The sequence below is a fragment of the Streptomyces camelliae genome (assembly GCF_027625935.1).
Taxonomy (GTDB): Bacteria; Actinomycetota; Actinomycetes; order Streptomycetales; family Streptomycetaceae; genus Streptomyces; species Streptomyces camelliae.
Genome location: NZ_CP115300.1, coordinates 1,828,841 through 1,944,183, shown reverse-complemented (window position 1 = coordinate 1,944,183; position 115,343 = coordinate 1,828,841). Strand labels below are relative to the sequence as shown.

78 protein-coding genes and 5 pseudogenes (2 of these 83 running past the window's edge) are annotated in these 115,343 nt (G+C 71.7%); 51 read left to right on the top strand and 32 right to left on the bottom strand.

The genetic code is table 11. From position 1 onward, the window contains the following. The 12 genes and pseudogenes from O1G22_RS08900 to O1G22_RS08850 form a co-directional block, all read left to right on the top strand. Window positions 1-5,777 carry the 3' portion of a type I polyketide synthase gene (locus tag O1G22_RS08900; RefSeq protein WP_270080827.1) on the top strand. 8,062 nt of this gene lie to the left of the window's left edge, so 5,777 of the gene's 13,839 nt are visible here — the last part of the coding sequence; its start codon lies off the left edge, out of view; its stop codon occupies window positions 5,775-5,777. Between the two features lie 76 nt (window positions 5,778-5,853). Next, window positions 5,854-12,186: pseudogene (locus tag O1G22_RS08895) on the top strand (SDR family NAD(P)-dependent oxidoreductase); the annotation flags it as partial. Beyond that, window positions 12,172-12,435 (top strand): hypothetical protein, encoded by a 264-nt coding sequence (locus O1G22_RS45120; protein WP_487416688.1) that lies wholly within the window; start codon window positions 12,172-12,174, stop codon window positions 12,433-12,435. The pseudogene O1G22_RS08895 and the gene O1G22_RS45120, both read left to right, overlap by 15 nt. A gap of 26 nt (window positions 12,436-12,461) precedes the next feature. Then, window positions 12,462-24,101 (top strand): type I polyketide synthase, encoded by an 11,640-nt coding sequence (locus O1G22_RS08890; RefSeq protein ID WP_270080825.1) that lies wholly within the window; start codon window positions 12,462-12,464, stop codon window positions 24,099-24,101. A 58-nt stretch (window positions 24,102-24,159) separates the two neighbouring features. Beyond that, a pseudogene (locus O1G22_RS08885) lies at window positions 24,160-27,372 on the top strand (type I polyketide synthase); the annotation flags it as partial. Between the two features lie 68 nt (window positions 27,373-27,440). Further along, window positions 27,441-28,940 carry an FAD-dependent monooxygenase gene (locus tag O1G22_RS08880; RefSeq protein ID WP_270080823.1) on the top strand — a complete coding sequence of 500 codons (1,500 nt, stop codon included), beginning with the start codon at window positions 27,441-27,443 and terminating at the stop codon, window positions 28,938-28,940. A gap of 405 nt (window positions 28,941-29,345) precedes the next feature. After that, entirely contained in the window at window positions 29,346-30,587 is a 1,242-nt protein-coding gene (locus tag O1G22_RS08875; RefSeq protein ID WP_270080822.1) for a cytochrome P450, read from the top strand. After that, complete coding sequence (locus O1G22_RS08870; protein WP_270080821.1) at window positions 30,584-30,805, top strand: ferredoxin; 222 nt, start codon at window positions 30,584-30,586, stop codon at window positions 30,803-30,805. Before O1G22_RS08875 ends, O1G22_RS08870 begins: the two co-directional genes overlap by 4 nt. After that, the gene (locus O1G22_RS08865; protein ID WP_270080820.1) at window positions 30,802-32,268 is read left to right on the top strand and encodes an MFS transporter; all 1,467 of its coding nucleotides are present in this window, start codon (window positions 30,802-30,804) and stop codon (window positions 32,266-32,268) included. The genes O1G22_RS08870 and O1G22_RS08865 overlap by 4 nt, the downstream gene beginning before the upstream one ends. A gap of 204 nt (window positions 32,269-32,472) precedes the next feature. Further along, window positions 32,473-33,285, top strand: coding sequence for a hypothetical protein (locus tag O1G22_RS08860; protein WP_270080819.1), 813 nt, complete (start codon window positions 32,473-32,475; stop codon window positions 33,283-33,285). Window positions 33,286-33,311: 26 nt separating this feature from the next. Further along, complete coding sequence (locus O1G22_RS08855) at window positions 33,312-36,482, top strand: non-ribosomal peptide synthetase (protein ID WP_270080818.1); 3,171 nt, start codon at window positions 33,312-33,314, stop codon at window positions 36,480-36,482. Further along, the gene (locus O1G22_RS08850) at window positions 36,479-37,270 is read left to right on the top strand and encodes an AfsR/SARP family transcriptional regulator (protein ID WP_270080817.1); all 792 of its coding nucleotides are present in this window, start codon (window positions 36,479-36,481) and stop codon (window positions 37,268-37,270) included. Before O1G22_RS08855 ends, O1G22_RS08850 begins: the two co-directional genes overlap by 4 nt. An 81-nt stretch (window positions 37,271-37,351) precedes the next feature. Here O1G22_RS08850 and O1G22_RS08845 read toward each other — a convergent pair whose 3' ends face one another. Further along, window positions 37,352-38,905 carry an MDR family MFS transporter gene (locus O1G22_RS08845; protein WP_270080816.1) on the bottom strand — a complete coding sequence of 518 codons (1,554 nt, stop codon included), beginning with the start codon at window positions 38,903-38,905 and terminating at the stop codon, window positions 37,352-37,354. A 181-nt stretch (window positions 38,906-39,086) separates the two neighbouring features. On the opposite strand from O1G22_RS08845, the gene O1G22_RS08840 reads away from it, so the two are divergent. Beyond that, window positions 39,087-39,752, top strand: a complete 666-nt coding sequence (locus O1G22_RS08840; protein WP_270080815.1) for a TetR/AcrR family transcriptional regulator — start codon at window positions 39,087-39,089, stop codon at window positions 39,750-39,752. Between the two features lie 165 nt (window positions 39,753-39,917). On the opposite strand, the gene O1G22_RS08835 is transcribed toward O1G22_RS08840, so the two are convergent. Next, window positions 39,918-40,694 carry a thioesterase II family protein gene (locus O1G22_RS08835; protein ID WP_270080814.1) on the bottom strand — a complete coding sequence of 259 codons (777 nt, stop codon included), beginning with the start codon at window positions 40,692-40,694 and terminating at the stop codon, window positions 39,918-39,920. 144 nt (window positions 40,695-40,838) lie between these two features. Between O1G22_RS08835 and O1G22_RS08830 the strand changes: the two genes are divergently transcribed. After that, complete coding sequence (locus tag O1G22_RS08830) at window positions 40,839-44,375, top strand: multifunctional oxoglutarate decarboxylase/oxoglutarate dehydrogenase thiamine pyrophosphate-binding subunit/dihydrolipoyllysine-residue succinyltransferase subunit (protein ID WP_270080813.1); 3,537 nt, start codon at window positions 40,839-40,841, stop codon at window positions 44,373-44,375. A 196-nt stretch (window positions 44,376-44,571) separates the two neighbouring features. Here O1G22_RS08830 and O1G22_RS08825 read toward each other — a convergent pair whose 3' ends face one another. Then, on the bottom strand, window positions 44,572-44,967 hold the full coding sequence (locus O1G22_RS08825) for a ribonuclease (RefSeq protein WP_270080812.1): 396 nt from the start codon (window positions 44,965-44,967) through the stop codon (window positions 44,572-44,574). 140 nt (window positions 44,968-45,107) lie between these two features. Here O1G22_RS08825 and O1G22_RS08820 point away from each other — a divergent pair, with 140 nt between their 5' ends. After that, window positions 45,108-46,292: a cytochrome P450 family protein gene (locus O1G22_RS08820; RefSeq protein ID WP_270080811.1), complete on the top strand. Its 1,185-nt coding sequence runs from the start codon at window positions 45,108-45,110 to the stop codon at window positions 46,290-46,292. A 51-nt stretch (window positions 46,293-46,343) separates the two neighbouring features. Here the strand turns inward: O1G22_RS08820 and O1G22_RS08815 are convergent, their stop codons facing one another. Next, the gene (locus tag O1G22_RS08815) at window positions 46,344-47,366 is read right to left on the bottom strand and encodes a Gfo/Idh/MocA family protein (protein WP_270080810.1); all 1,023 of its coding nucleotides are present in this window, start codon (window positions 47,364-47,366) and stop codon (window positions 46,344-46,346) included. A gap of 118 nt (window positions 47,367-47,484) precedes the next feature. On the opposite strand from O1G22_RS08815, the gene O1G22_RS08810 reads away from it, so the two are divergent. The 9 genes from O1G22_RS08810 (at window position 47,485) to O1G22_RS08770 (ending at window position 62,345) form a co-directional block, all read left to right on the top strand. Further along, complete coding sequence (locus O1G22_RS08810; protein ID WP_270086374.1) at window positions 47,485-48,234, top strand: GntR family transcriptional regulator; 750 nt, start codon at window positions 47,485-47,487, stop codon at window positions 48,232-48,234. A gap of 163 nt (window positions 48,235-48,397) precedes the next feature. Next, window positions 48,398-49,402, top strand: coding sequence for a sugar ABC transporter substrate-binding protein (locus O1G22_RS08805; RefSeq protein ID WP_270080809.1), 1,005 nt, complete (start codon window positions 48,398-48,400; stop codon window positions 49,400-49,402). Window positions 49,403-49,410: 8 nt separating this feature from the next. Continuing rightward, a complete protein-coding gene (locus O1G22_RS08800; RefSeq protein ID WP_270080808.1) occupies window positions 49,411-50,439 on the top strand; it encodes an ABC transporter permease in 1,029 nt (342 codons plus the stop codon). Beyond that, window positions 50,436-51,206 carry an ATP-binding cassette domain-containing protein gene (locus O1G22_RS08795; protein ID WP_270080807.1) on the top strand — a complete coding sequence of 257 codons (771 nt, stop codon included), beginning with the start codon at window positions 50,436-50,438 and terminating at the stop codon, window positions 51,204-51,206. Before O1G22_RS08800 ends, O1G22_RS08795 begins: the two co-directional genes overlap by 4 nt. Window positions 51,207-51,338: 132 nt before the next feature. Further along, the gene (locus O1G22_RS08790; protein ID WP_225101739.1) at window positions 51,339-52,484 is read left to right on the top strand and encodes an ROK family glucokinase; all 1,146 of its coding nucleotides are present in this window, start codon (window positions 51,339-51,341) and stop codon (window positions 52,482-52,484) included. After that, the gene (locus tag O1G22_RS08785) at window positions 52,481-53,062 is read left to right on the top strand and encodes a sugar kinase (RefSeq protein ID WP_225101740.1); all 582 of its coding nucleotides are present in this window, start codon (window positions 52,481-52,483) and stop codon (window positions 53,060-53,062) included. The genes O1G22_RS08790 and O1G22_RS08785 overlap by 4 nt, the downstream gene beginning before the upstream one ends. A 97-nt stretch (window positions 53,063-53,159) precedes the next feature. Further along, window positions 53,160-56,006, top strand: coding sequence for a DEAD/DEAH box helicase (locus O1G22_RS08780; RefSeq protein WP_270080806.1), 2,847 nt, complete (start codon window positions 53,160-53,162; stop codon window positions 56,004-56,006). Continuing rightward, complete coding sequence (locus O1G22_RS08775; protein ID WP_428986334.1) at window positions 56,003-58,735, top strand: SWIM zinc finger family protein; 2,733 nt, start codon at window positions 56,003-56,005, stop codon at window positions 58,733-58,735. Before O1G22_RS08780 ends, O1G22_RS08775 begins: the two co-directional genes overlap by 4 nt. 979 nt (window positions 58,736-59,714) lie before the next feature. Further along, window positions 59,715-62,345, top strand: coding sequence for an MFS transporter (locus O1G22_RS08770; protein WP_270080805.1), 2,631 nt, complete (start codon window positions 59,715-59,717; stop codon window positions 62,343-62,345). 522 nt (window positions 62,346-62,867) lie between these two features. Here O1G22_RS08770 and O1G22_RS08765 read toward each other — a convergent pair. Continuing rightward, window positions 62,868-64,082: pseudogene (locus O1G22_RS08765) on the bottom strand (YibE/F family protein); the annotation flags it as partial. An 863-nt stretch (window positions 64,083-64,945) separates the two neighbouring features. On the opposite strand from O1G22_RS08765, the gene O1G22_RS08760 reads away from it, so the two are divergent. Together O1G22_RS08760 and O1G22_RS08750 are read left to right on the top strand one after the other, a co-directional pair. After that, window positions 64,946-67,015 carry a putative Ig domain-containing protein gene (locus O1G22_RS08760; RefSeq protein WP_270080804.1) on the top strand — a complete coding sequence of 690 codons (2,070 nt, stop codon included), beginning with the start codon at window positions 64,946-64,948 and terminating at the stop codon, window positions 67,013-67,015. A 293-nt stretch (window positions 67,016-67,308) separates the two neighbouring features. Beyond that, window positions 67,309-67,595 (top strand): annotated as a pseudogene (locus O1G22_RS08750) (CobW C-terminal domain-containing protein); the annotation flags it as partial. Between the two features lie 114 nt (window positions 67,596-67,709). On the opposite strand, the gene O1G22_RS08745 reads toward O1G22_RS08750, so the two are convergent. Further along, entirely contained in the window at window positions 67,710-68,891 is a 1,182-nt protein-coding gene (locus O1G22_RS08745) for a GTP-binding protein (protein WP_270086371.1), read from the bottom strand. A gap of 6 nt (window positions 68,892-68,897) precedes the next feature. Further along, a complete protein-coding gene (rpmF, locus tag O1G22_RS08740) occupies window positions 68,898-69,068 on the bottom strand; it encodes a 50S ribosomal protein L32 (protein WP_055709034.1) in 171 nt (56 codons plus the stop codon). 113 nt (window positions 69,069-69,181) lie between these two features. Between rpmF and O1G22_RS08735 the strand changes: the two genes are divergently transcribed. Then, window positions 69,182-69,517 carry an ArsR/SmtB family transcription factor gene (locus O1G22_RS08735; protein ID WP_270080803.1) on the top strand — a complete coding sequence of 112 codons (336 nt, stop codon included), beginning with the start codon at window positions 69,182-69,184 and terminating at the stop codon, window positions 69,515-69,517. A gap of 2 nt (window positions 69,518-69,519) precedes the next feature. Next, complete coding sequence (locus O1G22_RS08730; RefSeq protein ID WP_270080802.1) at window positions 69,520-70,242, top strand: cation efflux transmembrane domain-containing protein; 723 nt, start codon at window positions 69,520-69,522, stop codon at window positions 70,240-70,242. Between the two features lie 35 nt (window positions 70,243-70,277). Here O1G22_RS08730 and O1G22_RS08725 read toward each other — a convergent pair whose 3' ends face one another. From O1G22_RS08725 to O1G22_RS08695, 7 genes are all read right to left on the bottom strand, one after another. After that, window positions 70,278-70,736 carry a Fur family transcriptional regulator gene (locus O1G22_RS08725; RefSeq protein WP_270080801.1) on the bottom strand — a complete coding sequence of 153 codons (459 nt, stop codon included), beginning with the start codon at window positions 70,734-70,736 and terminating at the stop codon, window positions 70,278-70,280. A gap of 13 nt (window positions 70,737-70,749) precedes the next feature. After that, window positions 70,750-71,619, bottom strand: a complete 870-nt coding sequence (locus O1G22_RS08720) for a metal ABC transporter permease (protein WP_270080800.1) — start codon at window positions 71,617-71,619, stop codon at window positions 70,750-70,752. Then, a complete protein-coding gene (locus tag O1G22_RS08715) occupies window positions 71,616-72,527 on the bottom strand; it encodes a metal ABC transporter permease (RefSeq protein WP_270080799.1) in 912 nt (303 codons plus the stop codon). Before O1G22_RS08715 ends, O1G22_RS08720 begins: the two co-directional genes overlap by 4 nt. Next, complete coding sequence (locus tag O1G22_RS08710) at window positions 72,514-73,455, bottom strand: metal ABC transporter ATP-binding protein (RefSeq protein ID WP_270080798.1); 942 nt, start codon at window positions 73,453-73,455, stop codon at window positions 72,514-72,516. Before O1G22_RS08710 ends, O1G22_RS08715 begins: the two co-directional genes overlap by 14 nt. A 9-nt stretch (window positions 73,456-73,464) precedes the next feature. Then, window positions 73,465-74,442 carry a metal ABC transporter solute-binding protein, Zn/Mn family gene (locus O1G22_RS08705; protein ID WP_270080797.1) on the bottom strand — a complete coding sequence of 326 codons (978 nt, stop codon included), beginning with the start codon at window positions 74,440-74,442 and terminating at the stop codon, window positions 73,465-73,467. Window positions 74,443-74,754: 312 nt separating this feature from the next. Beyond that, on the bottom strand, window positions 74,755-75,147 hold the full coding sequence (locus O1G22_RS08700) for an SCO5389 family protein (protein ID WP_270080796.1): 393 nt from the start codon (window positions 75,145-75,147) through the stop codon (window positions 74,755-74,757). A gap of 45 nt (window positions 75,148-75,192) precedes the next feature. After that, window positions 75,193-76,152: an ATP-binding protein gene (locus tag O1G22_RS08695; RefSeq protein ID WP_270080795.1), complete on the bottom strand. Its 960-nt coding sequence runs from the start codon at window positions 76,150-76,152 to the stop codon at window positions 75,193-75,195. A 299-nt stretch (window positions 76,153-76,451) separates the two neighbouring features. Between O1G22_RS08695 and O1G22_RS08690 the strand changes: the two genes are divergently transcribed. Then, window positions 76,452-76,700 carry a hypothetical protein gene (locus O1G22_RS08690; protein WP_270080794.1) on the top strand — a complete coding sequence of 83 codons (249 nt, stop codon included), beginning with the start codon at window positions 76,452-76,454 and terminating at the stop codon, window positions 76,698-76,700. A gap of 24 nt (window positions 76,701-76,724) precedes the next feature. On the opposite strand, the gene O1G22_RS08685 is transcribed toward O1G22_RS08690, so the two are convergent. The 6 genes from O1G22_RS08685 to O1G22_RS08660 are packed head-to-tail and all read right to left on the bottom strand — an operon-like array spanning window position 76,725 to window position 80,235. Continuing rightward, entirely contained in the window at window positions 76,725-77,087 is a 363-nt protein-coding gene (locus O1G22_RS08685; RefSeq protein WP_270080793.1) for an ArsR/SmtB family transcription factor, read from the bottom strand. Further along, window positions 77,074-77,475: a (2Fe-2S) ferredoxin domain-containing protein gene (locus O1G22_RS08680; RefSeq protein ID WP_270080792.1), complete on the bottom strand. Its 402-nt coding sequence runs from the start codon at window positions 77,473-77,475 to the stop codon at window positions 77,074-77,076. Before O1G22_RS08680 ends, O1G22_RS08685 begins: the two co-directional genes overlap by 14 nt. Continuing rightward, window positions 77,472-78,497, bottom strand: coding sequence for a WD40 repeat domain-containing protein (locus tag O1G22_RS08675; RefSeq protein WP_270080791.1), 1,026 nt, complete (start codon window positions 78,495-78,497; stop codon window positions 77,472-77,474). The genes O1G22_RS08680 and O1G22_RS08675 overlap by 4 nt, the downstream gene beginning before the upstream one ends. Continuing rightward, a complete protein-coding gene (locus O1G22_RS08670) occupies window positions 78,494-79,516 on the bottom strand; it encodes a CobW family GTP-binding protein (RefSeq protein WP_270080790.1) in 1,023 nt (340 codons plus the stop codon). Before O1G22_RS08670 ends, O1G22_RS08675 begins: the two co-directional genes overlap by 4 nt. 9 nt (window positions 79,517-79,525) lie before the next feature. Next, window positions 79,526-79,738, bottom strand: coding sequence for a hypothetical protein (locus tag O1G22_RS08665; protein WP_270080789.1), 213 nt, complete (start codon window positions 79,736-79,738; stop codon window positions 79,526-79,528). Window positions 79,739-79,746: 8 nt separating this feature from the next. Further along, window positions 79,747-80,235 (bottom strand): Fur family transcriptional regulator, encoded by a 489-nt coding sequence (locus tag O1G22_RS08660; RefSeq protein WP_270080788.1) that lies wholly within the window; start codon window positions 80,233-80,235, stop codon window positions 79,747-79,749. Between the two features lie 218 nt (window positions 80,236-80,453). Between O1G22_RS08660 and O1G22_RS08655 the strand changes: the two genes are divergently transcribed. The 4 genes and pseudogenes from O1G22_RS08655 to O1G22_RS08640 all read left to right on the top strand — a co-directional run bounded on the left by O1G22_RS08655 (window position 80,454) and on the right by O1G22_RS08640 (window position 83,067). After that, the gene (locus O1G22_RS08655; protein ID WP_270080787.1) at window positions 80,454-80,654 is read left to right on the top strand and encodes a hypothetical protein; all 201 of its coding nucleotides are present in this window, start codon (window positions 80,454-80,456) and stop codon (window positions 80,652-80,654) included. A 121-nt stretch (window positions 80,655-80,775) separates the two neighbouring features. Beyond that, a complete protein-coding gene (locus tag O1G22_RS08650; protein ID WP_270080786.1) occupies window positions 80,776-81,060 on the top strand; it encodes a hypothetical protein in 285 nt (94 codons plus the stop codon). Then, window positions 81,029-81,097: pseudogene (locus O1G22_RS08645) on the top strand (hypothetical protein); the annotation flags it as partial. The gene O1G22_RS08650 and the pseudogene O1G22_RS08645, both read left to right, overlap by 32 nt. Before the next feature lie 1,016 nt (window positions 81,098-82,113). After that, window positions 82,114-83,067: a PDDEXK family nuclease gene (locus tag O1G22_RS08640; RefSeq protein ID WP_270080785.1), complete on the top strand. Its 954-nt coding sequence runs from the start codon at window positions 82,114-82,116 to the stop codon at window positions 83,065-83,067. Window positions 83,068-83,140: 73 nt separating this feature from the next. Here the strand turns inward: O1G22_RS08640 and O1G22_RS08635 are convergent, their stop codons facing one another. Together O1G22_RS08635 and O1G22_RS08630 are read right to left on the bottom strand one after the other, a co-directional pair. After that, window positions 83,141-84,580 (bottom strand): PepSY-associated TM helix domain-containing protein, encoded by a 1,440-nt coding sequence (locus O1G22_RS08635; RefSeq protein WP_270080784.1) that lies wholly within the window; start codon window positions 84,578-84,580, stop codon window positions 83,141-83,143. Between the two features lie 174 nt (window positions 84,581-84,754). Beyond that, window positions 84,755-84,970 (bottom strand): hypothetical protein, encoded by a 216-nt coding sequence (locus O1G22_RS08630; RefSeq protein WP_270080783.1) that lies wholly within the window; start codon window positions 84,968-84,970, stop codon window positions 84,755-84,757. Between the two features lie 317 nt (window positions 84,971-85,287). Here O1G22_RS08630 and O1G22_RS08625 point away from each other — a divergent pair, with 317 nt between their 5' ends. Then, window positions 85,288-85,872, top strand: a complete 585-nt coding sequence (locus O1G22_RS08625; protein WP_270080782.1) for a hypothetical protein — start codon at window positions 85,288-85,290, stop codon at window positions 85,870-85,872. Between the two features lie 40 nt (window positions 85,873-85,912). Further along, a complete protein-coding gene (locus O1G22_RS08620; protein WP_270080781.1) occupies window positions 85,913-86,650 on the top strand; it encodes a YcnI family copper-binding membrane protein in 738 nt (245 codons plus the stop codon). A gap of 123 nt (window positions 86,651-86,773) precedes the next feature. Here O1G22_RS08620 and O1G22_RS08615 read toward each other — a convergent pair whose 3' ends face one another. Further along, a complete protein-coding gene (locus O1G22_RS08615) occupies window positions 86,774-86,989 on the bottom strand; it encodes a heavy-metal-associated domain-containing protein (RefSeq protein WP_270080780.1) in 216 nt (71 codons plus the stop codon). A gap of 546 nt (window positions 86,990-87,535) precedes the next feature. Here O1G22_RS08615 and O1G22_RS08610 point away from each other — a divergent pair. The 8 genes from O1G22_RS08610 (at window position 87,536) to O1G22_RS08575 (ending at window position 94,432) form a co-directional block, all read left to right on the top strand. Further along, entirely contained in the window at window positions 87,536-88,144 is a 609-nt protein-coding gene (locus O1G22_RS08610) for a superoxide dismutase (RefSeq protein WP_270080779.1), read from the top strand. A 4-nt stretch (window positions 88,145-88,148) separates the two neighbouring features. Then, the gene (locus tag O1G22_RS08605; RefSeq protein ID WP_270080778.1) at window positions 88,149-88,706 is read left to right on the top strand and encodes a GNAT family N-acetyltransferase; all 558 of its coding nucleotides are present in this window, start codon (window positions 88,149-88,151) and stop codon (window positions 88,704-88,706) included. 329 nt (window positions 88,707-89,035) lie between these two features. Then, window positions 89,036-89,278 carry a hypothetical protein gene (locus tag O1G22_RS08600; protein ID WP_270086370.1) on the top strand — a complete coding sequence of 81 codons (243 nt, stop codon included), beginning with the start codon at window positions 89,036-89,038 and terminating at the stop codon, window positions 89,276-89,278. Further along, window positions 89,275-91,536, top strand: a complete 2,262-nt coding sequence (locus O1G22_RS08595; protein WP_270080777.1) for a heavy metal translocating P-type ATPase — start codon at window positions 89,275-89,277, stop codon at window positions 91,534-91,536. The genes O1G22_RS08600 and O1G22_RS08595 overlap by 4 nt, the downstream gene beginning before the upstream one ends. Beyond that, window positions 91,533-92,045, top strand: coding sequence for a copper chaperone PCu(A)C (locus tag O1G22_RS08590; protein WP_270080776.1), 513 nt, complete (start codon window positions 91,533-91,535; stop codon window positions 92,043-92,045). The genes O1G22_RS08595 and O1G22_RS08590 overlap by 4 nt, the downstream gene beginning before the upstream one ends. 106 nt (window positions 92,046-92,151) lie before the next feature. Next, on the top strand, window positions 92,152-92,787 hold the full coding sequence (locus tag O1G22_RS08585; protein ID WP_270080775.1) for an ABC transporter ATP-binding protein: 636 nt from the start codon (window positions 92,152-92,154) through the stop codon (window positions 92,785-92,787). Further along, entirely contained in the window at window positions 92,784-93,662 is an 879-nt protein-coding gene (locus tag O1G22_RS08580) for a metal ABC transporter permease (RefSeq protein WP_270080774.1), read from the top strand. Before O1G22_RS08585 ends, O1G22_RS08580 begins: the two co-directional genes overlap by 4 nt. Further along, complete coding sequence (locus tag O1G22_RS08575) at window positions 93,611-94,432, top strand: TroA family protein (protein ID WP_270080773.1); 822 nt, start codon at window positions 93,611-93,613, stop codon at window positions 94,430-94,432. Before O1G22_RS08580 ends, O1G22_RS08575 begins: the two co-directional genes overlap by 52 nt. 62 nt (window positions 94,433-94,494) lie before the next feature. Here the strand turns inward: O1G22_RS08575 and O1G22_RS08570 are convergent, their stop codons facing one another. Both O1G22_RS08570 and O1G22_RS08565 read right to left on the bottom strand, forming a co-directional pair. Continuing rightward, window positions 94,495-96,162 (bottom strand): class I adenylate-forming enzyme family protein, encoded by a 1,668-nt coding sequence (locus O1G22_RS08570; RefSeq protein WP_270080772.1) that lies wholly within the window; start codon window positions 96,160-96,162, stop codon window positions 94,495-94,497. After that, window positions 96,159-97,898 (bottom strand): CoA transferase, encoded by a 1,740-nt coding sequence (locus O1G22_RS08565; protein WP_270080771.1) that lies wholly within the window; start codon window positions 97,896-97,898, stop codon window positions 96,159-96,161. Before O1G22_RS08565 ends, O1G22_RS08570 begins: the two co-directional genes overlap by 4 nt. A 125-nt stretch (window positions 97,899-98,023) precedes the next feature. Here O1G22_RS08565 and O1G22_RS08560 point away from each other — a divergent pair, with 125 nt between their 5' ends. Further along, window positions 98,024-99,214 carry an acyl-CoA dehydrogenase family protein gene (locus O1G22_RS08560; protein ID WP_270080770.1) on the top strand — a complete coding sequence of 397 codons (1,191 nt, stop codon included), beginning with the start codon at window positions 98,024-98,026 and terminating at the stop codon, window positions 99,212-99,214. Here the strand turns inward: O1G22_RS08560 and O1G22_RS08555 are convergent. Both O1G22_RS08555 and O1G22_RS08550 read right to left on the bottom strand, forming a co-directional pair. Then, window positions 99,192-100,232 (bottom strand): sugar ABC transporter permease, encoded by a 1,041-nt coding sequence (locus O1G22_RS08555; RefSeq protein WP_333492223.1) that lies wholly within the window; start codon window positions 100,230-100,232, stop codon window positions 99,192-99,194. The genes O1G22_RS08560 and O1G22_RS08555 overlap by 23 nt on opposite strands. Continuing rightward, window positions 100,229-101,371: an MFS transporter gene (locus tag O1G22_RS08550; RefSeq protein ID WP_270080769.1), complete on the bottom strand. Its 1,143-nt coding sequence runs from the start codon at window positions 101,369-101,371 to the stop codon at window positions 100,229-100,231. Before O1G22_RS08550 ends, O1G22_RS08555 begins: the two co-directional genes overlap by 4 nt. A 256-nt stretch (window positions 101,372-101,627) precedes the next feature. Here O1G22_RS08550 and O1G22_RS08545 point away from each other — a divergent pair, with 256 nt between their 5' ends. Both O1G22_RS08545 and O1G22_RS08540 read left to right on the top strand, forming a co-directional pair. Next, a complete protein-coding gene (locus O1G22_RS08545; protein ID WP_270080768.1) occupies window positions 101,628-102,392 on the top strand; it encodes a hypothetical protein in 765 nt (254 codons plus the stop codon). A gap of 184 nt (window positions 102,393-102,576) precedes the next feature. Next, window positions 102,577-103,194, top strand: coding sequence for a sigma-70 family RNA polymerase sigma factor (locus tag O1G22_RS08540; RefSeq protein ID WP_270080767.1), 618 nt, complete (start codon window positions 102,577-102,579; stop codon window positions 103,192-103,194). A gap of 331 nt (window positions 103,195-103,525) precedes the next feature. Here O1G22_RS08540 and O1G22_RS08535 read toward each other — a convergent pair whose 3' ends face one another. Genes O1G22_RS08535 through O1G22_RS08525 form a run of 3 tightly spaced genes read right to left on the bottom strand, consistent with a single transcriptional unit; the run spans window position 103,526 to window position 105,749 of the window. After that, a complete protein-coding gene (locus O1G22_RS08535; RefSeq protein ID WP_270080766.1) occupies window positions 103,526-104,770 on the bottom strand; it encodes an NAD(P)/FAD-dependent oxidoreductase in 1,245 nt (414 codons plus the stop codon). Further along, window positions 104,767-105,060: a ferredoxin gene (locus O1G22_RS08530; protein ID WP_270080765.1), complete on the bottom strand. Its 294-nt coding sequence runs from the start codon at window positions 105,058-105,060 to the stop codon at window positions 104,767-104,769. The genes O1G22_RS08535 and O1G22_RS08530 overlap by 4 nt, the downstream gene beginning before the upstream one ends. A 5-nt stretch (window positions 105,061-105,065) precedes the next feature. Further along, window positions 105,066-105,749 (bottom strand): ferric reductase-like transmembrane domain-containing protein, encoded by a 684-nt coding sequence (locus O1G22_RS08525; protein WP_270080764.1) that lies wholly within the window; start codon window positions 105,747-105,749, stop codon window positions 105,066-105,068. A 176-nt stretch (window positions 105,750-105,925) separates the two neighbouring features. Between O1G22_RS08525 and O1G22_RS08520 the strand changes: the two genes are divergently transcribed. The 5 genes from O1G22_RS08520 (at window position 105,926) to O1G22_RS08500 (ending at window position 113,031) form a co-directional block, all read left to right on the top strand. Beyond that, window positions 105,926-106,318, top strand: a complete 393-nt coding sequence (locus O1G22_RS08520) for a BlaI/MecI/CopY family transcriptional regulator (RefSeq protein ID WP_270080763.1) — start codon at window positions 105,926-105,928, stop codon at window positions 106,316-106,318. 26 nt (window positions 106,319-106,344) lie between these two features. Beyond that, complete coding sequence (locus O1G22_RS08515) at window positions 106,345-107,241, top strand: M48 family metalloprotease (RefSeq protein WP_270080762.1); 897 nt, start codon at window positions 106,345-106,347, stop codon at window positions 107,239-107,241. Beyond that, window positions 107,238-108,440: an MFS transporter gene (locus O1G22_RS08510; protein ID WP_270080761.1), complete on the top strand. Its 1,203-nt coding sequence runs from the start codon at window positions 107,238-107,240 to the stop codon at window positions 108,438-108,440. The genes O1G22_RS08515 and O1G22_RS08510 overlap by 4 nt, the downstream gene beginning before the upstream one ends. 170 nt (window positions 108,441-108,610) lie before the next feature. Next, window positions 108,611-110,185, top strand: a complete 1,575-nt coding sequence (locus O1G22_RS08505; RefSeq protein WP_270080760.1) for a sialidase family protein — start codon at window positions 108,611-108,613, stop codon at window positions 110,183-110,185. Between the two features lie 170 nt (window positions 110,186-110,355). After that, on the top strand, window positions 110,356-113,031 hold the full coding sequence (locus O1G22_RS08500; protein WP_270080759.1) for a WD40/YVTN/BNR-like repeat-containing protein: 2,676 nt from the start codon (window positions 110,356-110,358) through the stop codon (window positions 113,029-113,031). Between the two features lie 77 nt (window positions 113,032-113,108). Here O1G22_RS08500 and O1G22_RS08495 read toward each other — a convergent pair whose 3' ends face one another. Both O1G22_RS08495 and O1G22_RS08490 read right to left on the bottom strand, forming a co-directional pair. Next, a complete protein-coding gene (locus tag O1G22_RS08495; protein ID WP_270080758.1) occupies window positions 113,109-113,348 on the bottom strand; it encodes a hypothetical protein in 240 nt (79 codons plus the stop codon). Window positions 113,349-113,842: 494 nt separating this feature from the next. Further along, window positions 113,843-115,343: the 3' portion of an exo-alpha-sialidase gene (locus O1G22_RS08490; RefSeq protein ID WP_270080757.1), read on the bottom strand. It continues 404 nt past the right edge of the window; only the last 1,501 of its 1,905 coding nucleotides appear in the window; the start codon falls outside the window, past its right edge — the gene reads right to left on this strand; the stop codon is at window positions 113,843-113,845.

Genomic DNA, 115,343 nt, shown 5'->3' with positions numbered 1-115,343 from the left:
CCGCCCTCGGTGCGGACGAACGCCTGGGAGCCGCACGGGAGCTGGTGCTCTCCACGGTGGCCGCCGTGCTCGGTCACGGGGACCCGACGGCGGTCGACGCCCAACTCCCCTTCCGCGAACTCGGCTTCGACTCGCTCACCGGAGTGGAACTGCGCAACCGCCTGAACTCCCTCGCGGGTACACGGCTCCCGGCCACCGTGGTCTTCGACCACCCCACGCCCGACGCACTGGGGGAACTGCTGCTCGAACTCGTCCCGGGAGCGACACCGTCCGGCGCCGGGGAGGAGACCACCACCCCACGTGTCGTCGCCGACGACGAACCGATCGCCGTGATCGGCATGGCCTGCCACTATCCGGGAGGCGTCGACAGCCCCGAGGACCTGTGGCGACTGGTCGCGGACGGCCGTGACGCGATCACCGGGTTCCCGACCAACCGCGGCTGGGACCTGGACTCCCTCCACGATCCGGACCCCGAGCGCCCCGGCACCACGTACTGCCGTCAGGGCGGCTTTCTGCACGACGCCGACCGCTTCGACGCCGAGTTCTTCGGGATCTCACCGCGCGAGGCCGTACCGATCGATCCCCAGCAGCGGCTGCTGCTGGAAACCGTCTGGGAGACCCTGGAGCACGCCCGGCTCGACCCGGGCACCCTGCGCGGCAGCCGCACCGGCGTCTTCGTCGGCGCCATGTACAGCGACTACGGATCGCGGATCGCCAAGGCCCCTGAGGAATATGAGGGTTACCTGCTCACCGGCAGCACCGGGAGTGTGGCCTCCGGCCGTATCGCGTACACCTTCGGTCTGGAGGGCCCGGCGGTGACGGTGGACACGGCATGCTCGTCGTCCCTCGTGGCCATCCACCTGGCTGCTCAGGCGCTGCGGCGCGGTGAGTGCACCCTCGCTCTCGCCGGCGGTGTGACCGTCATGGCCACGCCCAACACCTTCGTGGAGTTCAGCCGCCAGCGGGCACTCTCCCCCGACGGCCGCTGCCGTTCCTTCGCCGCCGGGGCCAATGGCACCACCTGGAGCGAAGGCGTCGGCATGCTCCTGGTGGAGCGGTTGTCGGATGCGCGGCGCAATGGTCACCGGGTGCTGGCGGTGGTCCGGGGGAGTGCGGTCAATCAGGATGGTGCGTCGAACGGGTTGACGGCGCCGAACGGTCCGTCGCAGCAGCGGGTGATCCGGCAGGCGTTGGCGGATGCGGGTGTGTCGGCGGCCGAGGTGGATGTGGTCGAGGCGCACGGTACGGGCACCACGTTGGGTGATCCGATCGAGGCGGAGGCGTTGATCGCGACCTATGGTGCCGCGCGTTCCGCGGATCGGCCGTTGTGGCTGGGTTCGTTGAAGTCGAACATCGGGCATGCGCAGGCGGCGGCGGGTGTCGGTGGTGTGATCAAGATGGTGGAGGCTGTTCGCCGGGGTGAGATGCCGCGGACGCTTCACGTCGATGAGCCCTCGCCGCATGTGGACTGGTCCGCGGGTACGGTCCGGCTGCTGACGGAGTCCCGGGAGTGGTCCTCGTCCGGTCCGCGCCGGGCGGGGGTGTCCTCCTTCGGTATCAGCGGCACCAACGCCCACGTCATCCTGGAGGAAGCCGAGCCCGTCGAGCCCACCCCCGCGCCGGCCCCGACACCGGGCGCCGTACGACCGCTCGTCCTCCAGGCCCGTACGCCTGCCGCACTGCGTGCCCAGGGCGACCGGCTTCGCCAGGCCCTCAGCGCCGACCCCGGTCTCGAACCGGCGGACGTGGCACTCTCCCTGCTGACCACCCGCGTCCCGATGAAGCACCGTGCTGTTGTTCTGGGTGCGGATCGTGGTGAGTTGTTGGCTGGTCTTGAGGCGGTTGCTGGTGGGCGGGATGTGTCGGGTGTGGTGGTGGGTGGTGGGGTGGGGGTTGCTCGGGTGGGGTTGGTGTTTACGGGTCAGGGTGCGCAGCGGGTTGGTATGGGGCGGGAGTTGTATGGGGTGTTCCCGGTGTTCGCGGCTGCGTTGGATGAGGTGTGTGGGTGGGTGGATCCGTTGTTGGGTCGGTCGTTGCGGGAGGTGATGTTCGAGGGTCCGGGGGAGGTTTTGGATCGGACGGAGGTGACGCAGCCGGCGTTGTTCGCGTTCGAGGTGGCGTTGTTCCGGTTGGTGGAGTCTTTTGGGGTGCGGGTGGATGGGGTGGTGGGGCATTCGGTGGGTGAGTTGGCTGCTGCGTGTGTGGCGGGTGTGGTGTCTTTGGCGGATGCGTGTCGGGTGGTGGTGGCTCGTGGTCGTGTGATGGGGGCGGCGCGGGAGGGGGGTGTGATGGTTGCGGTGGAGGCGTCGGAGGCTGAGGTGTTGGAGGTGTTGGGGGTGGTGGGTGAGGGTGTGTGGGTGGCGGGGGTGAATGGGCCTGCGGCTGTGGTGATCTCGGGGGACGGGCCGGCGGTGGTGGCGGCTGCGGGGGTGTTGGAGGAGCGGGGGCATCGGACGCGTCGGCTGCGGGTGAGTCACGCGTTCCACTCGGCGCACATGGATGGTGTGCTGGAGGAGTTCGCTGCTGTGGTGGGGCAGGTGCGCTGGGGGACGCCGTCGTTGGCGGTGGCGTCCACTGTCTCGGGGCGGGTGGATGCGGGGCAGTGGTCGGATCCGGGGTATTGGGTGCGGCAGATTCGTGAGCCGGTTCGTTTCCTTGATGGTGTGCGGGCGTTGGAGGCGGAGGGTGTCACGGCCTACCTGGAACTGGGTCCGGATGCGGCGTTGACGGGAGCGGTTCTGGCGTGTGTGTCGGAGTCGGAGGTTTTGGCGGTGGCGGCGGCTCGTCGTGACCGTGGTGAGGTGGCGACGGTGTTCGCCGCGTTGGCCGCGCTGCACACGCACGGTGTGACCGTGGACTGGTCGGCGCAGCTGGCGGGTGCGCGTGTCGTGGATGTTCCGACGTATGCGTTCCAGCGGCGTCGTTACTGGCTGGATGCTTCTCAAGGGGCGGGCGGGGCCGACCGGTTCGGGCTCGATGCCACCGGGCATCCCCTCCTCGGCGCCGCCGTCACGCTCGCCGCTCGACGTGAGCTGGTGCTGACCGGGCGGCTGTCGGTGGCGGCACAGCCGTGGCTCGCCGACCATGCCATGGGCGGCGTGGTGCTGCTGCCCGGCGCGGCCCTGCTAGATCTGGCGCTGCACGCGGCCGTTTCGAGCGGGTGTTCCTCCGTCGAGGAACTGGCGCTGGAGGCACCGCTGGTCCTGCCGGAACAGGGTGCTGTGGACGTGCAGTTGATCGTCGGTCAGCCGGATGACACTGGACGCCGGCCGCTGGGCGTGCACTCCCGGCCCGGCGACGCCGAGCCGGACGCCCTCTGGACCACGAACGCGACCGGTGTGCTGGGCCCCGTACCGGCCGGTCCGCCGCCCGCGGGTCCGGCGGCGGCCGGCCCCTGGCCACCGGCGGACGCGGTCGTCGTGCCGCTCGACAAGGTCTACCCCCGGCTGTCCGAACTCGGATACGCCTACGGGCCCGCCTTCCAGGCACTTCAGGCGGTGTGGCGGCTCGGCGACGACCTGCTGGCCGAGGTCCGGCTCCCGGAGGCCGCCCCATCCGCCGACGGGCACACCGTTCACCCCGCCCTTCTGGACGGTGCCCTGCACCCGCTGCTGCTCGATCTGCTCGACGAGACGTCCGACCGGCCTCGGCGCGTACGGCTGCCGTTCGGCTGGCGCGGTGTCACGCACCGTACGCAGGCGGGAGAGGGGACCGTCCGGGTCCGGCTCGGCCGGATCGGCGCGGACGAGGTGTCCGTCACCCTGACCGATGCCGCGGGCGCGGTCCTGCTGACCGCCGAGTCGCTGACCCTGCGGACGATCGCGGCCGACCGGCTGGCCGACAAGGCCGTGCCCGGCATGCTGTTCGGCGTCGAGTGGACCGCTCCACCCCTCGGGGTCTCCGAAGCGCCCGGCACACCGGATCCGGCGCACCCCTGGACGGTCGTGGGGCCGCTGCCCGTGCCGCTCGACGCCGATGCCCCGGTCCGGCACCACGAGGACCTCGCCTCGCTGCTGGCCTCGGTCGCCGCGGGCGCTCCGGCCCCCGGCACGGTCCTCCTGCAGGCCGGGCCGGCACCCGACGGGCCGGACGTCCCGGCGGCGGCCGGAGCATCGCTCGCCGACGCCCTCGCCCTGGTGCAGCGGTGGCTCGCCGAGCCGGCCACGGCGGGCAGCCGCCTCGTCATGGTCACCCGGTCGGCGGTCGCCACCCGTGACGGCGAGGTGCCGGATCCGGCCATCGCGCCGGTGTGGGGGCTGGTCCGCAGCGCACAGGCCGAGGAACCGGGCCGGCTCGTCCTGCTGGACACGGACGGGGCGGAGCTGCCCGGCCGTGCCGTGGCCGCGGCTCTGGCGGCGGGCGAACCCCAGCTCGCGGTGCGTGGCGGTACCGTCCTGGTGCCGCGGCTCACCCGGACCGCCGCACCGGCCGGGCAGGCATTGGCCGACTGGGGTGGCGACGGCACGGTTCTGGTCACCGGCGGTACGGGTGGGCTGGGCGCACTGTTCGCCCGGCATCTCGTCGCCGAGTACGGCGTACGGCGTCTGCTGCTGACCAGCAGGCGGGGTGCGCAGGCTCCGGGGGCGGAGGAACTGGCCGCGGAGTTGCGTGCGTCGGGTGCCGAGGTGACCGTCGTCGCCTGTGATGTGGCGGACCGGGCGGCGCTGGCCGCGCTGTTGGAGACGGTTCCCGCCGAGCATCCGCTGACCGCCGTCGTGCACGCGGCCGGTGTCCTCGACGACGCCACCGTCGCCACCATGACCGCCGAGCAGTTGCGCACCGTCCTGTCCGCCAAGGTGGACGCCGCCTGGAACCTCCACCTGCTGACCCAGGACACCCCGCTCACCGCCTTCGTCCTGTTCTCCTCCGTCGCCGGCACCCTCGGTACCGCGGGGCAGGGCAACTACGCGGCGGGCAACGCCTTCCTGGACGCGCTCGCCCAGTACCGCCGGGCGAGCGGCCGACCGGCCGTGTCCCTCGCCTGGGGCCTGTGGGAACGGGAGAGCGGCATGGGCGGCGCACTCGACGCGGGCGCGCTGGCCAGGCTCAAGCGGTCCGGCATCGCCGGGATCGGTGACGCCCAGGGCTTGCGGCTGTTCGACACCGCCCTGGCCCTCGACCGGCCCGTGCTGGCGCCGGTGCACCTGAACCTGGCCGCGTTGCAGGCCTCCGGGGAGGAACCGCCCGCCCTGCTGTCCGGCCTGGTCCGCGCCACCCGGCACCTGGCGCGGGAGACCACCCGGGCCGCGTCCGCCGACGAAGCGCTCGCCGACCGGCTGCGCCGCCTCCCGGAGCAGGACCGCCGCCCGGCCGTACGGGACCTGGTCCGCGCCGAACTGGCCCGCGTGCTGGGCTTCGAGACGGCCGACGGCATCGACACCGAGCGCGGCTTCCTCGACATGGGCGTCGACTCGCTGACCGCTGTCGAACTACGGCGCCGGCTCGGCACACTCACCGGCCTGCACCTGCGGACCACCGCCGTCTTCGACCACCCCACCGTCACGCGTCTGGCCGATCACCTGCTCGCCGAGCTGCTCCCGGACGGCACCCCCCACGCGTGGACGGCCACGTTCGAACGCTGGGAGACCGAGCTGGCCGAGCTGGCCACGGACCCGGAGGCACGCGGCGAGGTCGTGGCGAAACTCCAGCAGTTCCTGGGCAGGCTGCGCGGGCCGGAGCACGAGCCCGACTCCGGCCCGGCCGCCGACGCGATCGACGACGCCAGCGACGAGGAACTGTTCCGCCTGCTCGACGGCACCCTCGAAACCCCCGAATGACCAGGTGGTCGCGGCGGCCCGCTTTAGCGACGGCTAAGGGGCCGCCAAGACCACCGACCTACCGTGAACGAATCGCGTGGCTGCCTCCCGGAACGGAGGCCCACCCCCCGCCGTAGACCCTGAGGAGAGTGGATCGCCGATGGCGGACGAGGACAAGCTCCGCGCCTATCTCAAGCGGGCGACGACGGACCTTCAGGAGGCCCGACGCCGGCTCCAGCAGGTCGAGTCGGACAAGCGTGAGCCGATCGCCCTCGTCGCCATGTCCTGCCGGTACCCCGGTGACGTCCGTACCCCGGACGACCTGTGGCGGACCGTGGCCGAGGGGCACGACGCCATCGGGGAGTTCCCCTCCGACCGCGGCTGGGCTGTGGACGAGCTGTACGACGTCGACCCCGACAGCGTCGGCAAGTCCACCACCCGCCAGGGCGGTTTCCTGTACGACGCCGGCCACTTCGACGCCGGGTTCTTCGGCATCTCGCCGCGCGAGTCACTCGCCGTCGACCCGCAGCAGCGGCTGCTGCTCACCCTCGCCTGGGAGGCGGTGGAGCGGGCCGGCATCCTGCCCGCCGCCCTCCGCGGCGAACAGGTGGGCGTGTTCACGGGCGTCATGTACAGCGACTACGGCACCCGCATCCACCAGCCCTCCGAAGAGTTCGAGGGCTACCTCGTGCAGGGCAGCGCCGCCAGCATCGCCTCCGGCCGGATCGCCTACACCTTCGGCTTCCACGGCCCGGCGGTGACGGTGGACACGGCGTGCTCGTCGTCGCTCGTCGCGATCCACCTGGCCGCCCAGGCGCTGCGGCGCGGTGAGTGCACCCTCGCCCTCGCCGGCGGTGTGACCGTCATGGCCACCCCCAACACCTTCGTGGAATTCAGCCGCCAGCGCGGACTCGCCCCCGACGGCCGCTGCAAGGCCTTCTCCGCGCGGGCCGACGGCACCGGCTGGAGCGAGGGCGCCGGGGTGCTGCTCCTTGAGAAGCTGTCGGACGCGCGACGCAACGGGCACCCCGTCCTGGCGGTGATCCGGGGCAGCGCCGTCAACCAGGACGGCGCCAGCAGCCAGCTCACCGCGCCGAACGGTCCGGCCCAGCAGCGGGTGATCCGGCAGGCGCTGGCGGACGCGGGTCTGTCGGCGGCCGAGGTGGACGTGGTCGAGGCGCACGGTACCGGTACGGCGCTGGGCGACCCGATCGAGGCCGAGGCGCTCATCGCCACGTACGGCCGGGAGCGGTCCGGGGACCGGCCGTTGTGGCTGGGTTCGTTGAAGTCGAACATCGGGCATACGCAGGCGGCGGCCGGTGTCGGTGGTGTGATCAAGATGGTGGAGGCCATCCGCCACGGCGAGATACCGCGGACGCTGCATGTGGATGAGCCCTCCCCGCACGTGGACTGGTCCGCGGGCACGGTCCGGCTGCTGACAGAGGCCCGGCGGTGGCAGTCCTCCGGTCCGCGCCGGGCGGCGGTTTCGTCCTTCGGGATCAGCGGCACCAACGCCCATGTGATCCTCGAACAGGCCCCCGACGAGGAGTCCTCCGCCCCGCGAGAGGAGACGACGCTTCCGTTGCTGCTGTCGGCGAGGTCGCCGGAGGCGGTGCGGGAACAGGCGGCCCGGCTGCATGCGCACCTGACGGCCCAGCCCGGGATCGGGGCCGGGGACGCGGCCTACACGCTGGCCGCCGCCCGTACGGCGTTCCGGCACCGAGCCGTCGTCCTGGGCACCGACCGCGACGGACTGCTGAGCGCTCTCGAAGCCCTCGCGCAGGACAAGCCGTCCGCCGACGTGGTGTCCGGCGTATCCCCCGACCACACGGGCAAGGCCGTGTTCGTCTTTCCGGGGCAGGGGTCGCAGTGGGTCGGGATGGGCCGGGAGTTGCTGGCGGGTGAGCCGGTGTTCGCGGAGCGTCTTGGTGAGTGTGCGGCGGCGTTGGAGCCGTTCACCGGGTGGTCGGTGGTGGATGTGCTGCGGGGGGTGGGGCAGGCGCCGTCGCTGGAGCGTGTGGATGTGGTGCAGCCGGTGTTGTTCGCGGTGATGGTGTCGCTTGCGGCCCTGTGGCGGGAGTTCGGGGTGCGGCCGGCTGCTGTGGTGGGGCATTCGCAGGGTGAGATCGCGGCGGCGTGTGTGGCGGGTGCGTTGAGTCTTGAGGATGCGGCGCGTGTGGTGGCGTTGCGCTCCAGGGCGATCAGGGCGCTTGCCGGGAAGGGCGGCATGTTGTCGGTGGCGGCTTCTGCCGATCGGGTGGCCGTTCTGGTTGCCGGGTGGTCGGGGCGGTTGGCGCTGGCTGCTGTGAACGGGCCTGGTGCGGTGGTGGTGTCCGGTGACGGTGAGGCGTTGGAGGAGCTGGCGGAGCGTTGTGCGGGGGAGGGTATCCGTACGCGTCGGGTTCCTGTCGACTATGCCTCGCACTCGGCTCATGTCGAGGCCATCGAGGAGGAGATCCGCAGTGCTCTGGCCCCGGTCGTTCCCAGGAGTCCGGAGATCCCGGTGTTCTCCACCCTGACCGGCGACTGGGCCGAACCGACCGCCTTCGACGCCGACTACTGGTACCGCAACCTGCGCCACCCGGTGCGGTTCGGCCCGGCCACCCAGGCCCTCGCCGCATCTGGCCACACCGTGTTCATCGAGGTCAGCGCCCACCCGGTGCTGGTGATGGGCATCCAGGAAACGCTGGACGCGGCCGACCTGCCCAGTACCGCCTTCGGCACCCTGCGCCGTGACCAGGGCGGACTGCGGCAGTTCACCGAGGCCGTCGGGCACGCCCACCTGGCCGGCCTCCCCGTCCACTGGGGCCGACTCGCAGCCGACGGCGCGCGCACGGTCGAGCTGCCCACCTACCCGTTCCAGGAGGAACGCCTCTGGCTGGACGCCGAGTCGGCGCTGTCCGACGCGGGCGAACTGGGACTGCTCGCCGTCGGCCATCCGCTGCTGGGGGCCGCCGTCGATCTCACCGACGGCGGTACGGTCCTCACCGGACGGCTCTCGGCCGCCGCCCAGCCCTGGCTCGCCGACCACGCCGTCTTCGACACGGTCCTGCTGCCCGGCACCGCCCTGCTCGAACTGGCCATCCGCCTCGGCGACGAGGTGCGCTGCCCGCACGTCGACGAACTCACCCTGGAGGCACCGCTCGTCCTGCCCGAGCACGGCCCCCTGCGGATCCAACTGGTGGCCGAGGCATCCGACGACAGCGGGCGACGCGCCTTCACCGTGCACTCCCGCTCCGACGACGACCTGCCCTGGCAGCAGCACGCGTCCGGCGTCCTCGCCCCGGACGACACGGCGGCCGCACCCCTGCCCGTCCCCGCGACCTGGCCCCCGACCGGCGCCCGACGTGTCGAACTGGACGGTCTCTACGCCGGGCTGGCCGCCACCGGGTACGGCTACGGTCCCACCTTCCAGGGCCTGCGGGCGCTGTGGCAGGACGGCGACGATCTGTACGCCGAGGTCGAACTGGCCGACGCGTCCGCCGCCGAGGCCGCACGGTACGGCATCCACCCCGCACTGCTGGACGCCGTACTGCACGCGCTCTGCTCCGACCGGCCGGACACCGTCCGGCTGCCCTTCGCCTGGGCCGGCGTCCGGCTGCACGCGAGCGGCGCCACCGCCGTCCGGGCCCGGCTCGGCCGCACCGGGCCCGACCGGGTCACCCTCACGCTCACCGACGCCACCGGAGCGCCGGTGCTCACCGTCGACTCGCTCACCCTGCGCGCCACCGACGCCGCACGGCTCGCCGACCGCCGGCACAGCCCCGACGCGCTGCTCGCCCCGCACTGGCGACCGGCCGCGCTGGACCAGGCCACACCGGTGGCCGTCTCCGCCTGGGCCCTCCTGGGGGACGCCCCGCTCGGCGACCCGAGCCGGGCGGCGGCCGACACCCCACGCCGCCACCGCCACCTGAACGGCCTCCGCGCCGAGCTGGCGTCCGGTACGACGGCGCCGGAGATCGTCCTCCTGCCCGTCGACGCGGTGGCCGTCCCGACGGCGGGCGCCGCCGCCGGGACCCTGGTCGATCCGGCAGCCCCGGACACCACCAAGGCCACCGTCCTCACCGTGCTGACGGCCGTACAGCAGTTCCTCGCCTCGCCCGAGTTGGCGGAGAGCCGACTCGTCCTGCTCACCCACGGTGCCGTCGCCGCGGCCCCCGGGGAGACGGTGGACAACCCGGCCGCCGCCGCCGTATGGGGTCTGGTGCGTACCGCTCAGTCCGAGCACCCCGGGCGGCTCGTGCTGGCCGACCTCGACGCGCCGGATGCCGCGCCGGAGCTCCTCGCCGCCGCGCTCGGCGGCGAGGAACCACAGTTCGCGATCCGGGCCGGCGAGGTCCTGCTGCCCCGGCTGATCCGCACCGGCGAACAGGGGCGGCTCGCCCCGCCGGCCGACGCGTCCAACTGGAAGCTCGACACCACCGGCAGGGGCACCTTCGAGAACCTCGCCCTCGTCCCGTCCACCGATGACACCCGTCCCCTCGAACCCGGTGAGGTCCGGGTCGCCGTCCGCGCCGCCGGCCTGAACTTCCGCGACACCCTGATCGCCCTCGGGATGTACCCCGGCGAGGCCGCGCTCGGCGGCGAAGCCGCCGGAACCGTCGTCGAGACCGCCCCCGACGTCACCGGGCTGGCACCCGGGGACCGGGTGATGGGCTTGTTCCCCCGCGGAGGCATCGCACCCCTCGCCGTCACCGACCACCGCCTGCTCGGCAGGATCCCCCGCGGCTGGACGTACACGCAGGCCGCCTGCGCCCCCGTCGTCTACCTCACCGCCTACTACGGGCTGCGCGACCTCGCCGACGTACGGCAGGGCGAGTCCCTGCTGATCCACGCCGTCACCGGCGGAGTCGGCATGGCCGCTGTGCAACTCGCCCGCCACTGGGGCCTGGAGGTGTACGGCACCGCCAGCCCCGGCAAGTGGGGCACCGCCCGCACCCTCGGCCTGGACGGTGAACGGCTCGCCTCCTCCCGGAACCTGGAGTTCGAGGAGCGGTTCCGCGCCGCCACCGGAGGGCGGGGCGTGGACGTGGTGCTCAACTCCCTCGCCCGTGAGTTCGTCGACGCCTCGCTCCGGCTGCTCGGCCCCCGCGGACGGTTCCTGGAGATGGGCAAGACCGACATCAGGCCCGCCGCCGACCTGGCCGTCGCGCACCCGGGAGTCGCCTACCACCCGTACGACCTGGTGCTGGACGCCGGACCCGACCGGATCGGCGAGATGCTCGGCGAACTCGCCGACCTCTTCGACCGAGGTGTCCTCACCCCCCTGCCCGTCACCACCTGGGACGCAGCCCAGACACCCGCCGCCTTCCGCCACCTCGCCCAGGCCCGCCACACCGGCAAACTGGCCGTGGTGCTCCCGCCGCGCCTCACCCCCGCCCACACCGTCCTGATCACCGGCGGCACCGGCACCCTGGGCGCCCTCACCGCCCGCCACCTGGTCACCCGGCACGGCGTACGGCACCTGCTGCTCGTCGGCCGGCAGGGCGAACGGGCACCCGGCGCGGCCGAACTGCAGGAAGAACTCACCGCGTTGGGCGCCGAGGTCACCATCGCCGCCTGTGACGCCGCCGACCCCGACGACCTGGCGGCCCTGCTCGCCCGCATCCCGGCCGAGCACCCGCTGACCGCGGTCGTCCACGCGGCCGGCGTCCTCGACGACGCCACCGTGGACCGGCTCACCCCCGAACAGTTCGACCGTGTCCTGCGTGCCAAGGCCGACGCCGCCTGGAACCTGCTTCGGCTGACCCGCGACGCGGACCTGTCGGCGTTCGTGGTCTTCTCCTCCCTCGCCGGCGTCCTCGGCAGCCCCGGCCAGGGCAACTACGCGGCCGCCAACGCCTATCTGGACGCACTCGTCCAGCACCGCCGCGGCCAGGGACTTCCGGCCACCTCCCTGGTCTGGGGCCTGTGGACCCAGGCCTCCGGCATGACCGGCGCGATGAACGCGGCCGACGTACGGCGGGTCTCGGCACTCGGCATCCGCCCGGTCGAACCCACCGAAGGCCTGGCCCGGTTCGACGCGGCCCTCGTCCACGGCGGCGCCGTCCTCGTCCCGGCCGATCCCGACACCGCCGCGCTGCGCGCCGCTGAGCCCATGTCCGTGCCACCGCTGCTGCGCGACCTGGCCCACCACACCGTACGGCCCGCCGCGCACACCGCGCGACCCACCGGGGGCGCGGTCCTGGACGGCATGGACGAGACCGAACAGCACCGGTATCTGGTCGACCTGGTCCGCACCCATGCGGCCACCGTCCTCGGGCATGCCACGGCCGAGGCGATCGACGCGGCACAGGAGTTCAAGAAGATCGGCTTCGACTCGCTGACCGCCGTCGAACTGCGCAACCGGCTCGCCACCGCGACCGGGCTGCGACTGCCCGCGACGCTGGTCTTCGACCATCCCACGCCCACCGGGCTGGCCGCCGAACTGCGCACCCGGCTCGCCCCCGCCGACTCCACCCCGAGCGTCCTCGACGAACTCGACCGGGTCGCCGCCCGGCTGCACACCGCCGACGTCGACGCCGACACCCGTACGGCCATCGGCGAACGGCTCGGTGCATTGCTGCGCTCCTGGACCACCCCGCCCGACGGCGCCGACGACCAGCCCGCCGAGGACCTCGGCTCCGCCACCGACGAAGAACTGTTCAGCGTGATCGAGAACGAGCTCGGAATCTCCTGAGCCTGCCCGGAGGATGTTGACGTCGCATGGCAAACGATCAGACGGCGAACGACGCCAAGCTCCGTGACTACCTGAAGAAGGTCACCACCGAGCTCCGGCAGGCCCGCCAGCAACTCGCCGACACCGAGGCCCGCGCACACGATCCGGTCGCGGTGGTCGGCATGGCGTGCCGCCTGCCCGGGGGCGTGGCCTCCCCCGACGACCTCTGGCAGCTCGTCGCGGAAGGGCGCGATGCGCTCGGCCCCTTCCCGACCGACCGCGGCTGGGACTTCGACACACTGTTCGACCCGGATCCCGAGCGGCCCGGCAGCTGCTACGCCCGCAGCGGCGGGTTCGTCGAGGACGCGGGCGGCTTCGATGCCGCGTTCTTCGACATCTCCCCGCGTGAGGCGTTGGCCATGGCCCCGCAGCAGCGGCTCATCCTGGAGACCGCCTGGGAGGCCCTCGAACGCGCCGGCCTCGAACCCGGCGCCCTGCGCGGCAGCCGCACCGGTGTCTACACCGGCGCCGATGACCAGGACTACGCCACCGTGCTCGCCGGTACCTCCGCCGACCTGCACGGCTACATCGGCACCGGCACTCTCTCGGCCCTGATCTCCGGCCGTATCGCCTACACCTTCGGTCTGGAGGGCCCGGCGGTGACGGTGGACACGGCGTGCTCGTCGTCCCTCGTCGCGATCCACCTGGCGGTGCAGGCGCTGCGGCGCGGTGAGTGCACCCTCGCCCTCGCCGGCGGCGTCGCGGTGATGGCCACCCCCACCGTCCTCACCGATTTCAGCCGCCAGCGCGGCCTCGCACCCGACGGCCGCTGCAAGGCGTTCGCGGCCGGCGCGGACGGCACGGGCTTCGCCGAAGGCGCAGGGCTCCTCGTCCTGGAGCGGTTGTCGGACGCGCGGCGCAACCGGCACAACGTGCTGGCGGTGATCAAGGGGAGTGCGGTCAATCAGGATGGTGCGTCGAACGGGTTGACGGCGCCGAACGGTCCGTCGCAGCAGCGGGTGATCCGGCGGGCGTTGGCGGATGCGGGCCTGTCGGCGGCCGAGGTGGATGTGGTCGAGGCGCATGGTACGGGCACCACGTTGGGTGATCCGATCGAGGCGGAGGCGTTGATCGCGACCTATGGTGCCGCGCGTTCCGCGGATCGGCCGTTGTGGCTGGGTTCGTTGAAGTCGAACATCGGGCATGCGCAGGCTGCGGCCGGTGTCGGTGGTGTGATCAAGATGGTGGAGGCTGTTCGCCGGGGTGAGATGCCGCGGACGCTGCATGTGGATGAGCCTTCGCCGCATGTGGACTGGTCTGCGGGTACGGTCCGGTTGCTGACGGAGTCCCGGGAGTGGTCCTCGTCCGGTCCGCGCCGGGCGGGGGTGTCCTCCTTCGGTATCAGCGGCACCAACGCCCACCTGATTCTCGAACAAGCCCCGGACGAGGAGCGACCCGCTCCCGCGAACCCGCCCGCCGGCACCCTGCTGCCCTGGGTGCTCTCCGCTCGGAGCGCCGACGCCCTGCGCGAACAGGCCCGCCGGCTCGCCGACCGGCTGCCTCTCATGCCGGCCGAGGCAGGCCTCACCGACATCGGACACGCCCTGCTGACCACCCGTGCCACCTTCGACCACCGTGCTGTTGTTCTGGGTGCGGATCGTGGTGAGTTGTTGGCTGGTCTTGAGGCGGTTGCTGGTGGGCGGGATGTGTCGGGTGTGGTGGTGGGTGGGGGGGGGGGGGTTGCTCGGGTGGGGTTGGTGTTTACGGGTCAGGGTGCTCAGCGGGTTGGTATGGGGCGGGAGTTGTATGGGGTGTTCCCGGTGTTCGCGGCTGCGTTGGATGAGGTGTGTGGGTGGGTGGATCCGTTGTTGGGTCGGTCGTTGCGGGAGGTGATGTTCGAGGGTCCGGGGGAGGTTTTGGATCGGACGGAGGTGACGCAGCCGGCGTTGTTCGCGTTCGAGGTGGCGTTGTTCCGGTTGGTGGAGTCTTTTGGGGTGCGGGTGGATGGGGTGGTGGGGCATTCGGTGGGTGAGTTGGCTGCTGCGTGTGTGGCGGGTGTGGTGTCTTTGGCGGATGCGTGTCGGGTGGTGGTGGCTCGTGGTCGTGTGATGGGGGCGGCGCGGGAGGGGGGTGTGATGGTTGCGGTGGAGGCGTCGGAGGCTGAGGTGTTGGAGGTGTTGGGGGTGGTGGGTGAGGGTGTGTGGGTGGCGGGGGTGAATGGGCCTGCGGCTGTGGTGATCTCGGGGGACGGGCCGGCGGTGGTGGCGGCTGCGGGGGTGTTGGAGGAGCGGGGGCATCGGACGCGTCGGCTGCGGGTGAGTCACGCGTTCCACTCGGCGCACATGGATGGTGTGCTGGAGGAGTTCGCTGCTGTGGTGGGGCAGGTGCGCTGGGGGACGCCGTCGTTGGCGGTGGCGTCCACTGTCTCGGGGCGGGTGGATGCGGGGCAGTGGTCGGATCCGGGGTATTGGGTGCGGCAGATTCGTGAGCCGGTTCGTTTCCTTGATGGTGTGCGGGCGTTGGAGGCGGAGGGTGTCACGGCCTACCTGGAACTGGGTCCGGATGCGGCGTTGACGGGAGCGGTTCTGGCGTGTGTGTCGGAGTCGGAGGTTTTGGCGGTGGCGGCGGCTCGTCGTGACCGTGGTGAGGTGGCCACGGTGCTCGCCGCGCTGGCCGCGCTGCACGCCCACGGCGTGACCGTCGACTGGTCGACGGCCTACGCCGGCCTGGTCGACGAGGGCCGGTCAGCGCCGGTGGAGTTGCCCACCTACCCCTTCGAGCACCAGCGCTACTGGGCGGACGGCACGGGTGCCACCGCCTCGGTGGCGTCGGCCGGACTTGAGACCGTCGAGCACGCGGTGCTGTCGGCGGCCGTCGACCTGGCGGACGCGGACGGCCTGGTGCTGACCGGCCGTTTCGCCCTCCGTGAGCAGGAATGGCTGGCCGACCACACGATCGTCGGCACGGTCGTCGTGCCCGGCACGGCGTTCGTGGAACTCGCTGTACGCGCCGCCGACCGGGTGGGCTGCGACGAGGTCGAGGAACTGGTCCTGGAGTCCCCCCTGGTGATGTCGGACCAGGAGACCGTCGACCTGCAGATCGTGTTGGGGCAACCCGACGGTGCCGGTCGGCGCACCCTCGGCATCCACAGCCGCCCCGGTGGCGCGACCGGCCGTACCGCGCCGTGGACCCGGCACGCCGCCGGTGTCCTCGCGCCCGGTACCCCGGCGCCCGACGCCGACCTGACGGCCTGGCCGCCGCAGGCCCCGGAACTGCCCGTCAGCGACGCCTACCAGCGGCTGGCCGCGCACGGTCTCGGCTACGGACCGGCACTGCGTGGCATGACCCGCGCCTGGGGCAGCGGGGACGACCTGTGGGCCGACGTCGAACTGCCCGCCGGCACCTCGGCCGCCGGGTACGGCCTGCACCCCGCGCTGATGGATGCGGCGCTCCATCCGTTCGCGCTGCTCGCGGTCGAGGGCGTCGGAGCGGACACCGCTCCGGTCCGGCTGCCCTTCTCCTGGAGCGGCGTCCGGCTGCACGCGTCCGGCGCCACCGCGCTGAGGGTGCACCTCGCACGCCGGGGCGAGGACGCGGTGACCCTGGAAGTGGCCGACGCCGCGGGCGCGCCGGTCGCGTCGGTGGCGTCCTTGGTGTTCCGGGCCATCGCGCCGGAACAGCTGAGTGCCGCCGGAGCCCGGCGGCACGACACCCTGTTCACCACCGTGTGGAGTCCCGTACCGGCCGGCCCGTCCAGCGGCCCGCGAGTGGCGCTCCTCGGCCCGGACGACCTGGGACTGACGGGCGTGGAGCGCCACCCGACGCCCGCAGCACTGGCCGAGGCGGCCGCCGTCGGGGCCCGGCTGCCCGATGTCGTACTGGCGGCTGTCGGCCCGACGGACCGGACGGGCGCACCCGCCGAAGGTCCGGCCCAGGGGTCCGTACCCGCCGCCGTCCACGACACCGTCTCCCACGTGTTGACGCTGCTCCAGGAGTGGGTGGCCGACGAGCGGCTGGACGGCTGCCGGCTGGCTCTGGTGAGCCGCGGCGCGGTCGCCGCCGACGCCGGGACCGGTCCGGACGATCCGGTGGCCGCTGCGGTGTGGGGACTGGTCCGCGCGGCGCAGGCCGAGCACCCGGGCCGGTTCCTGCTGCTGGACCTGGACGACGATCCGGCCTCGGCGCGCGCCGCGCTGACCGCGCCCGGCGTCGACGAACCCCAACTGTCCATCAAGGGCGGCACGTTGTACGCCCCCAGGCTGGCCCGGGCGCAGCTCGGCGGCCGGCTCCTGCCACCGGCGGACGCACCGGCCTGGCGGCTGGACGCCGTACCCAGGGGTTCGCTCGCCAACCTGGCGCTGGTGCCGGCTGCGACCTCGGCCGGGCCACCCGCTGCCGGGCGGGTACGGATCGCGGTCCGGGCCGCGGCCCTGGACAACCAGGACGTGCTCGCGGCCCTCGGCATGGTGCCCGGTGAGGTGCCGCTGGGCGTGGAGGGCGCCGGAATCGTGACCGAGGTCGGTCCCGGCGTCACCGGATTCGCCCCCGGGGACCGGGTGTTCGGTCTGTTCCCCGGCGCCGTCGCCTCTCTCGCGGAGACCGACCACCGGCTCCTCGCGCCGATACCCGCCGGCTGGACGTACACGCAGGCCGCGACCCTGCCCCTCACCTCGCTCGCGGCTCACCGGGCCCTGCGCGAGCTCGCCGACGGCCGGCCGGGGCGGACGCTGCTGGTGCGCGCGGCGGACACCGGGGCGGGCCCGGCGGTGGTGCGTCTGGCCCGGCACTACGGCTGGGAGGTCCAGGCGGTGGCCGCGGAGTCCACGGCGGCCACCGAAAGCCCGTCCGACGCGGTCCTCGACGCCGCCGAACTCCCGCAGTGGCCGGACCGGCACACTCCGGAGGAGGCTCTGGCGGCGTTCGCGGAACTGGTGCCGCTGTGGACGCGGGGCGTGCTCACCCCGCTGCCGGCTGCGGTGCGTGAGGTGGCCGGCGTCCGTGAGTCGCTGAGCCTGCTCAACGAGACCGGACAGGCCCGGAAGGTCGTCCTGGCCATCCCGGCCGCACCCCGGCCCGAGGGCACCGTGCTGATCACCGGCGGCACCGGCGGACTCGGTGCTCTGCTCGCCCGCCACCTTGTCGCCGAGCAGGGCGTACGGCATCTGCTGCTGACCAGCAGACGCGGTCCGCAGGCTCCGGGTGCGGCAGAACTCGCGGCGGAATTGCGTGCGTCGGGTGCCGAGGTGACCGTCGCCGCCTGTGATGTGGCGGACCGGGCGGCACTGGCCGCGCTGCTGGAGACGGTTCCCGCCGAGCATCCGCTGACCGCCGTCGTGCACGCGGCCGGCGTCCTCGACGACGCCACGCTGAGCGCGCTGACCCCCGGCCGACTGGCCTCCGTGCTGGCCCCCAAGGCCGACGCCGCCTGGCACCTGCACGAGCTGACCCGCGGCCTCGACCTGGCCTCCTTCACGCTGTTCTCCTCGCTGGCCGGCGTCCTGGGCAACGCGGGACAGGGCAATTACGCGGCGGCCAACGCCGTCCTCGACGCGGTCGCCGCGCGCCGCCGCGCCGAGGGACTTCCCGCGACCTCGCTCGCCTGGGGTCCCTGGGCCACCGACGGGATGGCCGGCGATCTCGACGCGGCCGACCGCGAGCGGCTGGCCCGGCTCGGCACGGTACCGCTGACGGCCGACGAGGGCCTCGCCCTGTTCGACGCGGCGGCCGGTCTGCCCGGAGCGTTCGTGGCGGCCCGCTTGGCGCCGCCCCGGCACCCGGACGGCGAAGTGCCGCATCTGCTGCGCGGCCTGCTCCCGCGTCCGGTCCGCCGGGCCGCCCAAGCGGCGTCCGCACCGCGCTCCGCACTCGCCGACCGGCTGGCCCGGCTGCCCGAGGACGCCCGGGCGCAGGCCCTGACCGACCTGGTCCGCGAGCAGGTCGCGGACGTTCTCGGACACTCCGGGCCCGCCACCGTCGACCCGGGACGGCCCTTCAAGGAGTCCGGTTTCGACTCGCTCACCGCCGTCGAACTGCGCAACCGCCTGGACGCGGCGACCGGGCTGCGACTGCCCGCGACGCTGGTCTTCGACCACCCCACCCCCGAGGCCGTCGCCGCCCTGCTGCGCGAACGGCTCGCGCCCTCCGGACCGCAGCCCGCCCTTCCCGACGCCGACGTCACGGCGACCGCGGACGACGACGCCATCGCCATCATCGCCATGAGCTGCCGCTACCCCGGCGGCGCGAACGACCCCGAGGACCTGTGGCGGCTGGTCGCGGACGGCCGCGACGCGACCTCCGCGTTCCCGGCCGACCGCGGCTGGCGCGTCGAGGACCTCTACGACGCGAACCCGGACGCCCTGGGCACCGCGTACACGCGGCGCGGCGGCTTCGTCGACCACGCCGACGCCTTCGACGCCGCGTTCTTCGGCATCTCGCCACGAGAGGCCCTGGCCATGGATCCGCAGCAGCGGCTGCTGCTGGAGACCGCCTGGGAGGTCTTCGAACGGGCCGGCATCGACCCCGCTGCGGTGCGGGGCAGCGACACCGGCGTGATCCTCGGCGTCGTACCGGCCGAGTACGTCACGCGCCCGCCGGGCACCCCGCACGATCTGGAGGGCTACCTGCTGACCGGCAACACCACCAGTGTCGCCGCCGGACGCGTGGCCTACACGTTCGGCCTCCAGGGCCCCGCCTTCACCGTCGACACGGCGTGCTCCTCGTCCCTCGTGGCGCTGCACCTGGCCGCCCGCGCGCTGCGCAACGGCGAGTGCTCACTGGCTCTCACCGGAGGGGCCACCGTCATCGCCAGCCCTACGGTGTACGTCGAGTTCAGCCGCCAGCGCGCGCTCTCACCGGACGGCCGCTGCCGGGCGTTCGCGGCGGGCGCGGACGGTACGGGCTTCGCCGAGGGCGCGGGCATGCTGCTCCTTGAGAAGCTGTCGGACGCGCGGCGCAATGGTCACCGGGTGCTGGCGGTGATCCGGGGGAGTGCGGTCAATCAGGACGGTGCGTCGAACGGGTTGACGGCACCGAACGGTCCGGCCCAGCAGCGGGTGATCCGGCAGGCGTTGGCGGACGCGGGTGTGTCGGCGGCCGAGGTGGACGTGGTCGAGGCGCACGGCACGGGCACCACGCTGGGTGATCCGATCGAGGCGGAGGCGCTGATCGCGACCTATGGTGCCGCCCGTTCCGCGGATCGGCCGTTGTGGCTGGGTTCGTTGAAGTCGAACATCGGGCATACGCAGGCGGCGGCCGGTGTCGGTGGTGTGATCAAGATGGTGGAGGCCATCCGCCACGGCGAGCTGCCACGGACGCTGCATGTGGATGAGCCCTCCCCGCACGTGGACTGGTCCGCGGGCACGGTCCGGCTCCTGACAGAGGCCCGGCAGTGGCAGAGCCACGGTCCGCGCCGAGCCGGGGTGTCCTCCTTCGGAGTCAGCGGCACCAACGCCCATGTGATCCTCGAACAGGCACCCGACGACGAACGGCCCGCTCCCGCCCCGGCGGTGCCGCAGGGCACCGTGCTGCCCTGGGTGCTCTCCGCCCGGAGCGTCAACGCCCTGCGGGAACAGGCCCGCCGCCTGCTCCACCGGCTCGCCGCCGACCCGGACGCCGAGCCGGTCCCGCTCGCGGCAGCGCTCGCCACCACCCGCGCCGAGTTCGAACACCGGGCCGTGATCGTCGGCGCCGACCGCGCCGAGCTGATCCAGGGCCTGACCGCACTCGCCGACGACGTACCCGCACCGAACCTGGTCACCGGTCTTGCGGAGAGCCGGATCGCCCCCGTGTTCGTCTTTCCGGGGCAGGGGTCGCAGTGGGTCGGGATGGGCCGGGAGTTGCTGGCGGGTGAGCCGGTGTTCGCGGAGCGTCTTGGTGAGTGTGCGGCGGCGTTGGAGCCGTTCACCGGGTGGTCGGTGGTGGATGTGCTGCGGGGGGTGGGGCAGGCGCCGTCGCTGGAGCGTGTGGATGTGGTGCAGCCGGTGTTGTTCGCGGTGATGGTGTCGCTTGCGGCCCTGTGGCGGGAGTTCGGGGTGCGGCCGGCTGCTGTGGTGGGGCATTCGCAGGGTGAGATCGCGGCGGCGTGTGTGGCGGGTGCGTTGAGTCTTGAGGATGCGGCGCGTGTGGTGGCGTTGCGCTCCAGGGCGATCAGGGCGCTTGCCGGGAAGGGCGGCATGTTGTCGGTGGCGGCTTCTGCCGAACGGGTGGCTGTTCTGGTTGCCGCGTGGTCGGGGCGGTTGGCGCTGGCTGCTGTGAACGGGCCTGGTGCGGTGGTGGTGTCCGGTGACGGTGAGGCGTTGGAGGAGCTGGCGGAGCGCTGTGCGGGGGAGGGTATCCGTACGCGTCGGGTTCCTGTCGACTATGCCTCGCACTCGGCTCATGTCGAGGCCATCGAGGAGGAGATCCGCAGCGCTCTGGCCCCGGTCGTTCCCAGGAGTCCGGAGATCCCGGTGTTCTCCACCCTGACCGGCGACTGGGCCGAACCGACCGCCTTCGACGCCGACTACTGGTACCGCAACCTGCGCCGGACCGTCCGCTTCCACGAGGCCGTCACGGCGCTGGCCGAGCAGGGCCACCGGCTGTTCGTGGAAAGCAGCCCGCACCCCGTCCTGGCCCCGGCGGTCCAGGAGACCCTGGACGACGTGGCGCCCGGCACCGCCGGAGCCCTCGGCACGCTGCGGCGTGACGACGGCGGCCGCACGCGGCTGCTGCTGTCACTGGCCGAGGCATACGTCCAGGGCGCCCCGGTCTCCTGGCGCGGGCTGTTCGCCGCCGCCGAGGCGGTCCCGCTGCCGACCTACCCCTTCCAGCGGGAGCGGTACTGGCTCGACCCGGTCGTGCGGCCCGGCGCCGCCTTTGCCGCCGGCCCGGGAGACCACGGGCATCCGCTGCTCGACACCGCCGTCGCCCTGGCGGGCGAGTCCGGTGTCCTGTTCACCGGGACGCTCTCGCTCGCCGCCCACCCGTGGCTGGCCGACCACGCCGTGGACGGAGTGGTCCTGCTGCCCGGCACCGCGTTCCTCGAACTCGCCCTGCACGCCGGCCGGCAGACCGACTGCGCCGAGGTGGAAGACCTCACCCTGGAGGCGCCGCTCGCCCTGCCCGCCGCCGGAGAGACGCAGTTGCAGGTGCTGGTGGGCCCCGCCGACGCCGAGGGCCGCCGCCCGGTCACCGTGCACTCCCGTCCGGCGGCCGCCGCCACCGCGAACGAAACGGACTGGACGCGGCACGCCTCCGGCAGCGTACGGCCCGCGACGGCGCTCACCCAGCCGCCGGCGCCCGCCGGCACCCCCTGGCCGCCACAGGACGCGGTTCCGGCCGACGTCGACGCGTTCTACCCGCTGCTGGCCGAGCGCGGCTACGGCTACGGCCCGGCCTTCCAGGGACTGCGTGCCGCGTGGCGACGGGACGGGACCAGGTTCGCCGAGGTGCGGCTCGCCGGCGGCGACGGCTTCACGCTGCACCCCGCGTTGCTCGACGCGGCCTTGCACGTGCTGGCCCTCGAAGCGGCCACCGAGCCGGCCGACGACGGGATCCGGCTGCCCTTCTCCTGGAGCGGCGTCCGGCTGCACGCGGCCGGTGCCACCGCGCTGCGCGTCGAGGTGACCCCGGTCGGCCCGGACTCTGTGTCGCTGGCCCTGAGCACCCCGGACGGCACCCCGGTCGGCACCGTGGACGAACTGACGGTCCGCCCGATCAGTGCCCGGCAGCTGGCCGCCCTCCGCAGCGCCGTCCCGCTGCCGCTGCACCAGGTGGAGTGGGCCGAACTGCCGCCCGTACCGGCCTCGCCCGCACCCTCCTGCGTCCTGCTGGAGGCCGTGGACGACGAGGCCCACACTCCCACCGGGAACCCGGCCGTGGACCCGGAACTGCTGGCCCTCGCCGCCTTGGCCGACGCCGAGCGGGTGCCCGAACTCGTGCTGGTGCGCTCCACGTCAGCCCCGGACGACGGCAGTCCTGAGGCGGTCCGGGCCGCGCTCCACCGCGTCCTGGAACTCGTCCAGACCTGGCTGGAGGACGAGCGCTTCGACGGCTCCCGGCTGGTCGTGTGCACCCGGAACGCGGTCGGCGCCGACGAGGAGACCCGGCTCACCGGCCTTGCGGACGCCGCCGTGTGGGGGCTCGTCCGCTCCGCCCAGTCCGAACACCCCGACCGGCTGGCCCTCCTCGACCTGGACGAGGATGCCGACCGGCTCTCCGCGGCGCACCCGGTGCTGTCCCGGCTGGCTGCCGGCGAACCCCAACTCGCCCTGCACGACGGGCGGATCCTTGCCCCCCGGCTCACCCCGGCCCCGCCCGCCGGGGACCCGGCGCCGAGCAGCGGTCCGGCGGCATCCGCCGATCCGTCGGACCCCACCGCGCTCACGGGCATCGACCCGGCGGGCACCGTCCTGATCACTGGCGGCACCGGCACCCTCGGTGCCCTCTTCGCCCGCCACCTGGTCGCTGCACACGGCGTACGGCACCTGCTGCTCGCCGGCCGGCGAGGCACGGGCGCCCCGGGAGTCCCCGAACTCGTCGCCGAGCTGAGGGAGTCGGGCGCCGAGGTGACGGTCGCCGCCTGTGACGTGGCGGACCGGACGGCACTGGCGGACCTGCTCACGGGCATCCCCGCCGAGCACCCGCTGACCGCCGTCGTGCACACCGCGGGCGTGCTCGACGACGGCGTCGTCGCCTCGCTCACACCGAGCCACCTCGACACCGTCCTGCGGGCCAAGGCCGACGCGGCCTGGCATCTGCACGAGGCGACCCGGGACATGGATCTGGGCGCGTTCGTGCTGTTCTCCTCCGTCGCCGGCATCCTCGGCAGCCCCGGCCAGGCCAACTACGCCGCCGCCAACGCCTACCTCGACGCCCTCGCCCGGCACCGCCGGGCCACAGGCCGGCCGGGCCTGTCGCTGGCCTGGGGACTGTGGGCCGAGTCCAGCGGCATGACCGGCAACCTCGACGGCGCCCACCTCGAACGGCTGCGGCGCGGCGGCGTCGTACCGCTCACCGGCGACGACGGGCGTGCCCTGTTCGACGCCGCGCTCAGCTCCGGACATCCCGCGCTCGTTCCCGTCCGGCTGGACATGGCGGCGCTGCGACGGGCGTCGGCCCAGGGCATCCTGCCCGCCGTGCTCCGCGACCTGGTCCCCGCCCCCGACCGCGAGGCCGCGAGCACCGAGGCGGAGATCCCGGCGGCCGACCGGATCCTGACCCTCCCGGCGGAGCAGCGCGACGAAGCCCTCCTCGACCTGGTCCGGGCCTGCGTGGCCGCGGTCCTCGGCCACACCTCACCGGACTCGGTGGATCCGCTCCAGGCGTTCAAGGAGATCGGATTCGACTCGCTCACCGCCGTCCAGCTGCGCAACCGGCTGAACGCGGCCACCGGGCAGCGGCTGCCCGCGACCCTCGTCTTCGACCACCCCACCCCGGCGGCGCTCGCCGCCCACCTGGCCACCGAACTGTTCCCGCCCGCCGCCACCACGGCGGACCGCCTGCTGGTCCGGCTGACCGAATTGGAGGAGGCGCTGCCCGACGAGGCGATGGACGAGGAGACCAGGGGCCTGGTCACCGCCCGGCTGGAGGCCGTTCTCGCCCGTTGGCGCCGCCCCGCGGCCACCGAGCCGGCCGAGAGGCTCAGGGAGGCGTCCCCCGACGAGATCTTCGCCTTCATCGACAAGGAACTCGGCCGACGCACCGACTGACAGGCTCCGGCGCGGCTGGGACCGTCCCCCGACGAGGCTGAGAAGAGGCTGAACCTGCATGACAAACGAAGAGAAGCTCGTCGACTACCTCAAGTGGGTCACGGCCGATCTCCAGCGGACCCGCGAACGCCTCCAGGAGGTGGAGGCCGAACGGCTGGAGCCGGTCGCCGTGGTCGGGATGGCGTGCCGCTTCCCCGGCGACGTCCGTGCCCCGGAGGACCTGTGGCACCTGGTGGACTCCGGTACCGACGCCATCGGTGACCTGCCCACCGACCGGGACTGGGACCCGGACCTGTACGACCCGGACCCCAAGCGGCCGGGCCGCGCCACCACCCGTCAGGGCGGATTCCTGTACGACGCGGCCGAGTTCGACGCCGAGTTCTTCGGCATGTCCCCGCGCGAGGCACTCGCCGTCGACCCGCAGCAACGGCTGCTGCTGGAGACCTCCTGGGAGGCGGTGGAACGCGCGGGCATCGTCCCCGGCACGCTCCGCGGCGAACGCGTCGGTGTGTACGTCGGCGCGATGTACGGCGACTACGGCTCCCGGCTGCGGCAGGTACCGAGCGATCTGGAGGGCTTCATCGGCAGCGGCAGCGCGGGCAGCGTCGCCTCGGGCCGTGTCGCCTACACCCTCGGTCTGGAGGGCCCGGCGGTGACGGTGGACACGGCGTGCTCCTCCTCCCTCGTGGCGATCCACCTGGCAGTGCAGGCACTGCGGCGCGGCGAGTGCACCCTCGCCCTGTCCGGTGGGGTGACGGTGATGGCCACGCCGGGCGTCTTCGTGGAGTTCAGCCGCCAGCGCGGGCTCTCACCGGACGGCCGCTGCCGGGCGTTCGCGGCGGGTGCGGACGGTACGGGCTTCGCCGAGGGCGCGGGCATGCTGCTCCTTGAGAAGCTGTCGGATGCGCGGCGCAATGGTCACCGGGTGCTGGCGGTGATCCGGGGGAGTGCGGTCAATCAGGACGGTGCGTCGAACGGGTTGACGGCGCCGAACGGTCCGGCCCAGCAGCGGGTGATCCGGCAGGCGTTGGCGGACGCGGGTGTGTCGGCGGCCGAGGTGGACGTGGTCGAGGCGCACGGTACCGGTACGGCGCTGGGCGACCCGATCGAGGCCGAGGCGCTCATCGCCACGTACGGCCGGGAGCGGTCCGGGGACCGGCCGTTGTGGCTGGGTTCGTTGAAGTCGAACATCGGGCATACGCAGGCGGCGGCCGGTGTCGGTGGTGTGATCAAGATGGTGGAGGCCATCCGCCACGGCGAGATACCGCGGACGCTGCATGTGGATGAGCCCTCCCCGCACGTGGACTGGTCTGCGGGCACGGTCCGGCTGCTGACAGAGGCCCAGCGGTGGCAGTCCTCCGGTCCACGCCGGGCGGCGGTTTCGTCCTTCGGGATCAGCGGCACCAACGCCCACCTGATCCTGGAGCAGGTCCCCGAGGAGGACCGGCCCACCGCCGTGGAGACGGCGGCGCCACTCCTGCTGTCGGCGCGGTCGCCTCAGGCGCTGCGCGACCAGGCGAACCGGCTGCGCGCGCACCTGGCGGCGCGACCCGGGATCGGCATGGGTGATGTGGCGTACACACTGTCCACGGCTCGTACGGCGTTCAAACACCGCGCCGCCGTCCTGGGTCCCGACCGCGATGCACTGCTCACCGGACTCACGGCCCTGGCCGAGGGCCGCGAGGTGCCGGGCGTGGTGCGCGGGAAGGCCGTCACCAAGAGCCGTACGGCGTTCCTCTTCACCGGTCAGGGCGCCCAACATGTGGGAATGGGCCTGGAGTTGTACGAGGGTTTCCCGGTGTTCGCCGCTGCCCTGGACGAGTTGTGCGGGCATCTGGACCCGTTGCTGGGACGGTCGCTGCGGGAGGTGATGTTCGACGGCCCGGCCGAGACGCTGGACCGCACGGCCTTCACCCAGCCCGCGCTCTTCGCGTACGAGGTGGCACTGTTCCGGCTCGTCGAGTCCTACGGTGTACGTCCGGATGTGCTGATCGGGCACTCGGTCGGGGAGCTGGCGGCGGCGCACGTCGCCGGCGTGCTGTCGGCCGGGGACGCGTGCGCGCTGGTGGCGGCGCGCGGGCAGCTGATGGAGGCTGCCACGTCGGGCGGAGCCATGGTCGCCGTCCGGGCTCGCGCCGAAGAGGTGGCCGCCTCGCTGCCGGAGGGGGATGCGGTGGCGATCGCCGCGGTCAACTCGCCCGGCTCCACCGTCGTCTCGGGCGACGCCGTGGCCGTGGCCGCGACGGCCGAGCACTGGCGGGAACGCGGCGCCAGGGTTCGCCGGCTGTCGGTCAGCCATGCCTTCCACTCGGCGCATATGGACCCGGCCCTCGACAAGTTCCGCGGGGTGGCCGCCACTGTCGAGTTCCGGCCGCCGGTTCTGCCGGTCATGTCCGACCTGACCGGTGAGGAGGCCACCGCCGAGCAGCTGACGTCCCCGGACTACTGGACCCGGCACATCCGCGAGACCGTCCGCTTCGCCGACTGCGTCCGCGGCGCCGAGGCCCGCGGAGTGACCGCCTTCCTGGAGCTCGGGCCCGACGCGGTCCTCGCCCCGCTCGCCGCCGAATGCCTGTCGGCCGACGCCCTGTCCGCCGACGCGCTCACCGCTCCCGCCGTGCGGCGCGACCGGTCCGAGGCGCAGAGCCTGCTCGCCGCCCTGTGCCGGCTCCACCTGCACGGAGTCGCGGTGGACCGGTCCGCGCTGGTCCCGCCGGCCGGCACCGTCGAGCTGCCGACGTACGCCTTCCAACGGCGCCGGTACTGGTTGCGGGACACGGCTGCCGAGCCGGGCGAGCGGCTGGACGGCTGGTTCTGGACGGCCGTGGGGAACGGCGACACCGAGGCGCTCGTCGACACACTCGGTCTCACCCCCGGACAAGTCGCTGCCGCCGAAGGACTGTTGACCGCCGCACGGCGGTGGCGCGAGGACGCGCTGAGGGCGGTCGCCGTACTCGATGGCCCACCGTCGGCGGGGGGTGCCCGGGAAGCCGGCGCGGACGGTCTGCCGCAGAGTCCCGACGCGCTGGCCGAGTGGCTCGCGGGGCACGACCGTGCCGGCCGGGAAGGCCTGTTGCTGACCCTGGTCCGCACCACGGCGGCCGAGGTGCTCGCGCTGCCCGGTCCCGACGATCTCGACCCGGAGGCGGACTTCCTCGACGTCGGGTTCTCCTCACTGACCGCCGTGGAGCTGCGCAACCGGCTGTGCACCGTGACCGGGCTGCCACTGCCGCCCGGTGTCATCTACGACCTGCCCACCCCGCGCGCGGTGGCGGCCTATCTGGACGAGGAACTGGGCGAGAGGGAAGCGGTGGGCGAACCCACCCCGGAGGCGACGGCGTGAACGACTCCGTGGTGATCGCCGGCGGGGGACCCGCCGGCCTGATGCTGGCCTGTGAACTCCAGCTGGCCGGGGTGCCCGCCGTGGTGCTGGAGGGCCGGCCGGTGCGCGAGCGGTCGTCCGGCGGGATGCTGCTGCACGCCCGCTCGGTCGACGCGCTGCGCAGACGCGGCCTGGCGGACCGTTTCCGCGACGCCACCACACCCGTCTGGCCGCGCACCCACTTTGCCTTCCTGTGGCTGGATCTGTCCGAACTCGGCGAGACCGACTACGACCTGATCGTTCCGCAGTGGCGTACCGAGGAGCTCCTGGAGCAGCGCGCGGTGGAGCTGGGCGTGCGCGTCCTGCCCGGTCACCGGCTCACCGGGCTGCGTCAGGATGCCGACGGAGTCGCGGTCCGGGTGCGTTCCGCCGCGGGGGAGCAGGTGCTGCGCTGCGCCTATCTGGTGGGGTGCGACGGCCCGCACAGCACCGTGGCGGAGCTGGGCGGTTTCGCCTTCCGGACCCTTGCGCCGTCGTACTACGGAGTGATCGCCGACGTGGCGGTGTCCGGCGACGCCCAGGAGCACTTCCGGGCCGGCGTCCATCCCGACGGCCAGTTCGGCGTGCTGCCCATGAACCCCCGCGATCCGTCCGAAGTGCGGCTGATGACCGTCGAGTTCGACCGCGAACCGCCGGCCGCCGACGTTCCGGTGACCGCCGAGGAGATGCGCGCCGCGATCCGCCGGATCACCGGCGCCGACGCCGACTTCGCCGAGCCGCGCTGGATGACCCGGTACGGCAGCCCCACCCGGCTGGCCACCTCCTACCGCAAGGGACGGCTGCTGCTCGCCGGAGACGCCGCCCATCCACATCCCCCGTCCTCCGGGAACGGTCTGAACACGGCCCTGCACGACAGCGTGAACCTGGGGTGGAAGCTCGCCGCGACGATCCACGGCTGGGCGCCGCCCGGCCTGCTGGACACGTATCACGACGAGCGGCACCCTGTCGGCCGCCGGGCGTGCATGCGCGCGCTCGCCCAGGTACCGCTCCAGCACCCGCCGGAGCGGGCGGAGCCACTGCGCGAGCTGTTCGCCGAGCTGATCGAGTTCCCTGAGGTCAACCGGCACCTCGTCCAGGCCGTCACCCGGGTCCGCTACCCGATCGCCTACCCCGGCCTCCCGGCCAAGGCCTCCTCGCTGCTCGGCGCCACGCTGCCCGACGTGACCCTGCGCACCGCGGGCGGCGAGGTGGAGGCGGCGGGGCTCCTGGCGGGCGGCCGCGGGCTGTTGCTGTCCCTCGGCGTGGACGAGGCCCCCGACCTCACCGGCTGGGCGGACCGGCTGGACGTGGTCCGCGCGGACGAGGCCGAGGACCTGGACGCCCGATGGCTGCTGGTCCGGCCGGACGGCCACATCGCCTGGGTCGACACGGGTGAGGGAGACCGGGAGGGGCTGCGGGCCGCGGTGACGACCTGGTTCGGACCGGCCCGGAAGCCGCGGACCGCCCGCAGGGTCTGACCGGGCGGCGTCGCCGTGGGCCGACCGGGCGCCCGCGCAAGGGGGACCGGGCAGCGTTGGCCGGGAACTGTCGCACCGTCAGGGGCGGCCACGGCAGCGCTCCAGGGCCTCACTCCTGGCACCCGGTCGCCCATCGGACGAGATCCGGGGCGGCCTCCCGGCGGCAGCGGCGCACCGTCCGTACCGGAGCCGTCGCTGGTCACGGCGCGTTTCACCACCCTGCGCACGGCTCGGCCCGCCTCCGTCCAAGGGCCGGCCCACCGAACGGCCGGGGCCGTCGGTGCCCTGCCGCAGGCGTTTGGCCCGCCTTAAGGGCGGCATTAGAAGCCGCCTCCATCCTGGCTGAAGATTCACCGTGTGCGGCCGGTCGCCGTACGCGGTTCGGACGTCGGAGGGAGTTGGCGGATGAACCAGACGGCGGCGCAGCAGGGGTGCCCGGTGGCACCGGGCACCCCTGAGGAGCAGATACGGAGATGGAGCACCTACCAACCGTGGCTCCAGGCCGACCCGGTCGGCGCGTGGCACGAGCTCCGGGAGCACGGACCGGTGCTGCGCTCCGAGGAGTTCGGCGGCTACTGGATCCTCACCCGGTACGCCGACATCGAGTGGGCGGCCCGCAATCCCGACCTCTTCTCCAGCGCCGACATCGGAATACCCAACCGCCAGATATACAAGGACAAGCTCATCCCGATCCAGCTCGACGGGGAGGACCACCGCAAGTGGCGGCAGGCCCTTTCGGCCCTGTTCAACCCCGCCGTGGTCAACCACATCACCCCGCAGATCCGCGAGGCGGCCGTGGATGCCGTCGAGCCCATCGCCGCCCGCGGCTCCTGCGAGTTCGTCGAGGACTTCGCGGTCCGGCTGCCCGCCGAGACCTTCCTGATCAACTTCGGCATCGACCGCTCCCACCTGCCGGAACTCCTCGACCACAAGAACTGGTTGCGCCGCGAGGGCCTGCCCAACGCCAGGAACGACGAGGAACTGCACGCGGCCGGCCGGCCGCTGTGGGAGTTCTTCAGCGCCGCCGTCGACGCGCGCCGCGCCGAGGGCATCGAGGGCCGGCGTGATGTCATCAGCTCACTGCTGCGCGCCGAGCACGAGGGCCGGCCGCTGACCCAGGACGAGATCGTCAACATCATCCTGATGACGATGTTCGCCAGCCTGGACACCTCCAACTCGTTGCTCAGCATGGTCTTCCGGCACCTCGCCGAGCACCCCGGGACCCAGCGCACGGTCGTCGAGGAACCGCACCGCCTCCCGGCCATGGTCGAGGAACTGATCCGCCACGAGGCGATGGTCTCCACCGCCCGTGTGGTCACCCGGGACGTCGAACTGCACGACGTCAAGCTCCGTGCGGGCGACCGGGTCCTGATGTCCTGGGGCATGGCGGGACTCGACCCCGAGGTCTTCGAGAGTGCCGACGAGGTCGACTTCGACCGGCAGTCGGTGCGCCACCTCGCCTTCGGGATCGGCCCGCACCGCTGCCTCGGCATGCATCTCGCCCGCCGGATCGTCAAGGTCGCGCTGGAGGAGTGGCACGCCAGGATCCCTGAGTACCACATCACCCCCGGCACCGAGCCGGTCTCCCGCTACTCGCCGATTCGCGGTCTGGACCGCCTGGACCTCACCGTGGGGGCGGCCCGATGAGCGAGCGGATCGGCATCCGGGTCGACGCCGAGGTCTGTCAGGGGCACGCCCTGTGCCACGCCATGGCGCCCGAGGTCTACGAGATCGACGAGAACACCGGTTTCAACGGCATGGGGGAGTTCGAGGTGCCCGAGCGGCTGCGCGGTCCGGCCGGGCGTGGTGCCGCGGCCTGCCCCGAACGTGCCATCACCCTGCTGTCCGAGGCGGTGGAGCGATGAGCGAGCCCTCGCTGCTGTCCCAGAACACCGGTACGGAGGACACCGCGACTCCGGTACGGCATCCCGGTGTCACCCTCGCGGTGATCATCAGCTGCCAGCTGATGATCGTCGTCGCGACGACCGTGGTGAACATCGCGCTTCCCGGCATCCGGGAGGACCTCGGCTTCTCGCCGACCGACCTGTCCTGGGTCGTCAACGCCTACATGCTGACCTTCGGCGGCCTGCTCCTGCTCGGCGGCCGGTGCGGTGACCTGCTCGGCCGCCGGGCGGTCTTCCTGACCGGCATCGCGATCTTCACCGCCTGCTCGCTGCTGGCCGCGCTCGCGCCGACGGCGCCGGTGCTGCTGGCGGCCCTGGTGGGCCAGGGGCTCGGCGCCGCGCTCGCCGAGCCGACCTCGCTGGCGATGCTGGCCACCACCTTCGCGGAGGGCCCGCAGCGCAACCGCGCGCTCGGCGCGTTCTCCACCGTGGCCGGCGCGGGCACCGCTGTGGGGATGATCCTGGGCGGCCTGCTCTCCCTGGCCTCCTGGCGCTGGACCCTCTTCCTCAACGTGCCGATCGGCATCGCCGTCCTGCTGGTCACCCCGAGGTTCGTCGCGGAGTCCGAACGCCGGCCCGGCCGGTTCGACCTCGCGGGCGCTCTGACCTCCACGGCCGGCATGGCGGCGTTGGTGAACGCCTTCATCCAGGCGCAGAGCCACGGTTGGACCGACCGGGCCACGCTGCTGTCGGGAGGAGCGGCCGTACTGCTGCTGGCGATCTTCGTGGTGGTCGAGTTGAGGGCCGAGCAGCCGGTGGTGCCGCTGCGCCTGCTCGCCCGGCGCGAGCGCGCGGCCGCCTATGCGGACACCCTGCTGGTCGGCGCCACCGTCTCCGGACTGTTCTTCTTCCTCACCCAGTTCCTGCAGACGGTGCTGGGCTACAGCGGGCTGCGGGCCGGCTCCGCCTTCCTGCCCCTGGCCGTGCTCATGGTGGTCTCCGCGGTCGCCGCGCCGCGCCTGCTGGCCCGGCTGGGTGCCCGGCCGCTGCTGGTCGCCGGCGCGGCGGTGCTCGGCGCCGGGACGTTCTGGTTCTCCCGCATCACCGAGCAGACCGGCTACGCGAGCGGGCTGGCCGTTCCGCTGGTCCTGGTCGGACTCGGGCTGGGGCTGACCATCATGCCGCTCAACTCCATCATTCTGGCCGGGGTGTCCCGCGGCGAGGCCGGTGCCGCCTCCGGGCTTCAGCAGGCCATGCTCCGGGTGGGTGCCTCGCTGGGCCTGGCATTGCTCGTCACGGCGGGCGGGGGCGGCTCGGGAGCCCATCCCCATCGCGTGCCCCCGCCCGGTGCGGGTCACCGCGCACTCGTGCACAGCATTGAGACGGGATTCACGGTCGCCACAGGTTTCGTTCTCTGTGCACTGGTTCTCGGGCTGCTCGCATTTCGGAACGGACCGACCAGCCCCGCTCGAAACGCCAACTGACAATCGTTCCGGAAAGCAATTCGACTGTTACGGTCGAGCGCCCGAATGCTAAGTTGCCGCCCGAGGTTCTCTTTCGCGCGAGGAATTCTAACGGTTTGGAGTTATGCATCTCGCACTCATTGGAATGAGGTATTCCATTCACCTCGCCAGGTAAGCGGCAGTAAAAGATTCCCCAAATCCGTCTCTAGAGTTCGGAATGGAACGATGACCGCGAACGCATGGAATGTTCTGAGCGGCACGGGAACCGCTGCGACAGTGCTGGCCTCCGACTTTCCGGCGACCGGCCGCACCGTCGCCGGCTTCGGCGACCTGGTGCGCGAGCTCGGCGATGCCGCGCCCACCGTCTGGGAGACCGCCCCGCCCCGCCCCGGCCGGGAAGCCGGAATGACCGGAGACGACTATCTCCGGCACTGGGAACCCGGCGCGAAGTCCGCCGGGCCGGTGAGCGCAGTGCTCGGCTTCTGCGTGGGCAGCGTGTTCGCCGCCGGGCTGGCCGCCGAGATCGGTCGCCGGCAGGGGAAGGCACCGCGTCTCGTCCTGTTCGACCCCGAGCGGCCCGATGCCGACCTGCTGCACCGCCACTACCACGAGCTCATCGGTGGTCTCGCCCCGATGCTCTCCGCGGACGAGATCGACGAGGCGCGCCGCGTCGGCCAGGACACCCGGCGAGCACACACGGCCATGCGCCCGCTGGCCGAGGAACTGTGCGAGCTGTTTCGCAAGTACGGCGAGCCCGCCTTCCGGCGCACCGGCCTGGACGCCGAGCGTGGCGCCGAAGTCGTCGCCACGTTCGCCTCCTTTCTCGGCTACCTCGTCGCCGCCTCCGACCTCGACCCGCGCCAGGCCTGGGCGGACGCGGTCGCCATCAGCTCCGCCACGCCGCACAGTGGCCTCAACCCCCTCCCCGCACGGGAGCGTTCGGCGCTGGTGGCCCGCGAGATCTCCTTCGAACTCCCGCACACGGAGCTGCTCCGCGACACCAGCGTCGCGCGAGCGGTGTCCGAGCTTCTTGCGTGACGGTGTCCGTAAGGGAAGGAACAGCAATGCAACCGTTGGGAACAGGGGCATCCACCGAGGTTCGCGGCCTGGACAGATCCGAGGCCGCCGGCCGTAAGGAGGAAGCCCTCTGGCTGCTGGAGCGACTGGCCCCGCACAGCGCGGCCAACAACCTGTCGGTCGCCTTCCGGGCGGACGGCGGGCTCCAGGAGTCCCCGCTGCAGGAGGCCCTCACCCTCCTGGTGCGCAGACATGAGGTGCTTCGCACCGTCTACCGGGCCTCCGGGGCCCACCTCACCCGGTCCGTCCTCGACCCCTCTGCCGTCAGCCTCGTCCCGCGCGTGCTCACCACGCGCCCGGAGGACCTCGACACCGACCTGACAGCCTTCGTCGCCGAGCGCTTCCCGCTCGACGGCAGCCTGCTGCTGCGCGCCGCCGTCTTACGCGGTGCCGACGGTGACGTGTTCTGCCTGGCCGTTCATCACCTGGTGTTCGACACCCTCTCGGGTGTCCCCCTCCTGTCCGAACTGGCCGAGGCCTACGACGCGCTGGTGGGCCGCGGTGAACCACCGCCGGCCCTGCTGGAGCCGGTGCCGGTCCTGGTCGAGCCCGAGCCGACCGAGGAGAGCCTGGACTTCTGGCGCAAGCAGCTCGCCGACTACGACCTCGGCGCCCTCGACCTGTGGTGCGGGGTGCCGGACGCCGCTGAACCGACCCTGGTCGGCGACCGGGTGCTCTACGACCTGTCCGAGGCCGCCCGGGCGGCGGTGAAGCGACTCCAGCGCGAGCTGCGGGCCCCGGAGACGGCCGTCCTGCTCGCCGCCTACCAGCTGCTGCTGGCCGCACACGGCGCCGGACTCGACCTGGCGGTCGGTTCGCCCGTGGACGTACGCCCGCGTGAGGCGGCGGACGCGATCGGCTATCACGTGAACGTGCTGCCCCTGCGGGCCCGCGTGACACCCGAGCAGACGGTCCGCGCCTTCGTCCGCAGCACCCGTGACGTCTTCTTCGATGCCCTGGCGCACGCCGACGTCCCGGTCGACCACCTGACCCCGCTGGTGCCGCGCGGCGGCTCCGGCTGGCGGAACATGCTGTTCCGGCACCTGTTCAACTATGTGCCCGGCAGCGTCCTGCCCCGGTTCACCATCGGCTCACTGCAGGCTGAACCGCTGGTGGTGGAGAACGGCTTCAGCAAGTTCGACCTGGAGTTCTTCGTGGTCGCCGCACCGGACCGGCTGCGCGTCCGGGCGGTCTACTGCACCGATCTGCTGACCCGTCAGGACGTCGAACTGCTCCTGGAGCGCTACGACGCCCTGCTGGTCCAGCTGGCCGAGGATGCCGAGCGGCCGATCGGCGCGTTGCGGGTGTGGGCCGACCGGGACCGCGAGGTGATCGCGGCAGCCAACCGGACCCAGGCGGAGGTGGGTTCGGAATCGGTCCTCTCGGCGTTCACCGCCGGGCTCCTGGCCCGCCCGGACGCCCCGGCGATGCACACGGCGGACGGCGCCACCAGCTACCGGCAGCTGTGGCACGCGGCGCTCACCGTACGGGAGCAGCTGACCGAGGCCGGGGTGCGCACCGGCGACGTGGTCGCCGTCGCCGCCCAGCGCGGCCCCGAACTGGCCGCGGCCGTCCTCGGGAGCTGGCTGGCCGATGCCGCCTACCTGCCGCTCGACCCCGAGCATCCCGAGCAGCGGATCGCCTACCAGCTCGCCGACTCCGGCGCCCGCGCCGTCCTCGCCGGGCCGGGAGTCCAACTGCCGGGCGCGGGCGACCGGACGGTACTGACCCTGGCTCCCGCCGGTGATGCGCCGGCCCGGCCGCTGCCCGCCGAGCCCGTGGCGGCCGACCCCGCCGCAGCCGCGTATCTCATCTACACGTCGGGCTCGACCGGTCGGCCCAAGGGCACCGTCGTCGGCCACCGCGCACTGGCCAACCTCGTCGCACACTTCGGGACCGAGCTGGACGCGGGCCCGGACACCACCGTGGTCTGGCTGACGACCTTCTCCTTCGACATCTCCGGGCTGGAGCTGTACGTCCCGCTCGCGTACGGCGGCAGTGTCGTGGCCGCCCCGGACGCGGCCCGCACCGACGGCGGTGTCCTGCGTGAGCTGATCGAACGGCACGACGCGGACGTCGTCCAGGCCACTCCCACCACCTGGCGGTTGGTGCTGGAGGAGGCTGGGCCCTCCCTGCGTGGCCGGCGCGTCCTGTGCGGCGGCGAGGCGGCGCCACAGCCGCTGGTGAAGCGGCTGCTGGCCACCGGCTGCACCCTGCACCACGTCTACGGCCCCACCGAGACGACGATCTGGTCCACCTCGGGGATCCTTCGACCGGGCGACCCCGAGCCCGCCGGGATCGGTCGGCCCATCGCCAACACCCGGGTCATGGTGCTCGCACCGGACGGCACCGAACTGCCGATCGGTGTGCGCGGTGAGTTGTGCATCGGCGGCGACGGCGTCGCCCACGGCTACCACGGCAGGCCCGAGCTGACCGCCGAACGGTTCGTGGACGACCCCCAGCGGGGCCGCTACTACCGGACCGGGGACCTGGCCCGCTGGCGGGCCGACGGCACCCTCGAACTGCTCGGCCGGGCCGACCGCCAGATCAAGCTGCGCGGCAACCGGATCGAGCCGGGCGAGATCGAGGCCGTACTGCTCGCACACCCCTCGGTCCGTGGCGTGGCGGTCACGCTGGTCGGCGATCCCGACACCGACGCGGCCCTGGTCGCCTTCGTCGAACCGGCCGGCGCCGAATCCGCCGGTGCGACGGGGGACCTGGTGGAGCGGCTCTGGGAGCACGCCCGGGCCGAGCTGCCGCGCGCCCTGGTACCGCAGGAGTTCCTGGTCCTGGACGCGCTGCCGACCACCCTCAACGACAAGGTGGACTACCCGGCGCTGACGGAGCTGGCCCGCGCGCGGCGCGCCGAGGCCGCGTCCCAGGGGCCGGCGGACGACACCGCGGACGCGTTGGTGCGGGACCTGATCGGGCTGTGGCAGCGCGTGCTGAACCGCCAGGACATCACCGCGGACACCAACTTCTTCTCCCACGGTGGTCATTCACTGCTCGGAGCGCTGGTGGTGCAGGAGGCCGAGGCCCTCCTCGGGGTGCGGGTGGCACTGTCCGAACTGTTCGAGAATCCGACGCCGTCACGGCTGGCCGGACATCTGCGCGCGGCCGGAGGGGACCAGACAGAGGGAAGGCGGGAGAGCGAATGAGGTACCAGGTACTGGGGCCGCTCCAGGTCATCGACCGCGGCGTCGTCCGCCAGATCAGCGCACCCAAGATGGAGAACGTGCTCGCGACCCTGCTGGCTCGTGGCAACCAGGTTGTCTCGGTGCCGCAGCTCACGCTGGAGATATGGGGCGAGAATCCGCCCCGGCGGGCCACCTCGGCGATCCACGTCTACATATCCCAGCTGCGTAAGCTGCTGTGCGGAGCCACCTCGGACGACTGCCCGCGCCCGGTCGGCCCGATCGTCACCTCGACATCGGGCTACCTGCTCCAGGTGAAGCCGGACGACCTGGACTGCCGGGTCTTCCAGCGGCTGGTGCAGCGCGGGCGCGCCGAACTCACCGCACGCCGCTTCACCGCGGCCAGTGCGACCCTGTCCGGCGCGCTCGACCTGTGGCGCGGCTCGGCGTTCGGCCGGCTCGGCAACGGGCCCATCGTCACCGGGTTCAGCGACTGGCTGGAAGAGCTGCGTCTGGAGTGCATCGAGATGCAGACCGAGGCCGAACTGGCTCTCGGCCACCACCGCGAGCTGGTGGGCCGGCTGTACCGGCTGATCTCGGAGTACTCGCTGCACGAGGTCTTCTACGCGCAGCTGATGCGTGCGCTGTTCGCCTCCGACCGGCGGGCCGACGCGCTGGCCGTGTACGCGCAGGCCGCGGACGTGCTGCGCAGTGAGCTGGGCCTGGAACCGGGTCTGCGGCTGCGCGAGTTGCAGCGCGTGGTGCTGATCGCGGACAGCCGGCACCGCGTGGCGCTGGCACCGGCGGTCTGACGGAACATGAGGGTCGGCCCCGGGGCGAGTGCTCGCCCCGGGGCCGACTGCCTTCACGCCTCGCACATCCGGTCGGTGGGCTCAGCTCGCGGAACCGGCCTGCTGGGGCTTGGCGGCTGCGGGAGCCTGTGCCGCCTGCGCCTGCTTGCTCTTGTCCCGCAGGAACAGCGCCACCAGGAAGGCGACCACGAAGAACGGCAGCGCCCAGCGGAACATGCTCTGGGTGCCGCCGGCCACGGCGTCCACGTATGCGGTGCGGGCCGACTGGGACAGCGACTCGATCGCGCTCGAACCCGCACGACCGCCGTTGTTGTGCACGGCGCTCAGCTCGGCGGGGGAGAGCTTGGAGCCGAGGGAGTCGGTGAGCCGGCTGGTGAACACGGCCGCGAAGAGCGCCGTACCGAACGAGCCACCGACGGAGCGGAAGAACGTCAGTGTGCCGCTGGCCACGCCCATGTCCTTCAGCTCGACGCTGTTCTGGGTGATGACCATGACGTTCTGGAACAGCAGGCCCAGGCCGATACCGAAGACCACCATGTAGACCGAGGCGACGACCCGGGAGGTGTTCACGTCCAGCAGGGACAGCAGGAACGAGCCGACGCTCAGGAACGCCCCGCCGGCCAGGAGGATCAGCCGGTGGCGGCTGGACTCGCTCATCAGCCGGCCGCTGTACATCGAGGCGACCAGCATGCCGCCGAGCACCGGGAGCAGCAGCAGACCGCTGCTGGTCGCGGACAGATGCTGCACGCTCTGCTGGTAGACCGGCAGGTAGGTGATGGTGCCGTAGAGGGCGATGCCGACGAGGAAGCCGAGTACCAGGCTGGCCACGAAGTTGCGGGAGCGGAACAGGTGCGGCGGCAGGATCGGTTGGGCGGCCCGGCGCTCGACCACCACGGTGGCGATGACAGCGACCACCGCCAGCGCGATCAGACCGAGGATGGTGGGCGAGCCCCACGCGTACTGGTTGCCGCCCCACGTGGTGAACAGGACCACGGCGGTGCTGGCCACGGAGAGGAGGGCGGCACCGAGGTAGTCGATGCGGCCGGTGCCCCGGTTGTGCGGCAGATTGAGCCGGGCCGCCACGAACCAGACGGCGACGGCGGCGATCGGCACGTTGAGGTAGAACGCCCAGCGCCAGGAGGCGTGGTCGGTGAGCGCGCCGCCGAGCAGCGGACCACCGACGGTGGCGACCGCGCTGAGGGCGGCGATGTAGCTCTGGTACTTGCCGCGCTCCTTCGGGGGAGCCATGACGCCGATCACCGCCATCACGCCCACCATCAGTCCGCCCGCGCCGATGCCCTGGAAAGCACGGAAGGCGATCAGCGCCCCCATGGACTGGGCGACACCGCAGAGTACGGAACCGATCGTGAAGATCAGGATCGAGGCCAGGAGCAGCTGCTTGCGGCTGAAGAAGTCGCTCATCCGGCCCCACAGCGGGGTGGAGACGGTGGAGGTCAGGATGTATGCGGTGATGACCCAGGAAAGGCGGTTGAATCCGCCGAGGTCACCCGCGATGGTCGGCAGAGCGGTGGTGACGATCATCGCGTCGAGCATGGAGAGCAGGAGCGCGAGCATCAGCCCGGGCAGCACTCTGCGGAGGCCGGAGTTGGGGCTTGGCGCCGCTGAAGTTGACACGGTGGGGACTCCCCGGAATGGAAGGAACGGGTGGAGCCAGTCGGGCTAACCGGGTCCACGGACCCGGTTGCGGACGATACGGGGCCGCCGCCCCGGTTGTCAACGAAGTGCGGTTACAATCGAAGGCCTCAGCCGCCCTGAGGCGTACTCGCCAGGGGTGTTGTCACGATCGGGAGGCGCCATGGCAGTCGGGAAGTCGACGGGGCTGGACTCCGCCATCCCTTACGCGCCGCCCCCCCCACGGCCGCTGCGCGCCGATGCCCGCCGCAATCGCGACCAGATCCTCGCCGCCGCGCTGGAGACCTTCGCGGTGGAAGGGCACTCGGTCTCACTGGACGAGATCGCGCGCCGCGCCGGCGTCGGGCCGGGCACCGTGCACCGGCACTTCCCCACCAAGGAGGTGCTGTTCGAGGCCGTGATCATCACCCGGATCCAGCGGCTGACCCAGAAGGCCCGCGCGCTGACCGGCCTGGCGGATCCCGTAGGGGTGCTGTTCGGCTTCCTCTTCGACGTCCTGGAGGAGGGCCGCGTCAAGAAGGACCTGGTCGACGCGCTGATCGGGGCGGGGGTCGACGTCGGCGAGGTCACGGGCCCAGCCGCCCTCGGCCTGAACGAGGCGCTCGGCGAGCTGCTCACGCGAGCTCAGGAGGCCGGTGTCCGCGAGGACGTGACCGTCGCCGATCTCATGGCCGTCATGGCGAGCACCCTGATCGCGGCGCAGCGCACAGGTGACGCGCAGCTTCCCGGCAGGATGCTCGCGGTCTACTGCGACGGTCTGCGTGGTGAGGGCAGTTTGACGGCCGAGCGGTGGATGCGGGCCGGTGGCGGCCCGGCACGGGGGGAGTGACATGCGAAGCGTGGGCGGGGGACGCCGTGCACGGCGGTGCGCGCCGAGGTGGGCGGGGGTGACGACCGTCCCGGTGGCGCCGCCCGGCGGGCGGCGCCACATGCAGACTCGGCCGGCGAGCGTGGGGGGACCGCCATGACGAGCGGTCACTGCGCGAGTGCCGGCTTACAGATGCTCGCGCAGCGCCGCCCGAAGTCCGGCCACGACGGTGTCCCTCTGCTGCTCCAGATAGAAATGACCGCCCGGCAACACCCTCAGGTCGCACCCCCCGCGGGTGTGCTCCGCCCAGGGGCGGGCGTCCGCCTCCGAGACCCGGGGGTCGGCGTCCCCGATCAGCACGGTCACCGGGCAGGCGACCGAGGCACCCGGCGCACACCGGTAGGTCTCGATCGCCCGGTAGTCGGACCGGATCGTCGGGAGAACCAGGGCACGCAGCTCGGGGTCGTCGAGCAGCGCGGGATGCGTACCGCTGAGCGCCTGCAACTCGGCGACCAGCCCGTCGTCGTCCTTGCGGTGCACGAATTCCGGCCGGAACACGCTCGGCGCCCGCCGGCCCGAGGCGAAGAGGCGCAGCACCCTCGGACCCGGTCCGTGCTCCAGCCGCCGGACCGTCTCGAAGGCCACTGCCGCGCCCATACTGTGGCCGAAAAACGCCAGGCGCTCGTTCGGGTGACGCACCCTCAGCACCTCGGCCGCCCGGTCCGCCAACGCGTCGATCGTGTCCAGGCAAGGCTCACCGCGCCGGTCCTGCCGCCCCGGATACTGCACCGCCAGCACCTCGATTCCGGGCCGCAGGAGTTTGGCGTACGGGAAGTAGAAGCTTGCCGAGCCCCCGGCGTGCGGGAAGCACACGAGGCGAAGTCCGGGGACCGCGGATCCGCTTTCCGAACCTGCGTCGAATGTCCGTATCCAGGCGTCGTAGTCGAGTGCTGCAGCGGTCATGGGTACTCCTTGTGGGCTGCGGAACCTGGCAGTTGCAGCCTAACCGCAACCGATCTTATTTTGCTGGCCAATCACTGCAGATGAACGGAAGCGCGGAGTAGTCTCCGCGAAGAGATTTTCGTTACCGACGGAAGTTGAATACCGATGCCCGAGGGATCAGTTCCGATTCAGAGTTTCGGCGCCAATGAGTGGGTCGTCGAAGAAATCCGCCGGCAGTACCGTGAGGACCCCGATTCGGTCGACCCGTCCTGGCGTGAATTCTTCGGTTCCCAGGGAGCGGGCGCCGGGACCCGGTCCGAGGCCACCGGCGGCAGGTTGATCCCCGCCCCCTCGACCTCGCCCGCCGGGGCGCCGGAGCGGATCCCGGCCCCCACCGCAGACGCCTCCCCGGACATTCCCACGGCGACATCGGTACGGGCGTTTCCGGCCAAGTTGCTGATCGACAACCGGATCGTCATCAACAACCATCTCAAGCGAGCCCGTGGCGGGAAGGTGTCCGTCACGCACCTCGTCGGCTACGCCCTGGTGCGAGCGGCGCGGCTCCATCCGGGCATGAACCACAGCTACACGGTGCGAGACGGAAAGCCCACCCTGGTCAAGCCCGAGCACATCAGCCTCGGCCTGTCCGTCGACGTGGTGGAGCCGAACGGCGCGCACCGGATGGACGTCGCGGTCATCGAGCAGGCCGAGACGATGGACTTCAGGACGTTCTGGCAGAGCTGCGAGGCCGCCGTGGCCCGGGCCCGGGCGGGCCGGCTCATCCCGGAGGAGCGCACAGGGGTCACCCTGTCGCTCGCCAACCTCGGTGCCGTCGGCACGGTCCACGCGGTGCCGCGCCTGCCGCAGGCCCAGGGAACGATCGTCACCGTCGGCGCGATGGAGTACCGGGCCGAGTTCCAGGGCACCTCCCAGGACACGCTGAACAGGCTCGGCATCTCGAAGACCATGACCCTGACGTCGACGTACGACCACCGGGTGATCCAGGGTGCCGCCTCCGGCGAGTTCCTCCGGACCATGCACCAACTGCTGCTCGGCGAGGACGACTTCTACGACGAGGTCTTCACTTCGCTGCGTATCCCCTACGAACCGGTGCGCTGGGTCGCCGACGTGACCGACGCGCACGACGACGTCGCCAAGGCCGCCCGGGTCTTCGAGCTGATCCACTCCTACCGGGTCCGCGGCCACGTCATGGCCGACACCGACCCGCTGGAGTACAAGCAGCGCAAGCACCCCGACCTGGACATCGTCGAGCACGGGCTCACCCTGTGGGACCTGGAGCGCGAGTTCGCGGTCGGCGGCTTCGCCGGCAAGTCCCTGATGAAGCTGCGCGACATCCTCGGCGTGCTGCGCGACTCGTACTGCCGTACCACCGGCATCGAGTTCATGCACATCCAGGACCCCAAGCAGCGCAAGTGGATCCAGGACCGTGTCGAGCGGCAGCACGCCAAGCCGGAGCGCGAGGAGCAGCTGCGCATCCTGCGCCGGCTCAACGCGGCGGAGGCCTTCGAGACCTTCCTGCAGACGAAGTACGTCGGTCAGCGAAGGTTCTCGCTGGAGGGCGGCGAGTCCGTCATCCCGCTGCTGGACGCGGTGATCGACTCCGCGGCCGAGTCCCGTCTGGACGAGGTCGTCATCGGCATGGCCCACCGCGGCCGCCTGAACGTCCTCGCCAACATCGTCGGCAAGTCGTACGCGCAGATCTTCCGCGAGTTCGAGGGCAACCTCGACCGGAAGTCGATGCACGGCTCCGGCGACGTGAAGTACCACCTGGGCGCCCAGGGCACCTTCACCGGCCTGGACGGCGAGCAGATCACGGTCTCGCTGGCCGCGAACCCGTCCCACCTGGAGACGGTCGACCCGGTCATCGAGGGCATCACCCGTGCCAAGCAGGACATCATCAACAAGGGCGGTACGGACTTCACGGTCCTGCCGGTGGCGATCCACGGCGACGCGGCCTTCGCGGGCCAGGGCGTGGTGGCCGAGACCCTGAACATGTCGCAGCTGCGCGGCTACCGCACCGGCGGCACGGTCCACATCGTCATCAACAACCAGGTCGGCTTCACCGCGGCCCCCGAGTCCTCGCGCTCGTCCATGTACGCGACGGACGTGGCGCGCATGATCGAGGCCCCGATCTTCCACGTGAACGGCGACGACCCCGAGGCCGTGGTCCGCGTCGCGCGGCTGGCCTTCGAGTTCCGCCAGGCGTTCAACAAGGACGTGGTGATCGACCTCATCTGCTACCGCCGGCGCGGTCACAACGAGTCGGACAACCCGGCCTTCACCCAGCCGCTGATGTACGACCTGATCGACAAGAAGCGCTCGGTGCGCAAGCTCTACACCGAGTCCCTGATCGGTCGCGGCGACATCACCCTGGAAGAGGCCGAGCAGGCCCTGCAGGACTACCAGGGCCAGCTGGAGAAGGTCTTCACGGAGGTCCGCGAGGCCTCCGCGGCTTCCGGGGACGCCCAGGAGCCGCAGGACGGCTTCCCGGTCGCGGTGCCGACCGCGATCTCCACGGAGGTCGTCAAGCGGATCGCCGAGTCCCAGGTCGACATCCCCGACGGCTTCACCGTGCACCCGCGTCTGCTGCCGCAGCTGCAGCGCCGGGCGACGATGGTCGAGGACGGCACGATCGACTGGGGCATGGGCGAGACCCTGGCCATCGGCTCCCTGCTCCTGGAGGGCACGCCGGTCCGCCTGTCCGGCCAGGACTCCCAGCGCGGCACCTTCGGCCAGCGCCACGCGGTCATCATCGACCGCGAGACCGGCGAGGAGTACACCCCGCTGCAATACCTCTCGCAGGACCAGGCCCGGCTGAACGTCTACAACTCGCTGCTGTCCGAGTACGCGGTCATGGGCTTCGAGTACGGCTACTCGCTGGCCCGCCCCGACGCGCTCGTGATGTGGGAGGCGCAGTTCGGCGACTTCGTCAACGGCGCGCAGACGGTGGTCGACGAGTACATCTCGGCGGCCGAGCAGAAGTGGGGCCAGATGAGCGGCGTGACGCTCCTGCTCCCCCACGGCTACGAGGGCCAGGGCCCGGACCACACTTCGGCCCGTGTCGAGCGCTTCCTCCAGCTCTGCGCCCAGAACAACATGACGGTCGCCATGCCGACCCTGCCGTCGAACTACTTCCACCTCCTGCGGTGGCAGGTGCACAACCCGCACCACAAGCCGCTGGTGGTCTTCACCCCGAAGTCGATGCTGCGTCTGAAGGCGGCCGCGTCGAAGACGGAGGAGTTCACCTCGGGTCAGTTCCGCCCGGTCATCGACGATGCGACGGTGGACCCGGCCGCGGTCCGCAAGGTCGTCTTCGTGGCCGGCAAGCTGTACTACGACCTGGAGGCCGAGCGGGTCAAGCGCGGCGTCACGGACACGGCGATCATCCGCATCGAGCGGCTGTACCCGCTGCCGGGTGCCGAGCTCCAGGCGGAGGTCAACAAGTACCCGAACGCCGAGAAGTACCTGTGGGCGCAGGAGGAGCCGGCGAACCAGGGTGCCTGGCCGTTCATCGCGCTCAACCTGATCGACCACCTGGACCTGGCGGTCGGCGCCGACATCCCGGCCGGCGAGCGGCTGCGGCGCATCTCGCGCCCGCACTCCTCGTCCCCGGCTGTCGGCTCCGCCAAGCGCCACCAGGCGGAGCAGGAACAGCTGGTGCGTGAGGTTTTTGAGGCGTAAGCCTTAAGCCACCAAGGGCCCGGTACCGAGTTCGTACTCGCTGCCGGGCCCGCCACCGGCCCGGACGCCGCTCGCCCCGCGGCCCGGGATGGGGGGCGGCCGCGGGGCGAGGCTTACGGGTACTCGGGTACGTCAGCCGCGATACGTCTATCGCGTCGCTGCTGTCGCGCTGTTCTTCCGGGTCCTGTCGTCCGGCTCAGCAGCCGAAGTCGACCAGGTTGAAGGTGGCGTAGTGGTCGGAGGTGTAGTAGTCCTCCTGGGACGCCTCGCCGGTGACGATGCGCCGGGCGCCGCGCGTGGACGAACCGGGCGTGATCACCGTGTACTCGTGATAGTAGCCGGACGGCTGGCTGGGCAGGACGCCTTCACGGTTGGAGAAGACGGTGCCGTCCTGCGAGTACGGGTACGGGCCGCCCTGGGCGATCAGGTCCAGGGTGTCGTGGGCCTGCGACGGCAGGGCGCTGTAGCAGATGCTGCCGACCGAGTCGGCTGCGGCGTTCGCCGTGGTGGCGGAGACAGTGCCGCCGACGAGGAGGGCGGACAGGAGCGCTGCTGCGGCGCCGATGCGAGTTGCGCGTGGGGGGAATCTCATGCCCCCATGATGACGCGCGTAGACGTTGGCATGTCAACGACAAACTTGAAGATTTTCCCTTCAAGTCCGGTGAGTTTTCGAGAAGTTAACCTGGCACGTGAGGCCTTCGTCGGGCCTCCGGGCCGTTCGGAAGGGGAGCGATGGACACGCAACACGTGGTCGACCTGGGGGACTTGGGGGACCGGCTCATCAGGGATCCGCATCCGGTCTACGCCCGGCTGCGCGAGCAGGGTCCCGTGCACCGCGTCCGGCTGCCGGGCTGGGACGACCCGGCCTGGCTGATCGTCGGATACGACGAGGCGCGGGCGGCCCTCGCCGACCTCCGGCTCGCCAAGGACACCAGCAAGATCGGTGTGACCGTCCTGGACCAGGAGATGATCGGCAAGCATCTGCTGGCCACCGATCCGCCGCAGCACACCCGCCTGCGCGGCCTCGTCACGCGCGCGTTCACGATGCGCCGGGTGGAGCAACTGCGCCCGCGCATCCAGCAGATCACCGACGAACTGCTGGACGAGATGCTCCCGGCCGGCCGCGCCGACCTCATCGGCTCCCTCGCCTACCCGCTGCCCATCACCGTCATCTGCGAACTGCTCGGCGTGCCGGCCATGGACCGCGCGGAGTTCCGCACGCTGTCGAACGAGGTGGTCGCACCGACCAGTGAACAGACGGAATACGAGGCGGTGGTCCGGCTCGGCGCATACCTCACCGAGCTGATCGAGGACAAAGGCCGCTCCGGCCCCACCGACGACCTGCTCAGCGACCTGATCCGCACCACCGCCGAGGACGGCGACCGGCTCTCCGCGCAGGAACTGCGCGGCATGGCCTTCCTGTTGCTCATCGCCGGCCACGAGACCACCGTCAACCTCATCGGCAACGGCGTCCACGCCCTGCTCACCCACCCGGACCAACTCGCCGCCCTGCGCTCCGACATGAGTCTCCTGGACGGGGCCATCGAGGAAATGCTGCGCTACGACGGGCCGGTGCACACCGCCACGTACCGCTTCGCCGCAGAGTCCTTGGAGATAGCCGGTGCGGCGATCGGGCGGGGCGACCACGTGGTGATCAGCCTCACCGCCGCCGCGCACGACGACGAGCGCTACGCCGACCCGCACCGCTTCGACATCCGCCGCGACACCCGCGGCCACCTCGCCTTCGGTCACGGCATCCACTACTGCCTCGGCGCACCCCTGGCCCGCCTGGAAGCCCGCACGGCCCTCGCCACCCTCCTGAACCGCGCCCCCGGCCTCACCCTCGACGGCACCCCGGGCGCATGGCTCCCGGGCCTGCTGATCAGAGGGATGCGCAGCCTCCCGGTGCGGTGGTGACCGGCGGACCGGCCCAGCCGTAACGACCCCTCGGTCACCGGCGGCCCCGCCTCAGCCGCGCGACGCCGGCGTTCGGTCCGGGATCTCCGTGAGCCGGATCGGGCGGCGTTCGCGGCGTGAGAGCTCGCAGGCCTCGGCGATGCGCAGGGCCTGCAGGGCCTCATGGCCGTCGCACGGGTTGGGGCGCTCGCCGCGCACCACCTCCACGAAGGCGTTCAGCTCGGCCTCGTAGGCGGGCCCGAAGCGCTCCAGGAAGCCCGGCCACGGCTTGTCGGCGGGCGGCGGCCCGGTCGGCTCGGTCGACGCGAGCGGCGTACGGTCGTCCAGGCCCACCACGACCGTGTCCCGCTCCCCGGCCAGCTCCATCCGGACGTCATAGCCGGCGCCGTTCAGGCGCGTCGCGCTCACCAGCGCCAGCGTGCCGTCGTCCAGGGTGAGCAGGGCCGCGCCGGTGGCCACGTCACCGGCCTCGCGGAACAGCGCGGGCCCGGCGTCCGAGCCGGCGGCGTACACGTCCGTCACCTCACGGCCCGTCACCCAGCGCAGCACATCGGCGTCGTGGATGAGCGTGTCCCGGAACAGCCCTCCGGACAGCGGCAGCCACTCGGCCGGGGGAGGGGACGGGTCGCAGGTCATCGCCCGTACGGTGTGCAGCCGCCCGAGCCGTCCCGAGGACACCGCCTCCCGGGCGCCGGCGTACCCCGCGTCGAAGCGCCGCTGGAACCCCATCTGAAGGATCGTTCCGGCCGTCTCGACGTCGGTGAGGGCCTGCAGCGTGCCCGGCAGGTCGAGCGCGATCGGCTTCTCACAGAACACCGGCAGGTCCGAGCGGGCGGCCCGGCCGATCAGTTCGGCGTGTGCCGCCGTCGCCGTGGTGATCACCACCGCGTCCACGCCCCACGTGAAGATCTCGTCCACCCCCGGCGCCGCCGTCTCGCCCAGCCGGTGCGCCAGTTCCTGCGCCCGCGCAGGATCCGCGTCCGTCAGGATCAGCGAGCCGACCTCGCGGTGGCGGCTGAGCGTTCTCGCGTGAAGGGTGCCGATGCGGCCCGTACCGATGACCCCGATGCGCATGGAAACAAAGTGAGGGCGGACCCCGCACGCTGTCAATGCATATGTCCGGACAATCGGACTACACAACTTCCCGTCAACCCGTCACGCGGCTACGCTCGGGCCCGTGCCGAAACCAGATGTGGACCCGACCGTCGCGCTCGACCTCCATGTGGACCGGAGTTCGCCGGTGCCGTTGTACTTCCAGCTGTCCCAGCAGCTGGAGGCCGCGATCGAGCACGGCAGCCTCACCCCGGGCAGTCTGCTGGGCAACGAGATCGAGCTGGCCGCACGGCTCGGTCTGTCCCGGCCGACGGTCCGCCAGGCCATCCAGTCCCTCGTCGACAAGGGGCTGCTCGTGCGGCGCCGGGGCGTCGGTACGCAGGTCGTGCACAGCCAGGTCAAGCGCCCGCTGGAGCTGAGCAGCCTCTACGACGACCTGGAGGCGGCCGGTCAGCGCCCAGCGACCAAGGTCCTGGTCAACACCCTCGTACCGGCCTCCGCCGCGGTCGCGGCCGCGCTCGGCGTCGCCGAGGACAGCGAGGTGCACCGCATCGAGCGGCTGCGTCTCGCGCACGGCGAACCGATGGCGTACCTGGTCAACCATCTCCCGACCGGCCTGCTCGACCTGGAGACCGGCCAGCTGGAGGCCACCGGCCTGTACCGCCTGATGCGCGCCGCCGGGATCACCCTGCACAGCGCCCGCCAGTCCATCGGGGCCCGCGGCGCCACGGCTGCGGAGGCCGAGCGGCTCGCCGAGGCCGAGGGAGCCCCCTTGCTCACCATGCAGCGCACCACCTTCGACGACACCGGCCGCGCCGTCGAGTACGGCGACCACACCTACCGCCCGAGCCGCTACTCCTTCGAGTTCCAGCTGCTCGTACGGCCGTGACAGCACCTCCGGATTCGTCGCAATGTCCGGACAATATGACCGCTGCGTGCACCCCTGCCCTGTCATGAGTGTTCATGGTGTTCGATACTGGAGCGTTTGGGGCCGCTGAGCTGATCACCGGCCCCTTCCGTACGTACGAACACGGCAAGAAGGGCACGGCCTCGTGGCACGGTTTCGGACCTGGGCAGTCATCGCGCTCGCAGGGGCGGTCTCGCTGTCCCTGACGGGGTGCAGCAGCACCGGCGGCAAACGGGCCGAGGACGCCCGCAAGGCCGCGGCCGCCCAGGGCAGGGCGGCGGTGAACACCCCGCGCTGGACCTTCGCGATGATCACCCACTCGGGAGACGGCGACACCTTCTGGGACATCGTGCAGAGCGGCGCCAGGCAGGCCGCCGTCAAGGACAACATCAACTTCCTGTACTCGCACGACGACCAGGCCCAGCAGCAGGCGCAGCTGGTCGACGCGGCCGTGGACAAGAAGGTCGACGGCATCATCGTCACCCTCGCCAAGCCGGACGCCATGAAGGCCGCCGTGGCCCGCGCCGAGAAGGCCGGCATCCCGGTGATCACGGTGAACTCCGGCTCCGAGGAGTCCAAGGCGTTCGGCGCCCTCGCCCACATCGGCCAGGACGAGACCATCGCCGGCGAGGCCGTCGGTGACGAGCTGAACCAGCGCGGCAGGAAGAAGGCCCTGTGCGTGCTGCACGAGCAGGGCAACGTCGGCCACGAGCAGCGCTGCGACGGCGTCGCCAAGACGTTCAAGGGCACGCTGCAGAAGCTCTATGTCAACGGCACCGACATGCCCGACGTGCAGTCCGCGATCGAGGCCAAGCTCCAGGCCGACAAGTCGATCGACTCGGTCGTCACCCTCGGCGCGCCGTACGCCGACACCGCCGTGAAGGCGAAGGGCGACGCGGGCAGCAAGGCCGAGATCGACACCTTCGACCTCAACGCCAAGGTCGCCGCCGAGCTCAAGGACGGCACCCTCGGCTTCGCCGTGGACCAGCAGCCGTACCTCCAGGGTTACGAGGCGGTCGACCTGCTGTGGGCCTACAAGTACAACGCCGACGTCCTCGGCGGCGGCAGGCCGGTGCTGACCGGCCCGCAGATCATCACCAAGGACCAGGCGGCCGCGCTCGCCGCGTACACCGAGCGGGGCACCCGATGAGCACCGCCATGGACAAAGCGGTTGATGAAAGGATTCTGCAGACCTCGCCGCTGAAGAAGCTGCTCGCCCGGCCGGAGCTGGGCTCGGTCGTCGGCGCGCTCGCCGTCTTCGGTGTCTTCGCCTTCGCCGCCGACGGTTTCCTCCACGCCGCCAGCCTCAGCACCGTCCTGTACGCCTCCTCCACCATCGGCATCATGGCCGTACCGGTCGCGCTGCTGATGATCGGCGGCGAGTTCGACCTGTCGGCCGGCGTCCTGGTGACGTCCTCGGCGCTGGTCTCCTCGATGTTCAGCTACCAGATGACGGCGAACACCTGGGTCGGTGTGGGCGTGTCCCTGCTGGTCACCCTGGCCATCGGCGCCTTCAACGGCTTCATGCTCACCCGCACCAAGCTGCCCAGCTTCATCATCACGCTCGGCACCTTCCTGATGCTGACCGGCCTGAACCTCGGTTTCACCAAGCTGATCGACGGCACGGTGTCGACGAAGACCATCGGCGACATGGAGGGCTTCCCCTCCGCCCACGCCGTCTTCGCCTCGACCTTCACGATCGGCGGGGTCGGCTTCAAGGTCACGATCCTGTGGTGGCTCGCCCTGGTGGCCGTGGCCTCCTGGATCCTGCTGCGCACCCGCGCCGGCAACTGGATCTTCGCCGTCGGCGGCAACGAGGACGCGGCCCGCGCCGTCGGCGTCCCCGTCGCCAGGACCAAGACCGGCCTCTACATGGGCGTGGCGTTCGGCGCCTGGATCTCCGGCCAGCACCTGCTCTTCTCGTTCGACTCCGTCCAGTCCGGGGAGGGCGTCGGCAACGAGCTGATCTACATCATCGCGGCCGTCATCGGCGGCTGCCTGATCACCGGCGGCTACGGCAGCGCGATCGGATCGGCGGTGGGCGCCCTCCTGTTCGGCATGACGAGCAAGGGCATCGTCTTCGCCGAGTGGAATCCCGACTGGTTCAAGTTCTTCCTCGGAGCGATGCTGCTCCTCGCGACCCTGCTCAACGCCTGGGTCAAGAAGCGCGCGGAGGCGACCACGTGACTCTCGTCGAGCTGACCGACGTCAGCAAGCACTACGGCACCGTCCGCGCCCTGGAAGGCGTCTCGCTGGAGGTCCACCCCGGCGAGATCACCTGCGTCCTCGGCGACAACGGAGCCGGCAAGTCCACCCTGATCAAGATCGTCGCGGGCCTGCACCGGCACGACGGCGGCACGTTGCGCATCGAGGGGGAGGAGACGACCCTCTCCTCCCCGCGGGAGGCCCTGGACCGGGGTATCGCCACGGTCTACCAGGACCTGGCGGTGGTCCCCCTCATGCCGGTGTGGCGCAACTTCTTCCTCGGCTCCGAGCCCCGCAAGGGCAAGGGACCCTTCAAGCGCCTGGACACCGACCTCATGCGCCGCACCACCCGCGAGGCCCTGCTGCGCATGGGCATCGACCTGCGCGACGTCGACCAGCCCATCGGGACCCTCTCCGGCGGCGAACGCCAGTGCGTGGCCATCGCCCGCGCGGTCCGCTTCGGCGCGAAGGTCCTGGTCCTGGACGAGCCGACGGCGGCGCTGGGGGTGAAGCAGTCCGGGGTGGTGCTGAAGTATGTGGCCGCAGCACGGGACGAGGGCCTGGGCGTTGTCTTGATCACCCATAACCCGCATCACGCGTACTTGGTGGGCGATCGTTTCGTACTGCTGAGGCGTGGCACGATGGTGGGCAATCACACACGGGACGAGATCACGCTGGACGAGCTGACCCAGCAGATGGCCGGGGGATCCGACCTGGACGCGCTACGCCATGAACTGCAACGCAGCTAAGGGTGCGGGGCTGTGCCGACATGCGGCTCCGCCGCGTGAAACCACGCCGCACCCGCACCCGGCGACGATCGCGCACCCCCTCCCCCTGCCCCGCGCAGCACTCAGCGTGAGCGTGCGGCAGAATCGAGCCCGATGAGCACCTACCGCGACCTCACCGCCCCCATCGGCTCCCGCCGCGCCCCGGTCCTGCGTACCGTCGGCACCCGCGAGCGCCGCTCCCACCTGACCGCACCCCGGGTGCCCACGGTGGGGATCGACATCGGCGGCACCAAGGTCATGGCGGGCGTCGTGGACGCCGACGGCAACATCCTGGAGAAGCTCCGCACGGAGACCCCGGACAAGTCCAAGAGCCCCAAGGTCGTCGAGGACACCATCGTCGAACTGGTCCTGGACCTGTCCGACCGGCACGACGTGCACGCGGTCGGCATCGGCGCCGCCGGCTGGGTCGACGCCGACCGCAACCGCGTCCTGTTCGCCCCCCACCTGTCCTGGCGCAACGAGCCGCTGCGCGACCGCCTGAGCGGCCGGCTGTCCGTGCCGGTCCTCGTGGACAACGACGCCAACACCGCCGCCTGGGCGGAGTGGCGTTTCGGCGCGGGGCGCGGCGAGGACCACCTCGTCATGATCACGCTCGGCACCGGCATCGGCGGCGCCATCCTGGAGGACGGCCAGGTCAAGCGCGGCAAGTACGGCGTCGCGGGCGAGTTCGGCCACATGCAGGTCGTGCCCGGCGGGCACCGCTGCCCGTGCGGCAACCGCGGCTGCTGGGAGCAGTACAGCTCCGGCAACGCCCTGGTCCGCGAGGCCAAGGAGCTGGCCGCCGCCGACTCCCCGGTCGCCTACGGAATCATCGAGCACGTCAAGGGCAACATCGACGACATCACCGGCCCGATGATCACCGAGCTGGCCCGTGACGGCGACGCCATGTGCGTGGAACTGCTCCAGGACATCGGCCAGTGGCTCGGCGTCGGCATCGCCAACCTCGCCGCCGCCCTCGACCCCTCCTGCTTCGTCATCGGCGGCGGTGTCTCGGCCGCCGACGACCTGCTCATCGGCCCCGCCCGGGACGCCTTCAAGCGCCACCTCACCGGCCGCGGCTACCGCCCCGAGGCCCGCATCACCCGCGCCCAGCTCGGCCCCGAGGCCGGCATGGTCGGCGCCGCCGACCTCGCCCGGCTGGTCGCGCGCCGGTTCCGCCGCGCCAAGCGCCGCCGGGTGGAGCGCTACGAGCGCTACGAGCGCTACGCCCAGGCCCGCCGCGACCGGGACACCGTATGACCCCGTCGCTGCCCCACCAGGGCGGCCCGCCGGACGAGCCGCGGCGGCCCGCCGAGGACCCGCGGCACAAGGCCAGGCGCCGGGCGCTGACCCTGCTGATCATCGTCCTGCTGATCGGCGTCCCGGCCGGCTACCTGGTGATCTCCGCCAACCAGAGCCGCAACAGCGGCAAGGACAAGGAGTCGAAGTACGCGGCGACCGGCCTCACCCCGGGCTGGCCGTCGAAGGTGCAGCGCCGCCTCTACCAGGTGACCGTTCCGCACCCCGCCGACTCCGTCGCCGCCTACGAGACGAACAACTGGAAGACCAGCCGCCTCTACGTGCAGTTCCGCACCAACGCGGCCGGCCTGGACGCCTTCCTGCAGTCCATGGGCGCCCGCCAGGACGAGCTGAAGAAGGGCGACATCACCGTCAGCGCCCGCGACCAGAAGGTCAGCGGCTGGCACTTCACCGGCACCGGCCCCTGGTGGGGCCTCACCCACGAGCAGAAGAACCCGGCGCCCACCCAGGACGTGGTCGTGAACATGCACGACCCGGCCAACCCGATGGTGTACGTCGTCTCGCGCACGGTGCCGTGACGCCGGGCCCCGGCCGGTGTCCGGGGCCGATTGTCAGACCCCGCCCGTACAGTCGAAGACGTCTGATCCGGTACACGGGCGGGAGGTGGCAGGACGTATGAGCGCAGGCACGGCCGCGGTGGCCGCGCGCACGCAGGGCTCCGGGGAGATCGGGAGCCCGGTCCCCTCGCGCCTCGCCTCCGTCTATCTGCCCGCGCCCCTGCCGCGCGAGGGCCGCATCGCCTTCTGGGACCCGGACGGCGGCCCGCTGCCCGGCCCCGGCGACCCCGACGAGCTGACCGTCGTACGACGCCATGGCGGGGGCGTGCGCCGCCGGCAGGTCGCCGCGCTGACCCTGCCGCTCGGCACGGCCCTGCCCCTGCTGGTCCGGGCCCGCCGCGACCCGGCCGCCCACCCGGCGACGGCCTGTTGGGGCGCCGCCGCACTGCACGCGCTGCGGCTCGTCGCCCGCGGCCGGCTGCTGCCGGGCCTGACCCCGGCCGGCCACGACGCCTGGCGGGCCGGCCCGCTGGAGCCGGACGACATCGCCCACCTGCGCGCGGTGGCCGCGGCCCTGCCCCCGGAGGGCCACGCCGTGCCGCTCACCGGCCCCGGCCCGCTGCGGCTGCCCGAGCCGGAAGCCCTCGTCCGCTCCTTCCTGGACGCGGTCGCCGACACCCTGCCCCGCACCCCCGCCGCCCCGTACACCGCCGGCCGGCCCTTCGCCGCCCGGGAGCCCGTGGCCCTGCCCCAGGCCCACGCGTGGGCGGCCGAGGTCGCCGCCGGCATGGACGCGGGCGTGCGGATCTCGCTGCGCCTGGACCTGGCCGCGTACGACGTCTTCGACACCGGTGCCGACGAGGGCGCGCGGGCCGCGGGGGCGGCGATCGTGCAGGTGCACAGCCTCGCCGACCCCACCCTCGTGGCCGACGCGGCGGCCCTGTGGGCGGGGGAGGCCGATGCGGCGTTCGGTCCCCGCGCGCGTGTGGACGCCGCCCTCGCCGTACGGCGCGCGGCCCGCGTGTGGGCGCCCCTGGACCGGCTCGCCGAGCAGGACGTGCCCGACGTGCTCGCCCTGTCCGAGGAGGAGCTGGGCGAGCTGCTCGGCGCCGCGGCCGCCCGGCTGGCCGCCGCCGGCGTCGCCGTGCACTGGCCGCGCGATCTCGCCCGCGATCTGACGGCCGCCGCCGTGGTCCGCCCGGCGCCCGGCTCGGCGACCGACGGCACCGGGTTCTTCGAGAGCGAGGACCTGCTCCAGTTCCGCTGGCAGCTGGCGCTCGGCGGCGACCCGCTCAGCGACGCCGAGATGGACACCCTCGCCGAGGCCCACCGTCCGGTCGTACGGCTCCGGGACCGCTGGGTCCTCGTCGACCCGGCGCTGGTCCGCAAGGCCCGCAAACGCGAACTGGGCCTCCTCGACCCGGTCGACGCGCTGTCCGTGGCGCTCACCGGCACCGCCGAGGTCGACGGCGAGAGCGTCGAAGCGGTCCCCGTCGGCGCCCTGGCCACCCTGCGCGACCGCCTCACGGCGGGCCTGCACCCGGCGGACCCGCCCGCGGGGCTGGCCGCCACCCTCCGCGACTACCAGCTGCGCGGGCTCGCCTGGCTCGACCTCATGACCTCCCTCGGCCTCGGCGGCTGCCTCGCCGACGACATGGGCCTCGGCAAGACCGTCACCCTCATCGCCCTGCACCTGAAACGGGCCCGCACCGAGCCCACCCTCGTCGTCTGTCCGGCGTCCCTGCTCGGCAACTGGCAGCGGGAGATCGCCCGGTTCGCGCCCGGCGTCCCCGTCCGCCGCTTCCACGGCCAGGACCGCACCCTGGACGGCCTGGCGGGCGGCTTCGTCCTCACGACGTACGGCACGATGCGCTCGACGGCCGCGCGGCTCGCCGAGCAGCCCTGGGGCATGGTCGTCGCCGACGAGGCCCAGCACGTGAAGAACCCCTACTCGGCCACGGCCAAGGCGCTGCGCACGATCCCGGCCCCCGCGCGCGTGGCCCTCACCGGCACCCCGGTGGAGAACAATCTCTCGGAACTGTGGGCCCTGCTCGACTGGACCACCCCCGGCCTCCTCGGCCCGCTGAAGTCCTTCCGCGCCCGGCACGCCCGCGCGGTGGAGAACGGCGAGGACCAGGAGGCCGTCGACCGACTGGCCCGCCTGGTACGGCCGTTCCTGCTGCGCCGCAAGAAGTCCGACCCCGGCATCGTCCCCGAGCTGCCGCCCAAGACCGAGACCGACCACCCCGTGCCGCTGACCCGCGAACAAGCCGCCCTCTACGAGGCGGTGGTGCGCGAGTCGATGCTGGCCATCGAGACCGCCGAGGGCATCGCCCGCCGGGGCCTGGTCCTGAAGCTGCTGGGCGCCCTGAAACAGATCTGCGACCACCCCGCGCTGTACCTGAAGGAGGAGACGCGTCCGGACCGCCTGTCCGCCCGCTCAGGCAAACTCGCCCTGCTGGACGAGCTGTTGGACACGTTGCTCGCCGAGGACGGCTCGGCGCTCGTCTTCACCCAGTACGTCGGCATGGCCCGGCTCATCACGGCCCACCTGTCCGCCCGCGCGATCCCGGTGGACCTCCTGCACGGTGGTACGCCGGTGCCGGAGCGCGAGCGCATGGTCGACCGTTTCCAGGACGGCGAGACCCCGGTCCTGGTGCTGTCCCTGAAGGCGGCGGGCACCGGCCTGAACCTCACTCGCGCGGGCCATGTCATCCACTTCGACCGCTGGTGGAATCCGGCCGTCGAGGAGCAGGCCACCGACCGTGCCTACCGCATCGGCCAGACCCAGCCCGTCCAGGTCCACCGCCTGGTCACCGAGGGCACGGTCGAGGACCGCATCGCCGAGATGCTGGCGGCCAAGCGGGCCCTGGCCGAAGCCATCCTCGGCTCCGGCGAGGCGGCCCTCACGGAACTGACCGACCGCGAGCTGTCCGACCTCGTCTCCCTCCGGAGGACCCCATGACCCTCCCCCCGGAGCACCCCACCCCACGCCCCGCCGACGCGGCCCGCCAGGCGCTGCGCGCGGCACGGGCACGGGCCGAGGCCGCGCGCGAGACAGCGCCTGGAGCCACGCCCGCGGAGACATCGCCTGTGGCTGCGCCCCAGGAGGGGGAGGGTGTGAGGGAGGCCGTGACGGGCGGTGAGTCGGGCCGTGATGGCGGGGTCCACGTATCGGAGGGCGTGACCGGTGGTGAGCCGGGGCCGGGTGGTGCGGTGCCGGCGCCGGAGACCCCGGGCGACGCTGACATGGAGTGCTCGGCCGACCACGAGTCGAGCCCCGGCGGTGCGGTGCGCGTACCGCCGTGCACGGCCGACCCCGCGGTGGGATCTGCTGCGCGTACCGAGCCGAGGCCCGCCGACGCGGCGCGTGCGGCGTTGCGGGCCTCGGTCGCCGCACCTGCCGCCGCCGCACCTGCCGCCGCCGCACCTGCCGCCGCCGCACCTGCCGACGCCGCACCTGCCGACGCCGCACCTGCCGACGCAGGCGCCGGCGCACCGGCCCAGGACGGCAACCCCGCCTCCCCCTCTCGCCCCGCCGTCGTGCCGGGCGGGCGGCCCGGCGACGTGGCCCGGGAAGCGCTGCGGGCGGCCCGGCGGGAGGTGTCGCGGGCCGAAGCGGAGGCGGGCGAGGCGGCCGTACGCGGCAAGCGGACGACCGAGCCGCGTACCCGGCGTGGGTCGTCTGTGACCGGCGGCTCCGCCGACCCGGTGCCGCGCACATCGCCTGCCTCCGGGGCGGAGTCCCGGGCCGCCCGTGTCAAGGCCGCCCATGACATGCGGCACTTCCTGACCAACGCCTTCCGGATGCCGGCCTGGTCCGACACCCCGGAGGCCGAGAGCGGCACCCCGGACACCGACGCAGGCTCCGCCGGCCAGGCCTACCCGGACGGGGCGCCCTCCGTCCCCGCTCCCGCCATGTCCGCGGACCGGGAGCGTCCTTCGTCCGCGTCGGTGCGGGCGCGGCTGTCCGCCACTCCGGCGGACGTCGGTGACGGGGACCGTCCTTCTCCCGGGCCGGTGGCCGCCGTACCTCGGTCCGGCATCACGACCGACCTCGCCGACCGGGAGCGTTCTTCGTCCGCGTCGGTGCGGGCGCGGCTGTCCGCCACTCCGGCGGACGTCGGTGACGGGGACCGTCCTTCTCCCGGGCCGGTGGCCGCCGTACCTCGGTCCGGCATCACGACCGACCTCGCCGACCGGGAGCGTTCTTCGTCCGCGTCGGTGTCCCCGACGGATTTCGGCGACCGGGGTCGTCCTTCCTCCGCGTCGGTGCCCCTGCTCCTGTCCGCCACCCCGGCCGGCGCCGCCGAAGCGGACCGGCCTTCCCCCGCGTCGCCGTCCCCGCACCGTTCAGCGGTCCCCTCCGACCCCACCGAGGCGGGCCACCCCGCGCCCTCGTCCCCGTACCTCCTCGCCACCATGGCCACCCCCCACCGCGACACCGAACTGCGCCGCACCTTCCCGGCGTTCGCACCCCGTGCGGCCACCGCGGAAGGCGTGTCGTTCGCCGGGACCTGGTGGGGGAACGCGTGGGTGGGTGCGCTGGAGCAGGGGGCGCTGGATGCCAAGCGGGTGGCGCGGGGCCGGGAGTATGCCGACCAGGGGCATGTCGACGCGATCACCGTGACACCGGGGCTCGTGCTGGCGTACGTGCGCGGGAGCCGGCCGCGGCCGTACCGGGTGCAGGTGCGGGTCCGCACGCTGGAGGGCGAGGACTGGGAGCGTTTCCTGGACGCGGCCGCCGACCGGCCGGGGCACATCGCCGCGCTGCTCGACAGGGAGCTGCCCCAGTCGCTGGCCGACTGCGGTGTGCCGCTGCTGCCCGGCCCCGGTGACCTCGCCCCGCGGTGCAGCTGTCCTGATGCCGGGCACCCCTGCAAGCACGCCGCCGCGCTGTGCTACCAGACGGCCCGGCTGCTCGACGCCGACCCGTTCGTGCTGCTCCTGCTGCGCGGCCGGGGCGAGAAGGACCTGCTCGACGCGCTGTCCCGGCGCAGCGCCGCGCGCGCGGCCCGCGCCGCCCAGGAGCGGCAGCCGCAGGCGCTGCCGGGCGTGCGCGCCACCGATGCCCTCGCTCCGCGCCCGCTTCCGCCACTGCCCGCGCCGTTGCCGCTGCCGCCGCATCCCGAGCAGCCGCCGGTGTATCCGGCGGCGCCCGGCGGTCCGGACCCCTTCGCGCTGGACCAGCTCGCGACCGACGCCGCCGCCCGGGCGCACGCGCTGCTCGGCACCGGCCGGGACCCGGTGGGGGAGCTGACCCTGTGGCAGGACGCGGTGCGCCTCGCCGCGGCCCGCCCCGGCTCCGGCCTGACGGCCGCCACCCGCACGCTCTACGCCACGCTCGCCACGGCCGTCGGCCGCACCCCGACGGACCTCGCGCGTGCCGTCGCGGCCTGGCGGCAGGGCGGCTCCGCGGGACTGGAGGTCCTGGAGGAGCCGTGGGACCCGCCGGCCGGCCGTTTCGACCGGGCCCGCCCGCTGCTGCTCGCCGCCGACCTCCCGGCGTTCCGCCCCTGGCGCAACCACCTCACCCACCCGCACGGTCATGTCCAGCTCCGCCTCGGGCGCGACGGCCTGTGGTACGCCTACGAGTCCGAGCCCGGCCACGACGACTGGTGGCCCCGCGGCACCCCGGACCTCGACCCGGTGGGCGCCCTGACCGGCCTCGGCACCCTGAACGACGACTTCTGACCTGTCCCGCCGATCCCGCCGCGCCTCCCTGCCACACTCGCGGCACCGCCGTTGTGCAGAGCGTCGTACGAACTGTGGGGGTCCGATGTGGTAGGGCCGGGCGGTGCGTGGGTGCCCCGAGAACGGTGGCATCGTGACCGGCCGGATCGGCATCGGGGAGGCGGGGGAGACGTGACACCGGTGAGGGTGGGAAGACGACGGGTGCGGACCCGGAGCACACCCAGGGCGGTCAGATGCTCACCGCCCGGTATCGCTGCGCGGACCGCATCGCACTCCTCGGGGGTCCGCTTCTTCGGATCGGCAGGCCGCGTGGCCAGGATCCCGGCGGCCACGTCGGCACGCCATTTCGCCGACCGCAGGGAGCGCCCTGCCTGTTCCTGGGCCATGCGTACGATCCGGGCGTTGGCCTTCACGTCCTCGGGGGCGCGGGCGGTCCAGCCCAGGCGGCGCAGTGCCATCCAAGCGTTCGACGGCAGCCTCCTGCCTCCGGCGTCCTCACCGGAGGCCAGAGTGTCCACGTCGGTGGTGTTCCAGTGCTCGGCCAGTAGCGCGCCGACTATTCCGGCCACCAAGTCGGCGCACCAGCCGACGCGTTCCGCCGGCTCACTGGCACCCCCGCTCCCATCCCGTGACACTGTCATCCGATCGGTGTCATCCGATCAACGACGCTCTCGCGAAAGGGTCACGTATTCGATCCACGCACTCACGTACGGCACCGGCGGATGGCATATCGCTACAGGTCCCGAAGGAAACGGATGAGCCTGCCCTCGCCAGGATCTACACTCAGTTGGTAGCCGCAAGCAACGGAACGTGAGTGATGATCGGCACGGGCCGTCGGGAAGGTCGTGAGGGAGCCGTGTGCTCGCCCTCGGTCGGGGTCCAGTACGGCGCCCCCATGACGACCTGGTGGACCGCGTGAACACGAGCCTCGGAGCCGGGCAGTACCCGGGGGCGAGGCGAGGCAAGGAGATTTGTGCGCATGACCATGTCAGCGTCCCCGGCCCGCGGGGCAACCGCAGAGATATCCGCGTCGCCACCACCGGCCGGCAGACTGACGCACCGGCAGATCATGACGATCCTCAGCGGCCTGATGCTGGGGATGTTCCTCGCGGCGCTCGACCAGACCATCGTCAGCACCTCGATCCGTACGATCGCCGACGATCTGCACGGCCTCAGCGCGCAGGCGTGGGTCACCACCGCGTACCTGATCACCTCCACCATCAGCACACCGCTGTACGGAAAGCTGTCCGACCTCTACGGCCGCAAGCCCTTCTTCCTCGCGGCCATCACGATCTTCATCGCCGGCTCGGCGGCCTGTTCGTTCGCCACCTCGATGACGGAGCTGTCCGCCTTCCGGGCCTTCCAGGGCATCGGCGCCGGCGGCCTGATGTCGCTGGCGCTGGCGATCATCGGTGACATCGTGCCGCCCCGCGAGCGGGCCCGCTACCAGGGCTACATGCTCGCGATGTTCGGCTCCTCCAGCGTGCTCGGCCCGCTGATCGGCGGTTTCCTCGCGGGCCGCAGCAGCATCCTGGCCATCGCGGGCTGGCGCTGGGTGTTCCTGGTCAACGTGCCGGTCGGCATCGTCGCCCTGTTCGTCGTCGCCAAGGTGCTGAACCTCCCGCACACCCGGCGCGAGCACCGCATCGACTGGTGGGGCGCGCTCACCATCGCCATCGGCGTCGTACCGCTGCTGCTCGTGGCCGAGCAGGGCCAGAGCTGGGGCTGGACCTCCGCCAAGGCCTACGCCTGTTACGGCGTCGGCGTGGCCGGCCTGATCGTGTGGGTACTGGTCGAACGGGCCATGGGCGAGGAGGCCCTGATCCCGATGCGGCTGTTCCGCAGCGCGGTGTTCAGCAAGATGAGCCTGCTGTCCGTGCTCATCGGCATGGGCATGTTCGGCGGGATGATGATGGTCCCGCTGTATCTGCAGATCGTGAAGGGGGTCAGCCCCACCAGGTCCGGTCTGCTGATGCTGCCGCTCATGGTCGGCATGATCGCCGGGACCATGGTGGTCGGGCAGATCATCCAGAAGACCGGCAGGTACAAGGTCTTCCCCGTCATCGGCACCCTGCTGCTGGTCGCCGCCATGCTGCTGTTCCACTACCGCGTGCAGTGGAACACGGCGCTGCCGGAGACCATGGCCTACATGGCGCTGTTCGGCATCGGTCTCAGCGGCTGCATGCAGATCCTGACGCTGGCCGTGCAGAACGACGTCGAGCCCAAGGACATGGGCGTGGCGACCGCGTCGGCCACCTTCTTCCGGCAGATGGGCGGCACCGCCGGTACGGCGATCTTCCTCTCCGTGCTGTTCAGCAGCGTCGGCGACAAGATCAGCTCGGCCTTCCGGGCCGCGGCCCACACGCCCGCCTTCCAGGCCGCACTGCAGGACCCGGCCGTGCGCGCCGACTCCGCCAACGCGCCGGTGCTGGAGATGCTCAAGCACCCAGGTGCGAGCGGCGGCGGCTCGGGCGTGCTCGACGACTCCTCCTTCATCCAGCGGCTCGACCCGCGCCTGGCCGAGCCGTTCAAGGTCGGCTTCACCGACTCGATGCAGCTCGTCTTCCTCATCGCGGCGGGCGTGATGGTCCTGGGCTTCCTGGTCGCGCTGTGGACCAAGGAGGTCCCGCTGCGCAAGGTCTCCGGACTGGAGGCGCAGGCCGCCGAGAACAGCGGGGAAGCGAGCGGTGAGCCGAGCGGTGAGCTCATGGCGCGGCCCGTCGCGGCCGCTCCCGCCGGGCCCGCCGACGCCGCACCGGCGCCGGCACCACCCGCACCGGCCGGGAGCCTGCCCGAGGCCGCGGCGGCGGCCGACAGGTTCGCACCCGTCACCGACGCCTCGCGCCACGGCGTGCGCGGGCGGGTGCTCGACGGCGTGGGCGCTCCCGTGCCGCAGGCCGTGATCACCCTGATCGACGTGGGCGGGCGGCAGCTCGGCCGTGCCGTCAGCGGTGCGGACGGGGGCTACGCGGTGGCCGCCACCGGTCCCGGCACCTACGTACTGATCGCCGCCGCGGGCGCCCGGCAGCCGCAGGCCGTCACCGTGGTCGTCGGTGAGGAACCGGTCGAGTGCGACCTCGCGCTCAGCGGCACCGTCGCCCTCACCGGGTCCGTCCGGGGCGCCGCCGACGGGCAGCCGCTGGCAGGAGCCCTGCTGGTCGCCACCGACGTGCGCGGCGAGGTCGTGTCCTCCGGGACCTCGGCGGCCGATGGCGGCTTCCGGCTCGCCGATCTGGTCCCCGGCGGATACACCCTCGTGGTGAACGCGGCCGGGCACCGGCCGGCCGCCGTGCCTGTCGACGTCGCCCCGGGAGCCGCGGACGTCCACGAGATCCGCCTCGAAGCGAGCGCCCGGCTGAACGGCGTCGTCAGCACCGCTGCCGGTACGCCGCTCGACGAGGCCAAGGTCATGTTGCTGGACTCGGCCGGCAACGTGGTCGGCACCGCGATCACCGGCGCGGACGGCGCCTACGGGTTCACCGACCTGGACGGCGGCGAGTACACCGTCATCGCCAGCGGCTACGCACCGGTCGCCGCGTCCCTGTGCCTGGACGGCGGCGGCGTGACCGACTTCGATGTCGAGCTGGCCCACGAGGACGGATCCCGGTGACACCGGGCGGCGACACCGGGCCGACGGTCCGTCGCCGCCCGCAGGAGGCCCAGGGGCACGGGCCGGCCCCTGCCTCCCGCACCCGGCCCACACCGGCGCCCGCGCCCCATCAGGGGCACGGGCGCCGTCGCCGTACGGTGCAGGAGGCCGGTGGGCCGGGGTGGCGAGGCGGTGGAAGGGTCGGGACATGCTGCACTCGCGACGCGCCGCTCCCGGTGGCGGGTCCCGTCCTCCGCCAGGTCGAGCAGGCCGGACCCGCGTGGACGGTGACCGCCTGGGCGACCCGCCGACCTGAACGTTCCCAGCTGCCCCGGACCCCTGCCGTATGCCCCGTCGCCGGGCCGTCCGCGAGATGTGGCAACGTGAAGCGTGTGAGCACGACGACGACCAAACCCCTGGAACACAGCTTTGACGGGCCGGAAGGCGCCCCGGTCCTGGTCCTCGGGCCCTCGCTGGGCACGACACGGCACAGGTTGTAGAGACCGTCTTCGGGCGTCCACGTCAGTCCAGGGCGGGTGCGTAGGCGACCAGTTCGCTGTTGGCGACCGTGGCCACGCCGCTCTGGGCGATGGAGAAGAGGAGCAGGAGGGGGAGTGCGGCGCCGGCGTAGGCGAGGACGCGGGTGTTGACCACGGAGGCGATGTGGTCGCGGCCGATGCGGATGCCTGCCCGGTACAGTCCGCGCCGGCCCATCGTGGGGTTGGCGTCGTGCAGTTCCCAGACGGCCGATGTCTGCGTCACGGTGACATCGTCGAGCACGCCGAGGGAGCCGATGATGACGCCGGCGAGCAGCAGCCCGCTCATGTCGAGCTTCGGGTAGAGGCCGTGGATCAGGCCGGTCTGGTCGTCGGTGTTGCCGGTGAGTGCGGCCCAGCCGATGAACTGTGAGCCCAGGATGCCGATCAGTGCCAGCGAGACCAGCGTGCCGAGCACGGCCACCGATGTCCGGGCGGACAGGCCGTGGCACATGTACAGGGCGATCAGCATGATGGCGCTCGAGCCGACCACCGCCACGAGCAGCGGGTTCGAGCCCTGCAGGACGGCCGGCAGGACGAAGAAGTTCAGCGCCAGGAAGCTGACGGCCAGCGCGACGAGCGCCATCACGCCGCGCAGCCGGCCCACCGCCACGACGGCGAGGGCGAAGATGCCGGCGAGCAGGCCCATGGGGAAGCGGCGGTTGACGTCGGTGACCGAGTACTGCAGGTCCTTGGGCGCGGAGGGTTCGCAGGCGGTGACGACCTTCTCGCCCTGGTGCAGCTGCCGTGCCTGGTCGGGCTGCACGATCTCGGTGAAGGTACGGCCCTTGTCCTTGCCGGTGTCGACCCGGATCGTGGCCTTGTGGCAGGTGCCGTTCGCCTCCTGCTGTGCCGAGTTGCCCTCGGTGGTGGAGGTGTCGCCGATCGGCGTCTCGCCGGAAACGTTCACCGCCTTGCAGCTCACCTCGACGACCTTGGTGACGGTCACCTGCCGGGTCTGCTGGTCGAAGCCGACACCGGTGTGCTTGTGTGGCGGGGCTCCGCCCGGCCACAGCACGACGAGCCCCACCACGACCGCGGCGGTGAAGGGGATCAGGATCGCCGCGATGACCTTGCGTAGGTGCCGGGAGACCGGCGCCGCGGGCCCGTGGCTGTGACTGTGGCCGTGCGAGTGGCCGTGTCCGTCAGCGCCGGCTCCCGCTTCGGGGCTGTGACCGGAGCCATGTTCGGCGGCGGTCGCTGGTGCGTGCCCATGGCCTATCGCCTGAGAGGGGGGAGGTGGCCCGCGCCGGCATCGGGTCCGTAGCCGGGGTGAGGTATCGACTCAGGGACATTTCCGTACCCGTAGTCGTGGCCGTACTCGCTCGTGCGACCACCTCTGGGTCGGGGCGGGTCGCCGACCCGGTTCCCGTCTCCGGCGTTCTGCCGGTCAGCGGTTCCCATGCCGTCTCGCTCGCGGTTGTCCGTGCCCCCTCCGGAGCCGGTCCTGCGCGGCGGCTTTGAGGAAGAGTTACGGGAACGGCTGTGGCGTGGACTCAGCCCGAGCATCGCCAGGAGATCGAGCGTTCTGCTCACCATGCCTGGATCATGAACCTCTTCACCGGCCGCATTTTCCGCGCCGCCCCCGGGGTGCGTGCCGCGAAACTCCCGTCGCCATAGAACCCCACGCAGGTGGCCAGAGGCGGCGCGGCGGTGCGCGGCCGGCTGACGTCATCGGGCTCGTGGAGGGTGCCGCAGACGCTGGACAACGGTGAAAGGAGCGCTTGCGGTTGCTGTGCGGTCCCGGAAGGGAGTTCAGGCTGATCAGCAGAATGAGCCCCGTTCACGGAAGATGCCATCGACACCCACCAGGGCCAGCTCTGGGTCCAATGCCTGGTCAGCACGCGCCGGCCCCATGAGGGGGCCAACCGCATTCTATGGAGAAGCAAAGAATTCGACCCGGTACTGCCCGGTAGGACCTGTTCCGGTCTACGTTCCCCTCGCACCCTGTCATGTCACGCTCACTCGACGTGGCAGGGCGCTGTGAGTGTCATGCTCCTGACTGCGCGGTTCCACCGCCGCTACGCGCAATCACGGGCCTGCCCATCCAGTGCGATACCCCACGTCAACCGGAGGCAGTACCCCATGCGTGAGTCACACCCGAGCGGGCGGAGACGGAGTCTGCGAAGACTCGTCGCCGTCGCCTTCCCCGCCCTCGCCCTCACCGTCGCCGGCTTCACCGCCGCACCGACGGCCGGCGCCGAGCCTGCCGCGACCCACCCTCAGACCTCCAAGGTCACGCAGAACAACAAGGCACTGACCGCCCCCGAGCGGCAGACCTACCACTCGACCGGCAAGGCCGGTCAGAAGGTGCCGACCCAGCACCTGTGCGCCACCGCCGAGCCGGGTCATGCGTCCTGTTTCGCCCAGCGCCGTACCGACATCAAGCAGCGGCTCGCCTCGGCGGTCGCCGCCGCCGCGCCCTCCGGCCTTTCCCCGGCCAACCTGCACAGCGCCTACAACCTGCCCACCACGGCCGGTTCGGGCATGACCGTCGGCATCGTGGACGCCTACAACGATCCCAACGCCGAGTCGGATCTGGCCACGTACCGCTCCACGTACGGCCTGTCGTCCTGCACCAAGGCCAACGGCTGCTTCAAGCAGGTCAGCCAGACCGGCTCCACCACCTCGCTGCCGACCAACGACACCGGCTGGGCCGGTGAAGAGATGCTCGACATCGACATGGTCAGCGCGGTCTGCCCGAACTGCAGCATCATCCTGGTCGAGGCCAACTCCGCGAGCATGGCCGACCTCGGCGCCGCCGAGAACGAGGCCGTCGCGCTCGGCGCCAAGTTCATCTCCAACAGCTGGGGCGGCTCGGAGTCCTCCACCCAGACCAGCGACGACACGTCGTACTTCAAGCACCCGGGTGTCGCGATCACCGTCTCCTCCGGTGACTCCGCCTACGGTGCCGAGTACCCGGCGACCTCCCAGTACGTGACTGCCGTCGGCGGCACCGCGCTCACCACCGCCTCCAACTCCCGCGGCTGGAGCGAGTCGGTGTGGAACACCAGCTCCACCGAGGGCACCGGCTCCGGCTGCTCGGCGTACGACCCGAAGCCGAGCTGGCAGACCGACACCGGCTGCTCGAACCGTATGGAGGCCGACGTCTCCGCGGTCGCCGACCCGGCCACCGGCGTGGCGGTCTACGACACCTACGGCGGCACCGGCTGGGCGGTCTACGGCGGCACCAGCGCCAGCTCGCCGATCATCGCGAGCGTCTACGCCCTCGCGGGCACCCCGGGCTCCAGCGACTACCCGGCGAAGTACCCCTACCAGCACACGAGCAACCTGTACGACGTCACCAGCGGCAGCAACGGCAGCTGCTCCCCCTCGTACTTCTGCACCGCGGGCACCGGCTACGACGGCCCGACCGGCTGGGGCACCCCCAACGGCACGACCGCCTTCGCCTCCGGCAGCAGCACCGGCAACACGGTGACGGTCACCAACCCCGGCAGCCAGTCGACCACCACGGGTGGTTCGGTCAGCCTGCAGATCAAGGCCTCCGACAGCGGCGGCGCCTCCCTGACCTACAGCGCGAGCGGCCTGCCGACCGGGCTGTCCATCAACAGCTCCACCGGCCTGATCTCGGGTACGGCGTCCACCGCGGGCACCTACCAGGTCACGGTCACCGCGAAGGACTCCACCGGCGCCTCCGGCTCGACCTCCTTCACCTGGACCGTCGGCTCCGGCGGTGGCGGCTGCACCTCGACCCAGCTGCTGGCCAACCCCGGCTTCGAGTCGGGCAGCACCGGCTGGAGCGCCACCAGTGGCGTCATCACCAACGACACCGGTGAGGCGGCGCACGGCGGCTCGTACTACGCCTGGCTCGACGGCTACGGTTCCTCGCACACCGACACGCTGTCCCAGTCGGTGACGATCCCGTCCGGCTGCAAGGCCACGCTGACCTTCTACCTGCACATCGACACCTCGGAGACCACCAGCAGCACCGCGTACGACAAGCTGACGGTGACGGCCGGTTCGACCACCCTGGCGACCTACTCGAACCTCAACCACAACTCCGGGTACGCGCAGAAGACCTTCGACCTGTCCTCGCTGGCGGGCCAGACGGTCACCCTGAAGTTCAACGGCGTGGAGGACTCCTCGCTGCAGACCAGCTTCGTCGTGGACGACACCGCCCTGACGACCAGCTGACCGGTATGAACTGAGCACTCGATCCCGCACGCGGAAGCCGTCCGCGTGCGGGGTGGGCCGTACCCACCTGCTCGTTGCAGTACGCCACGAGCCGGTGTCGCCGCCCGCCCGCCGTTCAAAGTGGCGGAAGGCGCTTTCGAAACCGGGCACAGATTCGGGCTGCGTCGCCGGCGCGCCCGCTGTGAGCCCCTGGCGTGACGGGTCACCAACTGCTGTTGGTCACGCCAGGGAGCTCGCCCGTGTGGGCCATCTCGCGTACGCGGATGCGGGGCAAGGTACGGGTGCAGAGCGACGGTGCCCTGGAGGCAGCGCTGTCGGCGGGCTTCGACGTGGCAGCGGCCGCCGCCCGCGTACATCCCGCGTGCGCGCTGCTGCCGCAGTCGTGCGACGAGCACGGCGTGAGCACCTTCGTCTGGCGGCGCGAACGGCCCTTCCATCCGCAGCGCCTGTACGCGGCGCTTGAGGACCTCACCTGCGCCGCCGCGCGCAGCCGGGGCGGTTCTGGCTGGCGGACCGCCCCGACACACTGCTGTCCTGGGACGCCGCCGGCGGCGCGCTGTGCGTTGTCCGAGGCGCTCCCGGCGACACCTACGTCAATCGCTCACCGTGACGACATGGGGGAGCACCCATGGATACAGCCTTCATGGGTCTCACCTCCTCGCCGTGGCTGTGTTCGCCGCCCGGCCCGGGGTCCTCAGGGGCCCGCCACGAGTTGGGGATGCTCGTGCTCGCAGGTGTCGTCGATGCCGTAGGTGTCCCAGGTGGGGAACGGGTCCGTGGGCGGCAGGCTCTCCTCGTCGGCCATGAGGCAGTCGGTCAATGCCGCGTGCAGTGCGTCCGCGTGCAGGTGCGTGCCGATGAAGACCAGTTCCTGGCACTCGGGGTTGTCGGCGTCGCGAGCGGCGGAGGGCTCGAAGCGTGCGACGGAGCCGGCCTGTGACCACAGGCCCGTCACGTGCGGGCGGCTGGCGAGGGTGAAAAAGCCCTTGGAGCGCAGGATCTGTCCGTACGCGCCGCTGTCGAGTTCCTCGGTCACGAACGTCCACAACCTGCCGGGATGGAAGGGTAGTTCGGAGCGGAAGACGGTGGAGGAGATGCCGTACTCTTCCGTCTCGGGTACGTGGTCGCCGTTGAGTTCCCTCACCCAGCCGGGGGCCTGTTGGGCGCGTTCCAGGTCGAACAGCCGGGTGCCCAGCACGTCGCCCACCTTCACGCGGCCGTGGACGGCCGGGACGAGGCGTGCGTCGGGGTTGAGGCGGGTGAGTGTCGCCCGCAGTCGGTCGGCCGACTCCTTGTCCACGAGGTCGAGCTTGTTCAGGACGATGACGTCGGCGAACTCGATCTGGTCCATCAGCAGGTCGCTGACGGTGCGTTCGTCGTCCTCGTACTGGTCCAGGCCGCGCTCGACGAGTTCGTCGCCGCTTGCCAGCTCGGGCAGGAAGTTCGCGGCGTCCACGACCGTGACCATGGTGTCCAGGCGGGCGAGGTCGCCGAGAGTGGCGCCGTCGTCGCGGGCGAAGGCGAAGGTCGCGGCGACCGGCATGGGTTCGGAGATGCCGGACGATTCGATGAGCAGGTAGTCGAAGCGGCCCTCTCGGGCCAGCCGGTCGACCTCCTGAAGCAGGTCGTCGCGCAGGGTGCAGCAGATGCAGCCGTTGGTCATCTCGACCAGGCGTTCCTCGGTGCGTGACAGGGCGGCCTCGCCGCCCCGCACCAGGGCGGCGTCGATGTTGACCTCGCTCATGTCGTTGACGATGACCGCGACGCGCAGCCCCTCGCGGTTGCCGAGGACGTGGTTGAGGAGGGTGGTCTTGCCAGCGCCGAGGAATCCGGACAGGACGGTGACGGGCAGTCGGCCGGAGGGGCCGGACGGCATCATCGCTCAGCCCTCGGGTCGCAGCAGACCGCGCTCGTACGCCTTCACCAGCCGCTGCGGTACCAGGTATGACACTCCGTCGACGATGACCGGTACGAGCGCCGGCGTGGTCGCCTTCCACTGGGCGCGGCGGTGGCGGGTGTTGCTGCGGGACATCTTCCGCTTGGGAACGGCCATGGGAATCCTCCTGGTTGGGATGGCGAGTAAAGGCTACATGAAAATGAACACCATTACGAAGTGGACATGGTTCATGCTTCCGTGAATTCAGGAAACTGTGTACCGTTGTCGGTGTGCTGACTGTTGCCTCCGACATCGAGGTCCTGGTCCGGTTCGGCCGGGCGCTCGCCGATCCGATCCGCTGCCGCATCCTGCTCGCCCTGCGGGAAGCACCCGCCTATCCCGCCGACCTCGCCGACGCGCTGAACGTCTCCCGCACCAGGCTGTCGAACCACCTGGCGTGCCTGCGTGACTGCGGCCTGGTCGTCACCGTCCCCGACGGCCGTCGCACCCGCTACGAACTCGCCGACGAACGCCTTGGCCAGGCGCTCGACGACCTGCGCACCGCCGTGGTCGCCGTCGAGGGCGACCGGACGTGCGCCGACGCCGAGGACAAGGGGTGCTGCTGACCGTGAGCGCAGAGACATCCATCTCCCTCGGCCCCGATCCGGCCAGGCGCGGCGCGCTTGCCCGGCGGATACGGCTGCTGGTCGCCGCGACCATCACCTACAACGCCGTCGAGGCGGCCGTCGCCCTCACGGCCGGGACCCTGGCTTCGTCCACCGCGCTGATCGGCTTCGGCCTCGACTCCGTCATCGAGGTCTCCTCGGCCGCCACTGTCGCCTGGCAGTTCTCCGCCCGCGAGCACGCGGTGCGTGAGGCCCGGGAGAAGACCGCGTTGCGGATCATCGCGCTGTCGTTCTTCGCGCTCGCCGCCTACGTCACCGTCGATGCCGTACGGGCCCTGACGGGCGCAGGTGAGGCCGCGCGCTCCCTGCCCGGGATCGTGCTGGCTGCCCTCTCGCTCGTGGTCATGCCAGTCCTGTCGGCGGCCCAGCGCCGTGCCGGACGGGAACTCGGCTCCGCCTCCGCCGTGGCTGACTCCAAGCAGACCCTGCTGTGCACCTATTTGTCGGCGGTGCTGCTGGTGGGCCTGGTCGTCAATGCCGTGTTCGGCTGGTCGTGGGCGGATCCGCTCGCGGCCCTCGTCATCGCCACGGTCGCGGTGAAGGAGGGGCGCGACGCGTGGCGTGGGCAGGGGTGCTGCGCAACGCCGTCGGCCGCCGTGCCGGACCCCGGCCGGCGGGAGGCGGATGCCTGCGGCTGTGCTCCGGGGTGCGACTGCTGCCCTTGACGGTGACCACTCCGGATAGGGAGCGGCGCCGGAGTTCACCGGAGATCGTCCGCCGCCGGCCGTCGGCCGCAGTCCGGGCACACCCCGGACAACTCCACCGTGTGCCGGACGTTCGCGAACCCGGAGGTCTGCGCGACGGTGTCGGCCCATTCCTCCACCGGGCCGGAGTCGACGGGTCGGCTCAGGCCGCATTCGGTGCAGATGAGGTAGTGGCGGTGTTCGGGTCCCGGGCGGTAGCGGAAGAGGCGTTCACCGCTGGTGTCGCGCACCATGTCGGCCCGGCCGACGCCGGCCAGGCCGGCCAGCGTGCGGTAGACCGTGGAGAGGCCGACCGGTGAGCCGGCAGCGGCGAGCTGGTTGTGGAGGGCTTGGGCGCCGACGAAGCCGTCGGCCCGGATGAGCGCCTCGACCACGATGGTTCGTTGCTGGGTGAGGCGGCCGATCAGCGTGACGTCGTGCGAGGGGGTGGGGGTGCGCTGGCGGTCGGGTGCCATCGGGTGCCTTCGCTCATGTGCCGGTGGGGACGGCGGTGCGCGTACGAGGACGCGGGACCGGGCGTCGTATCAGGAAGGTCGCGGCGTAGACGGCCGTGGCGGCGGCCATGATGGCGAAGCTCGGCGGCATCTTCGGCACCGCGTACGAGGTGAACAGCCCCGCCCACATCTCCAGTACCGCCAGCCCTGCGGAGAGGGCGAGCGCACGGTAGGGGCGGTCGGTAACCCGGATCGCGGCGCCCGCCGGGGCGGCGAGCAGGCCGAGCAGGAGCAGGGAGCCGACCGCCTGGGTGGCCTCGGCGGCGCTGATTCCGGCCAGGGCGAGGAAGCCGTAGCCGAGCAGCCGGACCGGTACCCCGCGGGCTGCGGCCACGGCCTCGTCGAGCGTGGCGAACAGCAGCGGCCGGGCGATGAGGACCACCAGCAGGCCGACCCCGGCGGCCACCAGGGCGGCGACGACTGCGCTGCTGGAGGCGATGCCGAAGATGGAGCCGAACAGCACACTCACCCCAGCGGTGCCGTTCGTGGTGCTGCGCGAGGTCGTGTAGAGCGTGATGAAGAACGCGCCCAGGCCCAGGATCCAGGAGAAGACGCTTCCGATGACCACGTCGTCGGGTCGCGCCTTGCGGCCGAGGGTGCCGAAGAGCAGCGCCATGGCGACGGTCGCAGCGAACAGCCCGAGGCGAAGGTCGGCGCCGAAGGCGAGAGCGGCCATCGCACCGGTGAAGGCGACATGACTGAGCGCGTCGCCGGTGAAGACCTGGGCCCGCAGCACCAGGAAGTAGCCGACCAGCCCGCAGGCCACGGCGATGGCGGTACCGGCGAGGAAGGCGTGCAGGAAGAACGGGTGGGAAAGCGGGGAGGTGGCGAGCAGGACGGTCATGCGATCACCTCCTTGGCGGTGGGTGCGGCTCCGGCCCGGGTGCGACCGAGTACCTCGCGCAGCGAGCGCCGGCCCAGCGCGAGCAGGTATCCGGCGAAGGCGATGGTCGTCACGAAGAAGCCCAGAGGGTAGGGCCAGTAGTAGGCGGCGGTCAGCCCCAGCCAGGTCGCGGCGAAGGCCAGCAGAACGGCCAGGGCCAGACTCAACGCCGGGCGGGCGGTGAGGACTTGGGCGGTGGCGGCCGGAATCACCATGAGCGCGAAGACCAGAAGGGTCCCGGTGATCTGGCTCGCCTCGGCGGTGGCCGCACCGAGCAGGACGAGGAAGACCACCGACAGGGCGCGGACCGGCACCCCGCGCCCGCCGGCTACCTGCGGGTCCACGGACGCGAACAGCAACGGCCGCCCGATCAGCGCCAGCACCGCGAGCACCACCGCACCGACCACCGTCAGCACGGTCACCTGGGAGGAGGTGATTCCCAGGAAGGTGCCGAAGAGGATGGTCTGCGGCCCCTCCAGCAACCCTCTGTACAGGGCGGTGAACAGGAACCCGGACGCGAGCAGGAACGCCTGCACCGTCCCGGTCAGCGCCGACTCCTCGTGCTCACCGCCACCCCGCAGGGCCGCGATGACCAGCGCGGCGGCCACACACAGCGTGAAGTAGCCGTAGACCGCGCTGAACCCGAGCAGGAGCGCCCCGGCGGCGCCGGGGAAGGCGACGGCGGAGACGGTGTGCGCGGCGAACGTCTGCCGGCGCAGCACCACGAACCACCCCACGACCGCCGAGACCACGGCCACGACCGCGCCGGCGCGGAACGCGTTGACCATGAAGGGGTAGGACCACATGTCCTGGAAGTCGGTCAGGAGGTTCCACGACCAGGTCGGTGCCCCTGTCTCAGCCAGCAGCATGACCGCTCCCCGGGGTGTCGTGCCGGTCGGTGTGCACGGCCGGTGCCTCCGGCTGGCCCACCACGACCAGCCGCCCGTCCGAGGTCTGCAGCACCTCGACCGGAGTGCCGTACAGCCGGGTCAGCGTCTCGGAGGTGATGACCTCGGTCGGTGTGCCTGCGGCGGCGCCGCCCTCGGCCAGGTACACCACCCGGTCCAGGTGGTGGAGTATCGGGTTCACGTCATGGGCGACCATGACCACCGACACGCCCTCGTGATGGCAGATGCGCCCGATCAGCGCCGCGACGGCGCTCTGGTTGGGCAGGTCGAGACTGTCCAACGGCTCGTCGAGCAGGAGCAGTTCGGGTCGGCGGACCAGTGCCTGGGCGATCAGTAGGCGCTGCTGCTCGCCGCCGGAACACTGCCCGATGGGCCGGTGTGCGTACGCCGACGCCCCGACCAGCTCGATCACCTCGTCCACCCGCGCACGGGCGGCCCGTCGCCGCGCGCTCGGGAACGGCAGCGGCACCCCCCACCGGTCGCCGTCCAGGCCCATGCGCACCACATCGATGCCGCGGATGCGCAGGTTGGCGTCGAAGCTGCGGCGCTGCGGCAGGTAGCCGATGCGGTCGTTGGCCTGCCCGGGCCGGGCGCCGAGCACCTGAACCTCGCCGGCCGCCGCGGGCAGGGCGCCCAACAGGACCTTGATCATGGTGGACTTGCCGACGCCGTTGGGGCCGAGCACGGCGGTGAACTCGCCGGCCCCGATGCGAAGGTCCACCCCCGACCACAGCGTCCGGCCGCCGACGCGCACGGCGGCCCCGCGCAGGGCGACCACCGGATCGCTTCCCGCTCCTGCGGCCGTGTCGTGCCCCCCGCTTCGGCGGCCGGGGACTGCGTGACTGCTGGTGTGTGCGACGGCCTCGCGGGCCTTCGCTATCGGGTTCATGGCTTTAGTTCACTTCCCGGTGGCCTTGGCCAGGGCCTGCTCGATGCCCTGCAGCTGGGTGGTCTGCCACTGCTGGAAGGTGGCCCCGGCGGGGGTGAGGGTCTCGGTCACCGTGGCGACCGGGATGCCCTGCGCCTTGGCCTCCTTGACCTGCGCCTGCACGTCCGGTGTGGAGTTCTGGGAGTTGTAGACGTAGATCTTGATCTGCTTGTTCTTGATCTGCTGGTCGATGGTGGCCTTGTCCTTGGCAGTGGGGTCGGAGCCCTCGCTCATCGCGTCCAGGAACGTCTCCGGAGTGAGCATCTTCAGCCCCAGGCCCTCGGCGAGCGGCGTGACGATGGACTCGGAAGCACCGATCGGCGTGCCCGCGTACTTCGCCTTGATGTCGGCGATGAGCTTGTTGTAGCCGGCGAGCGTCTTCGTCTCGAAGGTCGTCTTCTGCTGGTCGAAGTAAGCCGCGTCGGCCGGGTCGATCTTCTTGTAGTCCGCGGTGATCTTCTCGATGACCTGGTGGACGTTGTCCGGGGAGTACCAGCGGTGCGGGTTGCCGCCCGGCTTGATACCGACCATGTCGCCGATCTTGAGCTGGGTGCGCCCGCTGCCGGGGTTGGCGGCCAGCAGCTTGTCCGCCCAGGCGTCGTAGCCGATGCCGTTGACGATCGTGTACTGGGCGCCGGCCACGGTACGGGCGTCGGCGGCGGTCGGCTCGTAGTCGTGCGGGTCGGCGTCAGGGTTGTTGATGATGCTGGTCACCTTCACGTGGCTGCCGCCGAGCTGGGAGGCGATGCTGCCCCAGAAGTTCTCGGCCGCCACCACCTGGATCGTCCTGCCCGACCCACTTGCGCTGCCGGTCGCGGCGGTGTCGGTGGTGTGCGAGGAGGAGGTCGAGCAGGCGGTCGCCGTCACGGCCGTCAGGGCGGCCGTCGCGGTGACCAGTGCGATCCTCGCGGTCGGCCAGGCGGAACGAGAGGCGGGGGCGGTGGACATGCGGGAGCTCCTTCGTGCGATGCCGGGCGCGCGGCGGACACGCGCCGACCGTGTGGCGACACCTTCGACGCTAGATGGAAATGATTTTCAGATCAATACAAGATGAAAACCGTTGCCATCTTTTGACCGGGTGTACGACTGCTCGGGGGCTCGCAGGTAGGGGGTGCGGCGGATGCCGCCGGCACAAGCGTTGATGGCCGTCGCTCACGAGGACCCGGTGTCCTGGTGGGTGACGGCCACCGAGGGGACGAAGTGGCCGGCCTGACTGTCGAACGCCGGTTCCGGCAGTCGGCGGTCGCGACCGGCAGTGGTTCAGCAGTCGCGGAACTCCGGCGACTGGTTGAGGATCTGCGCCCGGAGCGAGGTGAAGCGGGTGTGGGTCTCGCCGCCGCGCGCCTCCGGGTGGAAGGCCGCGACCCGGTGGCAGTTCTGGAAGGCGAGCGCGATGCCGAAGTGCCGTTCCAGGCTGCCCCGGATCGCGTCACTGGACAGGGCGCGCAGCAGCTGGCCGCGCTCCTTCTCGGAGGGCGGCGGGGTCTGGTTGTCGGCGAACTCCGCCGTGCCGGACCGCAGTTCCTCGGCGAGGCGGGCGATGAGGTCGTAGGCGTACGGCAGGGAGGTGCGCACCGTTTCCACGAAGTCCTGCTCCCGCACCTCGCCGTTCTCGGCTTCGGCGAGCAGCTGCGGGGAGACGTCGAGTGACATGAAGGGCTGTCCTGTTCTGTGGTTCTTTTGGTGGAGGGGATGGGGTCAGGCGAGAGCGGTCAGGGCTGCGGGGCCGTGATGGAAGTCCGGGTCGACCTGGGTGGCGAGGTCCTGGCCGGTGGCCTCGTCGGCCCAGGCGGCGGCGTTGCGCAGGTGGAACTCCACGGCGTGCTTCTGGAAGGTGGCCCAGTCCTTGGGGCGGCCGTCGACAGCCGTGCGCAGCAGGTCCAGGGTGCGGGTGTTGTGCGGCTCCAACTCGCCGTGGCCGCCGCCCTGTTCCTGGGCGCGTACGTAGGGGGACTGCTCGCAGTGGGCGAGCAGGTCGTCGCCGACGTGCTCCTTGAGGAAGAGCAGGTCGTCCTCGCCGGTGATCTTGTTGCCGACGACGGCGACCGGGATGCCGAACTCGGCCGCGTGGTCCCGGTACTGGCGGTACACGGAGACGCTCTTGCGGGTCGGCTCGACGACCAGGAACGTCATGTCGAAGCGGGTGAACAGGCCGGAGGCGAAGGCGTCGGCGCCGGCGGTCATGTCGACGACGACGTACTCGCCGGGACCGTCCACGAGGTGGTTGAGGTACAGCTCGACCGTGCCGAGCTTGGAGTGGTAGCAGGCCACTCCGAGGTCGCTCTCGCCGAAGGCGCCGGTGACCATGAGCGGTACGCCGCCGACCGCCTGGACGTGGTGGCGGTGGATCTCGTCGTCGCCGAGCAGCCGCAGCAGCCGGGAGCCGCGTCCGGGCGGGGTCGTCTTCACCATGGCGTCGCGGGACGCGATCCGCGGATTGGCGCCCCGCAGGTAGTCCTTGATCTCGCCGGTGCGGGCGCTGAGCGGCGGCGCGGCGAAGCCCTCGTCCTCGTCGAGGCCGAGGGCGTATGCCAGGTGCTGGTTGATGTCGCCGTCGACCGCGACGACCGGCGCGCCCGAGCGCGCCAGATGACGGGAGAAGAGGGCCGACAGAGTCGTCTTGCCGCTGCCGCCCTTGCCGACGAAGGCAACGCGCATGGCTAGCCACCCTCCTTATTGAAAATGGATGTCATGCGCATAGGTTGGTGGTGCGGCCGGGTGCTGTCAAATCACCAGAGCTGCAACTGGCTGATTCCCCCAGCGGGTTGGGGACCACGCGGCGGCAAACAGGGGATCCCTTTCACTCATACGGAGGAGACTCAGAGATGGGCGATACAGCAGGCGGCCGTCAGAGCCGCCCTTTCACCCTCGTGGTCTGCGGCTCATGCCGTGCCGCCGCGAGGGGGCGGGTGAGGGCCGTACTGCGCCGTGCGGTTCGGGAGTGCCCGCACGGGGTGATGGTCTCCACCGGTTGCCTCCCGAGGGTGCTGCACTGCGGCAGGCGCCGCGGGCTGCACGCCGCCGTGCAGCCGTGCGGGGCCGACCGCAGGCCGAGTGGTGTCGTCGTACGCCTCGGTCCGCTGGTGACGGAAGCCGACGCCGAGGCGGTCGGGGCCTGGCTTCGGGCCGGAATGCCCGACGACGGCACGCTGCCCGACCGGCTGCGCACGGCCCCGGCGCCGCAGCAGGTGGCACACCTCAACTGACGCACCCCTCCTGGACGCTGTGCGTCAGCCGAGGTCGCGTACGCCGAGGCGCAGGTGCTCGATGTGGTGGACGGCCTGGTCGAGGAGTTGGGCGACGTGGTCGTCGTAGAGGCTGTAGACGATGCGACGGCCGTCGCGGCGGCCGGTGACCAGGCCCAGGGCGCGCAGCAGGCGCAGTTGGTGGGAGACGGCGGACTGTTCCATGCCGACGGCGCAGGCAAGTTCGCCGACGGGGTACGGGCGCTGCCGCAGGGTGGTGAGGATCAGCAGGCGGGATGGTGTGGCGAGGGCCTGGAGCGTCGTGGCGACGGAGGCGGCGGTGGCCTCGTCGAGCCGGGCGGCCGCGAGAATGTCGCGGCCGCCGGCGTCGAGGTCATCGGCGTGCACGGGCGCGTGCCTCGCGCGGCGGGCGGATGAGCTGGAGCGCCAGGGCTGGCGGTGGTTCGGCGATGCCGGGTCCGCCCGCCTGTGCCCAGCCCAGCAGGTCGTCGGTGCTGTCGTCGTCCATGGCGAAGCCGACCCAGACGGCGCGGCCTCCGGCCCGGCGCCCGGCGGTGGAGGGCTGGACGACGATGACGTTGGCCTGGTCACAGGGGCCGAGGCAGTCCGTCGTTCGGACCTGGAAGCCGTGTTCTGCAGCGCCGGCGCGCAGCCGGTCCAGTTGCCAGGTGTGGTCGGTGCCGGGGTGCTTGCGCGGGTTGCCGCAGCAGCAGCCCCGGCACACGACGAGCGTGCAGGGGCGGGGAGCGGCCGCCCGGATGACGGAGCGGTTCACAGCGCGGTCCGGGACGGTACGCCGTACGTCCGGATCCGGCCGTCCCGCCACGCGACGGCCAGCAGGTGGGGACCTGTCCAGGCCAGTGCGGCGACCGCCGCGCCCGTGCCGTCCAGTTCGCGCACCGGGCGCAGGCGTGCCTGCGGTCGCCCGGCTGTGGCGTGCCACAGGGCTACGGTGCCGTCGGCGCCGCCGCTGGCCAGATGCCCGGCCGCGCCCGGCCGCCAGGCCAGCGCGGTCACCGTCTCGTGGCAGCGGAGCGAGCGCGGTGCGGTGCCCTCCGGGCCCTTGCCGGAGAAGTCCCAGACGGTCACGTCGGGTGCGCCGTCGGCGGCCAGCCAGAAGCCGGTGTCGTCGAAGGCGAGCCGGGAGACCTTCTCCGGGTAGCCGGACATGGTGAGTTCGCCGCCGTCGCGGGCGCGCCAGATGTGGATGGAGGCGTCCTGGTTGCCGCTGCAGATCCACCTCCCGGTAGGCGCGACGGCGAGTGCGAGGTGGGAGCCCACGTAGGGGTAGGTGGCGACCGGTTTCTCGGTGTGCCGCTCGTGGCAGCGCACGGCCCCGTACGCGGCCACGGCCAGGCGCCGCCCCTGCCGCATCCAGGCGAGGTCGGTGACGGTGGACGCGGCGGGCTCCGTACGCCACAACTCGCCGCCGTCCGCGTCGAGTACGAGTGCGCGGCGGCCGGAGGCGACCGCGACCCGGGTGCCGTCGGCCCAGGCGGCGGCCGCCGACCAGGCGCCGGACTCCCGCACCGTCGTACGGCCGTCCGAGCGGCGCCACAGCGCGTACCCCAGGGGGCCGGTCGCCACCACGTGCCCGGCATCCGGGGAGAGCACGACCGCGAGTGCACCTCCGGGAACCTCGAACGCCCCGACCTCGGCGCCCATCGCCGCGTCGAGAACCTTCACCGTCCCCTCGGCCCCGGCAACGGCGACAAGATCGCCCCGCGCGCTGAGGGCGACGGGTGCGTCGTCGACGTCGGCCTCCCAGGCGAGCGGGGACTGAACCGTCGTACTCACGCGACTGCCCCCTCCGTGGCCAGGCAGTCCGCGAAACCGCGTTCGAGGGCGTCGCGGTCGAGGGTGCGGCCGATGAACACCAGCTTGTTCGTGCGGGGTTCGCCCTCGCGCCAGTCGCGTCCGAAGGTGCCGTCCAGCAGCATGTGGACGCCCTGGAAGACGTACTGCCTGGGCGCTCCGGCGATGGCGAGGATGCCCTTGGAGCGGAAGAGGTCGACGCCCTTGGTGCGCAGCAGGGTGCCGAGCCAGGCGTTGAGGCGATCCTCGTCGAGTTCGCCCGCCAGCTCGATGCCGACCGAGGTGACGGTGGTGTCGTGCTGGTGCTCGGTCTCGGTGAGGAAGGCCGGGTCGTCGGCGAGCACCCGCTCCAGGTCGAACGCGCCCACGTCCAGCACTTCGTGCAGATTGATGCGCGCGTGCTCTGCGGGGATGATCCGCACTCCGCCGTTGATGGCCCGGATGCGGCGCACAACCTGTCCGATGGTCTCCTCGTCGGCCAGGTCTGTCTTGTTGAGGACGACGCGGTCGGCGAAGGCGATCTGCTCGACGGCCTCGTTCTCCACGCCCTCCGGCTTGATCTCGTCCAGGTGCTGGAGCACGTGGGCCGCGTCGACGAGGGTGACGATGGCGTCCAGTCGCAGCTGGGAGGCGATCTCGTCGTCCATGAAGAAGGTCTGCGCGACGGGCGCGGGGTCGGCCAGTCCGGTGGTCTCGATGAGGATGTGGTCAAACTTCTCGCGGCGCCGCATCAGCGCACCCAGGATGCGGATCAGATCTCCGCGCACGGTGCAGCAGATGCAGCCGTTGTTCATCTCGAAGATCTCCTCCTCGGCGTCGAGGACGAGGGCGTCATCGATGCCGATCTCGCCGAACTCGTTCTCGATGACCGCGATCCTCATGCCGTGGTTCTCGGTGAGGATGCGGTTGAGGAGGGTGGTCTTGCCGGAGCCGAGGAAGCCGGTCAGGACGGTGACGGGCACCCGCTCATCGCGGGGTTCGGCGGGTTCCGGGGAGGTCAATTCAGTCTCCTAGTCGTGCTGTTCGGGTGTGGCGAGGAGAGCGTCGCGCAGGTCGTCCTCGGTGATCTGGTCGGCGGGGCGGTGCAGCGTCCAGCGGCGGGCGTCGCCCTCCATCGGCAACACGACGATGACGGTTTCCAACGACGGGCAGCCCGGTTCGGTGCAGGCGAGCCGGCGGATCAGGACGGCGGTGTCGTCGTCGAGACCGAGCAGGGCACGCACGGTCTCCTTCAGCTCGCGCAGCTGTGGACTGGGCCCTGGAGGCCCGGGCCACGATCCCAGCGGCATGGCGGCTTTTCTCCTTCGTGCCCGGACGGCCGGCCTCCGTCTGTGCGGGCCAGACAGTCGGCGCAGACGCCGGTGAGTTCGACGGTGTGCTCCACCGCGGTGAAGCCGGTCGCGGCGGCGATCCGGCCCGCCCACTCCTCGACGACCTCGGAGTCCACCGGCCTGCTGCGACCGCAGTCGCGGCACATCAGGTAGTGGCGGTGCCCGTCGGCCGGACGCAGCCGGTAGAGCCGCCCGCCGGTCTCGTCGCGTACGACGTCCACACCGCCGTCCGTCTCCAGCTCGCGCAGGGCGCGGTAGACGGTGGTCAGGCCGATCGCGTGGTCGCCGGCAACCAGAAGGGCGTACAACTCCTGGGCCGACATGAAGTCTTGGCAGCCCGCGAGTGCCCGCGTGACCGCCTTGCGTTGTCGGGTCGTCCGGCCGCCCATGGCGCATCACCCCCTATGGCTTGTGCCGGGTCGGCACGCTCCACCGTAGATGGAAATGAAATCCATGTCCATATGAATGCCCAGTCATGTGTGACTGGGTGGCATCGCCTGGGTTCAGCAGTGCTGCCGGAGCAATCAGACGGCAACGGCCCGTCGCACCTGCGCGGGTACGGCGGGCCGTGGGGCTGGGCGAGTCAATGGCCCGCCTTCGACTCGCAGTGACCCACGACACCGAGGAGTTCCCGGCCGGTGCGGCTGGACACCGAGACCTGCTGCGGTGGGCCAGGGCGTCGGGTGCGGTGCGGCGGGCCGGAGTGGAAGGTACCGGTTCCTTCGGGGCGGCCCTGTCCCGCTACCTGCCGGCCCAGGGTGTGGACGTCTCCCGCTACCTGCTGGCCCAGTGGACGTCTTCGATGTGAATCGGTTCGACCGGCCGACCGCCGTCGGTGCGGCAAGTCGGACCCGCTTGATGCCGAGAACGCGGCCCGGGCGGTGCTGAGCGGGCGGGCGCGTGCCCAGGCCAAGGCGGGTGAGGGGCCGGTGGAGATCGCCCGGATGTACAAGCTGGCCAAGGACTCGGCGGTCAAGGCCCGCACCCAGGCGATCAACCAGCTCAAGGCCGTCCTCATCCGTGCCGATCCGCAGCTGAGACAGGAACTGGCCGGGCTGGGCAACGCAGAGCTCTTCCGCACCTGCGCCGGGCTCGTCGACGACAGCCTGAACGACGAGGCCGGCGAGGGGGCGGTGCTCCACGCCACCCACGTCACCCTCAGCCGTCACTTTGCTGATCACGATCGGGGACAACCCGGAACGCCTGGGCAGTGAGGCGTCCTTCGCGGCGCTGTGCGGGGTCAGCCCCGTCGAGCGTTCCTCGGGCAGTCGGCAGTACCGTCGCCTCGACCGCGGCGGCGACCGGCAAGCGAACGGCCCTGCACCGGACCGTGCAGACTCGCCTGCGCGTCGACCCGCGTACCCAGGACTACTGCGAACGCCGCAGCAAGGAGGGCAAAACTCGGCGCGAGACAGTCCTAAGCCTCAGGCGCTACGCGGCCCGGGAGGTCTTCCACCTGGTCAGACCTGTGCAGTCGCAACCTGCGTTATAGGGGCGGTCGTGAGACGTGAGAGGGTCTGGGGCGTGAGTGAGACACCACCGAACACCCTGCAATACCGCTTTGACGGGCCAGAAGACGCTCCGGTCCTGATCTTGGGTCCCTCACTGGGTACCACATGGCACAGGTTGTAGAAACCGTCTTCGGGCGTCCACGTCAGTCCAGGGTGTGTGCGTAATAGCAGGTCAGGGCATCGCGGTCCGGGGGAGTCGGCGTAGTTGGTGACAGACGCGTGACAGTGCCTGTGACAGGCCGGTGATAGGGCGAGGCCGCGCCGGGGAGCATGCTGGCGGGGCCTCTGTCCGGAGCCACCAGACGAAGCCCCACCGGAGCACTCCGGTGGGGCTTCGTCTCGAGCGCGACCGTGCTTGCGCGCAGGACGCGCTCGGCTCCTCATGCAGTTCGTGTTCCTGCAATGCGCTCGGGGACGCTGGATTTGCGATCGCAGCCAGCAAGACGGGGGTCCGTGAGGTGACGCGACCACGCGGGGAAACCGGGCGGGTTCTGTCTTGTGGTGGGTTGATGCGGTGCGCCCTGCACGGGCGGGCTCGGCGGTATGCAGGCTGTCAGTGGATGTGTGACGTCGTGGCCACCGTTGATGCTGCACCCGTGACGAAACCCGACTTCGTCGGACGTGCCGGACGTTCTGCGGTGACAGGGCACAATGGTCCGCACTGCGGTGGCTGGGGGAGCGGCTCTGGGGAGGGCGTCGTGAAGTTCAGAAAGCGAACGCTGGAAATGCTCGGCGACCTCATTTGCGGGAACCTCGGTGCGGCAGATCCGCAAGCTGATGCCGAGCCTGCATATTTCCCGTAGCAGCTATATCACCGAGTTCTTCGCGGAACTCGACATGGATTGGGAGCACGACGGTTCGACGCGGCACCGCTGGGTCGCTGGAGTGCTGGAACAATTGTTGGCGGAGCCGCACGAGGGGCCTTCACACCCACCGGAGTCCTTCTGCAGGGTGATCGACCACCTGATGAGTCCGGCGGATGCCCTCAATGAGGGTCTCGACCGGCCCAATGCCCTGCGCTTGCTGAACAATGCGCTCGCCCGGGAAGGGTTCGAAGCCTTCTACGGGGAGGATAAGCACTGCTACCTGCGGCACATCGGAACGAACACTGTCTCGATGTTGGCCAAGAACCCGCATCGTCCTCTGAGCGCCGCCGAGATGCAGCGGCGTACAGCACTTGCTGCGTTCCTGGACACGTGCAGTGAGGATGCACTCATTGAGGAGGTGCTGCTGCCACTCTTCCGTCAACTGGGCTTCCACCGGATCACTGCAGCCGGGCACCGGGACAAGGCGCTGGAGTACGGCAAGGACATCTGGATGCGGTACACCCTGCCGACCCAGCACTTCCTGTACTTCGGCATCCAGGTGAAGCGCGGGAAACTGGACGCCACCGGAAAGTCCAGGGCGGGCAATGCCAACATCGCTGAGATCCACAATCAGGCTCTGATGATGCTGGCGCACGAGATCTTCGATCCCGAGACCAACCGGCGCGTCCTCGTCGACCATGCGTTCATCGTGGCCGGCGGGGAGATCACCAAGGCTGCACGCAACTGGCTGGGCAACGCGTTGGACGCGGCGAAGCGGAGCCAGATCATGTTCATGGATCGTGACGACATCCTGAACCAGTTCGTGGTGACCAATCTGCCGCTTCCCGGAGGTGTACTGCCGGACGCGATCCCATCCGGTGGTACCGCGTCATCGCCTTCCTGATGTGTTGATCTGCGGCCGCACCCGATCGCGGCGAGCTTCGCGTAACGCTGCCGCGCGGGCGCAGCCGCTCGGTTCAGGCGTGTGCGTGCCCGGTGCGACGGCGTGTGACCCAGCCGAGGACGATGTCCACCGCGAGGAAGCCGGCGAGCGGGATTCCGAGCAGCGGGACGTAGTAGCCGACGACGGCGACCACCGCGACGCAGGGCACGAGCACGTACACCGGCACCTGCCGCCAGGCGCCGCGGGGAAGCGGGCGGCCGAAGGCGGAGCCGCGGCCGCGCTGCCACCACATGCGGTAGCCCCAGAGGCTGAGGAGGATCAGGGCCAGGGCGAGGCCGGCCAGCGCGATCTGGTTGGCGAGACCGAACAGGATGCCGGTGTGGGCGTCGATGCCCCACCGGGTCAGTTTGGCCAGCACCGGGTAATCGGAGAAGCGCAGCACGTCGGTGACCTTGCCGGTGGCCGGGTCGACGGCGATCGCGTCTTGCTTCTCCGGCCAGCTGCGCTGGATCTGCCGCACGACGTAGGCGGAGGAGGAGTCCGCGGGCGGCACGATCTCCACCGGGTCGGACAGGCCCTCGGCGCGGGCCGTCTTCAGCACGGCGTCGAGACCCATGTCGGACCGTGCGCCGGAGTGCGAGCCCGTGTCCATGCCGTTCATGTCCATGCCCGCCATGGATCCGTGTCCCTCGTGTCCGCTGCTCACCGTCGCGGTGACGGACGGGGTGGACTGGCCGAGGGCTTCGCGGAGGTCGCCAATGTTGGCCCCGGCGTAGGTGGACCAGGTCAGGCCGGTCGCCGACAGGAAGAACAGACCGGCCGCCGCCCAGACGCCCACCGTGCCGTGCAGGGTCAGGGAGCGCCGCCGCCCCGTGGTGCCGCGCACCTTGCGGCGGGCACGGCGGCGCCCGAACCAGAGCACCAGCCCGCCACCCGTGATCACCCACAGCCAGCTGGCGGCGAACTCGCTGTACAGGCGCCCGGTGTCACCGAGGTGCAGGTCGCGGTGGAGCTCGTCGATCCAGGTTCGCAGCGGCAGGGCGCCGGTGGAGCCGTACTGCTCCAGGGCGCCGCGCACCTTTCCGGTGTAGGGGTCCACGAACACGGCGAGCGTGTGGTCGGCGGCGATGCCCTTCACCCCGGACAGCAGAACGCGTGTGGTCGCATCCAGCTGCGGTGACGGCCGCACGGCGGAGATGGTGCCCTCGGGGTGGGCTTTGCGGGCGGCGGCGACCTGCTGGGAGATGGGCAGCTTGTGGTCGCCGACCGGGATGGTCAGCTCGTGGGCGTACACGATCTTCTCGGCCTGGAAGGAGCCTGCGTACAGCAGTCCGGTGACCGCCGCGACGAACAGGAATGGCGCGACGAACACGCCTGCGTAGAAGTGCAGGCGCAGCACCAGCGGGCGCAGTGCGCGCAGGGGCGAGGGAGCCGCCGGGGCCGCGTCTTGGGCGGACGTTCCGGGTTCACCGGCCGTGCGGGGCGGGGCAGTGGTGGGCGGCTCGATGGACATGGGTGCTGCTCCTGGGACGTATGGGTGTCAGGTCAGTGGTCGGCTGACCGGAACGATGAGTTCCACGTCGCCGATGTGAGGTGGCACACACCCGGGCGGTTGTGAAGGCCAGGAGTTCCCGCACGGACGGCTCCGATGCCGGGCGGTATCCGGTGCCCGGCATCGGGAGGCGGGTCAGGGCAGGGCGATGCCGTCCAGTTTGCCTGCTTTGGCGTCGGCGACGATCGCGGAGAACTGGTCGGCGCTCATCTGGACGCGCTGGCCGAAGTCGTCGGTGAGGATGACCCGACGGTCGTCCGCGGCGCTGGGGTCGATGAACAGTTGGGGACAGCCGCAGTTGCAGTTGCCGCAGAACGTGGCGACGGGCTCCAGGGCGCTGGTGTCGGTCATGCTGCTCCACCTTTCGTGGACATGGGGTTGCGGCGCTCCGGTGCCAGGACCGGTGGCCGCGGGGGACTGTCCGGGAGATGCCCGGCGCGGATGCGGCGGACGCGCGACCCCGTCGCGTGTGGGGGCGTGTGGGCGGACGGCGTGCGCACGTGCTCCTTGCTCCGCTTCCGGTGCTTCGATTTCGCCAAGGTGGCCGGGAACTGAACGGCCGCTGCCTCCGACACGTTGAAGGGGGCGGATTGGCCGGGTGGTGGGCGGTGATGCGTGTGCATGGGCGAGGGGAAAGATCTTCTTGCTGCGTGGCAGCATCGGGTGTCGTGAGTGTGTCCCTGGCGGTGCGGAGCGTGCGCGCGGCGGTGTTCGCCGTGCTGTGCGTGCTGCTCGGTGCCGGAGGGCATGCCCTGGCGACGGGTTCGGCGCCGCCGGTGTGGGTGCAGGTCGCCGCGTTCGTGCCGGTCTTTGCGGGCGGCTGTCTGCTGGGCGGCCGGGAGCGGTCGCTGGCCGCGATCGGCGTGGGGACTCTGACTGCCCAGGGTGGGCTGCATCTCCTCTTCCACGCCGTGCAGACGCATCACGCGACGATGGTCATGCACGGCATGCGGATGGCCCACGCGCATGCGCTGACGCCGCACGCCACTGCCGCCCATGTCGGGGCCGCCCTGGTGCTGACCTGGTGGCTGCGGCGAGGCGAGGCGGCGCTGTGGTCGCTCCTGCGGTGGGCGGTCGCGTTCGTACCGGGGCTTGCCGCCTGGTGGCAGGCTGTCGGCGGGGCGCGGGGCGTACCGGCCGCGCACCGGCTCATAGGTCGGGCTGCCGGTGAGACATGGCCGCTGCGGCAGGCACGGCTGAGGCACGCCGTTAACCGGCGGGGGCCGCCGATGGGGATGTCGTACGCGATCTGACCCCCGACATCCCTTCTTCCGTACGGAGATCCCTCACCTCATGTCCAGGACCCGCACCACCCTGCGCCGCGCCGGCGCCGTCACGGCCCTGACCGCCGCCGGACTTCTCGCTGCCGCGGGCGTGGCCTCGGCGCACGTCACCGTCCACCCCGACAGCTACGCCAAGGGCGCCACCGACGGCGTTCTGACCTTCCGCGTCCCCAACGAGGAGGACAACGCGAGCACCAAGCAGGTCCAGGTGTTCCTGCCCACCGACCACCCGGTCCTCGGCGTGCTCGTCTCTCCGCAGGACGGCTGGACCGCCAAGGTCACCAACACCAAGCTCAAGACGCCCGTCAAGACCGACGACGGCACCATCACCGACGCCGTTTCCGAGATCACCTTCACCGGCGGCAAGATCGACCCCGGCCACTATGAGGACTTCAACGTCGCCTTCGGCCAGCTGCCCGACGACACCGACCAGCTCACCTTCAAGACCCTCCAGACGTACTCCGACGGCAAGGTCGTGCGGTGGATCGAGGAGGCCCAGGGCGGTCAGGAGCCGGAGAACCCGGCACCCGTGCTCAAGCTCACCGCCAAGGCGGCAGAGGACGGCGGCAGCGCGACCGCCGCGCCAGCGAGCCCGAAGACCTCCGACAGCTCGAAATCGACCGCGTCGGCCAGTGACTCGACCGCCCGCGGTCTGGGTGTCGCCGGACTGGTCGTCGGCGTGCTGGGGCTGGCCGCGGCGGTGTTCGCCGTCCTGCGCGGCCGCTCCGCTGGATCCCGGGCCGAGTAAAGCCGAGTAAAACAGTGGTGCCTGCCCTGCCGGCGAAGACCCGTCGGCAGGGCACCCGTCGTCCTTTCGATGTGACGCGCGACGGATGAGAGTCGGCCGCGTACGGCCCGCTCCGCCGTTGGGTCAGACGGCGACCAGGTCGGTGACGCCGTACCCTGCCTCGACGATCGCCGCGCGCAGCCGCCCGTCGTCGAGATCCGCGCCGTGCACGGTGACGGAATTTGTGGCGACGTCGACCACGACGTCGCTCACCCCGGGCACCTCGGAAACCTCTTCCCTGATGCTCGCCGCGCAGTGCTCGCAGCTCATGCCGGTGACGTTGTACTGCTTCTGGGTCATGGGGGAACTCCTGGGTGCCGTAAGGGCTTTGGGTGGCGTACGGATCCGCGGGTGCGGGTGTTCAGGCCGATGCCGTCACCCCAGAGGTCGGTGGAGTGGAGCGCATAGTTCCGCACGGCGTGCCTGCGCATGCTGCCGGGGATTGCGAACCGGTGGGTGGAGGGCGGTTCCGGCGCCCGCCGTAGTGCTGGCCAACGACCCTTCCGGCGCCATCGATGAGGCGCCCGCACCCCTGGTGGCGGACGCACTGCACTCTGCGGTCCAGACGACCGCCTTCCACCTACAGAGTCTGGTCATGAACGGGCTGTGTCCTGCCAGGCGTGACACAAGCGACCTGCGGGGCCGGCCGGGGGCCGGCGGGTGCCGGGTGAGAAGACGATCACCTTCCGGGAAGGAAACGGCACTGAGGAGCCGCGCTACCGAAAGTTGACGGGCCGGCCCCGTCACGACTCATGCTGATGCATTCTGATAGTTGTTGCAAGTAGTTCGCAATAAGTGCGTAGGCTGTCCCTGGACGATCACCCACGTGGAAAGGGGACGTGCCTGATGGGCACCTACACGCTTCCCGACCTGCCCTACGACTACGCCGCGCTCGAGCCGGCCATCACCGGGCAGATCCTGGAGCTGCACCACGCCAAGCACCACGCCGCCTACGTCAAGGGCGCCAACGACACCCTGGAGCAGATCGCCGAAATCCGCGACAAGGACCAGATCACCCCCACCAGCCTGGTCGGCCTGGAGAAGAGCTACGCCTTCAATCTCTCCGGCCACGTCCTGCACTCGATCTTCTGGCAGAACCTCTCCCCGGACGGCGGCGATCGCCCTGACGGGGCGCTGGCCGACGCCATCGACGAACACCTCGGCGGCTTCGAGCAGTTCAAGAAGCAGCTCACCGTCGCCACCTCCTCCGTCCAGGGCTCCGGCTGGGGCGTGCTGGCCTGGGAGCCGCTGGGCCGGCGCCTGGTCGTCGAGCAGGTCTACGACCACCATGGCAACGTCGGCCAGGGCACCACCCCGCTGCTGGTCTTCGACGCCTGGGAGCACGCCTACTACCTGCAGTACAAGAACGTCCGCCCCGACTACGTCACCAAGCTGTGGGACCTGGTCAACTGGGAAGACGTCGCTGCCCGCTACGCCGCGGCCGTCGGCGCCTGACCACGTGACCACGTCGTCGGAGGGCCGGGACGCCTGGTGGCTTCCCGGCCCGCACGGTGCCATACGTCTCCGCCGGATCACCCCGGCCCGCCTCGCCCCGCACCTCGACGCACTCATCCGGCTCGCGCACGCCACCTTCACTCCCCGCCCCTGGCACGCGGCCCCGGCCGACATCGCCAGCCTGATCAACCGCCTCACCATTGATGCCCACCAGCCCGGATTCCGTCTGCTCCTGGCCGACGACGCTGCAGGCCACCTAGTCGGCTTCGCCTACGGGCGCCCCGCCTGCCATCTCGCCGCCCTGGCTGACCAGCCACCCGTGAGCAGGCTCCCTTTCGAACTGCGCGAACTCGCTGTCACGCCCAGCGCCTGCGGCCACGGCGTCGGAGCCGCACTCCACGACGCCCTCCTCGCCGCTGCACCGCCCGGGCCCCGCTGGCTGCTCACCCACCCTCACGCCGCACCCGCCCTCGCTCTCTACCGGGCACGCGGCTGGCGCACAGTCAAACTTCTGCGCTTGCCAGATAGTCGAACCCGGATTCTCATGCACCGCCCCTGGTAGAGGGATCAGACCCGGAAGACTCCTGCCCGCCGCTGAGGTCAGACCTCGCGGTAACGCTCCCACGCTGAACTCGACAGAGAAGTTCTATACGTGCTGATCGAGCTGGCGATGTCAGGTATGCCGCTGCGTCGCCGCAGCCGGAGCGGGCCGCACGCGAGGCGTTCGGCTCACTGAGGTTCCGCACTGCGGCGCGGAACCTCACAGACCGAGGGCTGGCGTGGCTCAGGTCACATGGAAGCTTCGGAACTCCATCCCCTGTGGCTCCGACTCCTGAATCGGTGCGGCTCGGACCGAGTGGCGGCCGTACGACGCGACCGGGAGACCTTGTGATCGATGAGTCCCGTCAGCCTGCCGGCGCGGGTGCGGTGCTGAGGAAACTGGTGCCGCCGCCCGCCCTGTGTGGCTTCCTCCTGCTGCTGGCGCTGATGTTCGCGGTGTCGTATGGCGTCGGCGCCGCCTATGGACCGGTCGCGCCCGGCATGCACGGCACCCGCACCGGTTCCGGCGGTGGAGGCACCGTGCCGCACGGCGACAGTGGTGGCATGGGCGGCATGAGCGGGATGCACGGATGACGACCCCGGAGACGGCGGCCGCCCTGACGACCACGGACCTGATCGTCGGCGGCATGACCTGCGCGGCCTGCGTACGGCGGGTGGAGAAGCGGCTCGCGAAGCTGGACGGCGTGAGTGCGACGGTCAACCTGGCCACCGGGCGGGCCCGGGTGAACCATCCGCCGGGCGTCACGCCGGCCGAGCTCGTCGCGGTAGTCGAGCGAGCCGGGTACACGGCCGACCTGCCCGCTCCGCCCAGGCTCCAACCCGAATCCCAGCCCGAAAGCCCGGGGCACACAGCCGCGTTCGAGGGCCGGGACCGGCTGGTCGTCACCGCGCTGCTCTCGCTGCCCGTACTCGTGCTGTCGATGGTGCCCGCCTGGCAGTTCCGTAACTGGCAGTGGCTGTGTTTCGTACTGGCCGCGCCGGTCGCGGTGTGGGGTGCGTGGCCGTTCCACGTGCGGGCGGTGCGAGGACTGCGGCATGCGGCGGCGACCATGGACACGCTGGTGTCGCTGGGCGTGGCGGCGTCGTTCTGCTGGTCTGCCTACGCGCTCTTCCTCGGTGGCGCGGGCGATCCCGGCATGCGGATGTCCTTCAGCCTGCTGCCGTCCGCCGAGGCTGGCTACGGCAGCGCGCACATCTATCTGGAAGCCGTCGTCGCCGTACCGCTGTTCGTGCTGACCGGGAGGTTCCTGGAAGCGCGAGCCCGGCACGGCACCGGGCAGGCGCTGCGGTCGCTCGCCGAGCTGGGAGCGAAGAACGTCGCCGTGCGGGAAGGTGGGCGCGAACGACGCATTCCCATAGGGGAGTTGCTGGTGGGGCAGACCTTCGTCGTCCGGCCGGGAGAGCGGGTGGCCACCGACGGCGAGGTCGTGGAAGGCAGTTCCGCGGTGGATGTTTCGCTGGTCACGGGCGAGAGCGAACCGGTCGAGGTCCAGCCCGGCTCGGCGGTCGTCGGCGGTGCCGTCAATGCGGGCGGGCTGCTGCTGGTGCGTGCCACGGCAGTCGGTGCCGACACCCAGCTGGCACGGATCACCCAGCTGGTGACCGAGGCGCAGGCGGGCAAGGCGCGCGCCCAGCGTCTGGCTGACGCGGTGGCGGGGGTGTTCGTGCCGGTGGCGCTGTCGATCGCCGTCACGGTGCTCGGCTTCTGGCTCGGTGCGGGAGCCGATCCGCAGGCGGCCGTCACCGCGTGCGTGGCGGTCCTGGTCGTCGCCTGCCCCTGCGCGCTGGGGCTCGCCACTCCCACGGCGCTGATGGTCGCCACCGGCCGCGGCGCCCAGCTCGGTGTGCTGGTCAGTGGTCCGCAGGCGTTGGAGGCCCTGCGGCACATCGACACCGTCGTCCTGGACAAGACCGGCACGCTCACCACGGGGCACATGAGTGTCACGCGGGTCACGGAGGTGCCGGGCGGGATCGGCAAGGAGGCGGTCGTGCGTCTCGCGGGTGCCGTCGAGCAGGGCTCCGAGCATCCGTTGGGCCGGGCGATCGTCGCGTACTGCGGACGGCCGCTGCCCGAGGTGGCCGACTTCCGGGCACTGCCCGGGCTGGGGGTGCGCGGCCGGGTCGAGGGCCGACTGGTGGAAGTCCGCTCGCCCGACAGTCAGCTACCTGAGCCGCTGGCCCGTGCGCTGGGCGCGTGCGAGACGGCCCGGCGCACACCGGTCCTGGTGCTGGTGGACGGCCGGTCCGAGGCGCTGATCGCGGTCGGGGATCTCGTACGACCGGGCAGTTACCGCGCGGTGGACCGGCTTCGGCGCCTGGGCGTGCGGCCGGTACTGGCTACCGGCGACCGCGAGCACACCGCCCGCGCCGTCGCCGCAGAGCTGGGCATCGATGACGTACGCGCGCGGTGTACCCCCGAGGACAAGGCCGATCTCGTACGGGAGCTGAGGGCACAGGGCTGCCGGGTCGCGGTGATCGGCGACGGCGTGAACGACGCCGCCGCGCTGGCCGGTGCCGATCTCGGGATCGCCATGGGCAGCGGCACGGACGTGGCCATCGGAGCCGCCGACGTGACCCTCGTGCGTGGGGACATTGAGGCCGTCGCGGACGCGGTCCGCCTCGCCCGCCGGACCCTCGGCACGATCCGGACCAACCTCCTGTGGGCGTTCGGCTACAACGCCGTCACCGTGCCGCTCGCCGCCGTGGGCCTGCTCAACCCCATGCTCGCGGCCGCCGCGATGTCGGCCAGCTCCCTGCTGGTCGTAGGCAACAGCCTGCGGCTGCGCACCTGGCAACCGAGCCGACCGAGGCGGACGGGTGGTGCGCGGTGACCGAACTCGCGGTGTGGCGGCCATCCCGGAGCCGGCTCACCGAGGCGTTCCTCGCCGCGCTAGCCCCCGTGGCGGCGGGCATGCTCGCACTCGGCGCTCTCGCCGCCTGGACCGCCTCCGGGGCGGCGGGCAGCCCTGCGCGCATCGAGGTCACGTCCGGGCGGGTGTTCCTCCCGTACGGGGGCAGCGAGGAATCAGCCGCCTTCTTCCGGATCTCCAACTCGGGTGGCGCAGAGGACGAATTGACGGGTGTGACCTCGACCGCCGTGGACCGGGCGATGCTCGGCAGCAACACGACGACACCCGGCAACGCCGGGTACATGCGCCCCGTGGACTCCGCCACCATTCCGGCGGGTGGCACGCTGGCGATGTCACCGCGGGGCCTGGACGTGATGGTGACGGTGCGTGGGAAGTGGCGCGCGGGGGACCTCGTCCCGTTCGTGCTGCACTTCCGGCACAGCGGGCGGATCAAGACCCTGGCGGTGGTGGTACGCCCCGGCACGGGCTGAGACCGCAAGCGGTGGAGACTTCGCGCATTCCTCTCTTCGCCGGGAATCGCCGGGAACTCATCGCCCTGCCCGTCCGACTCCTCTCGCAGAACGGACAGGAGGTGGGATGGACGGGCTGGATGTGCGGATGCGCCAGGTCGCTTGCCGGCACGGTCGCGTAGAGGCCGTGTGCGAGGTCGATCTCGACATCGAGGCGGGCGAGCGGGTGGCGCTGACCGGCACCAACGGGTCGGGCAAGACCACGCTGCTACGTGCCGTGCTGGGCCTGCACCGCCAGGCCGACGGGGAGATCCTGGTCGGCGGCCGGGGCACCGGCAGCGCGGCTGAGTGGGCGTGGCGGCGCCGGGCGTGCGCCTGGATCCCGCAGAAGCCCGCAGTCGGCAGATTCCCGCTGCTGGGCCGCGAGTTGCTGGCGAGCAGTGGGGCAGCGGCCGAAGCGGTGCAGGCGGCGGAGAAGCTGGGTGTCGGGTCGCTGACCGGCCGGCCGCTGCACACGCTGTCGGGCGGCCAGCTGCAGCGCATGTATCTGGCCCGCGCGGTCGGCTGTGTCGCGGCCGGAGCGGGGGTGCTGCTGGCCGACGAGCCCACCGCCGCGCTCGACTTCGCCGGGCAGGAGGAGGCGGCCGACGTCCTGCTGTCGCTGCCGGTGACCGTCGTGGTCGTCACGCACGACCGGGCGCTGGCCGACCGCTGCGACCGAGTGCTGGAGATGGCCGCCGGCCGGCTCAGGGAGGTCCGGTGAACAACCTTGCCGCCGCCGACCTCGGAACGCTCCTGCAGCTCATACCCGTCCAACGGGCCGGAGCCGCCCTGCTCTTGGCGGCCGTCGGCCTTCCGGTGATCGGTGTCGTGATCGTCGGGCTCGACATCATGCCGGTCCGGTTCGCGATGATGCACGTCGCGCTCCTGGGTATCGCACTCGGACTGCTGACCGGGCTCGCCCCCATGCTGTGCGCGCTTCTCGCCTGCGCCCTCGCAGGTGCCGGTGTCGCGCCGCTCGCCCGCACCCCGGACGGCCTGTCGGGCGCGATGGGCCTGCTGATGAGCCTGGCGATCGCCGCCGCGCTGCTGGTCCTGGCCCTGTCCGGCGTCAACGCGCAAGGTGCGTTCGCGCTGCTGTGGGGCTCGATCCTGTCGGTGGGCACGCCCGACCTGTGGCTGTTGGGCGTGCTCGCTGTCGTCGTACCCGGCCTGTTCTGGTGGCGCCGGCGCGAGCTCGCGCTCCTCCTCTACGACCGTGAACTCGCCCTCTCCTCCGGGGTGCGCGTCGACCGGCTCACCCTCCTGCTGCTCGTGCTCGTCGCGGTGTCCGTCGCCGGGGCGATCAAGCTGACCGGCGCGCTGCTCGTTGACGCGCTGACCCTCCTGCCCGCGCTCGCCGCCCGGCGGCTGGGCAGCTCCCTGAAGTCCATTACGGCCTGGGCGGTCGGCATCGGCGTCGCGGTGAACCTCACAGGGTTCCTCGTCGCGCTGAAGCTCGACTGGCCGCCCGGGCCCGTGCTCGTCCTGACGGCCGGGGTCCTGGTCCTGGCCGTGCACCTCATCCCCGAACGGAGAATCCGCTCATGGCGCGCACCCGCGTCCGCACCGTCCGTGTCCCTTCCCTCCTCGCACTGAGCCTGACCACCGGGCTGGCGCTGACCGCCACCGCATGCGGCTCCGACAAGGCCGACAGCGGCGACAAGAGTGCGAACAAGAACGGCGGTGGCCCTGTCGTCATGGCCACCACCACCTGGGAGGGCGCCCTCGCCAAGGCCGCCGGCGCCAAGGACGTGAAGGTCATCGTCCCCTCGTCGGTGCAGCACGCCCCGGACTACGACCCCAAGCCGTCCGACCTCGCGGCGGTCGCGGGGGCCGACTTCGTGCTGTACGCGTCCTTCGAGCCGTACGCCAAGAAGATCAAGGACGCTGCCGGGTCGAGCGCGAAGATGGTCGAGACGAACCTCGACAACGACATCGCCACCACGAGTGCGGACGTTACGCGCCTGGGCAAGCTGTTCGGCACCCAGGATGCCGCCGCGAAGTGGAACACCTCCTTCAAGAGCGAATACAGCACGCTGCAGAAGGAGCTGAAAGCCGCCTGGCCTGGCGGCAAGGCGCCGGCCGTCGTCGCGCAGGTCTTCTCCACCTGGTCGGCGAAGATGGCGGGCGCGGACCTGCGCGGAACCTATGGTCCGCAGGCCGTGACCGCCAAGCAACTGGCCGAGCTGGAGACGAAGAAGCCCGCGTTCGTCCTCGACAACATCCACATGACGACGGGCAAGGTGCTGCCGGACTCCGGCGCGCGGCAGGTGGAGATCGTCAACTACCCGGGCAAGGACCTGGATCTGCTGGCGGTCTACAAGAACGCCGCGGAGACGATCAAGAAGGCGATGACCTCTTCCTGACCTGGGGTGCGTCGTGAGTGCGAGGCCGCCCGGAGGCTCCGGGCGGCCCGCTCTCGTGTGGGTCAGACGGCCTGCGCGACGGACCACGGCGCCTGCGCCGAACACCGCTCACGCAAGAGCGCCCGATCCGGCTTGCCCGCCGGGGTGAGCGGCAACTCCGATACCAGCAGGAGACGTTCGGGGTGCTTGCGCCGCTCCAGGCCGCGCGCGTCCAGGTGCGCGCACAGCTCCTCCAACGTGGGCGCCGCCTCGCCCCGCGGCACGACGCAGGCGGCCAGCCGCTCGCCCATCAGTGGATCGGGCACGCCGACGCACACCACGTCCCGTACGAGCGGATGTGCCGTCAGCTCGATCTCTACCTCGGCCGGGCTGATGTTGGCCCCGCCCCGGATGACGATGTCCTTCAGCCGCCCGACGATCCGCAGGTTCCCGTCGTCGTCGATGAGGCCGAGGTCGCCGGTGCGCACCCAGCCGTCGGCGGTGCGGTAGCGGGCGTCGAGGTCGGGGGCGGCGACGTAGCACAGGGGGGTCATCGGGCCGCGGGCGACGATCTCACCGACACTGCCGCGCGGCGCCTCCCGGAGTTCACTCGTGCCGGGGACGGCGATGCGTATGTCGGCGACGAGCGGGTCCGGGTGGCCGGCGAGGATGCCCGGCCGTTCGCCGCGCAGGGGAGGGTCGGACAGTCCGGTGTGGCAGTTGACGCCGTCGGCCGAGCCGTAGAGGTTCACGACCGGGCAGCCGAAGCCGCGCCGGGCCTCCTCGGCCGTGGCCTCGTCGAGCGGCGATCCGCCGACGATGACGGCCGTGGGCGGAGGGACCGCCGGATGGTGTCCTTCCGCGATCCGGTCCAGCATCATCCGGATCATGGTCGGTACGCCCAGGACGTGGGTGGGCTCGTGCGCGGCGAGCGCATCCAGCGCGGCCTTGGGCGTGAAGTGGTCCAGCAGGACGAGCGTTCCGCCGTGCCGGGCGAGCGTGACGGCGGTGCCGCTGCTACCGAAGGCGGAGGCCAGCGGGACGAGGAAGAGGCAGCGCGGCGGCCGACTGTCCGGCATGAGCGCGGCGAGGAAGTTGCCGCGGCCGCCGGCCAGCGCGTTGTGCGAGTACGCCACCATCTTCGGCTCGGCCTCGGACCCGGACGAGACCAGGATGCGGGTGGCGGAGTCGGGATCGGGGCGGGCCGGCTTGAAGGACGTGGGGTCGGTGCGCAGCAGCGCGGAGAACGCGAGCGTCCCCTCCGGGGCTCCGGGCCCGGCGGCGATCACCGTGCGTAGGGCGGGGAGTTCACCGGCGAGCGTGAGCAGATCGGCGGCGTGGTGGTTTCCGCGGTGCTCGGTGGCGGCGATCACGGCGACCGCCTCCGCCCGGCGCAGCAGGGAGGCTGCCTCGTTAGTGCCGCGGCCGACGGGGAAGGGCAGCGCGATGGCACCCAGCGCGGCCAGCGCCAGGTCGGCGATGACGGCGCCCCGGGCATTGGGCAGTTGTATGCCCACCACGTCACCGGCGCGTATGCCGAGCCCGGACAGACCGGCCGCCAGACATCGCGCTTTGCGGTCCAGGGCCGTGTAGCAGAGCTTTCCCTTGGCGTCGATGACCGCGGTGCGGTGCAGGTCGGCGACCTGGTGGGCGCGGTAGAGGCTGTAGAGGTCCAGGTCCGGGCAGGTGCCGTCGACTGCCCAGGTGCGGCGCAGCTCGGCGGGCAGCAGGTCGTGCAGGTCCACGGTCATGCGAAGCTCCAGGGGTCGGGAACGGCGGGGGCGCCGTACGCGTCGCGGTTGATCGGGCCGCAGGAGAGCAGGTCGGCGAGGTCGGCGATGACCGGGACAGCGGCCAGGCCGCGTTCGCGCAGCCGCTCCAGCGCCTGGTCTGTGGACAGCTCTCCGACGTCGTACGGGGCCGCGGACACATCGGCCAGGGCAATCCAGCCGTCGGCGGTGTGCAGCGGGCGGCGGAACCCCGCCGGCCTGCGCGGGTCGAGTCCCTGCGCGGCCCGGGCCCGATGGGGTGCGGTGAGCACGTCGGCGGCGCCGAGCAGCGACGAGTCGACGCGTATCCCGCGTCCGGTGCGCTCCCGCAGCAGCAGCCCCGCCAGGATCGCCTCGGCGCCGAGCAGGCCGCCGAGCACGTCGAGCAGCGTCATCAGGGACGGGGCGGCCGGCTCGTCGGCGGGCCGCACCGCCTCGCCGACACCGGTGCGGGCCTGCACCATGAAGTCGGTGCCCATGGGGGCCTCGGGCAGCCGGTCCGCCCAGCCGCTGGTGTAGGCGTAGACGAGCGCCGGGTTGGCGAGGGCCAGGTGCTCGTGGTCGAGGCCGAGCTGGGCGGCCTTGCCAGGTGCCCAGTTGTGCAGGAAGACATCCGCGTCGGCGGCCATCTCGCGCAGCCGCTCCCGGTCGGCCGCGGACTTGATGTCCACTTCGACGGCCTTCTTGCCCCGGTTCAACGCCAGCCAGCGCGCCGAGACGCCGGAGCAGGCGGGCGGCATCCCGCGCAACGGGTCGCCGCCCGGCGGCTCGATCCGGATCACCTCCGCGCCCAGCAGGCCGAGGAGGTGGGCGGCGAGCGGGGCCTGGATCCGCCGCCCGGCTTCCAGGACGGTGAATCCGGTGAGGGGCAGGTCATCGGTGGGTCTGCCGGGGGTGTACGCCGCCTCGGCGTGCGGGGTCAGCTGCCAGGGTGCCGCACGGTCGTACTCGGCCGCACGCTCGGCGAGAGACCGCAACGGGCACACGTCGGCGCCGGACACCTCGGCGGCGTACCGGATCCGCTCCCAGGAGCTTGCCCGGGCCGCCTCGTGCAACGTCTGCGGGAAGGGCGCGCAGGCCGTGGCATACCGGAACTGGAAGGGCCGCCACCCCCGGCGTATCGATTCTTCCGGGGTGTCCAGGGTGCGCCAGAACGACGCCCACACCCCCGGATCCAGCGTCTCCAGCTCGAAGACGATCCCGTCGGCCGACGTGAACGGCGGCCCGCCCGCAGCGAGTTCGACCGCCTCGCCCTCCTCGGCCCCGGCGGCGGCCAGGTACTGGGAGACCACGAGCAGCCCGGCCCGTTCGGCGCTGACCTCGACCTGTGTGACGTTCCCGCCGCGCGCCCGCGCCAGCAGACCGGCCAGCAGGCCCTGCACGGCCAGCACGCCGGTGGCCGTGGCGGCGTAGTCGACGGCGAGACCGCGCGGGGCGCCGTCACGGCGGCCGTGTACGGCCATGATGCCGGTCGCCGCCTGGACAGTGGCCTCGTCGGTCGCGGTCCCTCCCCACGTGCTGCGGGCGGTGACACCACCGATGCCGCCTCCGGTGACGGTGAGCCGGCCGCCGCAGCCGCCGTCGGTCTCGGCGCCCAGCAGCCGCAGGTGCTCCGCGATGAGACCGTCCGCCGGGCCCGGCGGACCGTCGCCCCGCAGGCGGAGACCGTCGAGTGGTCCGGCCGTCCGCGCGACGGCCGGTATGGCTGGAGTTGCCATGCCTCTCCTTTCCTGACGCGCGGGAACCCGGGGACGGTCGCCCCCGACCTGTTCCACGGAAGAGGGAGTCGGACGGCCGGCGGCCGGGGTTCCCGCGGATCACGAGGAAAGTGACGGAGACCCGCATGGACGAGATCACCGGGACCCCCCACTGCCCGCCGGACACAACGGCGTTGAGGGATCGCGTCGCCGAGTTCGTACGCGGACGGGTGATGCCCTGCGAGCCCGTACTGGACGCTGGCGGTGCGCAGGCCGCCGCCGTGCTGCGCAGGCTCCAGCGCGAGGCGAAGACCGAAGGGCTGTGGGCGCTCCCGCTTCCCTCGGAACTGGGCGGCCAAGGGATGCCGCTGCGGTCGTACGCCCATGTGGCCGAGGCCGAGGGAGCCAGCGACCACGGCCCGGCCGCCCTTGGCTCGGCGCCCCTGCTCGACGTGTTGATGCTGTGGCGGCACGGCAGCCCGGCCGTCCGTGAACGGTACGCCGAGCGCCTGGTCGCCGGAGACATACGGGCCTGCTACGCCATGACCGAGCCCGAGACGCCAGGCACCGACCCCTTCCTCACCACCACCCGCGCCGTACCCGCTGACGGCGGAACCTGGCGGGTGAGCGGACGCAAATGGTTCACCAGCGGGGCGGCCGACGCCGACCTCGTCACGGTCCTCGCCCGCACGGACGGCACACCGCCGGACCGCGAGGGACTGTCACTGCTCCTGATACCGACGAAATCGCCGGGCTTCCGTGTGGTGCGTGAACTGCCGGTGCTCGGCGCGGGCGGGCAGTGGGAGATCGAGCTGGATGGGGTCGTGGTCAACGACGACCACCTGATCGGCGAGCGCGGCAAGGCACTGGACGTCGCGGCCGAACGGCTCCAACTCGGCCGCACACTGCGCTGCCTACGCTGGCTGGGGCAGGCCGGGCGGGCCTTCGACCTGATGCGCTCACGCGCTACGACCCGTAGCCGCTCCCGCGGCTCGCTCGCAGACCTTCAGCTCGTTCAGCGCTACGTCTTCGAGTCGCTGCTCGTGCTGCGCACGACCCGCCCGCTCGTGTACGAGGCCGTGGGCCGCCTGGACGCCGGACTCGACGCGCATGTGGAGGTGGGCCTGGCCAAGGTGGCCGCCGCCCGCACCCTCCAGCAGGTGGCCGACGCGGCGATCCAGGTACACGGCGCGGCGGGCCTCGGCCCGGACACCGCTTTGCCCGCGCTGTTCCGCACCGGCAGGGCGGCCCGGATCCTCGACGGTCCGGACGAACTGCACATCACCTCGGTCGCGCGCCGGGTGCTGCGTGCCCCTAGATTTCGTGGGGATCGATGAGGCCGGTGAGGGCGGCGAGCGCGTAGGCGAGGAAGTAGTCGCCCCAGATCAGCTCGTGCCGTGTCGCCGTTCCTGAGGTGAGGTCGTAGCAGCCGTCAAGGAGGCGGCCGTCGCCCGAGAGATGGGTGCGGACCAGTTCTTGCAGCACCTGGACGGCCCGTTCACGTCGGCCGAGCTTGAACAGGGCCACCGCGGATATGGCGGCGGCCGAGGTGTCGAGGGGGCCTCCCGGGCGGGTCTCGTCCGCGGGTGGGACGGCATGGGCGGCAATCAAGTGGCGTGCGACATCCGCCAGATCGTCGGCGCTGAGACGGTGCACGGCATCGGCCACGGCCAGCAGCAGCCAAGGCCGGCCCCGGCTCCAGCCCGGCGGCGGATCGTCGCACGGAACCCAACGCGCAGTGCGCTCGAACCGCCAGGACCAGCCCAAGAAACCGTTGTCGAGACAGAGTTCGAGATGGCGGCGCAGGTGAGCCTCGGCAGCCTGCTCGTCCACTGTGGCCAGGAGCGGGACCATGCCCGGTACGCCGTCCACGCGGGCCAGGAGGCGGGGGCCGCCGAACGCCGAGCCCCACGGGACGAGACCGAGTTCGGCGTCGTACGCATCCCGGCAGGCGCGGGCGGCCCGGTCCCGCAGCTCGGTGGCCTCGCGCGTGTCGGCGAGCGCGGTCCCGTACCAGAAGATCAATCCGCGGGCGGCCGTGTCGGCGTGCACCCAGTTCGCGAGCCGACCGGTGCACTTCGCCGCCGCCTCGTGAGCGCCGTCGTCCGCTGTGTACCGGGCGCGTAGCCACAGCAGCCCTGCCCAGAAGCCGCCCGTCCACGAGCCACGTCCGGTCGTCGTCCACTGGCCGGTGCAGGGGTCGGCGAACAGCGGGAAACGGTCACCGACTTCAGCCTGAGTCACGGCCACCCGCTCCAGGACGGAATCCAGCGCCGGAGCCACCCAGTCGGCGACGTCAGGGTGGGGCTGCGGAGCCATGCCCGCCGAGCCCTTCGCCGCACGCGCCGCGCTCATCGCCGTACGACCGAACGCCGCTCACGCACAGCCCAGGTCAGCGCCACCACACTCGCCCCCACGAACTCTCCCGCGACCAGCAGCCACCCGGTCCCGTACCGCCCTGCGCCCGCCAGCAGCCCGAACAGTGGCGGGCCGATCGCGAACCCGGCGAAGAATCCGGCCGAGACCAGCGCCGAGTCCTGTCCGGCCCGGCCGGGCGCCGCGCGCTGCATCACCAGCACCATCGAGACCGCGTTGGCGGCCACCGCGAAGACGCCGACGGCCACCGCAGCGGCCCAGGCCAGCGGGTGCGCGTACGCCGAGGCCGCCAGCAGCAGTGCGGCCCCCACTGCACCGGCGGCCAGTCCGCCCGGCAGCCACACGGCCCGGCCCGGCTGGCCCGCCACCTTAGACCAGCCCACCCGCCCGGCGATGCCCGCGATGCCCAGCACCGCCACCAGCGCACCGGCCGCTGTCGGCCCGAGCCCGAGCCGCCGCACGCCGTACAACGCCAGATACGTGTTCACCGACGCGATGCCGCAGCCCAATAGCAGAGAGAAGAGCGCCAGCCAGGCGATGGCGCCGCGCGGGATCCACGAGGCCGGCGCGGCCTTCGGTGGCGGGTCGGCGGGCAAGGCGCGAGCCGCCCAGACGGCGGCCAGCACGGCTGCGCCGGCCGCCGTCCACACCGCGCCCCGCCAGCCGGTGATCCCGGCCAGCGCGGCCAGCGGCAGTCCGGCGGCGAACGCGCCCAGCTGCACCCCGGACTGCTTCATCCCGGTCACCGAGCCACGCCGCTCCGCCGGTACGGCGGCCAGGATCGCCTTGTTCGTGGCGGGGTTCGCCAGCGCCTGCGGGAGCCCGCCCAGCGCGACCGCCGCCAGCAGGAACCCGGCGCCCGGCGCCGACCCGATCAGCGCCAGCGCCGCCGCCGACACCAGCAGCAGCGCGACCAGGCAGCGGCGCGGACCCAGCCGGTCCACCACACGCCCGCCCGCAGGGGAGAGCACAGCCGCGGCCCCGAAGCCCACAGTCGTCGTCAGCCCCAGCACGGTCGGTGACACCTTCAGGTCGTCCACGAGCCGTGGTCCGAGCGCGCCGAGCAGGAAGAGCTGCATCATCGAGAAGGCCATGGCGCACGTCAGCAGCGCCGTCATGGCACCTGTCGCCCGTGCCGGGCCCTCTTCGGTCGCCGTCCCGATCTGACTCTGAGTCTGGCTCTGGTCCGCCGCCACCGGCGTTCCTCCTCCCCGCCTGGGAAATCCCGGGCCTTCGAGAGAGGTCGGGTTCAATCGCCGAGGAGTTCCGGCCCGTTACTGTGGCCTGGATCACAAGTTCGGGGCTGAGGGGGCATAGTCCGTTTTCCGTACCCCCCGGTGACCATGGAAGCGCGGATGCGAGGATGAGGCCGCCATGACTGCTGGGTGGTGTTCTCGCACGGTACGGGCGGCGGTGTTCGCGGCCTGCTGTGTGCTGCTCACCGCCCTGGGTCACGTCATGATGTCGGGAACCGCGGTGCCCTGGTGGGCCATGACCGCGGGCGTGGTGGCGACGGGCGGTATGGCCTGGCGGCTGGCCGGCCGGGAACGCGGACCGCTTCTCGTCGTCTCCGTCGCGGTGGCCACCCAGGCCGTACTTCACTCCTCGTTCTCTCTCGCCCAGGCTGTCGCCCACCCCGCACCGTCCGGCGGGAGGTCGCTCGCCCAGCAGTGGCTCACCTACCTCCTGTGCGGTTCGCCGTCGGGGGCGGGCTCCATGGGCGAGATGAACTCCATGGGCCACGACATGGCCGCCATGCACTCCATGCCTTCCATGGGCTCGATGCATTCGATGGGCTCCATGGGCTCGATGGACCACATGGCTTCCGCAGCGCCCGTCGGCGCCGTTGCCCACGACATGGCCGCCATGTCCTCGACCGGTATGCTCCTCGCCCACCTGCTGGCCGCCCTGCTGTGCGCGCTGTGGCTCGCGTACGGCGAACGTGCCGCGTTCCGCATCCTGCGGGCCGTCGCCGGCTGGCTCTTCGCGCCGCTGTGTCTGCTCCTCCGGCTGCCCGTGCCGCCACACCGGCCGCGCGTCCGCGCCCGCCGAGCGGAGTCGGACCGGGCACCGCGTCGCCTCCTTCTCACCCACGCGATCACCTCTCGGGGCCCGCCCGCCGGGACCGCTGTCGCCTGACGACAGCCGGTTCCCCGAGGCCGTCTCCACAGCCGTCGAGCCGTCGGCCCCGCCTCGGGCATCGGCCGTGCGCTCCAGCGCCCGGCCGTCCACCCCACCACCGGTTCCGGTCGTGGCGCCCGCTGCCCTGCAACGCGCGCCGGCCGGACGCCGGATACCTGATCCCGAGAAGGACAGATCCCAGGTGATCACTCCTGCCCTGCCTGCATCGCGCGAACAATTGAGGAAGAACCCGAGAGAAGACTCGATCACGGCCTTGGCCCTCGCCGCCCGCAGCGGCGACCCCGATGCCGTCGATCTCTTCGTACGCGCCCTGCACCGGGACGTCCGCCACTACGTGACGTACCTCGGTGCCGACCCTCAGAGCGCCGACGACCTGACTCAGGACACCTTCCTGCGCGCCCTCGGCAGCCTGCACCGGTTCGAAGGCCGCTCCTCGGCCCGCACCTGGCTGCTCTCCATCGCCCGTCGCGCGGTCATCGACAGCATCCGCTACAACTCGTCCCGCCCCCGCCTGTCGGACACGGACGACTGGCAGTCGGCCGCCGAACGCACCCAGCCGCGCGACCTGCCCGGCTTCGACGACGGCATCGCACTCACCGAGCTGCTGGACACGCTCCCCGACGACCGCCGCGAGGCATTCGTCCTCACTCAGATGGTGGGACTTCCCTACGCGGAGGCAGCCCTCGTCAGCAACTGCCCGATCGGCACAGTCCGCTCGCGGGTCGCCCGCGCCCGCACCACGCTCATCGAGTGGCTGGACGAGGCCGAGCAGGCCGCGCCGGTGGCCGTAGCGGCATGACGTACCGGTCGCACGGCGGCCTGGATCACCGAGTGATCCGGGCCGCCGGCTTCCATGGCCGCATGGACCCGTCGGGTGCCGTGCGGGTGTCCGAGGTGACCTTGGCGGTGCGGAGCGCGCACGACACTGTTCGCAGAAGCGCCAGCGAACTGGTGAGCTGCATCGGGGAGTGCCTCCCGGCCGCGGCTCCGGCGTCTCGATGACGGTCGTGATGCCCGCGGTGAGGTCGGCTTCGACGATGGCTTCGTCGACCAACTCGGTACCGAACTTCAGGGCCGGAGACAGGGGTGCCGGCGGCGGCTTTGCGGGGTGCGGCATCGCGGGCCCACCGTCAGGCGGCGACTTGGCGCCGTCCGGGCACGGTGGCCAGGGGGTGGCCGATGCGATCACGGTAGGCGAGAAGGGTCCGAGGCGAGTCCAGTGCCACGGCACCGACCAGGATCGGGGCTCCGTCGGGCCCTGGCCGGGTGTATCCCGCGACGGTACGGCACCGCGCGGGGTCGCCGTCGAGGATGGTCATGTCGGTGCCGAGACCCGGCATGCCGACGGACTGGATGCGCACCCCATGCTGGTGGGACCAGAACCGGGGCACCGGTACGAACGGGGAAGCGTCTTGGGGGCCTTGGAGGAGGGCGTCGGCGGCGTGGCGGCCCATCTCGATGGCGTTGATCCAGTGCTCGACCCGGCGCGGGACGTCGTCGAAGCGCAGGTTGGGCCAGCGGGCCACGTCGCCGGCGGCGGTGATGCCGTCGATCGGGTCCCCGTCGGTGCCCATGACGTGGGTGGTGGGGGCACACAGCACGCCGTCGCTGAGGTCGAGGCCGGTGTGCCAGAGCCAGTCGGTGCGGGGCACTGTGCCCACGCCCACGACGGCGGCATCCGCGCGGACCTGCTCACCGTCGTCCAGCAAGACCGTCACGCCGCGCTTGTCCTCGGACCAGCCGCGCACCCCGACGCCGAGGTGGAGGCGGACGCCGTGGTCGCGGTGCAGGTCGCCGATCATCGCACCCAGTGCCGGGCCCAGGGAGCGGTGCAGAAGGGTGGGGCTGACGTCGATGACGGTAACGTCCAGGGCGCGGGTGCGGGCCGAGCAGGCGATCTCGCAGCCGATGAACCCGCCGCCGATGACCGCCACATGCCGGGCCCGGGCGAGGGCGGCGTCGATGTTGCGGGCGTCGGCCAGGGTGCGCAGCATCCACACCCGGTCCGAGTGCAGTGGGGAACCGGGTAGATGGCGCGGTTCGACGCCGGAGGCGATGATCAGCCCGTCGAACGGCAGCTGCTCACCTCCGGGCAGCAGCAACTCCCGCCGCTCCACATCCAGGTCCAGGGCACGGGTGCTCAGGCGCCAGGCAGCATCCAGTTCGGTGTAGACGTTCAGCGCCAGCTCAGGGGGCTGGCGGTCGCCGGTCAGCAGCTGCTTGGAGAGCGGGGTGCGGTTGTAGGGCCGGTGGGGCTCCTCCCCGATCATGGTGATCTCGCCGCGCCAGCCGATCTCGCGCAGCCGCTCGGCGGCGGACAGGCCCGCAAGGCCGGTACCGACGATGGCGATCCGGTCGGTGGCCGCGCTGGTCACTGCGTCTCCCGGGTGGTCAGGGTGATGGCCTGCATGGGGCAGCAGCGGGCAGCCTGCCGCACCGCCGGGGTCTGGGAGGCATCGGGGACGGCGTCGTAACGCAGGCGGCCGTCGGCGCCCAGCTCGAAGACTTCAGGGGCTTCCTGCTGGCAGATCGCGTACAGCTCGCAGTGGTTGTTGTCGACGATGACCTTCACCACCGGCGTGGCAGTGGGAGGGGCTGCGGTGGGGACGGTGACGTGCGGGCCGAAGGCGTTGACCGCGGTATGCGTGGCGTGGGATGCGGACACCGGCGTCACACCTCCTGCGGGGCGATACGGGTGGCAACCGCGGTGGTGGCCGGCAGCAGCCGCAGCACGAACAGCAGGATGGGAGCGGCGGCGATGCCGAGCACGAAGATGCCGAGCAGACCGAGGGCCTGCACCTCTGCGGACGCGGTGATGGTGTGCAGCAGCGACAGGCCGAAGGCCGGGTAGGCGAGGTAGTGCACCAGGTGCCAGCGGCGGTAGCCCAGCCGGCGCTGGACCCAGATCGACACGGCGACCGCGAGGCCGAGTTCGAGGCCGATGATGCCGAAGGCGACCTCCGGCTCACCGCCGTTGACGAACGGGATGACCACGTTGACGTAGGAGAAGTGCTGGCCGGTCTGGAAGGCGTAGGCGATGCCGTGGATGCAGGCGAAGGCCAGGCAGATCACCGCGAGCATCATGTGCCCGCCGTAGAGGGTCTCGCGGCGCACGCTGCGGCGGGCCCATCCGGTGGTGGTCAGGATGCCGAAGCACACCGCCAGCGCCATCAGCCCGTAGGAGAGGTATCCGGCGAGGGTGGCGACGTGCCGTACGCCCTGGTCGTAGGGGGTGTAGGGGCCCTCAGCGAGGGTGTCGGCGTGGGCGACGGGCACTGCGGCCAGTGACAGGGCGAGGGGCAGGGCCAGTATGGTGGCCCGCGCCGGCCACCGGGTCGTTGCGGTCGAAGCCAAGGTCGTTCTCCTTGCACGGGTGGCGCTGTGCGCGACGAACTGCTCCGCCGAAGCAGCACGGCTCCGCGAAGTCTTACACGCTGTGAGACTAGCCTGAGTCTTACAGGATGTGCGACAAAGGAGTGTCCCCGCCCTCGGAACGACGGACGGCGGGCGGGAAGGAAAGGGAGCTGACCATGCCGAGCCCACGCGATCGGGCCGACGCTGCGGAGGCCGGTGCCCGGCGTCCAGCCGGGGCGCTGGAAGCGGAGATCATGGCCGCGCTGTGGGCCGGCGACGGGCCGATGACCGCCGCTGAGGTTCACCAGCAGCTCGGCGACGGTCTGGTCTACAAGACCGTGCTCACCGTACTCGGCCGCCTCCGCGCCAAGGGCCTGGTGGATCGAGAGCCCGTGGGCCGCGCGTACGCCTACACGCCCAGCCGGGCAGCGGCGGAGGTGGCCGCCCAGGAGATGAACGCCGCCCTGCGCCGCACCGGCCACCGCGCCGAGGTACTCCAGCACTTCGTGGACACCCTGGACGCCGACCAGCAGACCGCCCTGCGCGCCCTGCTCGACTCCACGGACTGAGCGGGTCTGGAAAGGCGACGACGTTCGTGTACCTGACCGTGTACCTCCTGCTTCTGGCGCCCGCCGTACTGGCTGCCGTCGGCCCTCGTCTGACCCGGCAGCTCGCACCGGCTGCCGCGGCCCGCATGCTGGCGGCCATCTCGGCGGTGGCGGCGCTGTCCACGGTCTGGGGCCTGCTGGTCCTGGCGGCCGGTGGCCTGGGCCGCATCGCAGAGGTCATTGCCTATACGCGTCCCGACCCAGCCGCGCTCGCCGCCGCCGATCCGGTGCCACGCACGCTCGGGGTGCTGGCTGCCGCTCTGCTGTCCTGCGGCCTGTCCAGGCTTGCGCGCACTGTGTGGCGGCGCCGCCGTGAGACGCGGGCACTGGCCGGTCTGCGGCGCCTGCCTGCGGCCGGCGACCTGATCGTGCTTGCCGACGACCAGCCGGACGCCTACGCGCTGCCCGGCCGGCCCCGGCGGATCGTGGTCACCTCCGGCATGCTGCGTGCGCTGCCTGTCGACGAGCGGACGGTGCTGCTGGCGCACGAGCATGCCCACCTGGCTCACCGACACCACCATTACGCGACCCTGGGCGAGATGGCCTCTGCGCTCAACCCCATCCTGAGGCGTCTGCGCGGCGAACTCGGCTTCGCACTGGAACGCTGGGCTGACGAGGACGCCGCCCACGCGGTGGCCAGCCGGACGCTCGCGGCCCGTTCCCTGGCCCGAGCCGCCCTCGCCGGCACCGGCCGAGGGCCCGCCACGGCGCTGGCCTACCTGCGCCACCAGGTGACCGAGCGGGTCCGCGCCCTGCAGGGCGCTCGCCCGGAAAGCCGCCGAAGCGCCGCGCTGCTGGCCGCGTCCCTGGTCACCGCGACGGCACTCGCGCTCGCCGACGCCACCTCGGCGCTCGGCCGGTTCCTGGAGATCTTGCACCCGTGAACGGGCCCGTAACGCCTAACCGTTCGGCGGCAGCACGTCCGGCGTGGCTGACCCACAACGTGAAAGTGCTGTGCGGGGTGTCGTTCCTCCAGGACGCCGCCAGTGAGCTCCTCTATCCGATCCTGCCGATCTTCCTGACCACCGTGCTCGGCGCCCCGCCTGCCGTGGTCGGCGTGATCGAAGGTCTCGCCGAGGGCGCCGCGTCGGTCACCAAGGTCGCCTCGGGGCGCCTGGCCGACCGATTCGCCCGCCGCCCGCTGATCGGAGCCGGATACGGGCTGGCTGCCCTGGGGAAACTGCTCATCGCCGTCGCCACAGTGTGGCCGTTGGTGCTGGTGGCGCGGGTGGTCGACCGGCTGGGCAAGGGGGTGCGGGGCGCACCGCGCGATGCTCTGCTCGTCGACGGTGTTCTGCAGGGGCAGCGCGGCAGGGTGTTCGGGCTGCATCGGGCGGCCGACACCGCCGGCGCCGTGGTCGGCCCGCTGGCGGGTCTCGCGCTGTACGAGGGCCTCGACCACCGCCTGCGACCGTTGTTCTGGGTCGCGGTGATCCCGGCCGTCGCCTCGGTGGCCCTGGTCGCCGTCGTCCGTGACCCGGGCCGGACAGGTGGCGCTTCCGCGAAGGTCGTACGAGCCCGGTGGCGGTCCCTGCCCCGCCCCTACTGGCGTGTCCTGGCCGTACTGTTCGCCTTCAACCTGATCAATTTTCCCGACGCGCTGCTCCTGCTGCGCGCCCACGAGCTGGGCCTGTCCACGGCCGGGGTCGTCGGCGCGTACGCGGTCTACAACCTCGCCTACGCCGCCCTGTCCTACCCCGCCGGAGCCCTCTCCGACCGGCTGCCACGCCCGCTGGTGTTCGCGGCGGGCCTGGTCTTCTTCGCCGTCGGATATCTGGGCCTTGGCCTCATCCATGCGCCCTGGCTGGTCTTCGTCGTCCTGCCTCTGTACGGCGGATTCGCCGCCTGCACCGACGGGGTCGGCAAAGCCTGGGTCTCCAGCCTCGTCCCCGACCACCGGCAGGGCACGGCCCAGGGCCTCTATCAGGGGATCACCGGCGCCGCCGTCCTCCTGGCCGGGCTGTGGGCCGGGCTTGCCTGGGGCTCCGACGGGCATGTCCCGCTGCTGGTGTCCGGCGCCATTGCCCTTGCTCTGGCGGCCGTCCTGCCCGTCCTCGGCCGCTCCCGGCAGGCCAACGGCTGACCGACACCGGTAAACGATTATTGACGTGTCCTTGACTACTTCCTCCAACTCCGGTCACACAGCGCGGGGCTAGGCTCCCCAGGCGACTCATGTCCCGGCAACCCCGGGACCAGTACCTGCGCCAGCACAGCCCAAGGCAGACCGTCATTCGGGGAGTTGGGGGAATCGCCATGCGCACACGTACAAGAGCGTCTTTCGTAGCCACCGCTGCTGCGTTTCTGCTCGTCGCCGCAGTGGGCAGTTCTGCGGCCTCGGGTGGCCGCCAGCCAGTCCATCTGGTCTCACCCACTGCCCCTTACGCCGCCTGCGACATCAGCGGCGACGGGACCGGCACCAACTACCTGTCCGCCGAGGACGAGCCGTACGTTACCGCCTCCCCGCGAGATCCGCGCAACGCGGTCGGGATCTTCCAGCAGGACCGCTGGTCCAACGGCGGAGCCCGGGGCCTGACCGCCACGTACACGCACGACGGGCGGCATTTCACCGAGACCCCGCTGCCGTTCTCGCACTGCGCGCCGGGCGGCCTCAGCTATCAGCGAGCCTCTGATGGCTGGGTGAGCATCGGACCTGACGGCACCGTCTACGCCAGCGGGCTGGTGTTCGACGCCACCGACGCGCGCAACGGGGTGGCCGCCTCGACGTCGTACGACGGGGGACGCACCTGGACCCACACGGTCCCGTTGATCGACGACACACAGGCCGAGTTCACGGACGACAAGAACGCGGTCACCGCCGACCCCGTTCACCCCGGCGTCGCCTACCAGGTCTGGGACCGCATCGACGAGGACGACTCCGCCAAGGTCTACGACGGGCCCGCCTACATCTCCACCACCCGCGACGGCGGCCGGCACTGGTCCAAGGCGCGCCCGTTCGTGGACACCTCGGTCGTTCCGCACTCGCAGACCATCGGAAACGTCATCGTCGTCGACCCGCGCACCGACACCCTCTACGACGTCTTCGACTGGCAGACGTACGACATCGACTACAGCACCGGCACGTTCACGCCCACCGACCTGCACTTCGCCGTGGTCAAGTCGACCGACCAGGGCCGCACGTGGAGCAAGCCGGTCACCATTGCCAAGGACACGTCCGTACCCGAAGTCGATCCCAATGCCCCCACGGACGCGACCAAGTCCCTGCGCGCGGGTGGCGACCTGCCGAACGTCGCCATCGATCCGCACACAGGGGAGTTGTATGTCGCCTACGAGGGCTCGGACTTCAGCGGCGGCGCCTACAACTCCGTGGAACTGACACACTCCACCGACGGTGGCCGGACCTGGTCGGCGTCGACGAGGGTCAACCGGGTCGCTTCCGCGCCCGCCTTCACGCCCTCCATCAGCGTGGACGCCCGCGGCACGGTCGCGCTCACCTACTACGACCTGCGCTACCTCACCGCCGGGAACACCACCACCCTGCCCACCGCCGCCTGGCTGCTCACCTTCCCGCGCGGAGCCGAGAACCGCGCTACCGAGCATCGCATCTCCCGCGTCTTCGACTGGCTCCAGGCCCCTTACGCCCGGGGCCACTTCCTCGGCGACTACGAGGGCCTCGCTACTGACGGCCGCTTCGCCGTTCGGCCCCTGTTCGTGGAGACCACTGACAACGCGCCGCAGAACTCCACGGACGCCTACAGCGGGCTGTTCCACACCGGCAGGGACTACGGTCCCTTTGCTGCGGCCACGGCTACGGCTGCGCCGGGAGTGGCGAAGCACCTGGGAGCCCGGCCGCACCGGATCGTCCGGTGATCGAAGCCCCTCCTAGAGGGATACGGCTAGCGCAACTTCGGGTTCATGTGAGGCGCAAGGTAAACAACCCACCATTTTTCCTGTGAGCCCTTTGTGTGACTGTTGTGGTCACGCCAAGATCCCCTCTGCGTCGGGACACCCCCATGCTCCCGGCGCAGGGAGGAGAGGGCATGTTGCCCCCGAAGCACCAACGACGGTTCATAACCTGCACCGTCGTAGCGGCCGCGTTCGGACTGGTAAGCACCCAGTCTTTCGCGGCGTCGAACAACGCAAGACCCCGCCCCTGGCAGGCGCGCCACCAGGCCGCCATGGGCCGGGAGCACATCAAGGCGGTGCACACGGGCCACGGCATGTCCGCGTTCGCCGCAGAGGGCGGCGATGACGACGGGGCCGACGAGGCGGAGAACTCCGCCGAGGCGACGGCCCAGTTCACCGAGGCCCGCACCGCACCCGGCGTGGTCGCGCCCGGCGCCTACGGGGCGGCTTGGCAGCAGCTGCAGTCGATGAGGCACACGAGGGGCGACTGGGACCACGTCACCAAGAAGGCGTACAACTCCGACGACCCCCGCTACCGCGATGTGAACTCCAACTCCAGCGGTGGCGCGGGCGACGTGACCGGTCGGATCACCGGGATCGCCGCGGACGACCAGGGTGATGTGTACGCGGGCGGCGCCAACGGCGGCGTCTTCCGCTCCACCACGGGCGGCGGACACTGGAAGCCGATCTCCGACAAGCTGCCGTCCCTGTCCACCGGCACCCTCTCGCTGGACGGGCAGAACCGGCTCTGGTACGCCACCGGCGAGTCCAACACCGGCGCGACGTCCTTCGTTGGCACCGGCGTGTACGTCCTCAAAGACCCGCGCCACGGACAGTTCCAGCCCGGCGACCGCGTGGGCGGCGCCGAGCTGGAGTCCACCGTCATCCACGCCCTGCGCTTCGCCGGCACCACGGTGTGGGCGGCCACCAGCACCGGCGTGTGGTCGCACTCCACGACCACCCTGTCCGGCCCCTGGAAGCACGAGTTCGCGCCCAACCCGGACTATCTGCCGGGCGGTTCGAAGGCGGACGACCCGAGCGCGCCGTACAAGAACATCGCCAACGACATCGCCGTAGACCCCAAGGACCCCAACAAGGTCCTTCTCGCTGTGGGCTGGCGCGGCGGCGACACCTACAACGGGATCTACGCCAAGCAGGACGACGGCAGCTGGAAGCCGGTCAGCGGCCTCGGTGACCTGCCGACCAGCAGCGCCGACGTCGGCAACATGACGTTCGCCGCCGCTGCCGACGGCTCGCGGCTGTACGCCATCGACCAGTCTCCGGCGCAGATGGCCGCCAACCCGGACAGCGGGCTCAAGGGCGTGTACGTGTCGAAGAACGGCTCGCCGTTCGGGCCGTGGACGCAGATCGCCGACTACACCAAGCTGAAGGCGTCCGGCTCCGCCCTGCAGGGCGCGGGCTACATGCCCGGCATCCAGTCCTGGTACAACCAGTTCCTCCAGGTCGACCCGGCCAACGCCGACCACGTCTACCTCGGCCTGGAAGAGGTCTTCGAGACCAAGAACGGCGGCCAGAGCTGGACGGTGCCCGGTCCGTACTGGAACTTCCCCTTCCCCTGCTGGAGCATCGACCCGGCGAAGCAGACCGGCGATTGCTCGCCCACGACCCACTCCGACCAGCACGCGGTCGCGATCGGCAGCTACAAGGGCAAGACCTGGGCGTACGTGGGCAACGACGGCGGCATCTACCGCCGCCCGCTCAACGGCGCCGTCGACTCCGGCGGTCACGCAAAGGACTGGCAGTCCCTGAGCGACGGCACCCTCGACACCCTTCAGTACTACTCGGTGGGCGTCGGCAAGGACCTCACCAACGGCGGCGTCTCCGTCACCGGCGGCCTGCAGGACAACGGCCAGTCGATCCTGCGCGGCCACGACAAGGTCATGGGCTCGAACTTCGGCGGTGACGGCGGCGACACCATCGCCGACCCCGCCAACGGCTGCAACATCGCCGCCGAGTACGTCTACCTCGACATGTGGGTCACGCAGAACTGCGGCGTGAACGACGGTTCCTGGTCGACGGACCCGTCCAAGGCCACCGAGTACGAGGTCGCCCCGCCGGACAAGGACCAGGGCGGTGCGGGCGCCCGCTTCATCGCGCCCATCGCCGCCGACGCCCAGGACACCAACACCTGGATCGCGGGCGGCCGGCACGTGTGGGTGAACACCAAGGGCTTCGCGATCCGCTCCGGCAAGGAGTGGACGAACGCCTACGACCTCGGCGAGGGCCACGTGGCCACGGCCGTGGCGTCCTCCGGCGGCACGGTGTACGTCGGCTGGTGCGGCCCCTGCAACAACCAGGGCTTCACCCGGGGCATCGCGGTCGGCAACGCCGACGGCACCGGCTGGCACCAGCTCAACCTCCCGGTCGACGGCACCATCCCCAACCGCTACGTCTCCGGCTTCGAGATCGACCCGGCCGACGCCCAGCACGTGTACGTGGCGGTCAACGGCTTCTCCCGCAGGTGGACCGAGGGCCCGGGCGCGGGCGTGGGCCATGTCTTCGAGTCGAAGGACGGCGGCGCGAGCTGGACGGACATCTCGGCCAACCTGCCCGACGTCCCCGCCGACTCGGTCAAGCTCCTCCCGAACGGCGGCCTCGCCCTCGGCACCGACCTGGCCACCTTCTACCGCCCCGCCGGTGCCACGAAGTGGCTGGTCCTGGGGCACGACCTGCCCACCACGGCCGTGATGCAGCTGCGCCTCGGCCTCGACGGCAAGCTGTACGCCGCCACGCACGGACGCGGCATCTGGTCCTTCGACGTACAGCGCCTCAAGGGCCGTAAGGACTGATCACCACCCGTGCGCTGTGTAGCACGACGACGGCCGGTGCCCCCGAACCAGGGGTATCGGCCGTCCGGCGTTCACGTTCACTGCACCGGATACGCCGCCACACTCAGCCGAAGCGTGAAGAGCGGCGCGCCCTCGGGACCCCAGGTCACGGACGCCGATCCGATGCGCGCGGCACGCACCGTGACCCGGGTGACCCCCTTGCCGTCGGTGACGGCGGAGGTCACCAGCGCCAGCATCGGATTGCTACTGCGCGGCTGCGGCCAGGAGCCTTGGGCGCGGGGCTCCAGGACGACGGTCACCGTCGTGCCGGAGCGCACACACAGGCTACGGGCGGCGGCGTCCCCGGCGCCGTGGGTGATCGTGGCGGAGCCTGCCAGGCAGCCCGACGACGTGGAGGCCGCAGCAGGGGGCGTGGCGGTGCCCCTCGGGGGCGACGACGGTGTCCCGGGAGGTGCTGTGGCCGATGGCGACGTGGAGGGCGAGACTGGATGATCTGCCGCCCCCGTACTGCTTGCCGACGGCGTTGTGGCGTGCGGGTCGGCGGAAGGGCGCGGTGGCGTGGCGTCGGAGTGTGAGCTGCTGCCACTGCTTCCGCAGGCGGTCAGAAGGCAGGCCACCGCAACCACGGCGGCCCCGAACCAGGGCCCCTCGAGCCCCGGCCTGCGTCTTTGCTGCTCCAGCGCCACACCTGCCTCCTCACGTCGCGGCACGCCACTGTGACGTCCTGGCCCGACGGCCGGTTCCTGTGCGCCCCCTTATACAAAGGTGCGCCCCGGCGTCCCCGCCGGAGCGCACCGTGTGCTTTCCCAGGTCAGTGCCGGATCGGCAGCGTCCCGGTGATGCGCGGTGAGGAGACGGTCACCGCGCCGTGGGTCGTGGAGCGTGCGCTGCCGCCGCTGACGGTGAGCGGGCCGGCGGTGTAGAGGGCCTCGTCGAAGGCTTGCCCGTTGGCCGGGGCCTTGCCGACGGCGAAGACGGAGACCGCCTTGCCGCTGACGACGGAGGTGGAGATGTAGTCGCCGACCATGCTGCCCTGGGTGGAGTCGGCGATCTGGGACAGGGACATGGGGCCGGCGACCGTGGCTGGGGCGCTCCAGGTGCTGCCGCCGTTGGCGGAGGAGATGTAGCCGACCTCCAGCTGGCACGTGGACGTGGTGCAGTTGGCGTTCGGGTAGAAGTAGTAGTAGAGGCCGATCTTCGCCGTCGTGCCGGAGGTGGCGGGGTCGATGCCGATGCCGGGGATGAAGTGGTCGACGCCGCTGGTGGTGGCGTCGATGGGGACCCGGGTCACCGATGACCAGCTGGTGCCGTTGGTGGAGGTGGCGTAGACGATGTCGTTGGCCGGGCAGCCGGAGCGGAAGCGGCAGTCCTGCCAGGCGACGTAGATCTTGCCGGATCCGTCGATCTCGGCGGAGGGCAGGCCCTCACCGTCACGCAGGTTGCCGGCCACGCCGTGGCTGGAGACGTTGGCGATCAGCGTGCTGGAGGACCAGCCGGCGCCACCGTTGGTCGAGTTGAAGGCGCGGATCGAGGACCCGTTGGCGGAGTAGGGGACCACGACTGTGCCGTTCGGCTGTACGAGAGGCTGGCCACCCAGGCCGCTCGGTCCTCCGGACGGGGCCACCGGAGCCGACCAGGTCGCGCCGCCGTCGGTGGAGCGGCTCATCACCACCGCGTTGCCCGAGGACGTGACGTCCACCTCGACGTAGCAGGTGCCGTAGTACGGGCTGGTGGCGGAGTTGTCGCAGACGATCCACTCCTTGTCGTAGCCCTGGCCGTCGTTGCCGACCGCGATCACCGGGTTGAGCCAGTTCGTGCCGTTCGTGGAGCGGCTGACGCTGACGCCGGCGCCGTTGACGTTCGAGTCGATGACCAGTCCGGCGACCATCCAGGTGCCGTGCTTGGCGTCGTAGGCGACGGCCGGGTCGGAGACGCGGGCCCAGGTGCCGCCCTGGTAGGTGGTGATGCCGGGGAGCATGCCGTGCTGCCAGGTGGTGCCGCCGTCGGTGGAGGTGTTCCAGCCGATGTCGGAGGAGCCGCCGTCGGTGAACCGGCCGACCTGGGAGGAGGCGACGATCGTGTTGCCGTACGCGAAGGTGTCGGGCTCCAGCTCGGTGGCGTGCTGACTGGAGGAGTTGGTGAACGGATCCGTGCTGACCTGGGTCAGTCCGGGCGGCGGGGTGGCGGTGGTGAAGGCGACGTCGTCGTAGAGGGTGTAGGTGGCGTCGCCCGCGTAGTTGTCGTCGTGGCTGACGAGCTTGAGGGTGTAGCTGTGGCCGGCGGTCACGGACGACGTGACCTGCTTCCAGCCC

Bases quoted from the DNA above. Each gene is read 5' to 3' on its own strand.
- O1G22_RS08620 (WP_270080781.1), top strand. From the start codon at position 85,913: ATGTCCAGGACCCGCACCACCCTGCGCCGCGCCGGCGCCGTCACGGCC.
- O1G22_RS08840 (WP_270080815.1), top strand. From the start codon at position 39,087: ATGGCAGTCGGGAAGTCGACGGGGCTGGACTCCGCCATCCCTTACGCG.
- O1G22_RS08595 (WP_270080777.1), top strand. From the start codon at position 89,275: ATGACGACCCCGGAGACGGCGGCCGCCCTGACGACCACGGACCTGATC.
- O1G22_RS08610 (WP_270080779.1), top strand. From the start codon at position 87,536: ATGGGCACCTACACGCTTCCCGACCTGCCCTACGACTACGCCGCGCTC.
- O1G22_RS08820 (WP_270080811.1), top strand. From the start codon at position 45,108: ATGGACACGCAACACGTGGTCGACCTGGGGGACTTGGGGGACCGGCTC.
- O1G22_RS08825 (WP_270080812.1), bottom strand. From the start codon at position 44,967: ATGAGATTCCCCCCACGCGCAACTCGCATCGGCGCCGCAGCAGCGCTC.
- O1G22_RS08865 (WP_270080820.1), top strand. From the start codon at position 30,802: ATGAGCGAGCCCTCGCTGCTGTCCCAGAACACCGGTACGGAGGACACC.
- O1G22_RS08630 (WP_270080783.1), bottom strand. From the start codon at position 84,970: ATGACCGACACCAGCGCCCTGGAGCCCGTCGCCACGTTCTGCGGCAAC.
- O1G22_RS08575 (WP_270080773.1), top strand. From the start codon at position 93,611: ATGGCGCGCACCCGCGTCCGCACCGTCCGTGTCCCTTCCCTCCTCGCA.
- O1G22_RS08800 (WP_270080808.1), top strand. From the start codon at position 49,411: ATGGACAAAGCGGTTGATGAAAGGATTCTGCAGACCTCGCCGCTGAAG.
- O1G22_RS08565 (WP_270080771.1), bottom strand. From the start codon at position 97,898: ATGGCAACTCCAGCCATACCGGCCGTCGCGCGGACGGCCGGACCACTC.
- O1G22_RS08775 (WP_428986334.1), top strand. From the start codon at position 56,003: ATGACCCTCCCCCCGGAGCACCCCACCCCACGCCCCGCCGACGCGGCC.
- O1G22_RS08635 (WP_270080784.1), bottom strand. From the start codon at position 84,580: ATGTCCATCGAGCCGCCCACCACTGCCCCGCCCCGCACGGCCGGTGAA.
- O1G22_RS08570 (WP_270080772.1), bottom strand. From the start codon at position 96,162: ATGACCGTGGACCTGCACGACCTGCTGCCCGCCGAGCTGCGCCGCACC.
- O1G22_RS08860 (WP_270080819.1), top strand. From the start codon at position 32,473: ATGACCGCGAACGCATGGAATGTTCTGAGCGGCACGGGAACCGCTGCG.
- O1G22_RS08705 (WP_270080797.1), bottom strand. From the start codon at position 74,442: ATGTCCACCGCCCCCGCCTCTCGTTCCGCCTGGCCGACCGCGAGGATC.
- O1G22_RS08585 (WP_270080775.1), top strand. From the start codon at position 92,152: ATGGACGGGCTGGATGTGCGGATGCGCCAGGTCGCTTGCCGGCACGGT.
- O1G22_RS08815 (WP_270080810.1), bottom strand. From the start codon at position 47,366: ATGCGCATCGGGGTCATCGGTACGGGCCGCATCGGCACCCTTCACGCG.
- O1G22_RS08720 (WP_270080800.1), bottom strand. From the start codon at position 71,619: ATGACCGTCCTGCTCGCCACCTCCCCGCTTTCCCACCCGTTCTTCCTG.
- O1G22_RS08760 (WP_270080804.1), top strand. From the start codon at position 64,946: ATGCGTGAGTCACACCCGAGCGGGCGGAGACGGAGTCTGCGAAGACTC.
- O1G22_RS08780 (WP_270080806.1), top strand. From the start codon at position 53,160: ATGAGCGCAGGCACGGCCGCGGTGGCCGCGCGCACGCAGGGCTCCGGG.
- rpmF (WP_055709034.1), bottom strand. From the start codon at position 69,068: ATGGCCGTTCCCAAGCGGAAGATGTCCCGCAGCAACACCCGCCACCGC.
- O1G22_RS08875 (WP_270080822.1), top strand. From the start codon at position 29,346: ATGAACCAGACGGCGGCGCAGCAGGGGTGCCCGGTGGCACCGGGCACC.
- O1G22_RS08690 (WP_270080794.1), top strand. From the start codon at position 76,452: ATGGTCTCCACCGGTTGCCTCCCGAGGGTGCTGCACTGCGGCAGGCGC.
- O1G22_RS08890 (WP_270080825.1), top strand. From the start codon at position 12,462: ATGGCAAACGATCAGACGGCGAACGACGCCAAGCTCCGTGACTACCTG.
- O1G22_RS08550 (WP_270080769.1), bottom strand. From the start codon at position 101,371: ATGACGGCGCTGCTGACGTGCGCCATGGCCTTCTCGATGATGCAGCTC.
- O1G22_RS08745 (WP_270086371.1), bottom strand. From the start codon at position 68,891: ATGCCGTCCGGCCCCTCCGGCCGACTGCCCGTCACCGTCCTGTCCGGA.
- O1G22_RS08725 (WP_270080801.1), bottom strand. From the start codon at position 70,736: ATGGCACCCGACCGCCAGCGCACCCCCACCCCCTCGCACGACGTCACG.
- O1G22_RS08505 (WP_270080760.1), top strand. From the start codon at position 108,611: ATGCGCACACGTACAAGAGCGTCTTTCGTAGCCACCGCTGCTGCGTTT.
- O1G22_RS08870 (WP_270080821.1), top strand. From the start codon at position 30,584: ATGAGCGAGCGGATCGGCATCCGGGTCGACGCCGAGGTCTGTCAGGGG.
- O1G22_RS08830 (WP_270080813.1), top strand. From the start codon at position 40,839: ATGCCCGAGGGATCAGTTCCGATTCAGAGTTTCGGCGCCAATGAGTGG.
- O1G22_RS08660 (WP_270080788.1), bottom strand. From the start codon at position 80,235: ATGGGCGGCCGGACGACCCGACAACGCAAGGCGGTCACGCGGGCACTC.
- O1G22_RS08790 (WP_225101739.1), top strand. From the start codon at position 51,339: ATGAGCACCTACCGCGACCTCACCGCCCCCATCGGCTCCCGCCGCGCC.
- O1G22_RS08560 (WP_270080770.1), top strand. From the start codon at position 98,024: ATGGACGAGATCACCGGGACCCCCCACTGCCCGCCGGACACAACGGCG.
- O1G22_RS08715 (WP_270080799.1), bottom strand. From the start codon at position 72,527: ATGCTGCTGGCTGAGACAGGGGCACCGACCTGGTCGTGGAACCTCCTG.
- O1G22_RS08520 (WP_270080763.1), top strand. From the start codon at position 105,926: ATGCCGAGCCCACGCGATCGGGCCGACGCTGCGGAGGCCGGTGCCCGG.
- O1G22_RS08555 (WP_333492223.1), bottom strand. From the start codon at position 100,232: ATGAGCGCGGCGCGTGCGGCGAAGGGCTCGGCGGGCATGGCTCCGCAG.
- O1G22_RS08700 (WP_270080796.1), bottom strand. From the start codon at position 75,147: ATGTCACTCGACGTCTCCCCGCAGCTGCTCGCCGAAGCCGAGAACGGC.
- O1G22_RS08855 (WP_270080818.1), top strand. From the start codon at position 33,312: ATGCAACCGTTGGGAACAGGGGCATCCACCGAGGTTCGCGGCCTGGAC.
- O1G22_RS08710 (WP_270080798.1), bottom strand. From the start codon at position 73,455: ATGAACCCGATAGCGAAGGCCCGCGAGGCCGTCGCACACACCAGCAGT.
- O1G22_RS08615 (WP_270080780.1), bottom strand. From the start codon at position 86,989: ATGACCCAGAAGCAGTACAACGTCACCGGCATGAGCTGCGAGCACTGC.
- O1G22_RS08500 (WP_270080759.1), top strand. From the start codon at position 110,356: ATGTTGCCCCCGAAGCACCAACGACGGTTCATAACCTGCACCGTCGTA.
- O1G22_RS08545 (WP_270080768.1), top strand. From the start codon at position 101,628: ATGACTGCTGGGTGGTGTTCTCGCACGGTACGGGCGGCGGTGTTCGCG.
- O1G22_RS08785 (WP_225101740.1), top strand. From the start codon at position 52,481: ATGACCCCGTCGCTGCCCCACCAGGGCGGCCCGCCGGACGAGCCGCGG.
- O1G22_RS08835 (WP_270080814.1), bottom strand. From the start codon at position 40,694: ATGACCGCTGCAGCACTCGACTACGACGCCTGGATACGGACATTCGAC.
- O1G22_RS08850 (WP_270080817.1), top strand. From the start codon at position 36,479: ATGAGGTACCAGGTACTGGGGCCGCTCCAGGTCATCGACCGCGGCGTC.
- O1G22_RS08770 (WP_270080805.1), top strand. From the start codon at position 59,715: ATGACCATGTCAGCGTCCCCGGCCCGCGGGGCAACCGCAGAGATATCC.
- O1G22_RS08695 (WP_270080795.1), bottom strand. From the start codon at position 76,152: ATGCGCGTTGCCTTCGTCGGCAAGGGCGGCAGCGGCAAGACGACTCTG.